Source organism: Promicromonospora sp. NPDC090134 (assembly GCF_044746965.1).
Taxonomy (GTDB): domain Bacteria; phylum Actinomycetota; class Actinomycetes; order Actinomycetales; family Cellulomonadaceae; genus Promicromonospora.
Genome location: NZ_JBIVCZ010000001.1, coordinates 1,061,569 through 1,172,933 on the forward strand (window position 1 = coordinate 1,061,569; position 111,365 = coordinate 1,172,933).

Annotated in this window: 115 protein-coding genes and 4 tRNA genes (2 of these 119 only partly in view); 84 read left to right on the forward strand and 35 right to left on the reverse strand. The window is 70.1% G+C overall.

Annotated features, from left to right (window positions below; translation table 11 throughout):
• Window positions 1–288: the 3' portion of a carboxymuconolactone decarboxylase family protein gene (locus tag ACIPN7_RS04550; protein ID WP_400538416.1), read on the forward strand. The gene continues 243 nt to the left of window position 1, outside the view; only the last 288 of its 531 coding nucleotides appear in the window; its start codon lies off the left edge, out of view; the stop codon is at window positions 286–288.
• 18 nt (window positions 289–306) lie between these two features.
• On the opposite strand, the gene rarD is transcribed toward ACIPN7_RS04550, so the two are convergent.
• Window positions 307–1,209 carry an EamA family transporter RarD gene (rarD, locus tag ACIPN7_RS04555; protein WP_400538418.1) on the reverse strand — a complete coding sequence of 301 codons (903 nt, stop codon included), beginning with the start codon at window positions 1,207–1,209 and terminating at the stop codon, window positions 307–309.
• A 124-nt stretch (window positions 1,210–1,333) separates the two neighbouring features.
• On the opposite strand from rarD, the gene ACIPN7_RS04560 reads away from it, so the two are divergent.
• A tRNA-Tyr gene (locus tag ACIPN7_RS04560) sits at window positions 1,334–1,415 on the forward strand.
• 166 nt (window positions 1,416–1,581) lie between these two features.
• Here ACIPN7_RS04560 and ACIPN7_RS04565 read toward each other — a convergent pair.
• The 16 genes from ACIPN7_RS04565 to ACIPN7_RS04640 form a co-directional block, all read right to left on the reverse strand.
• Window positions 1,582–2,793 carry a hypothetical protein gene (locus tag ACIPN7_RS04565; RefSeq protein WP_400538420.1) on the reverse strand — a complete coding sequence of 404 codons (1,212 nt, stop codon included), beginning with the start codon at window positions 2,791–2,793 and terminating at the stop codon, window positions 1,582–1,584.
• Between the two features lie 1,320 nt (window positions 2,794–4,113).
• Window positions 4,114–5,307 carry a tyrosine-type recombinase/integrase gene (locus tag ACIPN7_RS04570; protein WP_400538422.1) on the reverse strand — a complete coding sequence of 398 codons (1,194 nt, stop codon included), beginning with the start codon at window positions 5,305–5,307 and terminating at the stop codon, window positions 4,114–4,116.
• On the reverse strand, window positions 5,304–5,540 hold the full coding sequence (locus ACIPN7_RS04575) for a helix-turn-helix domain-containing protein (protein ID WP_400538424.1): 237 nt from the start codon (window positions 5,538–5,540) through the stop codon (window positions 5,304–5,306). Before ACIPN7_RS04575 ends, ACIPN7_RS04570 begins: the two co-directional genes overlap by 4 nt.
• 175 nt (window positions 5,541–5,715) lie before the next feature.
• Window positions 5,716–6,999: a hypothetical protein gene (locus ACIPN7_RS04580; RefSeq protein ID WP_400538427.1), complete on the reverse strand. Its 1,284-nt coding sequence runs from the start codon at window positions 6,997–6,999 to the stop codon at window positions 5,716–5,718.
• Window positions 6,999–7,787 (reverse strand): hypothetical protein, encoded by a 789-nt coding sequence (locus tag ACIPN7_RS04585; RefSeq protein ID WP_400538430.1) that lies wholly within the window; start codon window positions 7,785–7,787, stop codon window positions 6,999–7,001. The genes ACIPN7_RS04580 and ACIPN7_RS04585 overlap by 1 nt, the downstream gene beginning before the upstream one ends.
• Window positions 7,784–8,014, reverse strand: coding sequence for a hypothetical protein (locus ACIPN7_RS04590; protein WP_400538432.1), 231 nt, complete (start codon window positions 8,012–8,014; stop codon window positions 7,784–7,786). The genes ACIPN7_RS04585 and ACIPN7_RS04590 overlap by 4 nt, the downstream gene beginning before the upstream one ends.
• A complete protein-coding gene (locus ACIPN7_RS04595; RefSeq protein ID WP_400538434.1) occupies window positions 8,007–8,426 on the reverse strand; it encodes a hypothetical protein in 420 nt (139 codons plus the stop codon). Before ACIPN7_RS04595 ends, ACIPN7_RS04590 begins: the two co-directional genes overlap by 8 nt.
• A 17-nt stretch (window positions 8,427–8,443) precedes the next feature.
• On the reverse strand, window positions 8,444–8,968 hold the full coding sequence (locus tag ACIPN7_RS04600) for a hypothetical protein (RefSeq protein ID WP_400538437.1): 525 nt from the start codon (window positions 8,966–8,968) through the stop codon (window positions 8,444–8,446).
• Window positions 8,969–9,121: 153 nt separating this feature from the next.
• Window positions 9,122–9,493, reverse strand: coding sequence for a hypothetical protein (locus ACIPN7_RS04605; RefSeq protein WP_400538439.1), 372 nt, complete (start codon window positions 9,491–9,493; stop codon window positions 9,122–9,124).
• A 32-nt stretch (window positions 9,494–9,525) separates the two neighbouring features.
• Window positions 9,526–9,852 (reverse strand): hypothetical protein, encoded by a 327-nt coding sequence (locus ACIPN7_RS04610; protein WP_400538442.1) that lies wholly within the window; start codon window positions 9,850–9,852, stop codon window positions 9,526–9,528.
• Between the two features lies 1 nt (window position 9,853).
• A complete protein-coding gene (locus tag ACIPN7_RS04615) occupies window positions 9,854–10,954 on the reverse strand; it encodes a hypothetical protein (RefSeq protein WP_400538444.1) in 1,101 nt (366 codons plus the stop codon).
• 3 nt (window positions 10,955–10,957) lie between these two features.
• Window positions 10,958–13,183 (reverse strand): FtsK/SpoIIIE domain-containing protein, encoded by a 2,226-nt coding sequence (locus ACIPN7_RS04620; RefSeq protein WP_400538446.1) that lies wholly within the window; start codon window positions 13,181–13,183, stop codon window positions 10,958–10,960.
• On the reverse strand, window positions 13,183–13,365 hold the full coding sequence (locus ACIPN7_RS04625; RefSeq protein WP_400538448.1) for a hypothetical protein: 183 nt from the start codon (window positions 13,363–13,365) through the stop codon (window positions 13,183–13,185). Before ACIPN7_RS04625 ends, ACIPN7_RS04620 begins: the two co-directional genes overlap by 1 nt.
• Window positions 13,365–13,571, reverse strand: coding sequence for a hypothetical protein (locus tag ACIPN7_RS04630; protein WP_400538451.1), 207 nt, complete (start codon window positions 13,569–13,571; stop codon window positions 13,365–13,367). The genes ACIPN7_RS04625 and ACIPN7_RS04630 overlap by 1 nt, the downstream gene beginning before the upstream one ends.
• Before the next feature lie 14 nt (window positions 13,572–13,585).
• Window positions 13,586–13,903: a DUF6284 family protein gene (locus ACIPN7_RS04635; protein WP_400538454.1), complete on the reverse strand. Its 318-nt coding sequence runs from the start codon at window positions 13,901–13,903 to the stop codon at window positions 13,586–13,588.
• Window positions 13,900–14,154: a hypothetical protein gene (locus tag ACIPN7_RS04640; RefSeq protein WP_400538456.1), complete on the reverse strand. Its 255-nt coding sequence runs from the start codon at window positions 14,152–14,154 to the stop codon at window positions 13,900–13,902. Before ACIPN7_RS04640 ends, ACIPN7_RS04635 begins: the two co-directional genes overlap by 4 nt.
• Before the next feature lie 135 nt (window positions 14,155–14,289).
• Between ACIPN7_RS04640 and ACIPN7_RS04645 the strand changes: the two genes are divergently transcribed.
• From ACIPN7_RS04645 to ACIPN7_RS04695, 11 genes are all read left to right on the forward strand, one after another.
• Window positions 14,290–15,135: a GntR family transcriptional regulator gene (locus ACIPN7_RS04645; protein WP_400538459.1), complete on the forward strand. Its 846-nt coding sequence runs from the start codon at window positions 14,290–14,292 to the stop codon at window positions 15,133–15,135.
• Window positions 15,132–15,824, forward strand: coding sequence for an HAD family hydrolase (locus ACIPN7_RS04650; protein WP_400538462.1), 693 nt, complete (start codon window positions 15,132–15,134; stop codon window positions 15,822–15,824). The genes ACIPN7_RS04645 and ACIPN7_RS04650 overlap by 4 nt, the downstream gene beginning before the upstream one ends.
• 353 nt (window positions 15,825–16,177) lie before the next feature.
• Entirely contained in the window at window positions 16,178–17,194 is a 1,017-nt protein-coding gene (locus ACIPN7_RS04655) for a protein NO VEIN domain-containing protein (RefSeq protein ID WP_400538465.1), read from the forward strand.
• Between the two features lie 291 nt (window positions 17,195–17,485).
• Window positions 17,486–19,150, forward strand: coding sequence for an ATP-binding protein (locus tag ACIPN7_RS04660; RefSeq protein ID WP_400538467.1), 1,665 nt, complete (start codon window positions 17,486–17,488; stop codon window positions 19,148–19,150).
• A gap of 604 nt (window positions 19,151–19,754) precedes the next feature.
• Window positions 19,755–20,591, forward strand: coding sequence for a hypothetical protein (locus ACIPN7_RS04665; RefSeq protein WP_400538470.1), 837 nt, complete (start codon window positions 19,755–19,757; stop codon window positions 20,589–20,591).
• A 95-nt stretch (window positions 20,592–20,686) separates the two neighbouring features.
• Window positions 20,687–20,759: transfer RNA gene (locus ACIPN7_RS04670), tRNA-Thr, on the forward strand.
• An 85-nt stretch (window positions 20,760–20,844) separates the two neighbouring features.
• Window positions 20,845–20,921, forward strand: a tRNA-Met gene (locus tag ACIPN7_RS04675).
• A gap of 83 nt (window positions 20,922–21,004) precedes the next feature.
• Complete coding sequence (rpmG, locus tag ACIPN7_RS04680) at window positions 21,005–21,175, forward strand: 50S ribosomal protein L33 (protein ID WP_013837798.1); 171 nt, start codon at window positions 21,005–21,007, stop codon at window positions 21,173–21,175.
• Between the two features lie 24 nt (window positions 21,176–21,199).
• Window positions 21,200–21,685: a MaoC family dehydratase N-terminal domain-containing protein gene (locus ACIPN7_RS04685; RefSeq protein WP_400538473.1), complete on the forward strand. Its 486-nt coding sequence runs from the start codon at window positions 21,200–21,202 to the stop codon at window positions 21,683–21,685.
• Window positions 21,682–22,104 (forward strand): MaoC family dehydratase, encoded by a 423-nt coding sequence (locus ACIPN7_RS04690; protein ID WP_400538475.1) that lies wholly within the window; start codon window positions 21,682–21,684, stop codon window positions 22,102–22,104. The genes ACIPN7_RS04685 and ACIPN7_RS04690 overlap by 4 nt, the downstream gene beginning before the upstream one ends.
• A gap of 149 nt (window positions 22,105–22,253) precedes the next feature.
• Complete coding sequence (locus tag ACIPN7_RS04695; RefSeq protein ID WP_400538478.1) at window positions 22,254–24,524, forward strand: N-acetylmuramoyl-L-alanine amidase; 2,271 nt, start codon at window positions 22,254–22,256, stop codon at window positions 24,522–24,524.
• Window positions 24,525–24,605: 81 nt separating this feature from the next.
• Here the strand turns inward: ACIPN7_RS04695 and ACIPN7_RS04700 are convergent, their stop codons facing one another.
• Both ACIPN7_RS04700 and ACIPN7_RS04705 read right to left on the reverse strand, forming a co-directional pair.
• On the reverse strand, window positions 24,606–25,946 hold the full coding sequence (locus tag ACIPN7_RS04700; protein WP_400538480.1) for a C39 family peptidase: 1,341 nt from the start codon (window positions 25,944–25,946) through the stop codon (window positions 24,606–24,608).
• A gap of 113 nt (window positions 25,947–26,059) precedes the next feature.
• Window positions 26,060–27,184, reverse strand: coding sequence for a LacI family DNA-binding transcriptional regulator (locus ACIPN7_RS04705; RefSeq protein ID WP_285100941.1), 1,125 nt, complete (start codon window positions 27,182–27,184; stop codon window positions 26,060–26,062).
• 111 nt (window positions 27,185–27,295) lie between these two features.
• Here ACIPN7_RS04705 and ACIPN7_RS04710 point away from each other — a divergent pair, with 111 nt between their 5' ends.
• Both ACIPN7_RS04710 and ACIPN7_RS04715 read left to right on the forward strand, forming a co-directional pair.
• Window positions 27,296–28,528: an MFS transporter gene (locus ACIPN7_RS04710; protein ID WP_400538483.1), complete on the forward strand. Its 1,233-nt coding sequence runs from the start codon at window positions 27,296–27,298 to the stop codon at window positions 28,526–28,528.
• A 156-nt stretch (window positions 28,529–28,684) separates the two neighbouring features.
• A complete protein-coding gene (locus ACIPN7_RS04715) occupies window positions 28,685–29,893 on the forward strand; it encodes a UDP-N-acetylmuramate dehydrogenase (protein WP_400538485.1) in 1,209 nt (402 codons plus the stop codon).
• A 90-nt stretch (window positions 29,894–29,983) separates the two neighbouring features.
• Here ACIPN7_RS04715 and ACIPN7_RS04720 read toward each other — a convergent pair whose 3' ends face one another.
• A complete protein-coding gene (locus tag ACIPN7_RS04720; protein WP_400538487.1) occupies window positions 29,984–30,955 on the reverse strand; it encodes a L,D-transpeptidase family protein in 972 nt (323 codons plus the stop codon).
• Between the two features lie 195 nt (window positions 30,956–31,150).
• Window positions 31,151–32,224, reverse strand: coding sequence for an adenosine deaminase (locus ACIPN7_RS04725; protein WP_400538489.1), 1,074 nt, complete (start codon window positions 32,222–32,224; stop codon window positions 31,151–31,153).
• Between the two features lie 184 nt (window positions 32,225–32,408).
• Between ACIPN7_RS04725 and ACIPN7_RS04730 the strand changes: the two genes are divergently transcribed.
• Window positions 32,409–34,340 (forward strand): serine/threonine-protein kinase, encoded by a 1,932-nt coding sequence (locus ACIPN7_RS04730; RefSeq protein WP_400538491.1) that lies wholly within the window; start codon window positions 32,409–32,411, stop codon window positions 34,338–34,340.
• Window positions 34,341–34,487: 147 nt separating this feature from the next.
• Here the strand turns inward: ACIPN7_RS04730 and ACIPN7_RS04735 are convergent, their stop codons facing one another.
• The 5 genes from ACIPN7_RS04735 to ACIPN7_RS04755 are packed head-to-tail and all read right to left on the reverse strand — an operon-like array spanning window position 34,488 to window position 38,615.
• The gene (locus ACIPN7_RS04735) at window positions 34,488–34,784 is read right to left on the reverse strand and encodes a hypothetical protein (RefSeq protein ID WP_400538493.1); all 297 of its coding nucleotides are present in this window, start codon (window positions 34,782–34,784) and stop codon (window positions 34,488–34,490) included.
• Window positions 34,785–34,827: 43 nt separating this feature from the next.
• Window positions 34,828–35,439 (reverse strand): response regulator, encoded by a 612-nt coding sequence (locus tag ACIPN7_RS04740; protein ID WP_400538495.1) that lies wholly within the window; start codon window positions 35,437–35,439, stop codon window positions 34,828–34,830.
• Entirely contained in the window at window positions 35,436–36,860 is a 1,425-nt protein-coding gene (locus ACIPN7_RS04745; protein WP_400538497.1) for a sensor histidine kinase, read from the reverse strand. Before ACIPN7_RS04745 ends, ACIPN7_RS04740 begins: the two co-directional genes overlap by 4 nt.
• Complete coding sequence (locus tag ACIPN7_RS04750) at window positions 36,850–37,719, reverse strand: ABC transporter permease (protein WP_400538499.1); 870 nt, start codon at window positions 37,717–37,719, stop codon at window positions 36,850–36,852. The genes ACIPN7_RS04745 and ACIPN7_RS04750 overlap by 11 nt, the downstream gene beginning before the upstream one ends.
• Complete coding sequence (locus tag ACIPN7_RS04755) at window positions 37,719–38,615, reverse strand: ABC transporter ATP-binding protein (protein WP_400538501.1); 897 nt, start codon at window positions 38,613–38,615, stop codon at window positions 37,719–37,721. Before ACIPN7_RS04755 ends, ACIPN7_RS04750 begins: the two co-directional genes overlap by 1 nt.
• Before the next feature lie 229 nt (window positions 38,616–38,844).
• Between ACIPN7_RS04755 and ACIPN7_RS04760 the strand changes: the two genes are divergently transcribed.
• From ACIPN7_RS04760 to rplQ, 49 genes are all read left to right on the forward strand, one after another.
• Window positions 38,845–38,920 (forward strand) — tRNA-Trp (locus tag ACIPN7_RS04760).
• A 101-nt stretch (window positions 38,921–39,021) separates the two neighbouring features.
• Entirely contained in the window at window positions 39,022–39,267 is a 246-nt protein-coding gene (gene secE / locus ACIPN7_RS04765) for a preprotein translocase subunit SecE (RefSeq protein WP_020016096.1), read from the forward strand.
• A 248-nt stretch (window positions 39,268–39,515) separates the two neighbouring features.
• Window positions 39,516–40,334, forward strand: coding sequence for a transcription termination/antitermination protein NusG (nusG, locus tag ACIPN7_RS04770; RefSeq protein WP_400538505.1), 819 nt, complete (start codon window positions 39,516–39,518; stop codon window positions 40,332–40,334).
• Between the two features lie 74 nt (window positions 40,335–40,408).
• Window positions 40,409–40,840, forward strand: a complete 432-nt coding sequence (gene rplK, locus ACIPN7_RS04775) for a 50S ribosomal protein L11 (protein ID WP_020016098.1) — start codon at window positions 40,409–40,411, stop codon at window positions 40,838–40,840.
• Between the two features lie 81 nt (window positions 40,841–40,921).
• The gene (gene rplA, locus ACIPN7_RS04780) at window positions 40,922–41,638 is read left to right on the forward strand and encodes a 50S ribosomal protein L1 (protein WP_285100965.1); all 717 of its coding nucleotides are present in this window, start codon (window positions 40,922–40,924) and stop codon (window positions 41,636–41,638) included.
• 238 nt (window positions 41,639–41,876) lie between these two features.
• Window positions 41,877–42,545, forward strand: coding sequence for an RNA polymerase sigma factor (locus tag ACIPN7_RS04785; protein WP_400538508.1), 669 nt, complete (start codon window positions 41,877–41,879; stop codon window positions 42,543–42,545).
• Window positions 42,536–43,096, forward strand: a complete 561-nt coding sequence (locus tag ACIPN7_RS04790; RefSeq protein WP_400538510.1) for a hypothetical protein — start codon at window positions 42,536–42,538, stop codon at window positions 43,094–43,096. The genes ACIPN7_RS04785 and ACIPN7_RS04790 overlap by 10 nt, the downstream gene beginning before the upstream one ends.
• 93 nt (window positions 43,097–43,189) lie before the next feature.
• Window positions 43,190–44,653: a S8 family peptidase gene (locus tag ACIPN7_RS04795; protein ID WP_400538513.1), complete on the forward strand. Its 1,464-nt coding sequence runs from the start codon at window positions 43,190–43,192 to the stop codon at window positions 44,651–44,653.
• Window positions 44,654–45,068: 415 nt separating this feature from the next.
• On the forward strand, window positions 45,069–47,279 hold the full coding sequence (locus ACIPN7_RS04800) for a CHAT domain-containing protein (protein WP_400538515.1): 2,211 nt from the start codon (window positions 45,069–45,071) through the stop codon (window positions 47,277–47,279).
• Between the two features lie 130 nt (window positions 47,280–47,409).
• Window positions 47,410–50,007: a CHAT domain-containing protein gene (locus ACIPN7_RS04805; protein ID WP_400538518.1), complete on the forward strand. Its 2,598-nt coding sequence runs from the start codon at window positions 47,410–47,412 to the stop codon at window positions 50,005–50,007.
• A 329-nt stretch (window positions 50,008–50,336) separates the two neighbouring features.
• The gene (gene rplJ, locus ACIPN7_RS04810; protein WP_285100975.1) at window positions 50,337–50,867 is read left to right on the forward strand and encodes a 50S ribosomal protein L10; all 531 of its coding nucleotides are present in this window, start codon (window positions 50,337–50,339) and stop codon (window positions 50,865–50,867) included.
• Window positions 50,868–50,951: 84 nt separating this feature from the next.
• On the forward strand, window positions 50,952–51,335 hold the full coding sequence (gene rplL, locus ACIPN7_RS04815) for a 50S ribosomal protein L7/L12 (protein WP_400538520.1): 384 nt from the start codon (window positions 50,952–50,954) through the stop codon (window positions 51,333–51,335).
• 461 nt (window positions 51,336–51,796) lie between these two features.
• Complete coding sequence (rpoB, locus tag ACIPN7_RS04820) at window positions 51,797–55,309, forward strand: DNA-directed RNA polymerase subunit beta (protein ID WP_400538522.1); 3,513 nt, start codon at window positions 51,797–51,799, stop codon at window positions 55,307–55,309.
• A 77-nt stretch (window positions 55,310–55,386) separates the two neighbouring features.
• On the forward strand, window positions 55,387–59,271 hold the full coding sequence (locus ACIPN7_RS04825; protein ID WP_400538524.1) for a DNA-directed RNA polymerase subunit beta': 3,885 nt from the start codon (window positions 55,387–55,389) through the stop codon (window positions 59,269–59,271).
• A gap of 424 nt (window positions 59,272–59,695) precedes the next feature.
• Complete coding sequence (gene rpsL / locus ACIPN7_RS04830) at window positions 59,696–60,070, forward strand: 30S ribosomal protein S12 (RefSeq protein ID WP_182620557.1); 375 nt, start codon at window positions 59,696–59,698, stop codon at window positions 60,068–60,070.
• A complete protein-coding gene (rpsG, locus tag ACIPN7_RS04835; protein WP_182620558.1) occupies window positions 60,070–60,540 on the forward strand; it encodes a 30S ribosomal protein S7 in 471 nt (156 codons plus the stop codon). Before rpsL ends, rpsG begins: the two co-directional genes overlap by 1 nt.
• Window positions 60,541–60,635: 95 nt before the next feature.
• Window positions 60,636–62,738 (forward strand): elongation factor G, encoded by a 2,103-nt coding sequence (gene fusA, locus ACIPN7_RS04840; RefSeq protein WP_400538527.1) that lies wholly within the window; start codon window positions 60,636–60,638, stop codon window positions 62,736–62,738.
• A 122-nt stretch (window positions 62,739–62,860) separates the two neighbouring features.
• A complete protein-coding gene (tuf, locus tag ACIPN7_RS04845; protein ID WP_285100985.1) occupies window positions 62,861–64,057 on the forward strand; it encodes an elongation factor Tu in 1,197 nt (398 codons plus the stop codon).
• Window positions 64,058–64,583: 526 nt separating this feature from the next.
• Window positions 64,584–64,892 carry a 30S ribosomal protein S10 gene (rpsJ, locus tag ACIPN7_RS04850; RefSeq protein ID WP_019146773.1) on the forward strand — a complete coding sequence of 103 codons (309 nt, stop codon included), beginning with the start codon at window positions 64,584–64,586 and terminating at the stop codon, window positions 64,890–64,892.
• A 14-nt stretch (window positions 64,893–64,906) separates the two neighbouring features.
• Window positions 64,907–65,560, forward strand: coding sequence for a 50S ribosomal protein L3 (rplC, locus tag ACIPN7_RS04855; RefSeq protein ID WP_400538530.1), 654 nt, complete (start codon window positions 64,907–64,909; stop codon window positions 65,558–65,560).
• A gap of 5 nt (window positions 65,561–65,565) precedes the next feature.
• A complete protein-coding gene (gene rplD / locus ACIPN7_RS04860; protein ID WP_400538533.1) occupies window positions 65,566–66,258 on the forward strand; it encodes a 50S ribosomal protein L4 in 693 nt (230 codons plus the stop codon).
• Entirely contained in the window at window positions 66,255–66,557 is a 303-nt protein-coding gene (gene rplW, locus ACIPN7_RS04865; RefSeq protein ID WP_182620563.1) for a 50S ribosomal protein L23, read from the forward strand. The genes rplD and rplW overlap by 4 nt, the downstream gene beginning before the upstream one ends.
• A 31-nt stretch (window positions 66,558–66,588) precedes the next feature.
• A complete protein-coding gene (gene rplB, locus ACIPN7_RS04870; protein WP_020016116.1) occupies window positions 66,589–67,425 on the forward strand; it encodes a 50S ribosomal protein L2 in 837 nt (278 codons plus the stop codon).
• Window positions 67,426–67,439: 14 nt separating this feature from the next.
• On the forward strand, window positions 67,440–67,721 hold the full coding sequence (gene rpsS / locus ACIPN7_RS04875) for a 30S ribosomal protein S19 (protein WP_116673590.1): 282 nt from the start codon (window positions 67,440–67,442) through the stop codon (window positions 67,719–67,721).
• 67 nt (window positions 67,722–67,788) lie between these two features.
• Complete coding sequence (gene rplV / locus ACIPN7_RS04880) at window positions 67,789–68,148, forward strand: 50S ribosomal protein L22 (RefSeq protein WP_108492299.1); 360 nt, start codon at window positions 67,789–67,791, stop codon at window positions 68,146–68,148.
• The gene (gene rpsC / locus ACIPN7_RS04885; protein WP_400538538.1) at window positions 68,148–68,984 is read left to right on the forward strand and encodes a 30S ribosomal protein S3; all 837 of its coding nucleotides are present in this window, start codon (window positions 68,148–68,150) and stop codon (window positions 68,982–68,984) included. Before rplV ends, rpsC begins: the two co-directional genes overlap by 1 nt.
• Window positions 68,985–68,986: 2 nt before the next feature.
• Entirely contained in the window at window positions 68,987–69,403 is a 417-nt protein-coding gene (gene rplP, locus ACIPN7_RS04890) for a 50S ribosomal protein L16 (RefSeq protein WP_108492297.1), read from the forward strand.
• Window positions 69,403–69,642: a 50S ribosomal protein L29 gene (rpmC, locus tag ACIPN7_RS04895; RefSeq protein WP_108492296.1), complete on the forward strand. Its 240-nt coding sequence runs from the start codon at window positions 69,403–69,405 to the stop codon at window positions 69,640–69,642. The genes rplP and rpmC overlap by 1 nt, the downstream gene beginning before the upstream one ends.
• Before the next feature lie 4 nt (window positions 69,643–69,646).
• The gene (gene rpsQ / locus ACIPN7_RS04900) at window positions 69,647–69,937 is read left to right on the forward strand and encodes a 30S ribosomal protein S17 (protein WP_400538541.1); all 291 of its coding nucleotides are present in this window, start codon (window positions 69,647–69,649) and stop codon (window positions 69,935–69,937) included.
• A 133-nt stretch (window positions 69,938–70,070) separates the two neighbouring features.
• Window positions 70,071–70,439 carry a 50S ribosomal protein L14 gene (rplN, locus tag ACIPN7_RS04905; protein ID WP_020016123.1) on the forward strand — a complete coding sequence of 123 codons (369 nt, stop codon included), beginning with the start codon at window positions 70,071–70,073 and terminating at the stop codon, window positions 70,437–70,439.
• 2 nt (window positions 70,440–70,441) lie between these two features.
• On the forward strand, window positions 70,442–70,783 hold the full coding sequence (gene rplX / locus ACIPN7_RS04910; protein ID WP_182620567.1) for a 50S ribosomal protein L24: 342 nt from the start codon (window positions 70,442–70,444) through the stop codon (window positions 70,781–70,783).
• Window positions 70,783–71,355 carry a 50S ribosomal protein L5 gene (rplE, locus tag ACIPN7_RS04915; protein ID WP_377230649.1) on the forward strand — a complete coding sequence of 191 codons (573 nt, stop codon included), beginning with the start codon at window positions 70,783–70,785 and terminating at the stop codon, window positions 71,353–71,355. Before rplX ends, rplE begins: the two co-directional genes overlap by 1 nt.
• Window position 71,356: 1 nt before the next feature.
• Window positions 71,357–71,542: a type Z 30S ribosomal protein S14 gene (locus ACIPN7_RS04920; protein ID WP_020016126.1), complete on the forward strand. Its 186-nt coding sequence runs from the start codon at window positions 71,357–71,359 to the stop codon at window positions 71,540–71,542.
• A gap of 73 nt (window positions 71,543–71,615) precedes the next feature.
• On the forward strand, window positions 71,616–72,014 hold the full coding sequence (gene rpsH / locus ACIPN7_RS04925) for a 30S ribosomal protein S8 (protein WP_400538545.1): 399 nt from the start codon (window positions 71,616–71,618) through the stop codon (window positions 72,012–72,014).
• Between the two features lie 21 nt (window positions 72,015–72,035).
• A complete protein-coding gene (gene rplF / locus ACIPN7_RS04930; RefSeq protein ID WP_400538547.1) occupies window positions 72,036–72,572 on the forward strand; it encodes a 50S ribosomal protein L6 in 537 nt (178 codons plus the stop codon).
• A 2-nt stretch (window positions 72,573–72,574) separates the two neighbouring features.
• A complete protein-coding gene (rplR, locus tag ACIPN7_RS04935; protein ID WP_400538550.1) occupies window positions 72,575–72,946 on the forward strand; it encodes a 50S ribosomal protein L18 in 372 nt (123 codons plus the stop codon).
• A gap of 31 nt (window positions 72,947–72,977) precedes the next feature.
• Complete coding sequence (gene rpsE, locus ACIPN7_RS04940; protein WP_400538552.1) at window positions 72,978–73,631, forward strand: 30S ribosomal protein S5; 654 nt, start codon at window positions 72,978–72,980, stop codon at window positions 73,629–73,631.
• Window positions 73,631–73,813: a 50S ribosomal protein L30 gene (gene rpmD, locus ACIPN7_RS04945; protein ID WP_020016131.1), complete on the forward strand. Its 183-nt coding sequence runs from the start codon at window positions 73,631–73,633 to the stop codon at window positions 73,811–73,813. Before rpsE ends, rpmD begins: the two co-directional genes overlap by 1 nt.
• Window positions 73,814–73,815: 2 nt before the next feature.
• Window positions 73,816–74,268, forward strand: a complete 453-nt coding sequence (rplO, locus tag ACIPN7_RS04950; protein WP_285100994.1) for a 50S ribosomal protein L15 — start codon at window positions 73,816–73,818, stop codon at window positions 74,266–74,268.
• Window positions 74,269–74,481: 213 nt separating this feature from the next.
• On the forward strand, window positions 74,482–75,777 hold the full coding sequence (secY, locus tag ACIPN7_RS04955; RefSeq protein WP_400538556.1) for a preprotein translocase subunit SecY: 1,296 nt from the start codon (window positions 74,482–74,484) through the stop codon (window positions 75,775–75,777).
• 80 nt (window positions 75,778–75,857) lie between these two features.
• Window positions 75,858–76,415, forward strand: a complete 558-nt coding sequence (locus ACIPN7_RS04960; protein ID WP_400539155.1) for an adenylate kinase — start codon at window positions 75,858–75,860, stop codon at window positions 76,413–76,415.
• A gap of 3 nt (window positions 76,416–76,418) precedes the next feature.
• The gene (map, locus tag ACIPN7_RS04965) at window positions 76,419–77,306 is read left to right on the forward strand and encodes a type I methionyl aminopeptidase (RefSeq protein ID WP_400538558.1); all 888 of its coding nucleotides are present in this window, start codon (window positions 76,419–76,421) and stop codon (window positions 77,304–77,306) included.
• A gap of 60 nt (window positions 77,307–77,366) precedes the next feature.
• Window positions 77,367–77,780 carry a hypothetical protein gene (locus ACIPN7_RS04970; RefSeq protein ID WP_400538561.1) on the forward strand — a complete coding sequence of 138 codons (414 nt, stop codon included), beginning with the start codon at window positions 77,367–77,369 and terminating at the stop codon, window positions 77,778–77,780.
• A gap of 294 nt (window positions 77,781–78,074) precedes the next feature.
• Window positions 78,075–78,296, forward strand: coding sequence for a translation initiation factor IF-1 (infA, locus tag ACIPN7_RS04975; RefSeq protein ID WP_020016137.1), 222 nt, complete (start codon window positions 78,075–78,077; stop codon window positions 78,294–78,296).
• Between the two features lie 127 nt (window positions 78,297–78,423).
• Entirely contained in the window at window positions 78,424–78,537 is a 114-nt protein-coding gene (gene rpmJ, locus ACIPN7_RS04980) for a 50S ribosomal protein L36 (RefSeq protein ID WP_003956441.1), read from the forward strand.
• A gap of 183 nt (window positions 78,538–78,720) precedes the next feature.
• On the forward strand, window positions 78,721–79,095 hold the full coding sequence (rpsM, locus tag ACIPN7_RS04985; protein WP_108492286.1) for a 30S ribosomal protein S13: 375 nt from the start codon (window positions 78,721–78,723) through the stop codon (window positions 79,093–79,095).
• Window positions 79,096–79,170: 75 nt separating this feature from the next.
• Window positions 79,171–79,575 carry a 30S ribosomal protein S11 gene (gene rpsK, locus ACIPN7_RS04990; RefSeq protein ID WP_020016139.1) on the forward strand — a complete coding sequence of 135 codons (405 nt, stop codon included), beginning with the start codon at window positions 79,171–79,173 and terminating at the stop codon, window positions 79,573–79,575.
• A gap of 186 nt (window positions 79,576–79,761) precedes the next feature.
• Window positions 79,762–80,778: a DNA-directed RNA polymerase subunit alpha gene (locus tag ACIPN7_RS04995; protein ID WP_285101000.1), complete on the forward strand. Its 1,017-nt coding sequence runs from the start codon at window positions 79,762–79,764 to the stop codon at window positions 80,776–80,778.
• Between the two features lie 58 nt (window positions 80,779–80,836).
• A complete protein-coding gene (rplQ, locus tag ACIPN7_RS05000) occupies window positions 80,837–81,373 on the forward strand; it encodes a 50S ribosomal protein L17 (RefSeq protein WP_377235428.1) in 537 nt (178 codons plus the stop codon).
• A gap of 74 nt (window positions 81,374–81,447) precedes the next feature.
• On the opposite strand, the gene ACIPN7_RS05005 is transcribed toward rplQ, so the two are convergent.
• Window positions 81,448–82,206: an ROK family protein gene (locus ACIPN7_RS05005; protein WP_400538607.1), complete on the reverse strand. Its 759-nt coding sequence runs from the start codon at window positions 82,204–82,206 to the stop codon at window positions 81,448–81,450.
• Between the two features lie 39 nt (window positions 82,207–82,245).
• On the opposite strand from ACIPN7_RS05005, the gene ACIPN7_RS05010 reads away from it, so the two are divergent.
• Entirely contained in the window at window positions 82,246–83,157 is a 912-nt protein-coding gene (locus ACIPN7_RS05010) for a tRNA pseudouridine synthase A (protein WP_400538609.1), read from the forward strand.
• Between the two features lie 95 nt (window positions 83,158–83,252).
• Here the strand turns inward: ACIPN7_RS05010 and ACIPN7_RS05015 are convergent, their stop codons facing one another.
• Entirely contained in the window at window positions 83,253–83,678 is a 426-nt protein-coding gene (locus tag ACIPN7_RS05015) for a DUF5709 domain-containing protein (protein ID WP_400538611.1), read from the reverse strand.
• 283 nt (window positions 83,679–83,961) lie between these two features.
• Between ACIPN7_RS05015 and rplM the strand changes: the two genes are divergently transcribed.
• The 4 genes from rplM to ACIPN7_RS05035 all read left to right on the forward strand — a co-directional run bounded on the left by rplM (window position 83,962) and on the right by ACIPN7_RS05035 (window position 87,380).
• Window positions 83,962–84,411 (forward strand): 50S ribosomal protein L13, encoded by a 450-nt coding sequence (gene rplM, locus ACIPN7_RS05020; RefSeq protein ID WP_377220017.1) that lies wholly within the window; start codon window positions 83,962–83,964, stop codon window positions 84,409–84,411.
• A 43-nt stretch (window positions 84,412–84,454) separates the two neighbouring features.
• Complete coding sequence (gene rpsI, locus ACIPN7_RS05025; RefSeq protein WP_182620582.1) at window positions 84,455–84,940, forward strand: 30S ribosomal protein S9; 486 nt, start codon at window positions 84,455–84,457, stop codon at window positions 84,938–84,940.
• 123 nt (window positions 84,941–85,063) lie between these two features.
• On the forward strand, window positions 85,064–86,428 hold the full coding sequence (glmM, locus tag ACIPN7_RS05030; protein WP_400538614.1) for a phosphoglucosamine mutase: 1,365 nt from the start codon (window positions 85,064–85,066) through the stop codon (window positions 86,426–86,428).
• Between the two features lie 202 nt (window positions 86,429–86,630).
• On the forward strand, window positions 86,631–87,380 hold the full coding sequence (locus ACIPN7_RS05035; protein WP_400538616.1) for a DedA family protein: 750 nt from the start codon (window positions 86,631–86,633) through the stop codon (window positions 87,378–87,380).
• On the opposite strand, the gene coaA is transcribed toward ACIPN7_RS05035, so the two are convergent.
• On the reverse strand, window positions 87,381–88,376 hold the full coding sequence (coaA, locus tag ACIPN7_RS05040; RefSeq protein ID WP_377231670.1) for a type I pantothenate kinase: 996 nt from the start codon (window positions 88,374–88,376) through the stop codon (window positions 87,381–87,383).
• Window positions 88,377–88,497: 121 nt separating this feature from the next.
• On the opposite strand from coaA, the gene glmS reads away from it, so the two are divergent.
• The 4 genes from glmS to ACIPN7_RS05060 all read left to right on the forward strand — a co-directional run bounded on the left by glmS (window position 88,498) and on the right by ACIPN7_RS05060 (window position 92,310).
• Window positions 88,498–90,399, forward strand: coding sequence for a glutamine--fructose-6-phosphate transaminase (isomerizing) (gene glmS / locus ACIPN7_RS05045; RefSeq protein ID WP_400538619.1), 1,902 nt, complete (start codon window positions 88,498–88,500; stop codon window positions 90,397–90,399).
• A gap of 33 nt (window positions 90,400–90,432) precedes the next feature.
• The gene (locus ACIPN7_RS05050; protein WP_400538621.1) at window positions 90,433–90,789 is read left to right on the forward strand and encodes a pyrophosphatase; all 357 of its coding nucleotides are present in this window, start codon (window positions 90,433–90,435) and stop codon (window positions 90,787–90,789) included.
• A 50-nt stretch (window positions 90,790–90,839) separates the two neighbouring features.
• Window positions 90,840–91,700 carry an alpha/beta fold hydrolase gene (locus ACIPN7_RS05055; protein ID WP_400538623.1) on the forward strand — a complete coding sequence of 287 codons (861 nt, stop codon included), beginning with the start codon at window positions 90,840–90,842 and terminating at the stop codon, window positions 91,698–91,700.
• 259 nt (window positions 91,701–91,959) lie between these two features.
• Window positions 91,960–92,310 (forward strand): holo-ACP synthase, encoded by a 351-nt coding sequence (locus ACIPN7_RS05060; RefSeq protein WP_285101023.1) that lies wholly within the window; start codon window positions 91,960–91,962, stop codon window positions 92,308–92,310.
• 105 nt (window positions 92,311–92,415) lie between these two features.
• Here the strand turns inward: ACIPN7_RS05060 and ACIPN7_RS05065 are convergent, their stop codons facing one another.
• On the reverse strand, window positions 92,416–93,465 hold the full coding sequence (locus ACIPN7_RS05065) for an LLM class F420-dependent oxidoreductase (RefSeq protein ID WP_400538625.1): 1,050 nt from the start codon (window positions 93,463–93,465) through the stop codon (window positions 92,416–92,418).
• A gap of 99 nt (window positions 93,466–93,564) precedes the next feature.
• Between ACIPN7_RS05065 and ACIPN7_RS05070 the strand changes: the two genes are divergently transcribed.
• The 5 genes from ACIPN7_RS05070 (at window position 93,565) to ACIPN7_RS05090 (ending at window position 103,265) form a co-directional block, all read left to right on the forward strand.
• A complete protein-coding gene (locus ACIPN7_RS05070) occupies window positions 93,565–95,286 on the forward strand; it encodes a bifunctional ADP-dependent NAD(P)H-hydrate dehydratase/NAD(P)H-hydrate epimerase (RefSeq protein ID WP_400538627.1) in 1,722 nt (573 codons plus the stop codon).
• Between the two features lie 28 nt (window positions 95,287–95,314).
• Window positions 95,315–95,779, forward strand: coding sequence for a hemerythrin domain-containing protein (locus tag ACIPN7_RS05075; protein WP_400538629.1), 465 nt, complete (start codon window positions 95,315–95,317; stop codon window positions 95,777–95,779).
• Between the two features lie 219 nt (window positions 95,780–95,998).
• Complete coding sequence (locus ACIPN7_RS05080; protein ID WP_400538631.1) at window positions 95,999–98,458, forward strand: LuxR C-terminal-related transcriptional regulator; 2,460 nt, start codon at window positions 95,999–96,001, stop codon at window positions 98,456–98,458.
• Window positions 98,459–98,831: 373 nt separating this feature from the next.
• On the forward strand, window positions 98,832–101,738 hold the full coding sequence (locus ACIPN7_RS05085; RefSeq protein ID WP_400538633.1) for a choice-of-anchor G family protein: 2,907 nt from the start codon (window positions 98,832–98,834) through the stop codon (window positions 101,736–101,738).
• 141 nt (window positions 101,739–101,879) lie between these two features.
• Complete coding sequence (locus ACIPN7_RS05090; RefSeq protein WP_400538635.1) at window positions 101,880–103,265, forward strand: copper amine oxidase; 1,386 nt, start codon at window positions 101,880–101,882, stop codon at window positions 103,263–103,265.
• 35 nt (window positions 103,266–103,300) lie between these two features.
• Here ACIPN7_RS05090 and ACIPN7_RS05095 read toward each other — a convergent pair whose 3' ends face one another.
• Entirely contained in the window at window positions 103,301–104,062 is a 762-nt protein-coding gene (locus ACIPN7_RS05095) for a class I SAM-dependent methyltransferase (RefSeq protein WP_400538637.1), read from the reverse strand.
• Window positions 104,063–104,186: 124 nt separating this feature from the next.
• On the opposite strand from ACIPN7_RS05095, the gene ACIPN7_RS05100 reads away from it, so the two are divergent.
• The 3 genes from ACIPN7_RS05100 to ACIPN7_RS05110 are packed head-to-tail and all read left to right on the forward strand — an operon-like array spanning window position 104,187 to window position 107,309.
• The gene (locus ACIPN7_RS05100) at window positions 104,187–105,332 is read left to right on the forward strand and encodes a hypothetical protein (protein ID WP_400538639.1); all 1,146 of its coding nucleotides are present in this window, start codon (window positions 104,187–104,189) and stop codon (window positions 105,330–105,332) included.
• 38 nt (window positions 105,333–105,370) lie between these two features.
• Window positions 105,371–106,675 carry a sensor histidine kinase gene (locus ACIPN7_RS05105; RefSeq protein WP_400538641.1) on the forward strand — a complete coding sequence of 435 codons (1,305 nt, stop codon included), beginning with the start codon at window positions 105,371–105,373 and terminating at the stop codon, window positions 106,673–106,675.
• Window positions 106,668–107,309: a response regulator gene (locus ACIPN7_RS05110; RefSeq protein ID WP_400538643.1), complete on the forward strand. Its 642-nt coding sequence runs from the start codon at window positions 106,668–106,670 to the stop codon at window positions 107,307–107,309. Before ACIPN7_RS05105 ends, ACIPN7_RS05110 begins: the two co-directional genes overlap by 8 nt.
• Before the next feature lie 41 nt (window positions 107,310–107,350).
• Here ACIPN7_RS05110 and ACIPN7_RS05115 read toward each other — a convergent pair whose 3' ends face one another.
• Window positions 107,351–107,824: a GNAT family N-acetyltransferase gene (locus tag ACIPN7_RS05115; RefSeq protein WP_400538645.1), complete on the reverse strand. Its 474-nt coding sequence runs from the start codon at window positions 107,822–107,824 to the stop codon at window positions 107,351–107,353.
• A 142-nt stretch (window positions 107,825–107,966) separates the two neighbouring features.
• Here ACIPN7_RS05115 and ACIPN7_RS05120 point away from each other — a divergent pair, with 142 nt between their 5' ends.
• A complete protein-coding gene (locus ACIPN7_RS05120; protein ID WP_400538647.1) occupies window positions 107,967–108,272 on the forward strand; it encodes a hypothetical protein in 306 nt (101 codons plus the stop codon).
• An 18-nt stretch (window positions 108,273–108,290) separates the two neighbouring features.
• Here ACIPN7_RS05120 and ACIPN7_RS05125 read toward each other — a convergent pair whose 3' ends face one another.
• The 3 genes from ACIPN7_RS05125 to ACIPN7_RS05135 are packed head-to-tail and all read right to left on the reverse strand — an operon-like array spanning window position 108,291 to window position 110,332.
• The gene (locus tag ACIPN7_RS05125) at window positions 108,291–108,773 is read right to left on the reverse strand and encodes a glutathione peroxidase (RefSeq protein WP_400538649.1); all 483 of its coding nucleotides are present in this window, start codon (window positions 108,771–108,773) and stop codon (window positions 108,291–108,293) included.
• Window positions 108,774–108,830: 57 nt separating this feature from the next.
• A complete protein-coding gene (locus ACIPN7_RS05130; RefSeq protein WP_400538651.1) occupies window positions 108,831–109,754 on the reverse strand; it encodes a nucleotidyl transferase AbiEii/AbiGii toxin family protein in 924 nt (307 codons plus the stop codon).
• A complete protein-coding gene (locus ACIPN7_RS05135) occupies window positions 109,751–110,332 on the reverse strand; it encodes a hypothetical protein (RefSeq protein ID WP_400538653.1) in 582 nt (193 codons plus the stop codon). Before ACIPN7_RS05135 ends, ACIPN7_RS05130 begins: the two co-directional genes overlap by 4 nt.
• A gap of 181 nt (window positions 110,333–110,513) precedes the next feature.
• Between ACIPN7_RS05135 and ACIPN7_RS05140 the strand changes: the two genes are divergently transcribed.
• On the forward strand, window positions 110,514–111,365 hold the 5' portion of the coding sequence (locus ACIPN7_RS05140; RefSeq protein WP_400538655.1) for a pseudouridine synthase. 138 nt of this gene lie beyond the right edge of the window; only the first 852 of its 990 coding nucleotides appear in the window; it begins with the start codon at window positions 110,514–110,516; the stop codon falls past the right edge of the window.

The window sequence follows — 111,365 nt, forward strand, 5'->3', positions numbered from 1 at the left end:
GGGATGCGGCAGGCCCGCAAGGCCGGCGAGTCGGACGACCGCCTCGCGTCCGTCGCGGCCTGGCGGGAGTCGCCCTACCTCAGCGAGGCCGAGTGCGCGGCGATCGAGCTCGCCGAGGCCATGACCCGGCTGGCCGACAGCTCCGAGGGCGTGCCCGACGCCGTCTGGGACCGCGCCGCCGAGCACTGGGACGAGCAGGCGCTCGCGGCCCTGGTGCTGCACATCGGCGTCACGAACCTCTACAACCGGCTCAACGTCACGACCCGCCAGGTCCCGGGCACCTGGTGACCTGCCGGGCTCGCCGGGTCAGTCCAGCCCCAGCCGGGGCGCCCGGCGGGCCTGGCGGACGCCGTCGACCGTGAGCAGGATCAGGGCGAGCCACACCAGGGCGAACCCGGCCCACCGGGCCGGCGGCATGTGCTCCCCGAAGACGAGCAGCCCCACCAGGAACTGCAGCACCGGCGCCAGGTACTGCAGCATGCCGACGACGGACAGGGGCAGCCGCCGGGCGGCGGCGCCGAACAGGAGCAGGGGCAGCGCGGTCACGATGCCGGCGGACATGAGCAGCAGCGCGTGCCCGGTGCCCTCGGCGGCGAAGGTGCCGGCGCTGCCGAGCCACACGAGGTAGGCGAGCGCGAACGGCGTGGCGACGGTTGTCTCGACGGCCAGGCCGGGCAGGGCGGCGACGGTGCGGCCCACGCGGTTCTTGACCAGCCCGTACAGGCCGAAGGAGAGCGCGAGGCACAGCGAGATCCAGGGCAGACCGCCGAGCCCGGTGGACAGCACCACGACCGACGCGGCGCCGAAGGCGATCGCGATCCACTGCATGGGCCGGAGCTGCTCGCGCAGCACCAGCACACCGAGCAGCACCGTGATGATCGGGTTGATGAAGTAGCCCAGGGCGGCGTCGAGCACCCGGTCGCTGAGCACGGCGTACACGTACACCACCCAGTTGACGACGATCAGGGCCGCCGCCACGGCGAACGTGCCCAGGATGCGCGGCGACCGCAGGGCGGCCCGGAAGTCGCCGAGCTGGCGCAGGGCCGCGAGGGCGATGAGGCAGAAGAGCAGGCTCCACACGATGCGGTGGGCCACGATCTCCAGGGGGCCCGCGGGCTGGAGCAGCGGGAAGAACAGCGGCATGCCGCCCCAGAGCAGGTAGGCGCCGATGCCGAGGGGGAGACCCCAGCGATCCTGTTGTTGTGTCACTGCGTCACGATAGATCTCGCGCCCCCGCGCGGGTCCCGGATGCGCTGTGGGGCTCGTCACCTGGCCGGGCCCCTTTTCGATTTCTCGCGAGGGCTGGTGGGGCGCTATGGTTGGCACCGTTCACGGCTGGTTGCCCGAGCGGCCAAAGGGATCTGACTGTAAATCAGACGGCTCAGCCTTCGGGGGTTCGAATCCCTCACCAGCCACGTGAAGAAGAGTGGGGCCTGACCTGCGGAAACGCTGGCCAGGCCCCACTTCATTTTCGACCGGGTGGCCCGGATGGTTGGTACTGGCCCAACGCCCTGGCCCAACCCGGCCCGGGCGGATGCGGTCAGCGACGTCGGCGGTGAGCCGGCGGATGGCTGTGTGGCGCTATTCGCCGAGCCGCGTCCGCAGTCCCTGGATGTGGTCAGGGCTCGCGCCAGCCCATCCGACCCGAACCGCGACGACGAAGAAGCCTTCGACAGCACGGATCGCCTCGCGCACCCTGTCGGCTTCCTCCGGGGTGCCCTTGTCAGCGTGCTTGATCGCCTGCAGAACACTCCTGGCTGTGACTACCCCGCCCGCCACCAGCTCCAGCAGCGGTTGGGGGTCGGTCGTCGCCTGGCCGGCGTACATAAAGCAGAGTGCCTGAGCCTTCTTGGTGGGTGCGACCTTGCCAGCCTTGTCGTAGGTCAGGTCGGTCTGGCCAGGGAAACGCTCCGACGCGAACCGGAGCACGGTCTTGTCATCGAATGCGCTTCGAAGGAGCCGGTCGACGAACTCGACCAGCGAACTCGCGGCCTGCGAGTTGCCGTCAGCGGAAACATCGAGGACATCGCGCGCACCCTGAATCTTCCGGCTCAGCCGTGCACTCAGATCCTCGAGTGCTTGCCGCGACTGGCCAAGCAACGTCTCCTGAACGCTGGCGAACAGCGCCTCGATGCCTTCGGCCGCGTCGAGCGCGGTATCGCTGACCGTGAGATTGTCGAGAGACAGGTTCTTCGTGGCGATCTGGTCCAGCATCGTGTCCAGCTCGATGGCGATGGTCAGGGCAGACTTCGCGAGCTTGTCCATCCCCTCAACTTCGGCGATCTGCTCCGGAGTCAGGAAGCTGACGCTGTCATCGAAAGCCAGCGCCAACGGCATGATCTTGCGAAGGCCCTTGCGGATTGCTGCAAGGGCGATACGGCCGTCATCCTGGACCGCCCGGGTCAGTCGGATGTAGGCGCCTTCCCCGACCAGGCGGCGCAGGAACCGCTTGAAGGACTCTGCCGGAAGGCTCTTGATCCGCTCCACGAAGTCTTCGTCCGCGATGCGGTTGATACCTCCGGTCAGGTGCTCAAAATACGTCCCGTCGCCCTCTGCGCCTGTAAGTGACGCATCGAGCAATCCGAAAGCCGCTTCCAGACGTGCAGGCCACGGCCGCTGGTCCTCGGGGTTGTCTACCGCGCGGATCACCGCGATCAGGCAATCGAGGACGATGATGACCTCATCGTGGATACCCAGTCGGCTACGCACCGAAGGGCGGAGCCGAACAAGTTCGCGCGCGAGGGCGGACTGTCCGATGAGGTCGCGCTCCGTGAGGCTCGCAGCGGGCGTCACTTTGCAGTCCCGGATGCGTCATCTACAGCGGGCGGTCGATCGCTCGTTCCAGGGGTGCGAGCAGGTGTGTTCGGAGGCTCAGTGAAACCACCGAGATACAAGGCCGTCACCGGGGGGTGATCCTCTCAGGTCACGACCGCACAGCCCCGGACGGTCGCGTAAACCATCCGGGGCGTGGCAAGATGACTGGTGAGTTCTGCCAAGAATCACCGGCATCCTGAACGCGGTCTTCGTGTTGTGGGTGCTGTACGAGGGCTAGGCGTTGGTAGCGCCTAGCCCTCGTGCTGTTTGTGACACTCGTCGGGGTCCGACCTTCTGGGAAGGAGCCGACGGGACGTCACGAACAGGTCACAGTCTACGGCGGTTCGCCGACACTCTGTGGGACCTGTGTGCGACATAGAACAAACTTTCGCTCTAGAGCATATCGCAGGCCGTGATGCGTGTGATCCATGGCCCAGCACAAGCGTAGGCACGGCAAACTCTTGGATACCCCGGCATGAGGCGTAATCGCAGGTCAGGGGCCCGCAGCCGTCAGCAACAGGCTAGTCGTCAGGTCGAGCATGGGCTCCATCGAACAGACATGGCCCATCGCAGAGCGGCCCATCTTCCTCCGGAAACAATGGGCTCACTCCGAATACGTAGCCCTCCAGGAGTGGCTTCTTGCACCACTGACATGTAGCGGGCCTTCGGTAGGTCACCCGGTAGAGCGGTCGCGGATCGAGGCTGTAGAGGTAAGGGAACTGGTAGTAGAAGGCTGGCTCGGTGTCGTCCAGCTTACGCGACAGTTCGGCGGGGATTCCCTTCGCCGACCGTCGCTTGTAGTCCGCCTGGCGACACGCCTGGCTGCAGAACTTGGCATCGCGACGGAAGCGCCAGTTCAGCGTCGTGCCGCATCGCATGCACCGACGTCGCGGCGTACGGCTCACCGTCATGCGTCAGAGAGGTGAGGATGGTTCGGCAACAGCGCCAAACGAGTCGGGCTCCATGGTCGTATCGGGTGTCGTGGCTGCCGGCAACACCGCGGCCGACCGTGGCGCGACCCTCGTCACGACAGCTCCTCACGATGTCCGGATGTTCGCACTTGCACCAATTCCTGAGCCCATGAAGATAGTCGCCGATCGCGGCCGAGGGGAGCCCGGATCAGGGTGAACTCACGGATGGACGGCAGATAGGGACTTTCCGTTGGCCGGCCAGTCGCGTGCAGCGCTGTTCCGGGAGTATGGCTCTGTCCCGGGCCAGTGAGTAGATCTCTGGCCCGGGACAGAGCGGCAGCATCGAGGACTCTTCTAGCGTCACCTACTCGGCTAGGCACCTAACCGATCACGCTCGTTCCCTCCGATCCGACGGAGTCGTTCCCAGGGCGATGTCCATCGCGTCTGCTGCGTCGCGAAGCGTTGTCGGCATGACGTGCCCATACAGATCGGTCGTGATGCTCATTTGGCTGTGCCCCAGGACTTCCATCACGGTTCTCGGCGCGACGCCCTGACCGAGCAGCAACGTTGCGCACGTGTGCCGCAAGTCGTGGAACCTGATCCGGCGCACGCCAGCCTCCGCAGCGAGCGAGTCGAGGATTCGGTTTACGTGCTTCGGGTCGAGAAGACCGCCCGACTTTGAAGCGAACACCAGACCCGTGTCCTGCCAGGTCACGCCTGCTGCTGCGCGTTCCTTGTCTTGTTCCTTTCGGTGCTTGACCAGACTCCGGACGACCTGCGTCGGCAGTGGGATCGTGCGGCGGCTTCGCATGGTCTTCGGCGTCCCGGTGACCAGGCCCTGACTCCCGAGGCGCTGAACGGTCTTGCTAACACGGAGCGTCCGACCGTCCATATCGATGTCGCTCCAGTGCAGGGCGAGCAGTTCGCCCTTGCGCATGCCGAGTGCGACACCGACCGAGAACAGAGCACCGAGACGGTGCCGAAGCGCCACCTTGAGAAATGCGTCCACCTCCTGACGGGTCCAGGGCTCAACCTCGACACGGGTGACGGTCGGCCCCTTGACGAGCGCGGCCACGTTGCGGTGGATCAGCTCGTCACGCTGAGCTTCTGCGAGCATGGCGCGCAGGACGGAACGCGTGAGCTGAACGGTGCGGGCCGACAGCGGCGCGACCGTGCCGTCTTGCCGCTTTCGGCTGAGGCTCGCCGTCGTATTCATCACCTTGCGTACGTGGGCAGGCGTCAGGGAGGTGATTCGCACGGCTCCGACGACGTCGTAGACGTACTTGCTGAGGATCCACTCGTAGTTCGCCACGGTGGCGGGCTTGCGCTTCTCGTCGTCGCGCAGGCGTCGGATCCACTCCTCGCCGAACGTCCGGACGGTGTGCTTCACCGGCGCGGCGGGGATGTGCTTGTAGGTCAGTGATTGCAGTTCTACGAGCTTCGCCGCCACGACCTCGCGCGTCTTGCCGTAGATCGTGCGCCGCACTCTGTGGCCGTCGGTGTCGTAGACGAACACCCGAGCACGCCACATGCCGTCTGCCCGCTGGTCGATCGAACCTTCTCCGTTTGCGCGCTTGCTCATGCTGCCTCCTGGGCCTCGGCGATGGCGGTGGCGACGTAGTCGTTCACGGCCGATACGGGGATGCGACGAGCGCGGCCGATTTTGACGCTCGTGAGCTTGTTGAGGCGGATCAGGTCGAAGACCTGGGTGCGTGAGATGCACAGGGCCTCGGCAGCTTCCTCGACGCGGTACAGCAGGACGGTGACGGTGGGCGTGGTCTCGGAGTAGACCGGCGCGGTTGTGGCGGTGGCCATGACGTCTCCTTGGGTCATTCAGCGGTTCTTGGGTCCGTGTGGTGAGGGGGTCAGCCCTGGCATGTGCCAGGGCTGCCAGGGCTGACCTGCCAGGGCTGATTTTTGGCGTCTGACCTGGGGTTTCAGGCCTGGCACTTCCAGCCCTGGCAGCCCTGGCACATGCCAGGGCTGAACCTCACTGCCGCAGGCGGAGCATGATGCGGGGGCGGCCCTGGTACTCGTCGTCCAGGCGCTCGACCAGGCCGCGCCGGATGAGGCTGTCTACGGCGGCCTCGATGTACTCGCGGAGGTTCTTCCCGAGGGCGGCCCGGACCGTGCTGGCGGGGGTCGGCTCGGTGCTGAGCTTGGCGAGGATCTTGTCTGCCGTGCGGTGCACAGCTGCGTCGTCCTGGTGCTCGTCGAACGCGGCCCTCGCCTCCGCCCGAGCACGCACGGCGAGAGCGGCCTCGGCGCGCAGTGCGTCCTGCATCCGGCCCCGGGTGCGGTCGGAGACGTGCATGATGTAGTCCGCGAGCTGCCAGTCACCCTCGGTGACGTCGAGCCGTCGGGCGAGCAGCGCGAGCAGGGAAGCGACCTTGAGCCGCACGAGGTTCTGCTGCCCGAGACCATCGGTGATCACCTCGCGCAGCCGGTCGAGACGCTCCTTCCGCAGAACCGCCGTGATCGACGGGGCCACGGTCAGCGGGGTGCGGCGGTGCTCAGTCGCCAGGACCGGGCTGGCCCAGCGCAGCGGTTCGGGCGCGTCCGGGGCGACGTCGGGCGCTCCGGGGTCGGTGGCGGGCAGCCACAGGAACCGCTGAGGCGTACCACCGGCTGCGTCGTCCAGCAGCGGCCCGGCCTTGAGCGGCTGGACACCGGCGACGAGGGCGGCGCGGTAGGAGTGCGCGGGGACGATCTTGCGGCGCGTCGCGTCGGAGTTCGTGAAGCCCAGCCCCTCCCCGGAGAACATCTTGCGCAGCTCGGACGACGTCGTAGAGGCCTGGCGCCCCACGAGGGCGGTGAGGGTGTCAATCTCCGGGACGTCGAACCACACCGAGTGGATGGCGGGGGTGTTCTCGCCCTCGCTGTCGGTGTCCACGAACATGTGGGAGATGCCCTCACCGGACCCGAGGGGCCGCTTCTCGATCAGGCGACCCGCCCCGGGCTGGATGTCGAGGACGTCCTCGGCGGCGGCGGTGGCGACGCCCTTGCCGACGCCGGACGGGCCGACGAGGCCCACGAACACGTTGAGCGAGGCGACGGCGGAGCGGTCGTTGCCCAAGGGCGGGATGACGACCGAGGGCGGCACCGACAGCGCCACACGGGCCAGGACGCAGCCCAGGACAGCCCAGGGTGAGGCGATGGCCGCGCGGGCGGTCTGTCGGATGGCGGCGAGCTCGGGGCGTGCCTCCCAGAGCACCGACTCGGGGTCCAGGTCCCCGGGGTCGGTGGTGCGCAGGTCAGGGGTGAGCGCGGTCATCAGGCCGCCACCTTCCAGTCGGCAGGGTCAGCGGCGGCGGCCATGAGCTGGGTGCCGATGTGCTCGGTGTAGGCGGGCGGGACCGACTCGAACAGCCCGGCCCAGGTCATGTCGTGCTCGATCCCGAGCAGGCGCTTCACGACGTCCTTGCTGCGGGGCACGTAGCCGCCCTTGCGGACGTACTTCGCCTCGTACTTGTCCCGCCGCGCACCCCCGTACGCCCCGGCCACCCACAGGTGCGCCGAGTGGTCGCAAGGGCGGGCGACGCTGAGCGGCACGTTGGACTCGAACAACCGCAGCCGCTGGAGATGGATGCGCACGCCGTCGGTGTCGAGCGTGGACAGGTCGAACATGCAGCCGCACAGCCCGACAGGGTCGACCATCTCGGGTCCGGCGTCCTTGACGTTCTCGATCACGTACGGCAACCCCGTGAGCACGACGAGGGCGCGGACGTCGGGGATGAGCTTGGGCCAGGCGGTCACCTTGCCCGCGTTGCCGCGCGTGTACCCCTGGCACGGCGGGCTGGCGTGGATGACGTCGAAGTCCGCCAGGCCCAGGTACTCGACCGTGCCGTCAGGGTGGGTGAACGGCAGCCGGTGCCCGGCCAGCAGCAGCCGCAGGGCGGTGAGAGCGTCCATGCGCAGGAACGGGAACGGGTAGCGCGGCTGGGCGGTCAGGTCGATGCCGTAGACGTCGTATCCGGCTCGGTGGTAGCCGGTTCCGGCGCCGCCCTGGCAGCAGAACAGGTCCAGCGCACGAGGGCTGCGGGCGATCGTCAGACTGTTCATCGGGTGGCCTCCTCGTCGGCGTACAGCTCGTCGTTCAGGTCGTCCAGGCACGTCGTCCCATCCCAGGGGTCGAGGTCGTCGTCCCACGGGCCTCGGTTCCACAGGTCGCGGCATCCGGCGCACACGTGGTCGCCCGCGTGCTCGGGGGGCTGGTGGCAGGTGTGTGGGCCGTTGGTCGCGCCGCATCGCGACGCGGCCGTGGGGTCGGTGCTCACGAGGTCAGCCACGGTCGGCCTCCTCGACGTCGAGACGACGCCAGGTGGCGAGCGTGGTGCCGTCGTCGTCGGTCATCGCCGGGGCGCCGTCGGCCACCTCGTCGGTGAGCCAGGCGACGTCGGACACGGCCCGTACGCAGGGCCGCTCGATGCGGGGGAAGATCCACCGGAAGGTGATGCGGCGCATGACGAACGTGTCCAGGTCCACCACCGCGAGCAGGTCGCCCACAGGGCTGGTTTCGGCGCGCACGGGGTAGGTCCCGGCCTGTGCCTCGGAGAGCTCGTACCGGCGGCGTTGTCCGTCCTGGGGCGCCCAGTAGCACCAGCTCGTGTGAGTGCGGTGGACGTCGAGCACGAACGCCTCGACGTGGTGGGCGGGGTTTGCCGGCACGGCGGTCAGGTGGCGGCGGGTCGTGTTCCTCATGGCGGTCTCTCCCTCGATCAGGCCGCGACAGCGGCAGGGGTGGCGGTGATGGCGGGGGCCGTGGGCCGGACGGGTGTGCCCGTGGCGGCGACGACGGCGACGGCGTGGGCGCAGTAGCGCTCGGACTCGGGCCAGTTGGCGGGGTACACGTGCCCGGTCGCGGTGTGCATCGGGACGACGCCGTTGGCCCGCAGCAGCCACCGCTGCCGGGCCGCCCGGGCACGCTCGACGGCGGCGGCCTCGGCGTGCCCGTGCTCGTCAGCCATCGCGGCGCGGCGGTCGCACAGCTCGTCGAACGCGCGGCGGTTCGCGCTGGCCCGCAGGTCGGCCCGGTACTGCTCCCAGTACGCGGCCTCGGCGGCCTCGGCCTGACGGCGAGCGGCCTCGATCCCTGCGGCGTGTCCGGCGTCGTAGCCCTCGGTCCAGGCGTCCCGGGTGCCGAGGGTGGTGCCGATGCTCTCGCCGGTGTCGTAGCCGTGCAGCCAGGCGGCGATGACCTGCGGGTCGTAGGTGCGACCGGTGGCGGGCGTGGTGGTGGTCATGCGGTCGTCCTTCCAGCTCCTGAGGGCCGCTGTGCGGCCTGTTTTTGGCATGGGTGGGGTAGGGGCACGGCGGGTAGCGGTAGCGGCCCGCCGTGCCCTCAGAACTGCCAGGGGTGGGGGTTTCGGGGTGCGCCGCGTGGGGGCGCTACCCCGCTACTTCGTTGAAATCACGCCGTTTTCGGCGGTAGCGGGGCCGCTACCGGTAGCGGGGCCTCCGCTACCGTTCGCCGGGCTCGGAAGGGCTCCGGCGGGGGTGGTGGCGGCTACCTCGGCGGGCATCGGCCCGAGGGCGATCCGGGCCATGAGCGAGACCAGCGCGGCGGTGAACGCAGTCACGGCGACTACGGCTGCGACCTCGCCCACCACGGGCACCCGCAGGGCCGTGGCGGCGACGGTAAGGCCCATCGCGACGACGAACACGGTCCCGGTGCGGCGCACGGCGCGTTCGACGGCGGCGACCAGCTCGCGGGCGTCGCGGACCAGGTCGGCGTACTCGGTCGGGCTGAGGTTGTCGTTGCTGTTCACGGTTCCTCCTGCGGTGGGCGGGTGGTGCGGTGTCAGGCGGCGGTGTGCCAGTGCTCGGGCAGCTCCTCCCGGTCGGTGGTGTAGAGCCGTTCGGCCCATGCGGTCTCGAATGCCTCGACGGTCAGCCGGGGGTGGGCTGCCCAGAACTCGCGGAGCTCGGGCGAGGCGTACGCGGCGGCGAACGCTCCTCCGGCGAGGAACAGGCGTTCCTCAGTGACTCCGGCGGCGCGGCCACTGGCGTTGAGCAGGACACCGTTTGTGGCCTCGTACGCGGCGGCGATGTGGGCTTCCAGGTAGTCGCCGTACTCGGACCGCATGGCGGCCCACTCCCGAGCGGCGCGCTGGAAGATCGGGGACATGTCACGCCGCCTCGGTGTCGGTGTCGGCGGCGCTGTCCGTGCTGGTGTTCGTGCCCGTGCGGGCGTCGGACAGCAGGCGGCGGGCGGTCCGGTCGGTCACGTGGTGCCCGGCGTCCGTGAGGGCGGACAGGGCGTCGCGGGCAGTGGCCTTGGGGTTGGTGTCCAGCAGGCCGGACACGATGTCCAGGCGGACAGCCCGGTCGCCGTTCGACACCGGCCGGACGGTCCGGGGCGACCTGGGGCGGACAGCGGCCCGGACAGTCGTGACGGTCTGTCCGGCCGCCGGGACGGCGGGCAGCCGGTCACTGTCCGTCTCGGTGTCCGCCAGGATGTCCGCCAGCTCGGCCCGGACAGCCTCAGCCGCCTTGTCCTCGTAGTCCGCCCCGGACACGGGTCCGGTGGCGAGGTGTCCGGCGACGCGGTTGTTGGCCTCGACGTGCAGCCGGGCCACGTCGGTCACGGCGTCGGCGACGGCGGACAGCGAGTCCATCCACTCCACCGTCCTGGTGCGCATCTCGGCAGGCGGCACCGACTTGAGGGCGACCGCCCGGGCCGCCCGGCGGCGGGCCTCGGCCCGGACAATGGCGCGGCGTGCGGCGGGGGTGCCGTCGTCGGCGGCGTGCGCCCGGACAGCGTCCTCCGTCGTGAGGAACAGGGCGTGCATCCGCATGGACTGCCGCATCCCGGACCACGAGGCCCCGGACGCGAGGTGGCGGTCACCGATCAGGGCCAGGTGCCACATCAGGGCGGCCAGCAGCGGCACGACGAACCGGAACGCGACTGCCCCGGCGGGGTGTCCGAGGTAGACCTCGTGCACGGCGGCGAACACGCCCGAGGCGGACGACAGCGCCCACGTCAGGGTGAGCAGTGTGCCGCCGGGGCGGTTGTCCCGGGCCGCCTCACGGGCCAGCAGTGCGACGGTGACGAGCGAGAGCTCGAACACACCGGCCGTGGTGTAGGCGGTTGCGGCGTCCATGCCCAGCACGTCGCGGCCGAACCCGACCATGGCCAGGTAAGCGGAGACGGTGGAGATGAGGGCGACGGAGACGGCTCCGGCGAGGACCAGGCGACGCGAGCCCGGCTGGGTGGTGTTGGTGCTCATGGGTCAGTCCTCCTCAGTGGTGGTGTCGGGCAGTGCGATGACCTCGCCAGCGGCGGTGACGACGTCGGCGCGCACGAGGCCCTTGCGGACGGCGGCCCCGCGCTTGACGTTCTTCGCGGCCACGCCATGGCGCTTGGCGGCGGCGTTGACCTGGGTCGCGTCCCAGCCCTCGTACAGGGCGGGCTTGTGCTCGGCCAGGCGTGCGGCGAGCTCGTCGGACCAGACCTTCCCGGTGGGCCAGGCGGGGTCGTTCTCGGGCCACACGGCGAGGAGGTGGTCGAGGATGGTGGAGTGGTCCAGGTCGGCGGGCTCGTCCCCTGCGGCGGCCCCAGTGAGCAGGCCCTTGGCCTCACGGACGGCGCGGGCACGCTCCACGATCTTGTCGGCCATGGCACCGTCGATGAACGCGCCGCGCACGAGTTGCGGGTCGGACTTCTCACCAGCCATCAGGGCGATGCCCTTGTCCTCCTGGGAGAAGATCGTGGCCCGGTGCCCCGCCTTGTACATGCTCGTGCCCAGGACCATGTCGTTGGTGGTCTGGTCCCCGACTCGCAGGCAGACGCGCAGGGACAGCAGCGCGGAGATGCCGGTGGGGATGGCGTCCTTGTTGGGGCGCTGCGTGGCGAGCCAGAGCATGATCCCCAGGGCGCGGCCACGCCGCGTGATGTCCTCCACCAGGGCGGCGATCTCCGCGCCGTAGGCCGGGTCACCGAACCCGAGCTGTGACTCGTCGATGACGAACAGCAGAGGCTTGAACCCGTACGGGTTACCGACCTTGGCGAGCTCGTCGGTGACCTTCGACTCGGCGGCCACGTCCCGGGGCAGGGACCGGATGATCGCGGCCCGGCGGCGCATCTCCTCGCGCACCGACCGCAGGTCCGCCAGCAGCGCGGCCAGGTCGTCGGGGTCGTCGCCGGAGCGGCACACGTGCGCGATCGGGGCGAACGGCAGCAGGTCACCGGTGCCCTTGAGCTCGTGGATGTGCAGCTCCGTGCGCGGGTCCAGGGCCGCGCCGAGCATGAGGACGCGGAGCAGGAAGGTCTTGCCCATGCCGGGCAGGCCACCGATGACGCCGTTGTTGTACATGAGCGTCGTGGACACCGGGCGGCCGCGCTGGTCCTCGCCGATGACGAACGACTCGAACACGTTCGTCTCCCCCTTGTTCCGGTGCTTCCACTGGGCCACCGCGCGCTCAGAGAGGCCCTTGTCCGCGATGAACAGGTTCAGCCGGGACGGGTGGGCCTTGGGGTTGCCCTCGGGCCACACCGTGTCCTCCGGGCGGCGCAGCGCCGAGGCCAGGCGGTCCTTGCGCTCGATCACGTCCGCAGCTGTGGCACCCGGGGGAAGGTCGATGTGGATTTCCACGCCGCCCGTGGTCGGGAAGATGCGGAGCACCTTGACCTCGGCGTTGCCGCGCTTGGCCTCGCCCATCGACCCCAGGCCCAAGGTGAGCAGGGCGTCCGTGACGACGTCCACCGTGAGCTTGGGGACGTCGCCCTCCATCGCGGTGGCTATGGGCGCGGCCACGTGGCGGATGCCGACGACACCGAACGCCGTCAGAGCGGCGGCGCCGGTGGCGATGGCGGCGGCGGTGAGGCCCTCGGGGCCGGTGTAGGTGTTGATCGTGACCCCGGCGACGCCGGACATGACGCCGCCCGCGGTGATCCCGGCCAGGCGGGCGCGGACGCCGTCGGCGTGCTCCTTGCGGAGCGTCTTCCACTCCGACGTGCCGCGCACGCCGGCCATGAGCATGGTGCGGGTGGCCTTGTTCTCGGCGTCGGTCACCCACCGCGACAGGCTCCGCACACAGAGGCCGAACCCGACCCCGGCGCGAACGAGGAACTTGGGCAGGTACACGAACGGCAGGCGCACGCCGTGGTGACCGACCCACGAGGCCACGAACCGCGCCTCCCGGTATGCGGCGGCGAGGAACACCTCCGAGGAGGTGGCCCACTCCGGGAGAACCCGCAAGGGCGTGTGGTCCCCGCGGTGCTTGACCACGCGGGGCGCGCGCTCGGCGGCCTCGGGCGCCGGGGCGGGCGGAGCGTCGATGACCTCACCCGTGAGGGTGTTGTCGTCGTCCGCCGGGGCCGTGCCGGCGTTCTGGTCCAGGCCACGTGCGCGGCGGGCATCGGTCAGGCTCACGACGTCGCCGGGGCCGTTGACGATGGCGTCGAGCTCGGCGTCGTCGGGGACGTGGTCAGGAGTGTGCTCGTTCGGGGTCGTCATCAGGAAGCCTTCCCACTGATCTGGTCGAGACGAACGCGGCGGGTGGTGCCGTTGGTAAGTCGGATCACGTAGCGCACCGTGCGGGTAGTCCCGGACTCGCGGCTGATGATCTGGCCGACGGCGCCGACGGCGCCGTCGGTCAGGCGCACGCGCTCGCGCACCTGAGGCGTCCGGGTGCCCATCAGGCGCCCGCCATCTCGTTGGCACCCGAGAACAGGTTGTTGAGCAGGTCGTTGAGGGCGTCCACGCCCCACATGCCGAACGAGGTAGAGGCCAGCGCCAGGCCGAGGCAGACACCGAGGGTCAGGGTGCCGACCTTTGCGGACCCGTACTTGACGGCGATGAACGAGACGAGCAGCAGGAAGACCAGCAGGGAAACGGTGATCATGGCGGAGCTCCTGTTCAGGCGGTGCGGGTGGCGGGACGGATGACGACCCGGCGGGCCGTCGAGAGCGGGCTACCGGCGGTGTAGGCCGGGGCCGTGGACATAGCGCGGTTGGTGCTGGTCTGGACAGCGGTGCGGATCGCGACGCCGAGAGCGACCACGGCCCGGCGGTGCACCTTGACCGCGACCTCGTCAGGCGAGGCAGCGAGGCGGCACTCGGCGTCCACCACGGCGACCTCGGCCGCGATGACGGGCTCCTCGGCGACGATCGCGGCGAGCTCGGTGAACGTGGGCTCGTCGTCGTCGAACGCGGCGAGTGCGGTGTAGGTGCTCATCGGTTCTCCTCCGTGGCGGTCTCGTCGCCGTCAGTGGCGTGCGCGTCCTCGTGGGCCTTGCGCACGGTGGCCTTCATCGCCTCGACGCGGACCGAAAGGTCCAGCGCCTCCCGCCCGACTTCGGCGGTGCCGTCGTCCTCGCGGCCATGGCCGTTCGTGACGAGCGTGCGGGCCGCCCCGGCCAGAGCCAGGCCCGCCTCAAACAGGTAGCGACGCGCTGAGTCCAGCGCCCCGGTGCGGTAGATCGACATGTCTCGCCTCTCGATTGGGCTAGGCTGGCTAGCCATCTGATCCGACGAGTGGAGACTTGCACAGGCTGGCTAGCCATGTCAACAGATGAACGAAAGTTGGCTGACTTGGCTGTCCAAGCGGGTACCGTTGAAGCCATGAGCCTCGACCCTGACGACCCGCGCCCGCCCTACCAGCAAGTCGCGGCAGCAATCCGCGCTGCGATCCTCACGCGCACCATCGCGCCCGGTGACAAGCTCCCGTCTCAGAAGGAACTGGGAGAGCGTTACGGAGTAGCGCGCATGACCGTTCAGCAGGCACTACGCATCCTCAAGGACGACGGCCTCGTCATCTCCCGCCAGGGGAGCGGGATGTACGCACGCGAGCGGACCGAGCGACCCGTCGGGCTCCGCCCTCACCTCGAAAAGGCGTTCGAGGCGGACGACGTCCGGATCGACTTCGTGGGCTACACCGCCGAAACGCTCCACGGCGCAATCGCCGAACCCCTCGACAAGATCCGGACCGGCCGACTCACACCCAAGTCGATCCACATCCGCCTCTTGGTGTCCGACATGGGGCAGCCGCTCGCATTGCCCGCAGCAGCGAGCGGCGACGTCGACGACAGCGCCCGCGCTCGTCAGCGGATGGCGGACATCGGCACTCGACACATAAGCGCCGTTCGGGATTCGGTGCTGGAACTCGGGGACCTCGAACTCGTCCCCACGGTCACGGTTGAGACCCGCTCGTTCGGGTCCGCGCCGGTGTTCAAGGCGTACGTCATCAACGGAGACGTCGCATTCTTCGGCTTCTACCCCGTGGTCACGCACGACGTCAGGGTCAGCGGGGAGAAGGTCAGCATCTTCGACCCGATGGGCAAGGACGCCGTCCTCTTCCATTACACCGACGACGGCGACCCCGAGTCCATCGAATCAACCTTTGTCGTGCAGGTCCGCGAGTGGTTCGACAGCGTCTGGAACAGCGTGGCAACGGACGTGACGCCGTGATCGATGCTGCACAGCTCCTCAGGGAGTCGGCGGCCGTACTGCTCGACTTCGACGGCCCAGTCACTCCGCTCATGCCTGCACCGGCCAATATGCACGCCGCTGACGTCGCCCGGCAGGCGCTCACCGCCCACGGCGCCACTCCGCCCGACGACATCGCTGCGACGTCGGATCACCTCGCCGTGATCCGCTGGACCGGAACGCACGCACCGCAAGCCCTCGCCGACGTCGAGAACGCGTGCACGGCGGCAGAGACCGACTCAGCGCGAACCTGCACGCCAACCCCCGGAGCACATGCGCTCCTCGCCGCACTCCACGCCACCGGAACGCCGGTCGTCATCGTCAGCAACAACGCCGCAGGATCGATCCGCGTGTACCTAGCGCGTCATCGTCTGTCGGCTTATGTGCGCGACGTCGTCGGGCGTCCACATCTCCGGCCGGATCTTATGAAGCCAGAACCGTACACAGTCCACTACGCACTGACCATCGCGAAAGTCCGCGCGCGGAGCGCTGTCCTGATTGGCGACTCGGTGTCCGACATCGAGGTGGCGAGAGCGGCCGGTGTCCGCTCCATCGGCTACGCCAAGACGGTGCAACGAGGGAACGAATTGTTGGAGGCGGGCGCGGATGCCATCACGAGGAGCATCGCCAGTCTCGCCCGCGACGACACTCCTACCGAGGGATCCCAGTAGGCGCACCCATAGACTTCGGGTCTCATCGGGAGGCTCACCAAGGGGGGCTAAGAGTCGTGGCGGAACCCAGTTCGTTGCCGATCGTCGGGCGGAAGGTTAAAACTCCGAAGAAAGAGCAGCTCGCCAACGAAGTAGTGGAACTCTTGAGGATTCACCCGGCCACGAGACCCAACGGATCGACTGTCGCCAGTGACACTCTCGGCCAAATCCACGCTGCGATCACAGGCCATCCGGCCACAGGAATGGATGCGCACCAGAAGACTGCAGCGATCCTCGAAGCGCTGGGCTTGACGTACGACCCGCACTGGGACACCAATGCGGGAGCAGCGGTCACAACGCGTGCTTACTCTCGCATGCTCGTTGCACTGAGCAAGAGGCCGCGGTGCTTCGTCCTCAACAGCACCGACGCGTCCGTGGGCAACGCATGGGAGACCGACAAGAAGCAGCACTACCGCTACGACACGAACGTCACAGGCCGAATGCCCCTCAATGACGCAGGGCCGGGGTCGCTCGTGCTGTTCTACAACACGAGCAACCACAGCCGGAACCCGATGAGCTACACCGCCACCGCACGGGTCGAGTACATCGGCCCCGGGTGGACTGGCCCGTGGACCGCTGACCTCAGCGGGTACCAGGAGTTCGACAGCCCTGTTCCTGCTCGGCAGGTGGAGATCGCCGGACGAAACAACCAGCACGCGATTACCGAGATCACGTGGGAGCAGTACCAGGAGATCGTCGCCGCGGGCACCGGCATGCGCCCTGAGAGTCACGACGTCGAAGCGGGCCTCGACGTCGGGGGCGAGAGAGCGGCCGAGCGTGTGACCGTCGACTTCCCGGCGGCTGACGTCGAGATTCTTGGTGACGAGGTTCCGGTTCGCCGTGCGGACGGTGACCTTGATCCGTCGCCGGAGCGCGAGCCTGCGTACGGGGGTCCTTCCGCTGGGGACGGCTCGGTGCGCATCCCATCGGGCCGGCGTTCCGCTAGCGACCGTGGACGCGACAAGATCGTCGAAGAGCGGGCCGTCACTGTGGCCACCATGCATCTCGAGAACCTGGGATGGAGGGTCGTCGCTGACCGCCAGAAGGACGGCGTCGGCTACGACATCGACCTGACGGACGGCGAGCGGAGCGTGCACTTAGAAGTCAAAGGTATCCAGGGTCCGCGGCTGGAGTTCAACGTCACCGCCAAGGAGTGGTGGCGGGTTCGCACTGATCCGGACTTCGTCTTGGCCGCCGGAACGGACGTCTTGAACCCGACGACAGTCCACGTCAACTTGCTGAGCCCCGAGGAACTCGTGGAGGCCGACCGTGTGGCAACTCAGTTCCGGGTCGCAGTCAGGGACGGGCAGGAGCTGGGGCCAATAAGTTGACGACCCATCTGCCCGGTGCCTTACATGTGGAGCGGCCTGACTGGCGCAGTTGCGGCAGCGGCGCGCCCACCTAGCCGGAACCTCCAGGCGGCGCGATTGCGCCTCGTCCTGCTCTCCTTCACCCGGTCCTGGGCTCGTTGCACTGTTCTAAACCACCTGCTCTCCTCGTAGAGTGCACTGAACGCTTCGGGCTGCCTGCCTGCAGGCGCTACGTAGTCACGTCACCTGGACAGGAATCCGATGGCTTCCCACACTTCCCACGTCTCGCAAGAGTCTCTGCTTCGACAGGCTGTGCTGAACACCAGCCAGTCGATTGAGCTGCTCCGCGAGGCGGTATCCAACAGCGTCGACGCAGATGCGCGGAACATCGACATCAAGTTGACGAATGCGGGTGGCGAGATGTGGAACATCGTCATCCAGGACGACGGTAACGGCATGGAGGAGCGTCACATGATGGCGTTTTTTAACGCCGGCGACTCTGTGAAGGACTTTCCCCAGGAGTCGATCGGCGAGAAGGGTCTCGGGTCCAAAACCACATTCGTTGCCAGTGAAATTGTGGTCGAGTCACGGCGTCACACGAACCCGACCGAGGTCCTTGTCGGAAAGATGTCTGACCCCCTGGCCGACCTTGGCAATGACACTCTGCCCGAGTTCACCATCGAGAAGAATCCATCCAACTACACGTCGGTGACATCCTCGAAGGGGACGAGGGTCATGCTCAGCGGCGTGCACCTGGCCAGCTTCAACGGGAAGAAGACCGCCAACCCGGACGAAATTGCTGGTCGGGTGATGCACTACTTGCGCAGCCTCTGCGCCACGGGAACGGTCAAGAACCGACATGGCTCACAGGCCCACATCATAAGTTCTGTGATGAACGTCGGTACCATCCCGCTTGTGACGCTCGAAGTCGTCGCCCCGACTGGCACGGTGACGCTCGGCCCAATGCCCGGCACTTATCAGGTCCCTCCGGTCGATCTTAACCCCACGGGCGGGCCGGTCTCCGAGGGCATCGCGCAAAACTCCAAGAAGTTCTGCGACGTATACGACTTCAACCGGAGCAGGACAATCAGTCTCCAGGGCAAGTCGGTGACCTTGCACTACGACGGCACGGTCATCATTGCAGGCGAGGAGGTGCGCGCTGAGATGCTCAGGGACGAATTAAAGCAGGGCTGGACGCAGAAGTCGCAGATGGGCGCGCATCTTTGCAAGGACTTCATTCCCCTGCGCAACGAGACAGGGCTTTCTCGTGAGCTCCTGGGCGGCGAGTATTATTTCGAGTACAAGTTGTTCCTGAACAGCCAAGAGTTCCAACTTAACGCGGACCGCAACGTCATTACGAACGAAGAGTCAGACGAAGTGGCGTGGATTTGGGACGACTTCAAGACGCATGTTTGGCCGAATATCGAGTCGCGAGCCAGCGCCTACAAGCAGATGAAGGCGGCGGAGGACGCTGCAATCGAAGCCGTAAGGAAGACGAAGGACGCCGCTGATCTCAAAGCGAAATACTCGAGCGCAAACGACATTGCAGTCACCAAAGCTGGCGCATCCCTCGCCTTCGTCAAGGAGCCGAAGAAGGAAGCCGATGTTTCTCACCTGCTCGCGATGATGGTCCAGTCCGGGGACTGGGCCTCGGAGCTTGACCCGATCGCGCGATTCGGTCAGTACATTGACTCATCGACCGACGTGCTCGTCGAGGACGCGATGGGCGCAGTCCTCCTGGTTGAGATTGAGTCACTGCTTCCCAACCTGTTCAGGCACCAGCACCCCATGAGTTCATATGACCTCGTTGTGGTTTGGTCGCTGGGCGGCATGACCAACGGAGACAGTCGCGAAGCGCCATGGGGGACGAACAGCACAAGTGTCGCAGTGACGCTTCTGAGTACGGCATCTGGTGGCTGGATGCTCAAATGGGGCACCCACACGAAGCCGGTCGTCGTGCTGGGGGCAATTCTCTAGAGGCTGTTCGGAAGAGTCCCTGTACGTCGTGGAACTGTGCGCGCAACAGCACTGAAACATGCTCTCGGTGTGTGAGTTCGGCAGGCTACCTCCGGCGCTGGGCGCCCGGGTATGCGGTCGGCGACATCCAACAGGGCAGCTGCAGCATGGCTGCTTGCGAGGCATTAGGCGTTGCGCGGCAAGTGCACCGCCCGCTGGAAATTGCTCGTGGCATGCAGGTGTCGCCAGCCCCCTCGGAGCGGTGCCACTGGCCCAACGGAGTGTCCCAACCCGCGCGCTCCGGGGCGGACGGAACCGGACAGTCCCGGACGACATGGCGGGCCTGAGCGAGTCGATCCGCTGGCGAGTCGCGGCCCGGACGCATCTGTAAATCAGACGGCTCAGCCTTCGGGGGTTCGAATCCCTCACCAGCCACGTGACAACTAGGGCGTGACCTGCGGAGACGTGGGTCGCGCCCTAGTTCGTTGCCGGCTACCGACCGGTTCACCATCGCTGTCACACTGTCGCCGTGGAAAACATGTGGTCGAGCCGGTTCGCCCAGCACTGGGCCCAGGAGATCTCACCGACGGCATTCTGGCGGCGGACCGCGGAACTGGATCGACAGGTGTTGCGAGGGTTGCCCGGCTACGCGGCCGCGGTCGACACCGTCGTGGGCGACTTCCACGCCGAGGTCCAGGACGCGCGGTCGGAGATCGACGCTCGGACTCGCCGCGTGGATCCCGCCGTGGCCGATCTCCGTTCGCCGCGGCGTACCGTCGGCACCGTGCTCGGCGCGCTCGGCATCGGTGGTGCGTTCGCGTTCTTCTTCAGCCGAGCCGACTTCGACCTGATCGGCATCCTCCCGTGGTCGTCGGCCTTCCTCGCGCTCGGGACCGTCGGTGTTCTGATGGCGCTGCTCCCGGTCCGACGCTCGGCCCCGGCCACGAGGGGGATCGTCCAGCGTTCGTGGTTGCTCGCAGGCTTTGCCGCCGCGGCGGCGGCGGCTCCGCTCCTCCTGCTGCGTCTCACCCCCTTCTCCGAGCTTCCGGGGGCGGCACGCACCTCGCTCGGTGTGAACCTCGTGCTCGCCGGGGTCTGCTGCGTGGCGTCCGCGATGGTCACGGTGACGTGGCTCCGTCTCGGGACGCAGCAGCACGGTGTCGTCGAGCGCCTGGTCGACGACGTCTCCGCGGAGCGTGAAGCGGTCGCCGAGGCTGCACTGAGCCGATACCGCACCAGCCTCGAGGAGCTCCACCGAGATCTTGCCGCCGAGGATCGGGAGACGATGGACCAGGCGTACACCGCGGCTGGGGAGACCCTCGTCGCGCGCGGGGTCATCGACACGGTGGACCAGGTGCGCTCGCACGTCCCTGGCATGCTCATGCTCCAGGCGATTGCCGACGCCACCATCCGCAACCGGACCGTCGTCCTGGTGCCGCAGCTGGCCCCGGCGCAGCGCTGAAACCAGGTCGGTGCGGTGCCCGGGAGCGACGCGGCACACCTCACACCGGATTCGATTTCACGCCAGGCCGGAGGCCATGTAGAGTCTTCCTCGCCGCCCCGATAGCTCAGTCGGCAGAGCGTCTCCATGGTAAGGAGAAGGTCAAGGGTTCGATTCCCTTTCGGGGCTCTGTGATCGACGCGGGGTCGTCCGCCCACCTCACCGGTTCGCCGGTGGGGAGCAACGGCGGACGGTCTCGCGTTCAGTCACGCGCGGCGGGGTAGCTCAGCTGGTCAGAGCGCACGACTCATAATCGTGAGGTCGCGGGTTCGAGCCCCGCCCTCGCTACCAAGCAAGTACATCCGTCCGGCTTCCTGTGCCGGACGACGAGAAGACACATGGCGCCTCCCTCTCGAGGCGCGGAGGTGAGAGCCATGGCAAGCAAGAGCGCGGATGTCCGCCCGAAGATCACGCTGGCGTGCGTGGACTGCAAGGAGCGGAACTACATCACGAAGAAGAACCGGCGTAACGACCCGGACCGCCTGGAGCTGGCGAAGTTCTGCCCGCGCTGCGGCAAGCACACGTCGCACCGCGAGACCCGCTGAGTCTCTCCGTAGCTTCACACCGACGTGGCGAACGCTGATTTCGAGGGCCGGGCTTACCCGGCCAACGCCCCCTACTCCGTAGGTCGCGAGAAGATCCGCGAGTTCGCCGTCGCCGTCGGTGCCACGCACCCCGCGCACCACGATCTCGTGGCGGCGCGGGGTTCTGGCTATCCGGACCTGGTCGCCCCGCCCACGTTCGCCGTGGTCGTGGCCCAGCGGGCCGAGTCGCAGTACATCAGCGACCCCGAGGCCGAGATCGACTTCACGCGTGTGGTCCACGCGGACGAGCGCTTCACGCACCACCGTCCCATCGTCGCCGGTGACGAGCTCACGACGGTACTGCACGTGGACCGGATCGTCTCCCGCGGCCCCATCAGCATGGTGACCACGCGCTGCGAGATCTACGCGATGCCCCAGCAGGTCGAGGTGCCGTCCCCCGAGGCCGACACCCCCGGCGAGCACGTCGCCACCGTCGTGTCCACGCTGGCGATCCGAGGTGAGGACGCATGAGCCGCCCCGACATCGCGACGCTCGCCGCCGGCGACGTGATCGGCAGCCGCACCGTCACCTTCGACCGCGCGGCCCTGGTCCGCTACGCGGGTGCCAGCGGCGACCTCAACCCGATCCACTGGAACGACAAGTTCGCGAAGTCCGCAGGCCTGCCCGGCGTCATCGCGCACGGCATGCTGACCATGGGCACCGTCGTGGGCCTGGTCGTGGACTGGGCGGGTGACCCGGGCGCCGTCGTCGACTACCAGACGCGGTTCACCAAGCCCGTCGAGGTGCCCAACCCGGGCACCGCGCTGGTCGAGGTCGTCGGCACGGTGGGCGTGGTCGACGCCGACGCCGGCACGGTCCGCGTGGACCTCGCCGTCACGGTCGACGGCGCCAAGGTGCTGGTTCGCGCCCAGGCGCTCGTCCGCCTCTGACGGTTCCCACCGCGGCCGTCGGCACCGGCGGCGACCTGGTCGGTTTGCCGGGGTAACGATTTTTTAACCCGCAGACCCTTCTCATGCACCCCCTGATCGGGTGTGATTCTCTCGTCCGGAGCTCTACGGACCGACGAGAGGAACTCCGCGTGACGTCCCGACGACGTATCACAGCCCTGGCCACGGCGGCCGGGGTGCTCTTTCCGCTCATCCCGCTCTCGGCGGCTGCGGCCGCCCCCACGGTGACGGCGCCCGGCGACGAGGTGGTCGCCTGCGCTCCCGTGCTGACCGCCGGCTCGCTCGACGAGGCGTTCACCGCGGCGGCCGACGCCACGGGGGTGCCCGAGGACCTGCTCAAGGCGGTGTCCTACCTGGAGTCCCGCTGGGACCAGCACGGTGGCCAGGCCAGCGCCGACGGGGGCTACGGCGTGTTCAACCTGGCGGCCGGCGGCGGCCTCGGGCACGCGCACGTCGAGGGCCTGCCGCTGTCCGCGATCAACGACAAGACGGGCCCGGCCCGCGAGGGCACGCCCGAGCTCACCCGCGCGGCCGCGCTGACCGGGCTCGACGAGGCCACCCTGAGGACGGACGCCCAGGCCAACGTCTGCGGCGGCGCGGCGCTCCTCGCGTCGTACCAGGCCCAGGGCGTGCGCGACGGCGCGGCCGACAGCGGCGCGGTCGACCCCGGGGCCCCCGCGACGTCGCCGGACGGTCTGACCGTCTGGGAGGACGCCGTGTCCCGCATGAGCGACATCGACGGTTTCGCGGCGGGCGTCTACGCCACGCTCCGGGACGGCGCGGGGACCACCACCCCGCAGGACGGCGCGGTGATCCTCACGGGCAACCCGGACGTCGTCGTGCCCCGGAGCGCGACCACGAGCGACCCCGAGGCGGACTGCCCCGACGACCTCGGCTGCGAGTGGCTCCCCGCCCCGTACGCGAAGGGTTCGCCGGACCTCCCGGACGGCACCGGCGACTACGGCAACCACGACCAGGCCGACCGCACCGGCGCGGGCGGCCCGTCGATCGACTACATCCTGATCCACGACACGGAGACCGCCTACCAGCCGTCGGTGAACCTGGTGCAGGACCCGACCTACCTGGCCTGGAACTACACGCTGCGCTCCGAGGACGGGCACGTGGCGAACCACCTCGACCCGGCCGACGTCGGCTGGCACGCGGGCAACTGGTTCATGAACATGCACTCGATCGGCCTGGAGCACGAGGGCTGGGCGGGCACGGGCACCTGGTTCACCGAGGCGATGTACCAGTCGTCGGCGGCGCTGGTGCGCTACCTCGCCGCGGAGCACGACGTCCCGCTCGACCGGGCGCACGTCATCGGCCACGACCAGGTGCCGGGCATCCTGCCGGGCTACACCAAGAACGTGCACTGGGACCCGGGCCCGTACTGGGACTGGGACCACTACTTCGAGCTGCTCGGCGCACCGATCGGCGGCGACCTGGAGGCGACGACGGACGTCGAACCGGGCGACGTCGTGGAGGTGCGCACGGGCTACGCCGAGAACCCGAACGTGGTGACGGGCTGCGAGCAGGCGTCGCCGGGCTCGGGCGAGTGCGTCGACGGCGCGGGCACCAACTTCCGGTACCTGTACCAGGCGCCGTCGGCCGACGCGCCGCTGGCCAAGGACCCGGGCTGGAAGCCGGACGGCGCGGACGGCACCACGTACGCGAGCGACGTGAGCGCGCGCGTGCAGTCCGGGCACAAGCTCGTGGTGGACCAGGTCGACGGCGACTGGCTCGGCGTGTGGTGGGCCGGCTCCCTGGTCTGGCTGCACAACCCGGTCGACCGTCCGGTGGTGGTGCCGGCGACGGCGCAGACCGTGACCGTCGCGGGCGACGCCCCGGCGCCGGTCTTCGGGCGGGCGTACCCGGAGGCCGCCGCCTACGCGGCGTACCCGGACGTGCCGGTGCAGGCCGTGACGCCCATCGAGTACACGGTCGGCGTCGGCCAGACCTACGCCGTGTCCGACGACGACGTGGCCGCCGACTACTACCGGGCCGCCACGTTCGACGGCTCGGGACCGGGCGACCGCACGGTCGTGCGCGGCGACGACATCTACTACCAGGTGTGGCTGGCGCACCGGCACGTGTTCGTCAACGCGGCCGACGTCGAGCTGCACGACCCGGTCGTCGCGGACGTGTCCGGGCCGACGGTCCGGGGCAACGCCAAGGTCGGCCGGGTCCTGACCGCGGAGGCCGGCACGTACCTGCCGGACGACGTCGACGTGGCCTACCGGTGGCTGCGCGACGGCGAGCCGGTCCGCTGGGCGACCGGCAGCCGGTACCTGGTGACCGGTCGGGACAAGGGGGCCGAGATCGCCGTCGAGGTGACGGTCTCCGCGCCGGGGTACGCGTCGGCGTCGTACACCTCGGACCCGAAGCCCGTCTCGCCGAGGTAGAACCAGGGCGAGACAGAACGGGGGCGAGGTGGAACCAGATCTCTGGTTCTACCTCGCCCCCGTTCTATCTCGGCGGTCCGCTCACCAGTTCGGCGTGACGCCCGGCAGGTTGCGGGGGAGCTTCACGTCCTTCGGGTGGTAGACGTACGTGAGTCCGTCGGTCGAGGTCTGCCAGACCCGCTCGAAGTTCTCCCGCGTGTACACGACGCGGACGGCGTCGTTCGTCGCCCCGTGCGGGTCGTTGAGGATCGGGTCGCCGTCGGCGGTGAAACCACGGAGCACCACGAGGTGCCCGTCGGTCTCGTACCCGGCCTCGGGCATCTCCTCGGCCTCGAAGTTGATCGAGAAGACCAGCGGGATGCCGGCCGCGACGAACTTCTCGGCCTCCGCGAGGGAGCGCAGGCGGGTCACGAACGACTCCAGGCCGAACGTGTTCGCGTAGGCCGCGTTGAACGGCCAGTTGCCGGCGCCCTCGTACGTGTAGTCCCAGGTGTTCATCGCGGCGTAGTCGACCTGCGGGTCGCCGTTCGGCGCCTCGATGCCCTCCAGCTCCTCGGCCGGCACCTCGCGCCCGTAGGAGTAGATGACCATCGTGGACGACGTCGGCGAGCACCACACCTGGCCGCCGCCCCCGAACTCGGGGTACTCGCCGCGGTGGATGTTCTGGCTGTACTGCGGTACGTCGAGCGCCACCTCGCGCCCGAGCGTGAAGTCGCTCGTGCCCGTGTAGTGCGCGTCGGGCAGGTACTCGTTGGTCATGGTGCTGACCGCGTCGAGCCGCGGGGACACGCGGGTGCCCTCGGGCCGGTACAGCGTGGCGCGGGTCTGGTACGCGTCCGGCTCGTGCCCCGACTTGGCGACGTAGGTGTCGGTGAACAGGTAGGCGTCGTCGTCGGTCTGGCCGTTCACCGACGTGCGGTGGATGTCGCCCACGCTGCCGTCGGCGGGCGCGAAGTCGTCACCCGAGGCCCAGCGGCCCATCACGAACCACTTGGTCCAGCTCCCGTCGGCCTTGCGGCCGCGGTACTCGATCTCGACCCACGTGCCCGTGGGCGTCTGCGCGTTCCACGAGCTCACCGACTCGTCGATCAGGTAGCCGGCCTCGACCACGGGCGAGGTCCACCGGCCCGTCTCGTAGCTGACGGGCGTGCCGTCGCCGAACGGGTCGGTGTACTCGACGGTCTCGCCGGCACCGCGCAGCACGAGCCCGCCCTGGGCGCCCGGCCGCAGGTTGGCGGTCTTGCCCGCGTGGAAGTCGCGTACGCCGTCCCAGGTCGTCAGCGTGATCTGGTTGTCCGACGCCGCCGGCTCGGACGCACCCGCCACCGGCACGGCGCTCGCCGCGATCCCCGCCTGCACCACGAGCGCTCCCGTCGCCACCAGTGCGAACACCGTGGTCCGCAGTCCTCTTCGTCTCGACATAGCCCTGCCTCCATGCCTCCGGGCCCCCTCTCGGTGAGCGGGCCGTGGACCCTCCCTATCAGAGCGGGGGTCGGGACAGAAGCAATTTAGGCGTCACCCGAAAAGTGGGCGTGTCAGCCCAGGTCGGGCACGGGCCCCGTCGTCGTGCCCTCGACCAGGCTGACCGGCAGCGTCACCGACTCGGGCTCCTCGCCGGCCAGCAGCGCGATGACGGCCAGGCCGAGGGCGCGGCCCTTCTCGACGAGCGGCTGGTGCACGCTGGTCAGCACGTCGGGGGAGAGCCACGGCAGGTCGAGCCCGTCGAACCCGGCGACGGACACGTCCTCGGGGACGCGCAGGCCGAGCTCGCGCGCGGCGATCACGGCGCCGGCCGCGAGCAGGTCGGAGTGGGCGATGATCGCCGTCGGACGGTCCCGGGCCGGCGCCCACTCGGACAGGATCTCGGTCGCGGCGTCGCGCCCGTGCTCCACGAGCGAGGCGGGCGTCTCCCACGACATGACGGGCTCGATGACGTCGCGCACCCCGGCCAGCCGGTTCCGGGTGGGCGTGCGCTCCGCCGCGGCGAGCCGCTCGGCGTCGACGAGCCCCGACCGCTCGTCCCGCCCGAACGGCAGCGCGATCTCCGCGATCCGCGTGTGCCCCAGCTCGACCAGGTGGCGTACCGCCTCGGCGGCGCCCCGGCGGTCGTCGACACCGACCACGGGCACCCCCGGCACCTCGTGCCCCTCGCCGATCACGACCGGCACGCCGCGCCGCTGCAACGCCGCGAGGTTGGGGTCGCCCTCCAGGATCCCCCACACGAGCACGGCCACGTCCATCGCGGCGGCCTCGACCAGCGGGTCGACGGCGGGCGGCAGCCCCGCCTCGGCGGCGAGCCCCACGGACTGCGCGGTGGCGCCCTGCGGCATCCCGGGCACCAGCAGCACACCCAGCCCCTGCTCGCCGATCGCGGAGACCAGGCCGTGCAGCACCTGCGTGGAGACCGGGTCGCGGAACGACCGGCCGAGCTGGTCGCCGATCACCACGCCCACGATGCCGGAGCGGCCCGACCGGAGCTGCCGGCCCAGCGGGTTGGGCCCGGAGTACTCGAGCTCGCGGGCGGCGGCCAGCACCTTCTCCCGGGTCTCGGGCGTGATCGGTCCCGCGCCGGAGAAGGCGAGCGACGCGGTGGACACGGAGACACCTGCCAGCTCGGCGACCTTCGCGAGGGTCGGTCGGCCAACGGTCTGGCGGTTCATCGCGGTTCCTTCTCTCGCATCGGGCACCGGTGGTGCAGGACCCGGGAATCTGCTGGGCTGATCCCAGATTGTGGCTTACGGTCGGGAGATTCAATCGCACCAGGGAGTTCCGTGCCTACTGCACACGCCGCCGCCCGGGCGGTATTCGTCGTCTTCGCCGCCAGTGGGTTCGCCTTCGCGAGCTGGGCGTCACGCCTTCCCGCGGTGCGGGACGGGCTCTCGTTCTCCGAGCGGGAGATGGGCCTCCTGCTGCTCACGATATCCGTCGGGTCGATTGCGGCCATCCCGCTGTCCGGGCTGGTCAGCGAGCGGCTCGGGACCGCCCGAACCGTTCTGGGATTCGCGGGCCTCACCGCGGTCGGCCTCTCCGTGGCCGGGTACGGCGTCGCCCTGGGGGAGCCCCTCGTGGTGCGAGGAGGGATGATCCTTTTCGGCGTGGGCTCCGGCGTCTGGGACGCCGCGATGAATCTGGAGGGCGCGGCGGTCGAGCAGCGGCTCGGTCGCGCCATCATGCCCATCTTCCACGCCGGGTTCTCGTTCGGCACCGTCATCGGCGCCGGTGTCGGTGCTCTCGTGGCCACCGTCGGGGTGCCGGTCGTCTGGCACGTCGTGGCGGCCGGCGCCGTCTCGTTCCTCTCCGTCGTGGTCGCCACCCGGTTCTTCACGCCGAGTGCGGTACCGGTGCCCGACGGCGCCGCCGGCGCGGTCAACGCGGACGGCGCCGACCCGGCGGAGGTGACGCCGCCGCCGTCCGGCATCAGGGGGCTCCTCGCCGCCTGGCGTGAGCCCCGCACCCTGGCGATCGGCCTCGTGGTGCTGAGCGCCGCCCTCACGGAGGGCGTGGCCAACGACTGGGTGAGCCTCGCCGTCGTGGACGGGTTCGACACGTCCGACGGCATGGGCGCGGTGGGTCTCGCCATCTTCCTCACCGCCATGACGAGCGCCCGCCTGGCCGGGACCCGCGCCATCGACCGGTACGGGCGCGTCCCGGTGCTCGTGCTCTCCGCGCTGCTCGCGTTCGTCGGCGTGCTGACGTTCTCGCTGGTCCCGGTCCTGTGGCTGGCGCTCGTGGGCGTGGCGCTGTGGGGTCTCGGCGCGGCGATGGGCTTCCCGATGGGCATGAGCGCGGCGTCCGACGAGCCGCGCCGGGCCGCGATGCGGGTGGCCGCGGTCTCGACCATCGGGTACACCGCGTTCTTCGTGGGGCCGCCGCTCATCGGGCTCGTGGCCCACGAGACGGGCTACCGCCTGGCGGTGCTCGTGCTCCTGGTGCCGATGGTGCTCGGGCTGGTCGTGGCGCGTTCCGTGCGGCCGCTGCCGACGGCGGCGGGTGTGAAGAGGTAGCGCGGATCACGCCGGCGGGTTCGCGCAGGCCAGGCCGCGGAAACCAGGGAGGGAACACGTCTGCGGACACCAAAAGGTTCCAGAATTGGCAGACATCACCCACGCCATGTCGAAGATGTGCACAAATCCCGCACTGCGGGTAGATAGGCTTGCACGGTGAGCCCATACCCGGCAGACACCGTCCAGGCACAAGCGGTGGTCCCCAGCCTCGCCGACCTCACCACTCTGCGAGTGGGTGGACCGGCTGCCTCGTACGTCGAGGCCGAGGAAGAGGCCGCTCTGATCGAGGCGGTGAGCGCCGCCGACGACGCCGGTGTGCCGCTGCTCGTCGTGGGTGGCGGCTCCAACCTGCTGGTGGCCGACGAGGGTTTCGGCGGCGTCGTGGTGCGCGACGTCCGCACCGGGATCAGCGTCGAGTCGGACGACACCTGCGGCGGCGCCGTGGTCAGCGCGCCGGCCGGCCAGAACTGGGACGAGCTGGTCGAGCGGGCCGTCGACGAGGGCTGGGTCGGGGTCGAGTCCCTGTCGGGCATCCCGGGGACGGTCGGCGCCGCCCCCGTGCAGAACATCGGCGCCTACGGCCAGGAGCTCTCGGGCGTGGTCTCGCTGGTCCGCACCTGGGACCGCGGCGACCGCCGGGTGCGCACCTTCGCCGTCGGCGAGCTGGGCTTCGGGTACCGCACGTCGCTGCTCAAGAAGTCCATGCACGGCGAGGGTCGCGAGGGCATCCGCGGCGAGGGCGACCCGCGGGCGCCCTGGTACCCGTCGCCGCGCTACGTGGTGCTGAACGTCCAGTTCCAGTTCCGGCTCGGCACGCTGTCGGCGCCCGTGGGCTACGGGGAGCTGGCACGCCGCCTCGGCGTCGAGGTGGGCCAGCGCGCGCCCATGAAGGACGTCCGCGAGACCGTGCTGGGCCTGCGCGGCGGCAAGGGCATGCTGCTCGACCGCCCGAACTTCGGCGCGGAGCCGGACCACGACCGCTGGAACTCGGGCTCGTTCTTCACCAACCCCGTGATCCCCGTGGAGCACCTGGAGCACCTGCCCGAGGACGCCCCGCGCTACCCGGTCCGCTCCGCGACGCCGGAGACGACCACCGGGCCGAGCCTCGGCGCCATCGACCCCACGCTCGTGAAGACGAGCGCCGCCTGGCTCATCGAGCACGCCGGCTTCGCCAAGGGCTTCGGCCTGGCGGGAGAGCACAGCCCGGCGCGGCTGTCGACCAAGCACACGCTCGCGATGACCAACCGCGGCGGCGCCCGGACCGAGGACGTCATCGCCCTCGCCCGCGCGGTCCGCGACGGCGTCCGCGACCGGTTCGGCGTGACCCTGGTCCCGGAGACCGTCCTGGTGGGCGTCTCCCTCTGATCCTCGCCCCGCCGAGGTAGAACTCTGGCGAGGTAGAACCGCGGCTCACGCTGCGTTCTACCTCGCCAGAGTTCTACCTCGGCCGAGCGGTCAGTAGACCACCACGGGCGTGCCCGACGGCGCGCCCCAGCTGTCCCAGATCCAGTCCATCGCGCTGTTCGACACCCGCACGCAGCCGTGCGACGCCGGGAACGCCGGCACCGACGCCGAGCCGTGCACCGCGATGCCGCCCGTGAAGAACTTGGGCCGCCACATGTCGCCCAGCTCGAGCCGCGACGCGTACATCCGGTTCTCCTCGCGGTACACCGCGAACGACCCGCGCGGCGTGTACGCCGTGTAGGTGGCGCCCTTGGCCTCGTACGTCTCCCCGTTGCCGGACGACGCGTTGATCACCTTGACGACCTTGCCGTTCTCGACGGCCAGCACGAGCTGCCGGTCGATGTCGATCTCCAGCACCTTGCCCGACGACGTCTGCGGCCGCGGCACCACACCGTTGTCCGCCGCTGCCTGCGTGGCGTCGCCCACCACGCCGTCCCGGTACAGGCCCCCGGCCTTCTGCAGCGCGAACACGGCCTGCTGCGTCTCGCCGCCGTACGCGTTGTCGACCGACGTCACGAAGTAGCCGAGGTCCCGCAGCCGCTGCTGCAGCTTGCCCACGCGGTCGCTGACCTCGCCGTACTCGATGTAGTCGGGCTCCTCCGGCTCGTCGTCCTTGCCGCCCTTGCCGTCACCCTTGTCCCCGCCGGCCTCGTCCTGCGAGCTGCCCTTGCCGTCGGACTTGCCCTCGTCGCCCTTGCCCTCGTCCGCGCCGTCGGCCGACCCGTCGTCGGCGCCCGCACCGGAGTCGTCCGTGCCCTCGCCGGCGCTCGCGGACGGCGAACCGCTCGGCTCCGGCTCCTCGGACGGCGCGCTCGCGCTGGGCTCCGGGGTGGGGGAGCTCTCCTCGGACGCGGACGCGCTCGGCGAGCTCGTCGTCCGGTCCGCCTCCGCCGGCGGCTCCTGGTCGTCACCACAGCCGACGAGCAGGGTCGCCGTCAGCGCCATTGCGCCCAACGTGCTCACGACCCTCCTGGCCACGTGGACCCTGTCCGTGCCGTGGTTCGACCTGCTGTGCACAACCCGCATCGTGACTCCTCCTCGGCCGCACCTGCTGGGGGTGGCGCGGCACCGCACACACGAGACGACGTCGTCCCCCCGTGAGTGTCCTGTATCTGTAACCGACGTACGCCGGATCAAGATGGTTGGGTCGGTCGATCGTCACCCAATCGTGACTGACCCGCGCGTCGGGAGGGCACCCAGGGTCTCCGCGGGGTCGGGCGCGAGCAGCCACGCGTCGACGTCGGCCAGCAGCCGCGCCTTGGTCGACGACGACGCCCGGCTGGCCCGGATCGACGAGCCCGCCAGCGCCGCCAGCTCGGTGTCGGTGAAGCCGTGTGCGTCCCGCGCGATCGCGTACTGGTCCACGAGCCGCGACCCGAACAGGAGCGGGTCGTCGGCTCCGAGCGCGACGACGGCGCCCGCGTCCACCAGGGTGCGCAGCGGCACCTCGTCCGCCTCGCCGTACACGCCCAGGCCGATGTTCGAGCCGGGGTTCACCTCCAGCGCGACGCCGCGGTCCACGATCTCCGCCAGGACGCGCTCGTCCTCGGCGGCCCGGACGCCGTGCCCGATCCGGTCCGGGACGAGCTCCCGCAGGACCTCGCTGATGTGGTCCGGCCCGAGCAGCTCGCCGCCGTGCGGCACGGCGGCCAGCCCGGCTCGGCGCGCGATGTCGAACGCGGGGCCGAACTGGGACGTGTCGCCGCGGCGCTCGTCGTTCGACAGCCCGAAGCCCACGACCTCGCCCACACCGTCGCCCGCGTACCGGGCGGCCAGCCGGGCGAGCGTGCGCGCGTCGAGCGGGTGCTTCATGCGCGACGCCGCGATGATCACGCCGACCTCGATGCCGTGCTCGGCGCTCGCGGCCCGGGCGGCGTCGATGACGATCTCGACGGCCGGTGTGATGCCGCCGACGAACGGCGCGTAGGAGGTGGGGTCGACCTGGATCTCGAGCCGGCCGGAGCCCTCGGCGGCGTCGTCGGCCGCCGCCTCGTCGACCAGGCGGCGCATGTCGTCCTCGGACCGCACGCACGCGCGGGCGGCGTCGTACAGGCGCTGGAAGCGGAACCAGCCGCGCTCGGTCGCGGGCAGGCGCAAGGGGTCGTTGTCGATGAGCGCCTCCGGCAGCCGGACGCCGTACGCGGCTGCCATGTCGACGAGCGTCGGCACCCGCATGGATCCGGTGAAATGCAGGTGGAGGTGCGCCTTGGGGAGGAGTGCGAGGTCGCGCATCTGCGTAGTGTGGCAAAGCAGTGGTCCGGTGGCAGCCGCGATCGTGATACTCCGCACTACTCACACATCCCGCCGCCCCATCTTTGGTGTGCGCGCGCTCCGCTACGTATCCTGAGAAGAACATGCCCCAGATAGCCGAAATGACTGATTTGCTCGATGCGCGACCAGGGACACCGAGGAAGCAGTGAACGAGAACAACACGGGTGAGACCGATGCCGATGCGGCAGACCTCCCGGTGCACGTCGTCCTCGGCGGAAAGTACGAGCTCGTCGACGTCCTCGGCACGGGGGCGACGTTCACGGTCTACGACGCGCAGCGGGTAGCGGCCCCGGAGCCCGTGGCGGGCGACGCCGAGGACTCCGACGGTGCCACGGGCGCTTCTGCGGACGTCGACGGCGCAGACGGTTCGGGCGGCGCGGGCGAGAGCGAGGCCGGTGCGTCGGGCGAGGCCGCGGACGCGGACGCGAAGCCTGGCGAGGCCACGGACGGCGCGCCGGGCGACGGCGACGACGAGTCGGGGTCCGGTGCGGATGCCGGCTCCGCCTCCGACGGCGAGCCCGGCGACGAGACCGGCGCGGACGCCGATGCCGATGCCGACGCCACGGCGGAGATCGCCCAGCCCGCGGAGCCCGAGGCTGGCCCCTACGACGGGCCCCTCGTGGTCAAGGTGCTCCACCCGCACCTGGTGGACGACCGGAACGCGCGGGCCTCCCTGCAGCGTGAGGTCGACGCGTCGGCGCTCGTGACCCACCCGGGCGTCGTCAAGGTGCTGGACTCCGGCGAGGAGGACGTCGCGGGCGCGAGCGTCCCGTGGACCGTCATGAACCGGGTGCCGGGCGTCTCCCTGTCCGACTATGCCGGGGACAGCGGCGTGCCCTGGCGGGACGCGCTCATGATCATCGACGGCCTGCTGGAGGGGCTCGCCGCCGTGCACGCCGCGGGTCTCGTGCACCGGGACATCGCGCCGCGCAACGTGATGGTCGACAAGCGGCCGGACGGTACGTTCGCCGTCGGGCTGCTGGACCTCGGGCTCACCCGGCCGGCCGGCGGCGAGGGCGAGGGCGCCACGGTGGCCGGCTCGGTCCTCGGCATGTCGCCGGAGCAGGCCCGGGGCAAGCCGCTCGACGCGCGGAGCGACATCTACGCCGTCGGCGCGCTCGCGTACTACGCGCTGACCGGCCACGCCCCGTTCGAGCGGGCACAGGCGGAGGACGTCCTGCGGGCGCACGTGAACGCGCCGGTCCCCGCGGCCTCGGCGCGGCGCGCGGCGGTCCCGGCGTCCGTGGACCGACTCGTGTCCCGGGCCATGGCCAAGGACCCGAACCGTCGGTTCCCCACGGCAGAGTCGATGCGCGAGACCGTCACGATCCTGCTCGGCGGTCCCGCGGGGCGGATGGGCACCAGCGGCGAGACCATGCAGCTCGGCGTGGGCGCCGGCGGCACCGAGGTGATCGACCCGGTCGCAGGGTCCGGCACGATGGTGCTGGGCCAGGCGGCCGAGGGCAGCGACCGCACCATGCTCGTCGGTGCGGTGGGGGCCGCCGGAGCCGCCGCGGCGATCGGTGCGGACACTGCGGCGGCCGCCGTGCCGCCCCAGGTGCCGCCACCGCTGGAGCCGGCGGAGGAGCAGCGGACCTTCTGGCAGAAGATGACCACCGGCCGCGGCCGCGTGATCACGATCATCGTGTTCGCGCTGCTCGTGTTCGGTGGTGCGGGCCTGGTGATCGCGAACATGCTCGGCAACAACGGGACACCCGCGGTCACGCCGAGCCAGAGCCCGTCGACGCAGCAGCCGTCGCGGACGCCGTCGGCCTCCCCGACGCCGAGCGAGACGGACGAGGTGGCGCCGCCGCCGGAGTTCACGCCGTCGCCGACACCGACACCCTCGCCGACTCCCACCCCGACGCCCACGCCGACCCCGACGCCGACTCCCACCCCGACGCCGACGCCGAGCGCCACGCCCACGGAGGAGCCCACCGAGGAGCCGACGGAGGAGCCCACCGAGGAGCCGACGGAGGAGCCCACCGAGGAGCCGACCACCCCGGTCGAGCCGTCGACCAACCCGACGGGCGGCCAGGCCGAGGGCGACACCACGCTGCCCGCCGGCAGTCGCTAGGTCGGGCAGGCCACCAGCCGATCGGCCGGCGGCCGCCAGGCCAGCAGCTGGCCAATCGGCTGGGGGCCAGGCCGGCAGCTGGCCAGGCCGGCTGCCGGCCGGGCCGGACGGCCCGGGTCGCGACGAGCTCGCGACCCGGGCCGCACGTCACAGCTCCTTGAGGCGCTCCTTCAGGGCCATCGCGGCGCGGGCCCGGAGCATCGGCCCCTCGGCCTCGTCGTCCGAGCCCGCCTCCGCGACCGTCGCCATGTGCGCTGCGAACCGTGCGTCCGCTGCCGCGAGGGTGGCGTCCGGCGCGGCCCGGTAGGCCTCGGCGACGTCGTCCAGCGCGCCGTCGTGGAAGGTCACGCCCATGGTGTCGATCGGCAGCGCCACGTCGTAGATCGCCGACGCGACCGCCGCCTCGACGCGTGCCGTGATGTCGATTTCGCCCGAGTTGTTCATGCGGGCAACCTAGCGGCAGGCGCCGTGCGGCGTGGCCGAAAGGTCAGGCGATCCAGCCGCGTTCCCGGGCCACCGTCACGGCCGCCGTCCGGTCCGCGACGCCCAGCTTGGCGAAGGCGCGGAGCAGGTGCGTCTTGACCGTGGCCTCGGTGATGGACAGCTCGCGCCCGACCTCCGAGTTCGACCGGCCACGGGCCACCAGCCCCAGCACCTCGGTCTCCCGTGCGGAGGGCCGCTCGGCGGCCGTACGGACCGAGCTGACCAGGCGGGTCGCCACGCTCGGCGCCAGCACCGTCTCGCCCCGGGCCGCGGCGCGCACGCCCGCGACGAGCACCGCGCGGGGCGTGTCCTTGAGCAGGTAGCCGGTCGCACCGGCCTCGACGGCCCGCAGGATGTCGGCGTCGGTGTCGTACGTCGTCAGCACCACCACGCGCGGACCGGTGCCGACGATCCCGGCGGTCGCCGCGACGCCGTCCAGCACGGGCATCCGCAGGTCCATGAGCACCACGTCGGGCCGGAGCTCGGCGGCCAGCGCCACCGCCTCCTGCCCGTCGGCGGCCTCGCCCACGACCTCGAGGTCGTCCTCGACCGTCAGCATGCCCACCAGGCCCGACCGCACCACCGGATGGTCGTCCACCACCAGCACCCGGATCATCCCGCCACCCCCTGTGTCCCGTCGCGTGCCGGTCCCACGACTCTGGGCTCGTCGCGCGATCCTGTCCCGCTGTCCGATCTCGCCCTGTCGCGTGATCCTGGGTCACTGTCCGATCCCGCCGTCTCGTCCGAGCGTGCGTCGCCGCCCGATCCTGCCCTCTCGGCCGAACCCGCCCTCTCGCCCGGGGCGGCGTCGGCCGCGTCCTCGACCGGCACCCGGACCCGCAGCGTCGTGCCGGCGTCGGCCCGGGACCTCACCGACAGCGTGCCGCCCGCCGACCGCACCCGGTCGCGCATCCCGGCCAGCCCGAACCCGTCGGAGACGTCCGGCCCGAAGCCTCGCCCGTCGTCGGCCACGGTGAGCGTCACCGCCCCCTCGGCCCTCGCCAGGCGCACGGCGACGGTCGTGGCCCGCGCGTGCCGCCGCACGTTCGTCAGCGACTCCTGGGCGGCCCGCAGCAGCACCACCTCGGTGGTCGGCGGGAGCGGCCCGACGCCGTCGGCCTCGAAGCTCACGACCTGCTCCGTCTCCAGGGCGTACCGCTCCGTGAGCCTCCTCAGCGCCTGCGGGAGCGAGGCGTCCTGCAGCGCCACGGGCGCGAAGGCGGCCACCAGGGCACGTGCCTCGGCCAGGTTGTCGCGGGCCGTGTCCTCGACGAGGTGCAGCCGCTCGCGCACGGCGTCGTCGTCCCCGACGTCGAGGGCGGCCGTCGCGGCCTGCGCCTGCATCACCACGCTCGTGAAGCCCTGGGCGAGGGTGTCGTGGATCTCCCGGGCGAGCCGCTCGCGCTCCGCCACGACGCCCGCCTCGTGGTTGGTCCGCGCGAGCTCCGCCTGCGCCGCGCGCAGCTCGTCGAGCAGACGCGCGTGCTCCTCGGCGCGCCGCATCGCCAGGTGGAACCAGAGCCCCAGGGCGACCGCGAACAGCAGCGTCACCAGCATCTGCGGCACCACACTGAGCACCACGTCGGGCGCGAAGCCGTAGGCGGCGACGATGCCGACCGTCACCGAGACGGCGAGCACGGCGCAGCCGATCACGCCCTGCCGGATCGACTCCAGCAGCATCCACACCTGCGCGAACGCGATGAACATCAGGAACGTCGCGATGCCCGCCTGCGACACCGCCACCCCCGTGCCCAGGACCAGCACCACCAGGTAGGCGACGGCGAGCCGCCGCTCCCTGGTCCGCGCCGCCCGCGCACCCCACAGCAGGTACGCGACCACGATCGCGGCCAGAGCGGCGAGCGCGACCACGAGCGCCAGGCCGCGCGTACCCTCCAGCACCAGAGCGGCGGCGGTCAGCGCGACGATCACGTAGAACGCCGCGTCCCACCAGCGCACCTGCTGCTCCCACCCGGCGTAGAGCAGGTTCACGGAGGGCCCGTCCGCCGCTTCGTCGGCCGTGGTGCCGTCAGCCGTCATCGTGCCGTCGCCACCGGAACGTCCGGGTGCCGACCACGAGCGCTACCACCAGCCATGCCGCCAGTACAGCAGCCGTGGCGCCGTGCTGCCAGGACCCGGCCGGCTCCGCGGCCGCGAACGCCTCCGGCAGGAACACCGACCGCATGCCCTGCGCGATCCACTTCAGCGGGAAGATCGAGGACAGGTCGAGCATCCACCCCGGGAGCTGGGTCACCGGGAAGAACACCCCGGAGGTGAACTGCAGCACCAGGAGCGGGGTGACCACCACGGCGCTCGCGGATCGGCCGGACCGGGGCACCGACGAGTACGCGACGCCGCACACCGCCCCCGCCGCCGTCCCGAGCACGAACACCCACGCGAACGTGACCCAGTGCCCCGGGTCGTCGGGCAGGGGCACGTCGAAGGCGAGTGCCGCGACCGCGAGCAGCAGCGCGGTCTGCGCGAGCACGGTGACCAGCGACAGGAACACCTTGCCCAGGAAGTACGACGTCGCGGGCAGGGGCGTGGCACGCAGCCGCTTCAGCGTCCCGTCGTCGCGCTCGACGGCGATCGACATGGCGAGCGTCTGGTACGTCGAGAGCATGACGCCGGTCGCGATCATGCCGGGCAGGAAGTACTGCGCGAAGCTGACCGTGACGCCGTCGGCGACGATCGGGTCGTCGTCACCGAACACTGTGGAGAAGATCGCCAGCATGATGATCGGGTAGGCGAAGCCGAAGACCATCGAGTCGCGCTCGCGGACGAACTGCAGCAGCTCCACGCCGCCGCGCACCAGGCCGAGCCGGAGCGTGCCGGGCAGCCTCCGCACTGCGTCCACCGCGGTCCGACTCGTCGTGCTCGTCGCAGCAGTCGTGCTCATCACGCCGCCTCCTTGGCGTCGGTCGAGGTCTCGCCGATCAGGGACAGGTAGACGTCCTCGAGGGTCGGGCGGGTCACGGACAGGCCGGGTACCTCGCCGTCGGGTCCCGCCGCGGCGATCAGCCGGGCGACTGCGGCGGTGGGCCGCTCGGTGTGCTCGGTGCGGCGCACCCCGCCGTCGTCCCACGCGACGACCGGCGTGCGGGCCGCGGGCCCGCCCAGGGAGTCGGGCGTGCCCTCGGCCACCACGACGCCGTCGCGCACGACGACGACGCGGTCGGCGAGCTGCGCGGCCTCGTCCAGGTAGTGGGTGGTCAGGAGGATCGTGGTGCCGTCGTCGCGCAGCCCGGTCACCAGGTCCCAGAAGGAGCGGCGCGCCTCGGGGTCGAACCCGGTGGTGGGCTCGTCCAGGAAGAGCAGCTCGGGCCGGCCCACGATCCCGAGGGCCACGTCGAGCCGTCGCCGCTGCCCGCCGGAGAGCCCACGCGTCCGGGCCTTCGCCTTCTCCGCGAGCCCGACCGCGGCGATCACCTCCGCGGGGTCGCGCGAGTCCGGGTAGGCGGCCGCGGTGGAGCGGACCTTCTCCAGGACCGTGAGCTCGCTCAGGTCCCGGGAGTCCTGCATGACCACGCCGATCCGTGCGCGCCAGGCGCGTCCGGCCGCTTTGGGGTCCTCACCGAGAACGGTGACGTCGCCGTCGTCCCGGTCGCGGAAGCCCTCGAGGATCTCGACGGTGGTGGTCTTGCCCGCGCCGTTGGGGCCGAGCACCGCCACGATCTCACCGTGGGCGACGTCGAGGTCCAGGCCGGCGACGGCATCCTTGAATCCGGTGCGGGCACTGCCGTACCGCTTGCGAAGGCCGCGTACCCGCACGGCCGGGGAGCCGGATGTCTGCATGCCCCGAGCATGCTCCGTGGGAGCCTCGTGGCGGGACGCCCGTTCGACTGCACCTCGTGTCCGTCGTCCGGTGGACAAGGGACCTTCCGCGACCTGCAAGGGTCCGTCCGGAACGAGTTCGACCTACGGCCCCGGGTACCGTACAGTTGTGCCTCGGTGATCGATGCTCACCTGATGCCGTGCGCCTCTCCAGGGCTCGTGGTATGGCAAGATCAGGCATCGAACACAAAGGGTAGTGGCGCAATTGGTAGCGCAGCGGTCTCCAAAACCGCAGGTTGCAGGTTCGAGTCCTGTCTACCCTGCCAGCGTGAACCCCAGCGGGGCCGCGCGCAGCGGGCCCACGTGAGTGGACCTGGAACGGCAGTTCGCGCCGCCCGGCGCGCCGGGCCACAGGAGTGGGGTAGCAGTGAGCGACACCGAGGTGATCCAGAGCGCCGCGGAGCGTCCGAGCAAGGGCGGCGGCAACATCTTCGCCCGAATCGCGCTCTTCGTGCGCCAGGTGGTGGCCGAGCTCAAGAAGGTCGTCTCGCCGACGCGCTCTGAGCTCATCACCTACACGACCGTCGTGCTCGTCTTCTTGGTCGTCGTCATGATCTTCGTGGTGGCCCTGGACTACGCCTTCGGCATGCTCGCGGGCTGGGTCTTCGGCTGATCCTTCCTCGCGGATCCGGCGGCTGACGCCGCCGTCGACCGGTCCCGGAAGCGGGTCCGTGTCGGTCCGGGTGCGCCGGACGAGCTCATGGGGCACGCTGCGCAGTACTTCGCTGTGATGGTTCTCGCCCGTCGCTGATTGTCCCTTCGCGGTACTTTCGCGCGACAATGGCCGGACACAGCTCGTAGAAGTACGCACACCCGTGCCGGGCGCAGCCCCGGCGCACGAAGAGAAAGCAGGTTCGTTTCGTGTCCCAGGACTCTCTGGACCAGACGGAGAACGTCTCGCCGGCCGACGGCGACGAGACGGCCGTCGACGCGCCCCTGGACGCCGAGAACGCTGACGTGCCTGCGGACGCCGAGACCCCGGCCGAGACCGACGTCGAGCCCGCGGACGAGGGCGACGCCGCCGACGAGCGCCCCGTTGACGCCGACGGCGACGTCATCGTGGACGAGGTCGAGGAGTTCAAGCGAACTCTCCGCAGCCAGCTGGGTGACTGGTACGTCATCCACTCGTACGCCGGCTACGAGAAGCGCGTGAAGACCAACCTCGAGAACCGCATCCAGAGCCTGAACATGGAGGACTACATCTTCCAGGTCGAGGTTCCGATGGAAGAGGTCGCCGAGATCAAGAACGCGCAGAAGAAGATCGTGAGCCGGGTTCGCATCCCGGGCTACGTCCTCGTGCGCATGGACCTGACCGACGAGTCGTGGGGCGCCGTGCGGCACACGCCGGGTGTCACGGGCTTCGTCGGGCACACGCACCAGCCGGTGCCGCTGAGCTTCGACGAGATCTACTCGATGCTCGCGCCGTCGATGCTGCCGCAGCCCGCCCAGGTCGGCCAGCAGGCCGCCGGCGGTGGCACGGTGACCAGCAGCGGCAAGGCGCCGGTCCACGTGGACTTCGAGGTCGGCGAGTCGGTGACCGTGACCGACGGTCCGTTCGACACGCTGCCCGCCTCGATCTCCGAGATCAACGTCGAGGCCCAGAAGCTCAAGGTCCTCGTCTCCATCTTCGGCCGGGAGACCCCGGTCGAGCTGGGGTTCAACCAGGTCGCCAAGATCTGATTCGTCCGTACCCCAGCATTGCAACCGGGTCATCGCCCACGGCGTAGGCCCAGCCAACAGAAGGTAGTGAACGCATGCCCCCGAAGAAGAAGGTCTCCGGCCTCATCAAGCTGCAGATCCAGGCCGGCGCCGCGACGCCGGCTCCGCCGATCGGCCCCGCGCTGGGTCAGCACGGCGTGAACATCATGGAGTTCTGCAAGGCGTACAACGCGGCGACCGAGTCGCAGCGCGGCAACGTCATCCCGGTCGAGATCACCGTGTACGAGGACCGCTCGTTCACCTTCATCACCAAGACCCCGCCGGCCGCCGAGCTCATCAAGAAGGCCGCTGGTGTGGCCAAGGGCTCCGCGACGCCGCACACGGTCAAGGTCGCCTCGATCACCAAGGACCAGGTCCGCGAGATCGCCACGACCAAGCTGCCCGACCTGAACGCGAACGACCTCGACGCTGCTTCGCTGATCATCGCGGGCACCGCCCGCTCCATGGGCATCACCGTTTCCGAGTGATCCCCCCCGGGGCTTCCGCCCCGGACGAACCACCACCAGTGGCAGGGCCGCACGGCCCGCTACGACCACAAGGAGAGAAACATGGCAAAGCGCAGCAAGGCGTACCTCGCCGCCGCGGAGAAGATCGACAGCGAGAACCTGTACTCGCCGCTCGAGGCCATCCGCCTGGCCAAGGAGACCGCCACGGTCAAGTACGACGCCACCGTCGAGGTCGCGTTCCGGCTGAGCGTGGACCCGCGCAAGGCGGACCAGATGGTCCGTGGCACGGTCAACCTGCCGAACGGCACGGGTAAGACCGCCAAGGTCATCGTGTTCGCCAACGCCGCCAAGGCGGAGGAGGCCCGCGCGGCCGGTGCCGACGAGGTCGGCGGCGACGAGCTGATCGAGAAGGTGGCCGCCGGCTACACCGACTTCGACGCGGCCGTTGCCACGCCGGACCTGATGGGCAAGGTCGGGCGCCTCGGTAAGGTGCTCGGTCCCCGTGGCCTCATGCCGAACCCGAAGACCGGCACCGTGACCATGGACGTCACCAAGGCCGTGTCCGACATCAAGGGCGGCAAGATCGAGTTCCGTGTCGACAAGCACGCGAACCTGCACTTCATCATCGGCAAGTCCTCCTTCTCGGAGGCTCAGCTGCTGGAGAACTACGTCGCCGCGCTCGACGAGGTCCTGCGCCTCAAGCCGTCGTCGTCGAAGGGTCGCTACATCAGCAAGGCGACCATGACCACGACGATGGGCCCCGGCATCCCGCTGGACCAGAGCAAGACCACCAAGCTCCTGGAGGAGCTCTCGGCCTGAGCCGAGCTCTCCTGAGCGCAAGAAGGCCCGCATCCCGCAAGGGGTGCGGGCCTTTTTGAATTTTCATCAGAACCATGTATCGAACCCGGTCCTCGCACCTCTTGTCTGATGGGCGGCAGGAAGCCGACGTGAGCTGAGGAGAGGGGAGTGCCTGGTGGGCACCATTTTCTACCTCCCCGGATCCGCGAGCTCGGCCGTAGACTCGGTTGGTCCAAGTGCTCCACGTCCGGTTGGTGACGTGGAAACATCCGCCAGCAGAGAATCCCGTGGTGCAATGACAGGATCAAGGGAGGCCCTGCCCGACGTCGACGGGTCCGGTCTCACGCTCGGCGATCGCGCGGCGATCGCCCTGACCGAGTACCGCGCCGGCAACCGCCAGGCGCTCGGCGACCTGGTACGCGAGGCGACGCCGTTGCTGTGGCACACCGTCCGCGCGCAGGGAGTCGACCGTGACGCCGCGGACGACGTCGTGCAGAGCACCTGGGTCGCGCTCGTGCGGCACGCAGAGACGATCGCCGAGCCGAAGGCCGTGCTGAAGTGGCTGCTGGTGACCGCGAAGCGCGCTGCCTGGGAGGCGGTGCGCAAGCACCGCGACGACGAGAAGCGCCGTACCGAGCTGCCGGACGACAGCCCCGAGCATCCGATGGCTCTCCCCGCGAACGATCCACCACCCGATGCCGAGGTGCTGCGCGACGAGCGCGATCGCATCCTGTGGACGTCGCTCCAGAAACTTCCCGGACGCTGCCAGGAGCTGCTGCGTCTGGTCTCGCTCGCCGACCGGCCGGACTACCGGTACATCTCGGCGGCGATCGGTATGCCGATGGGTTCCATCGGTTCGACTCGCGGCCGCTGTCTGGCGAAGCTGCGCACCATCCTCGATGAGCAAGGGGACTTCTCGTGGACCTGACGCCGGAACCCAACCAGGACGACGAGGCCATGGGGGGCCTCTCGTTCGACCCGAAGGGCGTGCTGGACGCCGAGGACGGCGCCGTGCTGACCCGCCTCGCCCGCGCGGTCGGCGCGGTGGACCCGGTGCCAGAGGGGCTCGTCGAGCGGTCGCTGTTCGCGATGACGCTGGCGGGGCTCGAGGCCGAGCTCATGGACGCCGTCTACCTCGACGCGCCGCTCGCCGGCGTCCGCGGGGCCGCGCAAGCGGCCCGGGCCGACGACGCCGCGCCCGCCGAGGCGAAGACCATCACCTTCACGCACGACTCGCTGACCGTGATGATCACCCTGTCCCCGTCCGCCGGCGGACGGGTGCGGATCGACGGCTGGGCCGCACCGGCGGCGGGCCTGGACGTGGAGCTGCACCGGCCGGGCGTCGACGTGCTCACCACCGCTTCCGACGAGGACGGCCGGTTCTCCTTCGATGCCGTCGAGCGCGGCCGCGCGAGCCTGGTGGTCCGTCGGACCGACGGCGGTGGCGGCGCCGTGAGCACGCCGATCATCGAGCTGTGAACTGCTGAACCACTGAACCACCACCGTGTGTGATCCGGCCGAGGGGCGCGGCGGGATCTGTCGAGCAATCGTTGTCAATGGAGAGGTATTGCCGTGAGCGAGCCCAGGCCCGAAGAACTTCGCGTACGGGACCACGCCGGAGGATGGCGGCCGGTCCGGGAGCTTGATCCGGCCGAGGCGAACTGCCGGCGGGACGTCCGGCTGTCGCCGACCCGCTACGTGGCGGACAGGCTGATCGTGCGGGGCACGCCGGGGGAGGACGACGGTCTGCTGGCGCTGCTCCGTGAACGCGCCGCCGAGCGGGGCCTGTCGCTCGAGACCGAGGAGCTCACACCGGCACCCATGCGGTCGGAGGTGCCGCGCACGGGCATGGCCGTGCACGTCGCCGCGGGTGGCACGGAAGACGCGGACGTGTGGGACCTGCTCGACGACGTCGCGTCGCGGGCTGGGGAGGGCGACCGGAAGCGGGTCGGCCTGGACCACGTGCTGCAGGGGCACCGGGTCAAGCCGGGCGTCGGCGTTCCCGGGGATCGGGAGCCGTCCCTGCACGTCGGGCCGATACCGCAGCGGGCGCTGGGCGCGGGACCCGTCCCGTGGCTCACCGCCGACGGCGTGCAGCGGCCGGTCGTCGCGTTGGTCGATACCGGGATCGGCGCCCACCCTTGGTTCGACGGGTCGCACGTCGTCATCCGCGACGCTCAGATCGACGGCAGCCCGATCGGCACCTTCACTGAGGACGAGCCGGTTACGGGCCACGAGCCGGCCACCGAGCTGGCTCCCTACGTGGGCCACGGCACCTTCATCGCGGGCGTCGTTCACCAGGTGTGCCCCGACGCTGCGATTCTGCCCGTCCGCGTCATGTACACGGACGGCGAGGTCCGGGAGTGGGACCTGGTGCGCTCGCTGGAGCGGCTCCTGGAGTACCACCTGCGCGGAGTGGCGGGCGTGCCGGGGTTCACACCTGTCGATGTCGTCGTGCTCGCGCTCGGCTTCCAGCCAGAGCTGCTCGAGGACGACTACGAGGGCGTGCTGCGCGGATCCCTGCGCGACCTGCGTCTGGCCGGCGTGCTCGTCGTTGCGTCCGCAGGCAACGACGGCGGCGAGCAGCCGGTGTTCCCCGCCGCGTGGGCGCCGCACGTGCGTCGCGTCGACGGCCGTGCCGAACCTCTGGAGGCCGGCGACCTGCGCGCGGACTACACGCCGCTGCTGGTGGTGACCGCCTCCAACCCGAACGGCACGCTCGCGGACTTCGCCAATGACGGCCCGTGGGTGACCAGCGTGCGCCCCGGCACCAACGTGCACAGCACCATGCCGGTGACCGCGGATGGCGCCCTGGAGCCGCAGGAGGTGTCCGCGGGCGGCCGCGAGTCGGTCGATCCGGACGACTTCACCGGTGGCTTCGCCACGTGGAGCGGCACCTCGTTCTCGTCGCCGGTGCTGGCTGGAGAGCTGGCCCAGCACCTGCTGAACGGGCGTGTCGCGCAGAGCCAGGCGAACCGGATCGGCGCGGCATGGCAGGCTGCACACCAGGCGACGGGATTGCCGATCCCGCACTGACGGTGACGAGGTAAGCGTGGAGGCGACCGATCGCCGTGAACCGTGGGCGGGATTGTTCGAGCGGCTGGAGGTCGCCCGTAACCTCCACACACGAGCGAAGTGGTCTGCCGCGGAGACGCGATTCCGGGCGCTCCTGGTCGAGCTGAGGGAGATTGAACCCTCCTCGCTCGACCAGGAGGACCGGGCTCAGTGGGTCGAGCTCATGGTTCGGAGCTATCTCGGTCTTTCCAATCCGGTCCACGCGCTGGCCGGCTCGCTGGACGAGGCGCTTGCACTCTGCGATCGCGCCGCGGAGGTCGTGGAGCTGGCACCCGATCCCTCGGTGGCCAGTCTGGTCCTCGTCCAGCGTGGGGTGCTCCATTCGCGATCGGGCCATTCCCGGGAAGCCCTCGAGCACCTCACCGACGCCGTCCGGATGCCGGGTCTCACCGACCATCGGGATCTCGCCACGATCTACCTCAACATCGGGAGCGTGCACAGCGAGCTCGGGGCCTTCGGTGACGCCCTGCAGGCGTACGAGGCAGCGCACGAGCACGCTGTCACGCTGGGAAACGCCCGGTTCGTCTCGTGGTCTCTCTACAGCCTCGGCTATGCGCAGTACACGCTGGGCAACCTGCCCGGTGCCCTGGAATCGATGGAGCGGGCCGTGGGGCACGCGTTCGACTGGGACGACGGCATCCCCGAGCTCGGCCGGGCCGAGGTGCTCTTCGAGAGCGGCCTGCTCGTGGACGCCGAGCAACTCCTCGCCACCGCTGCGGAGCGCCTGTCGCAAGCAGCTCTCCGGCTCGAGCACGCCGAGGCCGAATGGTTCCGCGCCCGGGCCTTGATGGGCCTCCTGCGTTTCGACGACGCGCGCGCCCAGGCAGCCCAGGCCCGCCGAAGGTTCGAGCGTGGCGGGCAGTGGTCGATGGCAGCCCTGGCCCGGGTCCTCGAGCTCGAGGCGTCGCTCACGGAAGCGGTGCGCAACCCCGGCGGACCGTCACGTGGGGCCACCCGTCGAGGGGCGCGCGAAGCGATGGTCGTGGCCGAGGCCGGCGACGCTGCCGGCCCCACGCTCGGCTACCACCCTGGACATGCGGCCCGGCTGGTCGCTGCCCGCTGGCTAGTCCTGGCGGGCGACCTCGACGCGGCCCGGGACGTGCTCGCCGACCTGCCCCGTGGCATGGTCAGCGCTCCGCTCACCATGCGGGTCCAGCACTACACGGTCCAGGCTGAGCTCGCGTTTGCGACCGACGATCGCGCCAGAGGCCTGCGTGCCGTGCGGGCGGGCCTCGGGTTGCTCGCCGATCACCGCAGCAGGCTCGGTTCGGTCGAGTCGGTCACAGCCGCCGCCGCGCACGGCGTCGACCTGACTCGCGTGGACGTCGAGGCCGCCGTTCGCACCGGTAGGCCGGCCGTCCTGTTCGACGCCCTGGAGCGTGGCCGCGCCACGTTTGCCGGAACGGGCCGGGTTACCCCACCCGACGATCCCGAGGCGGCGGCTCTCCTGACCGAGGCACGCGGACTGCTGGCCAGAGCGCGAGAACTTGGTGCGGGGGAGTCGAAGGAGCGCGAGCGGCTCACCCGCCGTGCGGGTCGCATCCAGGGTGAGGTGCGGGAACGCTCCTGGCGGCACGCCGGCAATGCAGGCGCCGTGCAGCGTCCGGTCACCGCGCGCGAGGTGCGCGGCGTCCTGGCAGCGGGTAACAACGGATCCGTCGTGGCGAGCTTCCTCGTCATCGATGATGTGCTGCGCTGCGTCCGTGTCGACGCTGCCGGCGTCACCACCGTCGACATCGGCCCGGCCGACGACGTGATCGAGCGGGTCCGCCGTCTCTCCGCCGACTTCGCCATGGCCGCCAACGATCTGATCCCGGCACCTCTACGTGCCGCGGCGACGGCGTCGCTGGCGCGCAACCTCAAGGCCCTCGACACCGTCCTGCTCGCCCCGCTCCACGCCGACGGCGACCTCTACGTGGTCGCCCGGGAACCGCTGCTCAGCGTGCCGTGGGCCGCGCTCCCGTCCCGCAGCGGCCTGCGCACCTCCGTGAACTCGTACGTCGCGCGCGGCCGCACCCACGCCCGGCCCACCGGCGAGCGCAAGCTGCTCGCCGCGGCCGGCCCGGGCGTCCGCCACGGCGCGACCGAGGCACGCGCCGTCGGCGAGCAGTGGCCCGGCGCGACCGTGCTGACCGGCAAGGACGCCGTCACCGAGCAGGTCCGTACCGCCCTCGCCACCCACGACGTCGTGCACCTGGCCACCCACGGCCAGCACGACGCCGACAACCCCCTCTTCGCGAGCATCGAGCTCGCGGACGGCCCGCTGTTCGCCCACGAGCTCGACGGCACACCGCTGCCCGGATCCGTGGTCATCCTGTCGTCGTGCGAGGTCGGCGGTTCCTCCCAGGTGCTCGGCGGCGAGCTCCTGGGCCTCACGTCGGTGCTCCTGCGCCTGGGCGCGCGCGCCGTGATCGCGTCCGTCGCCAAGCTCTCCGACGAGCTCGCCGCCCGCGTCATGCCCCGCCTGCACGCCCACCTGCGCGAGTCCGACGACCCGGAGGCGGCACTCGCGGCCGCGCTCCGCGACGTCGCCGAGCCCGTACCCCTGGTCTGCTTCAGTTCGGTCGAAGGTCTGACCGCGGAGTGATCCCGGGCGTCTCACCGGCCCCGAACCCCTGACCTGCGCGGTTGCCCCGGGCGATGACAGGCCGCCCCATGCCCCGCTATCGTGGCCCGCCCGGCGCCCCCGTGGGGCCCGGTGAGGTGAGGGGGCAGGTATGTGGCCGGAACTGGAGGCGGAGCTGCTGGCCGCGCGGGAGCTCAACTCCCGGTCGCGGCCCGGCGACGCGCTGCTGCGGTTCCGGGACGTGCTCGACCGGCTCCGGGTCGTGGACCTCGGCGAGCTCGGGCCCACGGATCGCGAACGCTGGGCCGAGGGCATGGTCCGTTCCCTGGCGGGGGAGGCCGTCGCCGTCCACACCATCGAGGACACGCTGGACAAGCCGCTCGCGCTCCTCGGTGACGCCGACGCCCGCGCCGACGCCGCACCGCCGCGGATCCGCAGGCGGCTCGCCGCCGTCGTCGACGGGAACCGTGGCCTGCTGCTGCAGCGCTCCGGCCGGCTCACCGACGCCGTGGCGGCCTTCGACCGGGCGCTCGCGGTCGCGGACCGGCTCACCGCGCGCGACTACGCCACGGCGCTGCTCAACCGGGGCGCCGCCGCCATCGAGCTCGGCCGGCTGGACGCGGCGCTCGCCGACTTCGACGCCTGCCACGAGGCCGCGGGGCTTGCCGACCTGCCCGGGATCGCCTCCCTCGCCCTGCACAACACCGGCTTCGTGCGGTACGCGCTCGGCGACCTGCCGGGCGCTCTGCAGGCGATGGCCGCCGCCCGCGCCGTCGACCCGGAACGAGCCGACGGCGTGCTCGACATCGGCCGCGGCGCCGTCCTCTACGAGGCCGGGCTGCTCGAGGACGCCGAGCAGGTCCTCACCCAGGCGATCTCCCGCATGGTGGTCCCGGGCCGGGCGCACCACCGCGCCGAGGCCGAGTACTTCCGCGCCCGCTGCCTCATGGCGCTGCACCGGTGGGACGAGGCGCAGGCCGCGGCCGCCTTCGCCCGCCGGTACTACGCCGGCGTCGGCCACCCGCAGCGCGCCGCCGTCGCGCGCGTCGCCGAGCTGGAAGCGATCCTCCTGCCGATCCGCCGGGGTGAGGCCCCCGTGCCCGACGACGCCCGCCGTCGTGCCGAGCAGGCCATCGAGGCCGCCGAGGCGGGCGACGAGGTGGACCCACTGCTCGGGCAGCGCCCCGGCCTGACCGCGCGGTTCGTCGCCGCGCACTGGTACCTCCTGGCCGACGACGTCGCCGCCGCGCGCACCGTCCTCGACAACCTCCCCGCCGGCATGGCCGACGCCCCGCTGTCCACGCGGATCCAGCGGCAGACGGTGCTCGCGCAGCTCGCCTTCGCGTCGGGGGACCGGGCGGCCGGCATCGAGGCGGTGCGCACGGGACTGGACCTGCTCGCGGACCATCGTGTGGGGCTCGGCTCGGTCGAGTCCGTCACCGCCGCCGCGGCGCACGGCGTGGACCTGCAACGGACCGACGTCGAGGCCGCGTTGCGAACCGCCCGGCCGGACTGGCTCTTCGAGGCGCTCGAACGCGGCCGGACCACGTTCGCCGGCATGGGCGGGACCGTCGCTCCGGACGAGCCCGCGGTCGGCGCGCTCGTCACCGAGGCCCGCGGGCTCGTCGTCCGGGCCCGCACCCTCACCGACCGGGACAGCGCCGCGGAACGCGCCCACCTGTTCGAGCGGTCACGCCGACTGCTGGCGACGGCGCGCGAACGCGCGTGGCACCGCACCGGCGCCGAGCACGACGTGGCCGAGGACCGCCCGGCTACCACCGCCGAGGTCCGCGCGCTGCTCGCCGCCCGCGACGACGGCGCCGTCGTCGCCAATTACCTGGTGCTCGACGGCGTGCTGCGCTGCGTCCGGGTCGACGCCGCCGGCGCGCACACCGTCGACCTCGGACCGCTCGCCGAGGTCACCGAACGGGCGCTGCGCGTCCGCGCGGACTTCGGGGCCTGCGCCAACGAGCATGTCCCGCCGGCACTGCGCGACGCCGCCCGCCGCTCCCTGAGGCGCAACCTCGACGCGCTCGACCGGCTCCTCGCGGTGCCGATGCAGGCGGACGGCCCGCTGTACGTCGTGGGCAGGGAGCCCCTGCTCAGCGTGCCCTGGACGGCGCTCCCGTCCCGGCGCGGCCGCCGCACGACCGTCCGCTCCTACATGGCCCGCGGCCGCGCGCACCCGCGCCCGGGAAACAGGCACCGGCTGCTCGCCGCCTACGGTCCCGGCGTGGCCCTCGGCGCGAGCGAGGTGCGGGCCGTCGGCGCCGTATGGCCGGGAGCAACCGTCCTCACCGGCGCCGCCGCGACGACGGCGGCGGTCCGGGCCGTGCTCGCCACCCACGACATCGTGCACCTGGCCACCCACGGCAGGCACGACGCCGACAACCCGCTCTTCGCCTTCGTCGACCTCGCCGACGGGCCGCTGTTCGCCCACGAGCTCGACGGCACACGGCTCCCCGGATCCGTGCTGGTCCTCTCGGCCTGCGAGGTCGGCGGCTCGTCCCAGGTGGTCGGCGGCGAGGTGCTCGGCCTGTCCTCCGTGCTCCTGCGGCTCGGCGCCCGCGCCGTCGTGGCCGCCGTCGCCCCGCTGTCGGACGCCGTCGCCGCGCGCGTCATGCCCCGGTTCCACGCCCACCTGCGTGCCACCGACGACCCGGAGGCCGCGCTCGCCGCGGCGCTCGCGGACGAGCCCGAGCCGGTGCCGCTGGTGTGCTTCGCATCCCTGGAGGGTCTGGGCCGGTGACGGCCGGCGGGTGGCGAACGAACGGCGTCGTCCGTCGTGTGGCGCAGGCCACCGCTCGCCGCGTGCGGCCTCACGCGCGGAGCCATGTATAGTTCTCGGGTAACCCAAGACCGCCGGTCGTCCGACGCTGCCCGCTCGCAAGAGCACAGGGCGGAAGAAGACCGAAGTCCCGCTGAGAGCGGGGGCCTGCGCAGGTGACGAACTCGAGTGCGGTCCTGCCGCGCGAACCGAGCCCCGTGCACCTGCGCCGGGGCTCTTTTTCTCGTTCCGGGGCAACGCCCGGGGCTCACGCCCCAGGGGACGGTGGTACCACCACCGGAAGGATTGCCATGGCGAGGCCGGACAAGGCAGCCGCTGTCGCAGAGCTCGCGGACAAGTTCCGCGACTCGAGCGCAGCCGTGCTGACCGAGTACCGCGGGCTCACCGTCGCGCAGCTCAAGGAGCTGCGTCGGTCGCTCAGCGGCAACGCAACCTACGCCGTGGTGAAGAACACGCTGACGGGGATCGCGGCCAAGGAGGCCGGTGTCGAGGGTCTCGACGCCGACCTGAAGGGCCCGTCCGCCATCGCATTCGTGACCGGGGACCCGGTCGAGGCTGCGAAGGGTCTGCGTGACTTCGCCAAGGCGAACCCCGCACTGGTCATCAAGGGCGGCGTGCTCGACGGCCGCCCGATGTCCAGCGCGGAGATCACGAAGCTCGCGGACCTCGAGTCCCGCGAGGTTCTGCTGGCCAAGGTGGCCGGCGGTCTGAAGGCCACGCTGACGCGTGCTGCTTACGCCTTCACCGCCAAGCCCGCCCAGGTCGCCCGTGCCATCGATGCCCTGCGTCAGAAGCAGGAATCGGAGGGTGCTGCCGCCTGATCAGGTGGCAGCGCCAGTTCACACCCCCCTGCTTCTCGCGGGCCGGCACCGGCCCGCGAAGCGCCAACTGAAAGGAACGCCATCATGGCGAAGCTCTCCACCGACGAGCTCCTGTCCGCCTTCGAGGAGCTCACGCTCATCGAGCTCTCCGACTTCGTGAAGGCCTTCGAGGAGAAGTTCGACGTCACCGCCGCCGCTCCGGCCGCCGTTGCCGTGGCCGGCCCGGCCGCTGCCGCCGCCGAGGCTGTCGAGGAGAAGACCGAGTTCGACGTCATCCTCGAGGCTGCCGGCGACAAGAAGATCCAGGTCATCAAGGAGGTGCGCGCGCTCACGTCCCTCGGTCTCAAGGAGGCCAAGGACCTGGTCGACGGCGCGCCGAAGCCGGTTCTCGAGGGCGCCGACAAGGACGCCGCCGAGAAGGCGAAGGCTGCCCTGGAGGGCGCCGGCGCCACCGTCACCCTCAAGTGACCTCAGGCATCACCGCCTTCGGGCTGGTGTGACGGCCGCCCGGGCTCGTCCCGGGAGACCGCCCGCCGACTGCAGAGGCCCGCACCCTTCGGGGTGCGGGCCTCTCGCGTGCGTGGGTCCGTCCGCCGAGGTCAGGCGGGAATATCACCCTCGGCCCACCCGTTGAACCGCTGCGTGCCGCCTCGTCCAGCCGCCACGCCGCGGCAGTGCGGATACGCAACGATTCGAGGATTCCGACAGTCTCGACGTGCAGGACCTAGGGCGACTGGACATACTAGAACCAGATAGGTATGCTAGCGCTTTGCGCCCGCGTGTGCCCTCGACGCCTCCCCCTGCTTCCCGAAAGTCCTGGTCGCATCCCCACTCAGGGGATGCCTACCGGTGACCGGTGAATCCGGCAGAGCATCCTGCAGCACCGCAGAGCGTACAGCGTTCACCCGAACTGCAGGGAAGGACCCCTCTTGGCTGCCTCGCGCACCCCTTCAGCTCCGTCCGCCGAAGCCATTGCGAACCGTACCGCTTCCCGTCGCGTTTCCTTCGCAAAGATCTATGAGCCACTCGAGGTCCCCGACCTGCTTGGCCTGCAGACCGAGAGCTTCGACTGGCTCCTTGGTAACCCAGCCTGGCAGGGCAGGGTAGAAACTGCCAAGGCGGCTGGTCGTAATGATGTCCCGGAAACCTCCGGACTGGAAGAGATCTTCGAGGAGATCTCCCCGATCGAGGACTTCGGCTCCTCGATGTCTCTCTCCTTCTCGAACCACCGCTTCGAGCCGCCGAAGTACACGGCGGACGAGTGCAAGGAGAAGGACTTCACCTACGCGGCCCCGCTGTTCGTCACCGCGGAGTTCGTCAACTACACCACCGGTGAGATCAAGAGCCAGACGGTCTTCATGGGCGACTTCCCGCTCATGACCGCCCGCGGCACCTTCATCATCAACGGCACCGAGCGCGTCGTCGTCTCGCAGCTGGTGCGTTCCCCGGGCGTGTACTTCGAGCGCACCCCGGACAAGACCAGCGACAAGGACGTCTTCTCCGCGAAGATCATCCCCTCGCGCGGTGCGTGGCTCGAGTTCGAGATCGACAAGCGCGACGCCGTCGGCGTGCGTGTCGACCGCAAGCGCAAGCAGTCCGTCACGGTGCTGCTCAAGGCCCTCGGCATGACCGAGTCGGAGATCCGCGAGCAGTTCGCGGACTTCCCGTCCGTGCTCGACACGCTCGAGAAGGACCACGTCCACACCGAGGACGAGGCCCTGGTCGACCTGTACCGCAAGATCCGCCCGGGTGAGCCGCCGACGGTCGAGGCCGGTCGTGCGCTGCTCGAGAACTTCTACTTCAACCCGAAGCGCTACGACCTCGCGAAGGTCGGCCGCTACAAGGCGAACAAGAAGCTCGGTGTCGACGCGGAGCTGGCCGAGTCCACGCTGTCGCTGACCGACGTGGTCCACACGATCAAGTACCTGGCGTCGCTGCACGCGGACAAGACCACCATGGACGGCGTCCGCAACGGCCAGGCCGTCGAGGTGCGCGTCGAGACCGACGACATCGACCACTTCGGCAACCGCCGCATCCGCGCCGTGGGTGAGCTCATCCAGAACCAGGTGCGCACGGGCCTGTCCCGCATGGAGCGCGTGGTTCGCGAGCGCATGACCACGCAGGACGTCGAGGCCATCACGCCGCAGACGCTGATCAACATCCGTCCGGTCGTCGCGTCGATCCGTGAGTTCTTCGGCACCTCGCAGCTGTCGCAGTTCATGGACCAGAACAACCCGTTGGCCGGTCTGACGCACAAGCGTCGTCTGAACGCGCTGGGCCCGGGTGGTCTGTCCCGTGACCGCGCCGGCATGGAGGTCCGTGACGTCCACCCGTCGCACTACGGCCGCATGTGCCCGATCGAGACCCCTGAGGGTCCGAACATCGGTCTGATCGGCTCGCTGGCGTCGTTCGGTCGCATCAACCCGTTCGGCTTCATCGAGACGCCATACCGGAAGATCGTCGACGGCAAGGTCACCGACCAGATCGACTACCTGACGGCCGATGACGAGGACCGCTACATCATCGCGCAGGCCAACACGCCGCTGCTCGAGGACGGCACGTTCGTCCTCGACCGCGTCCTGGTCCGCACGAAGGGTGGCGAGACCAACGACATCCCGGGCGCCGAGGTCGACTACATGGACATCTCGCCGCGCCAGATGGTGTCGGTCGCGACGGCCCTGATCCCGTTCCTCGAGCACGACGACGCCAACCGCGCCCTCATGGGTGCGAACATGCAGCGTCAGGCCGTGCCGCTGGTGCGGTCCGAGGCCCCCGTGGTCGGTACCGGCATGGAGCGCCGTGCGGCGGTCGACGCCGGCGACGTCATCGTGGCGACCAAGCCCGGTGTGGTCACCGAGGTCTCGGCCGACCTGGTGCTCGTGGCGAACGACGACGGCACGACGGGCTCGTACCGCGTGCACAAGTTCGTGCGCTCCAACCAGGGCACGAGCTACAACCAGCGTGTGCTGGTCGACGAGGGTGCGCGGGTCGAGGTCGGCTCCGTGCTCGCGGACGGCCCGGCGACGGACGAGGGCGAGCTCGCGCTCGGCCGCAACCTGCTGGTCGCGTTCATGTCGTGGGAGGGTCACAACTACGAGGACGCGATCATCCTGTCGCAGCGCCTCGTGGAGGACGACGTCCTCTCCTCGATCCACATCGAGGAGCACGAGGTCGACGCCCGCGACACCAAGCTGGGCCCCGAGGAGATCACGCGGGACATCCCCAACGTCTCGGAGGAGGTCCTCGCGGACCTCGACGAGCGCGGCGTGATCCGGATCGGTGCCGAGGTCGGCGCCGGCGACATCCTGGTCGGCAAGGTCACCCCCAAGGGTGAGACCGAGCTGACCCCGGAGGAGCGCCTGCTGCGCGCGATCTTCGGCGAGAAGGCTCGCGAGGTGCGCGACACCTCGCTCAAGGTGCCCCACGGCGAGCAGGGCACGGTCATCGCGGTGCGCGAGTTCAACCGGGAGGACGGCGACGAGCTGCCCGCCGGCGTGAACCAGCTGGTGCGCGTCTACATCGCGCAGCGCCGCAAGATCACCGTCGGTGACAAGCTGGCCGGCCGCCACGGCAACAAGGGCGTCATCTCGAAGATCCTCCCGCAGGAGGACATGCCGTTCCTCGAGGACGGCACGCCGGTCGACGTCATCCTGAACCCGCTGGGTGTGCCGGGCCGCATGAACGTCGGCCAGGTGCTGGAGACCCACCTCGGGTGGATCGCCAAGCAGGGCTGGGACGTCTCCCTCGCGGAGGACAAGGGCGGGGACTGGCTGGAGAGCCTTCCCGAGGTCGCCCACAAGAGCGAGCCGAGCCGCCCCGTCGCCACCCCGGTGTTCGACGGTCTGGAGGAGGTCGCCCTGCGCGGTCTCTTCGGTGCGACCCTGCCGAACCGTGACGGTCAGCGCATGGTCAACCAGGACGGCAAGGCGCAGCTCTTCGACGGCCGCTCCGGCGAGCCGTTCCCGGAGCCCGTCTCCACCGGCTACATGTACATCCTGAAGCTGCACCACCTGGTCGACGACAAGATCCACGCGCGCTCGACCGGTCCGTACTCGATGATCACGCAGCAGCCGCTGGGTGGTAAGGCGCAGTTCGGTGGTCAGCGTTTCGGTGAGATGGAGGTCTGGGCTCTCGAGGCGTACGGCGCCGCGTACACGCTCCAGGAGCTGCTCACCATCAAGTCCGACGACGTCCCGGGCCGCGTCAAGGTCTACGAGGCGATCGTCAAGGGCGAGAACATCCCCGACTCGGGTATCCCGGAGTCCTTCAAGGTGCTTCTCAAGGAGATGCAGTCGCTGTGCCTGAACGTCGAGGTGCTCTCGAGCGACGGTGTCTCCATCGAGATGAAGGAGTCCGACGACGAGGTGTACCGCGCCGCTGAGGAGCTCGGCATCGACCTCTCGCGGCGGCCCAACGCCGCCTCCAGCGTCGACGAGATCTGATACCAGGCCGCGCCCGTGCACCGGGCGCGGGCCTGGACACCCCGAGGATTTTCGAGAACTTCAGGAAGTAGGACATCTTGCTCGACGTCAACGTCTTCGACGAGCTGCGTATCGGCCTCGCCACGGCCGAGGACATCCGTGCCTGGTCGCACGGTGAGGTCAAGAAGCCAGAGACCATCAACTACCGCACCCTCAAGCCGGAGAAGGACGGGCTCTTCTGCGAGAAGATCTTCGGTCCGACCCGCGACTGGGAGTGCTACTGCGGCAAGTACAAGCGCGTGCGCTTCAAGGGCATCATCTGCGAGCGCTGTGGTGTGGAGGTCACGCGTTCCAAGGTGCGCCGTGAGCGCATGGGCCACATCGAGCTGGCCGCCCCCGTCACGCACATCTGGTTCTTCAAGGGTGTGCCGTCCCGCCTGGGCTACCTCCTGGACCTGGCTCCGAAGGACCTGGAGAAGGTCATCTACTTCGCGGCCTACATGATCACGTCGGTCGACGACGAGGCCCGCCAGGAGGACCTGCCCAACCTGCAGAACGAGATCGATCTCGAGAAGAAGGAGATCTCCGACCGCCGGGACAACGACATCAACACCCGCGCCCAGAAGCTCGAGGCCGACCTGGCCGAGCTCGAGGCCGAGGGTGCCAAGGCCGACGCGCGCCGCAAGGTGCGTGACTCCGCCGAGCGCGAGATGGCTCAGCTGCGCAAGCGCGCGGACCAGGAGCTGGACCGCCTCGAGCAGGTCTGGGACCGGTTCAAGAACCTCAAGGTCGCCGACCTCGAGGGCGACGAGATGCTGTACCGCCAGCTCCAGGACCGCTACGGCACCTACTTCGAGGGTGCGATGGGCGCGAACGCGATCCAGCAGCGCCTGCAGAACTTCGACCTGGACGCCGAGGCCGAGTCGCTGCGCGAGACCATCCGCTCGGGCAAGGGTCAGCGCAAGACCCGTGCGCTCAAGCGCCTCAAGGTCGTGAACGCGTTCCTGACGACCACCAACTCGCCCACGGCGATGGTGCTCGACGCCGTCCCGGTCATCCCGCCGGACCTGCGCCCCATGGTGCAGCTCGACGGTGGCCGGTTCGCGACGTCGGACCTGAACGACCTGTACCGCCGCGTGATCAACCGCAACAACCGCCTCAAGCGGCTGTTGGACCTCGGTGCGCCCGAGATCATCGTGAACAACGAGAAGCGGATGCTCCAGGAGGCCGTCGACTCGCTGTTCGACAACGGCCGTCGTGGTCGCCCGGTGACGGGCCCCGGCAACCGTCCGCTGAAGTCGATCTCCGACATGCTCAAGGGCAAGCAGGGTCGATTCCGGCAGAACCTGCTCGGCAAGCGCGTCGACTACTCGGGCCGTTCGGTCATCGTGGTCGGCCCGCAGCTCAAGCTGCACCAGTGCGGTCTGCCCAAGCAGATGGCGCTCGAGCTGTTCAAGCCGTTCGTCATGAAGCGGCTCGTGGAGCTGAACCACGCGCAGAACATCAAGAGCGCCAAGCGCATGGTCGAGCGCACCCGCCCCGTGGTCTGGGACGTGCTCGAAGAGGTCATCACGGAGCACCCGGTGCTCCTGAACCGTGCGCCGACGCTGCACCGCCTGGGTATCCAGGCGTTCGAGCCGCAGCTCGTCGAGGGCAAGGCCATCCACCTGCACCCGCTCGTCTGCGGCGCGTTCAACGCCGACTTCGACGGTGACCAGATGGCCGTGCACCTGCCCCTGAGCGCCGAGGCGCAGGCCGAGGCCCGCATCCTCATGCTCTCGAGCAACAACATCCTCAAGCCGTCGGACGGCCGTCCGGTGACCATGCCCTCGCAGGACATGATCATCGGTCTGCACCACCTCACGAGCGACCGTCCGGGCGCCGTGGGCGAGGGCCGTGCGTTCGGCTCCGTGGCCGAGGCCATCATGGCCTTCGACCGGGGCGAGCTGGACATCAACGCGCAGATCAAGCTGCGGATGTCCGACCTGGTGCCGCCGCTGAAGGACTTCGAGGCGCCCGAGGGCTGGGAGCAGGGTCAGCAGCTGCTGTTCGACACCACGCTCGGCCGGTACCTGTTCAACGAGACGCTGCCCGTCGACTACCCGTACGAGAACGGGATCGCCGACAAGAAGCGCCTCTCGACGATCGTCAACGACCTCGCCGAGCGCTACCCGAAGGTCGAGGTGGCCGCGGCGCTGGACGCGCTGAAGGACGCCGGCTACCGGTGGGCCACGCGTTCCGGCGTCACGATCGCCATCTCGGACGTCGCGGCGCCGACCGTCAAGGGCGAGATCCTCGACGAGCACGAGGCCCGTGCCCTCAAGGTCCAGCAGCAGTTCGACAAGGGTCTGATCACCGACGACGAGCGCCGTCAGGAGCTCATCGAGATCTGGACCCAGGCGACCGACAAGGTCGCGTCGGCCATGCGGGTGAACCTCGAGAGCAACGCGCGGAACACCGTGATGCGCATGGTGGGTTCGGGCGCCCGTGGTAACTGGATGCAGGTCCGTCAGATCGCCGGTATGCGCGGCCTCGTGGCGAACCCGAAGGGCGAGATCATCCCTCGTCCGATCAAGTCCAACTACCGTGAGGGCCTGTCCGTCCTCGAGTACTTCATCGCGACGCACGGTGCCCGTAAGGGTCTGGCCGACACGGCCCTCCGTACGGCGGACTCGGGTTACCTGACCCGTCGTCTGGTGGACGTCTCGCAGGACGTCATCATCCGCGAGGAGGACTGCGGCACCGAGCGTGGCCTCACGCTGCCGGTCGCGGAGAAGCTCGCGGACGGCTCGCTCGTCCCGGACGACCGCGTCGAGACCAGCATCTACTCGCGTACCTTCGCGACCGACGTGGTGGACGCCGACGGCAACGTCATTGCGACCGCCGGGTCGGACGCCGGCGACGTCATCATCGACAAGGTCATCGCCGCGGGCATCGAGAGCGTCAAGGTCCGTTCGGTCCTGACGTGCGAGTCCCGCGTCGGTACCTGCGCCAAGTGCTACGGCCGGTCGCTGGCCACGGGTCTGCTCGTGGACATCGGCGAGGCCGTCGGCATCATCGCGGCGCAGTCGATCGGTGAGCCGGGCACGCAGCTGACGATGCGTACCTTCCACACCGGTGGTGTGGCTGCCGCCGAGGACATCACGCAGGGTCTGCCGCGTGTCACCGAGCTCTTCGAGGCCCGCACCCCCAAGGGTGAGGCGCCCATCGCGGAGTACACGGGTCGTGTGACGATCGAGGACACCGAGCGGACGCGTCACCTCGTGCTGACGCCGGACGACGGTGGCGAGGAGATCAAGTACCCGGTCACCAAGCGTGCCCGTCTGAAGATCGCGGACGGCGACCACGTGACGGTCGGTACCCAGCTCGTGCAGGGTGCCGTCGACCCGAAGAAGGTGCTGCGCATCCTCGGCCCGCGTGCCACGCAGACGCACCTGGTGGATCAGGTCCAGGAGACCTACCGCAGCCAGGGCGTGGACATCCACGACAAGCACATCGAGGTCATCGTGCGGCAGATGCTGCGTCGCGTGACCGTGCTCGACTCGGGTGACTCGCAGCTGCTGCCGGGTGAGCTCGCGGAGCGCATGCGCTTCGAGGACGCGAACCGCAAGGCCGTGTCGGAGGGTGGCCAGCCGGCCGCCGGCCGTCCGGAGCTGATGGGTATCACGAAGGCCTCGCTCGCCACCGACTCGTGGCTCTCGGCGGCCTCCTTCCAGGAGACCACCCGGGTGCTCACCGAGGCGTCGATGAGCGGTCGCCGTGACCCGCTGCTGGGCCTCAAGGAGAACGTCATCATCGGTAAGCTCATCCCGGCCGGTACGGGTCTGCCCCGTTACCGCAACGTCGAGGTCGAGCCCACCGAGCAGGCCAAGGCCGAGCTCTACCCGAGCTTCGGCTACGACGAGATCGACTTCCCGACCCTCGGTATGGGTTCGGGCGAGGCGATCCCGCTGGAGGACCTGGACCTCGGCGACTTCCGCTGACCTGATCCTCTGACCGTCAGATAGAGCGCCTGTCCTGCTCCGCACGGGTTCGTCCCGTGCGAGGGCCGGGCAGGCGCTCTACTTGGCGGTTTTCGGGTGCATCTCACACCCGATTCGTTTTGACCCCCCGTAGACACGCGGGTAACCTAGGAATCCGTGCCTGCGCCGTCGGGCCGCACCTCTTGAAGGCCGCCGCGAGGCAGCTTCGGAAGCGGCCGATGTGAGTGCGTGGGCATCCCGGCGAGATCCTCCGGGGCACGTCGTGCCCCGATGGTGGAGCCGGGCCATCGAGCCGGTGGTACGTGGCGTAGCAGTCCCTGTCTGGGGCTGTGGGTGCCGCATGCGATCGGCACGCACAAGCCAGAACCATTGACGGGGACGCCGGCAGGGCGTCGCCGAAGCTCAAGAAGACGACGGAGACGTAGTGCCTACGATCCAGCAGCTCGTCCGCAAGGGGCGGACCTCGAAGGCCGTGAAGTCGAAGACTCCGGCCCTCAAGGGTTCCCCCCAGCGGCGCGGCGTGTGCACCCGTGTGTACACCACCACCCCCAAGAAGCCGAACTCGGCCCTCCGCAAGGTCGCCCGTGTGAAGCTCTCCTCGCAGGTCGAGGTCACCGCGTACATCCCCGGTGTCGGCCACAACCTCCAGGAGCACTCGATCGTGCTCGTGCGTGGCGGCCGTGTGAAGGACCTTCCCGGTGTTCGTTACAAGATCGTCCGTGGCGCGCTCGACACGCAGGGCGTCAAGGGCCGCAAGCAGGCTCGGTCTCGTTACGGCGCCAAGAAGGAGAAGAGCTAATGCCTCGTAAGGGTCCGGCCCCGAAGCGGCCGCTCATCGTCGACCCGGTCTACGGGTCCCCCGTTGTCACGCAGCTGATCAACAAGGTCCTGCTCGACGGCAAGAAGTCGACCGCCGAGGCGATCGTCTACGGCGCCCTCGAGGGTGTTCGGTCCAAGACTGACGGCGACCCCGTCGTGGTGCTCAAGCGAGCGCTCGACAACGTTCGCCCGGCGCTCGAGGTTCGCTCCCGCCGCGTCGGTGGCGCCACCTACCAGGTGCCGGTCGACGTGCGCCCGACGCGCGCCACCACGCTCGCGCTGCGCTGGCTCACCGACTTCTCCCGCGCTCGCCGCGAGAAGACGATGACGGAGCGTCTCATGAACGAGATCCTCGACGCGTCGAACGGTCTCGGTGCCGCGGTCAAGCGCCGCGAGGACATGCACAAGATGGCCGACTCCAACAAGGCCTTCGCGCACTACCGCTGGTAGTAGCTTCCGAGCGGCCCCGGGTCACCCCCGGGGCCGTCGGTGGATGCATAACCGCCGGCCCCCAAGCCCACCTTCAGACCAAGGGGTAAGACACCGTGGCACTCGACGTGCTGACCGACCTGAACAAGGTCCGCAACATCGGCATCATGGCCCACATCGATGCCGGAAAGACGACGACGACCGAGCGCATCCTGTTCTACACGGGTGTGAACTACAAGATCGGTGAGACGCACGACGGTGCGTCGACGATGGACTGGATGGAGCAGGAGCAGGAGCGCGGCATCACGATCACGTCCGCCGCGACGACCTGCTACTGGAAGAACAACCAGATCAACATCATCGACACGCCGGGCCACGTCGACTTCACGGTCGAGGTGGAGCGGTCGCTCCGCGTGCTCGACGGCGCGGTTGCCGTGTTCGACGGCAAGGAGGGTGTCGAGCCCCAGTCCGAGACGGTGTGGCGCCAGGCGGACAAGTACGACGTCCCCCGCATCTGCTTCGTCAACAAGATGGACAAGCTCGGCGCGGACTTCTACTTCACCGTCGACACGATCATCAACCGCCTCAAGGCGAAGCCGCTCGTCATCCAGCTCCCGATCGGTGCTGAGAACGACTTCGAGGGCGTCGTCGACCTCATCGAGATGAAGGCGCTGACGTGGCGCGGCGACACCAAGATGGGCGAGGAGTACGAGGTCGAGGAGATCCCGGCCGATCTCCAGGAGAAGGCGGAGCAGTACCGCGCCCAGCTCATCGAGGCCGTCGCCGAGGCGGACGACGAGCTGCTCGAGAAGTTCCTCGGTGGCGAGGAGCTCACGATCCCCGAGATCAAGAGCGGCATCCGCAAGCTCGTCATCACCTCCGCGGCCTTCCCGGTCCTGTGCGGCTCGGCGTTCAAGAACAAGGGCGTGCAGCCCATGCTCGACGCCGTCATCGACTACCTCCCGTCGCCGCTCGACGTGCCGGCCGTCCAGGGCCACGACGTCAAGGACGCCGAGAAGATCATCGAGCGTCGCCCTGAGGAGTCGGAGCCGTTCTCGGCTCTCGCCTTCAAGGTCGCCACGCACCCGTTCTTCGGCAAGCTGACCTACGTCCGCGTGTACTCGGGCAAGGTCGCGCAGGGCGCCCAGGTGCAGAACTCGACCAAGGGCAAGAAGGAGCGCATCGGAAAGCTCTTCCAGATGCACTCCAACAAGGAGAACCCGGTCGAAGAGGCGCACGCCGGTCACATCTACGCGTTCATCGGGCTCAAGGACGTCACCACCGGTGACACCCTGTCGGACCCGCAGAACCAGGTCATCCTCGAGTCGATGAGCTTCCCGGAGCCCGTCATCGACGTGGCGATCGAGCCGAAGACGAAGGCCGACCAGGAGAAGCTGTCGACCGCGATCCAGAAGCTCGCGCAGGAGGACCCGACCTTCCGCGTGAAGCTGGACGAGGAGACCGGCCAGACCGTCATCGGCGGTATGGGCGAGCTCCACCTCGACATCCTCGTCGACCGCATGCGTCGCGAGTTCAAGGTCGAGGCGAACGTCGGCAAGCCGCAGGTCGCGTACCGCGAGACGATCCGTCGCACGGCGGAGAAGATCGACTACACGCACAAGAAGCAGACGGGTGGTTCCGGCCAGTTCGCCAAGGTCCAGGTGACCTTCGCGCCGCTGGAGACGGCTGAGGGCGAGCTCTACGAGTTCGAGAACGCCGTCACCGGTGGCCGCATCCCGCGCGAGTACATCCCGTCGGTCGACGCCGGTATCCAGTCGGCCATGCAGCAGGGTGTGCTGGCGGGCTTCCCCGTCGTCGGCGTGAAGGCGACGCTGATCGACGGTGCGTACCACGACGTCGACTCCTCGGAGATGGCGTTCAAGATTGCCGGTTCGATGGTCTTCAAGGAAGGCGTCAAGCGCGCCGACCCTGTCCTGCTCGAGCCGGTCATGGCCGTCGAGGTGCGTACGCCCGAGGAGTACATGGGCGACGTGATCGGCGACATCAACTCTCGACGTGGCATGATCCAGTCCATGGAGGACGCGACCGGTGTGAAGGTCGTTCGCGCCCAGGTGCCGCTCAGCGAGATGTTCGGTTACATCGGTGACCTCCGGTCGAAGACCCAGGGTCGCGCGGTGTACTCGATGCAGTTCGACAGCTACGCCGAGGTTCCCAAGGCGGTTGCCGAAGAGATCATCAAGAAGACCCGGGGCGAGTGAGTCCCCACAGGTCGACCCGCACAACCAACCTGTAGGAAAAACCGCACGCCCCGCAGTTGTAGGCTTCTTGGCCGGACATCTGCAACGTTCGGAACATCTACCCAAGTCCCAGGAGGACCCCAGTGGCTAAGGCCAAGTTCGAGCGGACCAAGCCGCACGTCAACATCGGCACGATCGGTCACGTCGACCACGGTAAGACGACGCTGACCGCCGCGATCTCGAAGACGCTTGCGGACAAGTACCCGGAGCTCCCGGCGAACACGCAGCGCAACTTCGACGAGATCGACGCCGCGCCGGAGGAGAAGCAGCGCGGTATCACGATCAACATCGCGCACATCGAGTACGAGACGCCGAAGCGCCACTACGCGCACGTCGACGCCCCGGGTCACGCCGACTACATCAAGAACATGATCACCGGTGCCGCCCAGATGGACGGCGCGATCCTGGTGGTCGCGGCGACCGACGGCCCGATGGCCCAGACGCGTGAGCACGTGCTGCTCGCCCGTCAGGTCGGCGTGCCCTACCTGCTCGTCGCGCTCAACAAGTCCGACATGGTCGACGACGAGGAGATCCTCGAGCTCGTCGAGATGGAGGTCCGCGAGCTGCTGTCGTCGCAGGAGTTCGACGGCGACAACGCGCCGGTCGTTCGCGTCTCGGGCCTCAAGGCTCTCGAGGGCGACCCGGAGTGGGTCGAGAAGATCGTCGAGCTGATGGACGCCGTCGACGAGAACGTTCCGGAGCCGGAGCGCGACCTCGACAAGCCGTTCCTCATGCCGATCGAGGACGTCTTCACGATCACCGGTCGTGGCACCGTCGTCACCGGCAAGGTCGAGCGTGGAACCCTGGACATCAACTCCGATGTCGAGATCGTGGGTATCCGCGTTCCGCAGAAGACCACCGTCACGGGCATCGAGACGTTCCACAAGCAGATGGACCAGGCGCAGGCCGGCGACAACACCGGTCTCCTCCTGCGTGGCATCAAGCGCGAGGACGTCGAGCGTGGCCAGGTCGTCGTGAAGCCGGGTTCCATCACCCCGCACACGAACTTCGAGGCGCAGGTCTACATCCTGGGCAAGGACGAGGGTGGCCGTCACAACCCGTTCTACTCGAACTACCGCCCGCAGTTCTACTTCCGCACCACGGACGTCACCGGCGTCATCACGCTGCCCGAGGGCACCGAGATGGTCATGCCCGGCGACAACACCGAGATGTCGGTCGAGCTGATCCAGCCGATCGCCATGGAGGAGGGCCTGGGCTTCGCCATCCGCGAGGGTGGCCGCACGGTCGGATCGGGCCGCGTCACCAAGATCCTCAAGTGATCCTGGAGCACGGACTCATCTGACGGAAGTCAGCTGAACGATGGGGCCTGGGCGCTTCGGCGTCCGGGCCCCATCGCGTAAGTAGTCCGTGTCACACGTCCTCCGTTTGGTACATGCGGAGACGTATGGCAAGATTGCATAGTTGCCTGTCACAGGCGTGCTCTTTCAAGTATCGAACAGTGTGCAGAACCGCAGTCCTTGGTCCCGGCTCGTCCGGGGTCAACAGAGGCTGGAGCGGTCACCCTCCCGGGGAGAAACCGGGTGAGGGGTCGCGGGGTTTGTTGCTAGCTGTTCGATGTGGACAGGGCGCCCCGCGGAGCACACATCCTTCGGATCTCCGAAGGCACTGTTCCGAGCAGGCTCGGCAAACGTCGTGGTCGGTCCGGCTGTAGAGCTGGGTCAGATCACTTCCCAACGGCCCCGGCACCAGCAATGGTGTTCTGCGCCCGGCTGTGCCGCTTTAAGCGACACGCCCGAGTGCGTGGGTCGGACAGTAGCGGTTCGAGAGAGAGAGTCAGACGACGCCATGGCGGGACAGAAGATCCGCATCCGGCTCAAGTCCTACGACCACGAGGTGATCGACAGTTCGGCGCGCAAGATCGTCGACACGGTCACTCGCGCTGGTGCGACGGTCGTGGGTCCGGTGCCGCTGCCGACGGAGAAGAACGTCTTCGTTGTGATCCGGTCGCCTCACAAGTACAAGGACAGCCGCGAGCACTTCGAGATGCGTACGCACAAGCGGCTCATCGACATCATCGATCCCACGCCCAAGGCCGTCGACTCGCTCATGCGACTCGACCTGCCGGCGGACGTGAACATCGAGATCAAGCTCTGAGGCTGGAGGACATCATGACCAACCAGCAGAAGAACGTGACCGCGTTGCTCGGTACGAAGCTTGGTATGACCCAGCTCTGGGACGAGGCAGGCCGCCTCGTGCCGGTGACCGTGGTCTCCGTGGGCACCAACGTGGTGACCCAGATCCGCACGGTGGACACCGACGGCTACGCGGCTGTTCAGCTCGCGGCCGGCCAGGTCGACCCCCGTAAGGTCACCAAGCCCCTCAAGGGCCACTTCGAGAAGGCCGGCGTCACGCCGCGTCGTCACGTGGCCGAGATCCGCACCGAGAACGCCGGCGAGTTCACGCTCGGCCAGGAGATCACCGCCGAGGCCTTCGAGGCCGGCGCCCTGGTCGACGTCGTCGGTACCACCAAGGGCAAGGGCACCGCCGGTGTGATGAAGCGTCACGGCTTCTCCGGCGTGGGCGCCTCGCACGGTGCGCACCGCAACCACCGCAAGCCGGGCTCGATCGGTGGCGCCTCGACGCCGTCGCGAGTCTTCAAGGGCGTGCGGATGGCCGGTCGGATGGGTAACGACCGCCAGACCACCCAGAACCTGACCGTTCACGCGGTCGACGTCGAGAAGGGTCTGCTGCTCGTCAAGGGCGCGGTTCCCGGCCCCAAGGGTGGCGTCGTCCTCGTGCGTAACGCCGCGAAGGGAGCGTGAACCCGATGACCGCTCTGACTGTCGACGTCCTGGACGCCAAGGGCAAGAAGTCCGGCACTGCCGAGCTCCCCGCTGAGGTGTTCGACGTCGCCGTGAACATTCCGCTGATCCACCAGGTGGTCGTTGCGCAGCGCGCAGCCGCTCGCCAGGGCACGGCCTCCACGAAGACTCGTGGCGAGGTCCGTGGTGGTGGCCGCAAGCCGTACAAGCAGAAGGGCACCGGTCGCGCCCGCCAGGGTTCGACGCGCGCCCCGCAGTTCGCCGGTGGTGGCATCGTCCACGGCCCGCAGCCGCGCAAGTACGACCAGCGCACCCCGAAGAAGATGAAGGCCGCCGCCCTCCGCGGTGCGCTCTCCGACCGCGCCCGTGCCGGTCGCGTGCACGTCGTCGCCGGCTTCGGCATCGACGGTGTTCCGTCGACCAAGACGGCGCTCGCCACGATCAAGACGCTGTCTGGACGCGAGCACGTGCTCGTCGTGACGCAGCGTGACGACGAGGCCACGGTCAAGTCGCTTCGCAACGTGCCCGAGGTGCACCTCCTGGTCGCCGACCAGCTGAACACCTACGACGTGCTCGTCTCCGACGACGTCATCTTCACCGAGGGTGCGCTCGCCGCTTTCCTCGAGGGCCCGGTCAAGGGTGCGAAGGCTGTCGCCACGGAGTCCGAGGCCGATACCGCTGAGGAGACCGCCAAGTGACCGTCACCGTGAAGGACCCGCGCGACATCCTGCTCGCGCCGGTCGTCTCCGAGAAGAGCTACAACCTTCTCGACGAGGGCAAGTACACCTTCATCGTGGACCCGAGCGCCAACAAGACCGAGATCAAGATCGCGATCGAGAAGGTCTTCAGCGTCAAGGTCGCCTCGGTGAACACGATCAACCGCAAGGGCAAGACGCGTCGCACGCGTTTCGGCCTCGGCAAGCGTAAGGACACGAAGCGTGCGATCGTTACCCTCCGCGAGGGAACGATCGACATCTTCGGCGGTCCGGTCGGCTGAGCTGACGAGAGACGATTGAGGACAGGTTTCCATGGGAATCCGTAAGTACAAGCCGACGACGCCCGGCCGCCGCGGCTCCAGCGTCGCCGACTTCGTCGAGGTCACGCGCTCGCAGCCGGAGAAGTCTCTGATCCGGCCGCTGAGCAAGACCGGTGGCCGTAACAACACCGGTCGAATCACGACGCGGCACAAGGGTGGCGGCCACAAGCGCGCCTACCGCGTCATCGACTTCCGTCGTCACGACAAGGACGGCGTGCCTGCGAAGGTCGCTCACATCGAGTACGACCCCAACCGCACGGCTCGCATCGCGCTCCTGCACTACGCGGATGGCGAGAAGCGCTACATCATCGCGCCGAACAAGCTGTCGCAGGGCGACCGCATCGAGGCCGGTGCAGGCGCCGACATCAAGCCCGGCAACAACCTGCCGCTGCGCAACATCCCGACCGGTACGGTCATCCACGCCATCGAGCTTCGGCCCGGCGGCGGTGCGAAGATCGCCCGTTCGGCTGGTGCGTCGGTGCAGCTCGTTGCCAAGGACGGCCCGTACGCGCAGCTGCGCATGCCGTCCGGCGAGATCCGCAACGTCGACCTGCGCTGCCGCGCGACGGTCGGCGAGGTCGGTAACGCCGAGCAGTCGAACATCAACTGGGGCAAGGCCGGCCGTATGCGGTGGAAGGGCAAGCGCCCGACCGTCCGCGGTGTCGCCATGAACCCGGTGGACCACCCCCACGGTGGTGGTGAAGGAAAGACGTCCGGTGGACGCCACCCGGTCAGCCCTTGGGGCCAGGCCGAGGGTCGTACCCGCCGTCCGAACAAGTCGAGCGACCGGATGATCGTCCGTCGCCGTCGTACCGGCAAGAAGCGCTGATAGGAGCCTGAAACATGCCTCGTAGCCTGAAGAAGGGCCCCTTCGTAGACGGACACCTCCAGAAGAAGGTGGACGTCCAGAACGAGAAGGGGACCAAGACTGTCATCAAGACCTGGTCCCGTCGGTCGGTCGTCACGCCCGACTTTCTCGGTCACACCTTTGCCGTGCACGACGGTCGCAAGCACGTCCCGGTCTTCGTGACCGAGGCGATGGTCGGCCACAAGCTCGGCGAGTTCGCTCCCACGCGGACCTTCCGCGGCCACGTGAAGGACGACAGGAAGGGTCGTCGCCGCTGAGGCGTGGGGTTCTCCTCACCACAGCAGTGATGACCTGGACTGTCTGAGAAAAGGAAGCAGGACAGCAATGGAAGCCAAGGCGCAGGCGCGGTTCGTCCGTGTCACGCCCCAGAAGGCCCGGCGCGTCGTGGACCTCATCCGTGGCAAGCAGGCCTCTGAGGCCGTCGCGGTGCTGAAGTTCGCACCGCAGGCCGCCAGCGAGCCGATCCGCAAGGTTGTGGAGAGCGCGATCGCCAACGCTCGGGTGAAGGCCGACCGCGCGAGCGAGCGCTTCGACGAGGGCGACCTGTTCGTCTCCGTCGCGCTCGTGGACGAGGGGCCGACGCTCAAGCGTTTCCGCCCGCGGGCTCAGGGACGTGCAACGCGCATTCTCAAGCGCACCAGCCACATCACCGTGGTGCTCGCTGACAAGGAAGGGGCCCGATAGTGGGACAGAAGGTTCACCCGCACGGGTACCGCCTCGGTATCACCACCGACCACCGGTCGCGTTGGTTCGCCGACAGCACCAAGCCTGGTCAGCGGTACCGCGACTACGTCCGTGAGGACGTGCAGATCCGCAAGCTCATGGGCACCGGCCTCGAGCGTGCCGGCATCTCCAAGGTCGAGATCGAGCGCACCCGCGACCGCGTCCGCGTGGACATCCACACGGCGCGTCCGGGCATCGTCATCGGCCGTCGGGGTGCTGAGGCAGACCGCATCCGCGGTGAGCTCGAGAAGCTCACGGGCAAGCAGGTCCAGCTCAACATCCTCGAGGTCAAGAACGCGGAGATCGACGCGCAGCTCGTTGCTCAGGGCATTGCCGAGCAGCTCGCCAGCCGTGTCTCGTTCCGTCGCGCGATGCGCAAGGGCATGCAGTCCGCCCAGCGTGCCGGTGCGAAGGGCATCCGCGTGCAGGTCGCCGGCCGCCTCGGCGGCGCCGAGATGAGCCGTTCGGAGTTCTACCGCGAGGGCCGCGTGCCCCTGCACACGCTCCGTGCGTACATCGACTACGGCTTCTACGAGGCCCGCACCACCTTCGGCCGTATCGGCGTGAAGGTGTGGATCTACAAGGGCGAGACCACCGAGAAGGAGTTCGCCGCTCAGCAGGCTGCAGCCGCGCCCCGTCAGGGCCGTGGCCGGGGCGACCGCCCTGAGCGTGGCGAGCGCGGCGGAGACCGTCGTGGCGGTCGTCGCAACGAGCGTCCGGCCGAGCGCAGCGCCGAGTCCGCCCCGGCGGCCGAGGCACCGGCCGCTCCGGCCGCAGAGACCGGAACGGAGGCCTGACCATGCTGATCCCGCGCAGGGTCAAGCACCGCAAGCAGCACCACCCGTCGCGCTCCGGCGCCGCCAAGGGTGGTACCCAGATCGCGTTCGGCGACTTCGGCATCCAGGCTCTGGAGCCGGCGTACGTCACCAACCGCCAGATCGAGGCGGCGCGTATCGCAATGACTCGCCACATCAAGCGTGGCGGCAAGGTGTGGATCAACATCTACCCCGACCGTCCGCTGACGAAGAAGCCTGCCGAGACCCGCATGGGTTCCGGTAAGGGTTCGCCGGAGTGGTGGGTCGCCAACGTCAAGCCGGGCCGCATCCTTTTCGAGCTGGCCGGTGTCGACGAGTCCCTTGCACGTGAGGCCATGCGCCGCGCGATGCACAAGCTCCCGATGAAGTGCCGTTTCGTGGTGCGCGAGGGTGGTGTCTGATGGCTATCGGTACCCAGGGGCTCGCCCCGATCGATCTGGACGGCATGGACGACGAGGCTCTCGTCGCCAAGCTGAAGGAAGCCAAGGAGGAGCTCTTCAACCTCCGCTTCCAGTCGGCGACCGGCCAGCTCGAGAGCCACGGTCGCCTCAAGGCCGTGCGTCGCGACATCGCCCGGATCTACACGATCCTGCGTGAGCGCGAGCTCGGCATCCGTACGGCTCCGAGCGTGAGTGAGTGAGGCAATGAGCGACAACACGACTGCTGCTGAGGCCGCCGAGGCCCAGCGCGCGACGCGTAAGGTGCGCCGCGGCTACGTGGTGAGCGACAAGATGGACAAGACCATCGTGATCGAGGTCGAGGACCGGGTGAAGCACCCGCTCTACGCCAAGGTCATCCGTCGCACCACCAAGGTCAAGGTGCACGACGAGCAGAACAGCGCCGGCATCGGCGACCTCGTTCTGATCATGGAGACCCGCCCGCTGTCCGCTACCAAGCGGTTCCGGCTCGTGGAGATCCTCGAGAAGGCCAAGTAAGGCTTCTCTTCCCGCTGGGGGCGGTGCGTGACACACGTACGCGTGGCGCCCCCAGCACAGCAACTATCCGTTCGACCAGGCTCGCCGGAACCAGTCCGCGCGAGAACCAGTTCGACGACAGGAGTTCACTCAAATGATCCAGCAGGAGTCGCGACTTCGGGTCGCCGACAACACGGGTGCCAAGGAGATTCTCTGCATCCGCGTTCTCGGTGGCTCCGGCCGTCGCTACGCCGGAATCGGCGACACCATCGTCGCCACCGTCAAGGATGCGATCCCGGGCGGCAACGTGAAGAAGGGCGACGTCATCAAGGCCGTCGTCGTCCGGACCGCCAAGGAGCGCCGTCGTCCCGACGGTTCCTACATCAAGTTCGACGAGAACGCCGCCGTCATCCTGAAGAACGACGGTGAGCCTCGCGGCACGCGCATCTTCGGCCCGGTGGGCCGCGAGCTGCGCGACAAGCGGTTCATGAAGATCATCTCGCTGGCTCCGGAGGTGCTCTGACCATGGCGAAGATCAAGAAGGGCGACCAGGTCATCGTGATCTCGGGTCGCGACAAGGGCAAGACCGGCCGCGTGCTCGAGGTCCTCAAGGACTCCGACCGCCTCGTGGTCGAGGGCGTCCAGCGCGTCACGAAGCACACCAAGGTGGGCCAGTCGCAGCGCGGCACCCGCACCGGTGGCATCGAGACGGTCGAGGCGCCGATCCACGTGAGCAACGTGATGATCGTCGACCCGGAGACCAAGAAGGGTACCCGCGTCGGGTACCGCCTCGAGCAGGTGGAGCGGGACGGCCGTAACAAGACCGTCCGGATCCGCGTCGCGAAGCGCTCCGGGAAGGACATCTGATGACCGAGACGACCATCGAGGCCCCGGCCCAGCCGCGCCTCAAGCAGAAGTACCGCGAGGAGATCCTCTCGGCGCTGATCGAGGAGTTCGGCCACAAGAACCCGCACCAGGCCGGCGGTCTCACGAAGATCGTCGTGAACATGGGTGTCGGCGACGCGGCCAAGGACTCGAAGCTCATCGAGGGCGCCATCCGCGACCTCTCGGCGATCACCGGTCAGAAGCCGCAGGTCACCAAGGCTCGTAAGTCCATCGCTCAGTTCAAGCTGCGCGAGGGCATGCCGATCGGTGCGCACGTCACGCTCCGCGGCGACCGCATGTGGGAGTTCCTCGACCGCCTGCTGTCCACCGCGCTGCCGCGTATCCGCGACTTCCGCGGTCTGTCGCCCAAGCAGTTCGACGGGCACGGCAACTACACCTTCGGTCTCACGGAGCAGTCGATGTTCCACGAGATCGACCAGGACAAGATCGACCGGGTCCGCGGTATGGACATCACGGTCGTGACGACGGCGACGACCGACGACGAGGGCCGCTCCCTGCTGCGCCGTCTCGGCTTCCCCTTCAAGGAGAACTGACATGGCGAAGAAGGCCCTGATCAACAAGGCGGCCGGCAAGCCGAAGTTCGCGGTTCGCGCCTACACCCGGTGCCAGAAGTGCGGTCGTCCGCACTCCGTCTACCGCAAGTTCGGCCTGTGCCGCATCTGCGTGCGGGAGATGGCCCACCGCGGCGAGCTTCCCGGCGTCACCAAGAGCAGCTGGTAACACAACTACGCCGTAGGTCTGTCCGGCCACACGAGGCCGTTCGGATACCCCGGCGAGGAAGGGCAAGAGCCCGATGACTATGACCGACCCGATCGCAGACATGCTGACCCGTCTGCGTAACGCGAACTCGGCACACCACGACACGGTCACCATGCCGTCGTCGAAGCTGAAGACGCACATCGCTGAGATCCTGCAGGCCGAGGGCTACATCACCGGCTGGTCCGTGGAGGACGCCCAGGTGGGCAAGTCCCTCACGCTCGAGCTGAAGTACGGCCAGAACCGGGAGCGCGCCCTCGTGGGTGTGCGCCGGATCTCCAAGCCCGGCCTGCGCGTCTACCGCAAGTCCACCGAACTGCCCAAGGTCCTCGGCGGCCTGGGCGTGGCGATCCTGTCCACGTCCTCCGGCCTGCTGACCGACCGACAGGCACAGGCCAAGGGCGTCGGCGGCGAAGTCCTCGCCTACGTCTGGTAATCCGGAAAGGAGAAAACGCCAATGTCTCGAATCGGCAAGCTTCCCGTTCCGGTCCCAGCCGGCGTGGACATCACTGTCAGCGGCGCGCTCGTGACCGTGAAGGGCCCCAAGGGTTCTCTCGAGCACAATGTGCCCGCACCCATCAATGTCGCTCAGGAGGACGCCCAGCTCGTGGTGTCCCGCCCGGACGACGAGCGGAACTCCCGTGCGCTGCACGGCCTCACCCGCACCCTGATCGCCAACATGATCATCGGTGTCACCGAGGGCTACGAGAAGAAGCTCGAGATCGTCGGTACTGGTTACCGCGTCGTGGCGAAGGGCTCGAGCCTCGAGTTCGCGCTGGGCTTCAGCCACCCCGTTGTCATCGAACCCCCCGCGGGTGTCACGTTCGCCGTCGAGAGCCCCACCAAGTTCTCGGTCGCGGGCATCGACAAGCAGCAGGTCGGCGAGGTCGCAGCGAACATTCGCAAGATCCGCAAGCCCGAGCCCTACAAGGGCAAGGGCGTGCGCTACGCCGGCGAGAACGTCCGCCGCAAGGTCGGAAAGGCTGGTAAGTGACGATGGCTATCAAGATCCTGGGCAAGGGCAAGGCCGTCGCTCGCCAGCGTCGTCACCTGCGCCTGCGCAAGAAGATCACCGGCACCGCCGTTCGCCCCCGTCTGGTCGTCACCCGCTCCGCGCGCCACATGGTGGCGCAGATCGTGGACGACAGCGTGGGCAAGACCGTCGCCTCGGCGTCGACCCTCGAGGCCGACCTGCGTGCGTTCGACGGCGACAAGACGGCCAAGGCCCGCAAGATCGGCGAGCTTGTCGCCGAGCGTGCCAAGGCTGTCGGCGTCGACACCGTCGTGTTCGACCGCGGCGGCAACAAGTACCACGGTCGCGTCGCTGCAGTGGCTGACGGCGCCCGCGAGGGCGGTCTGGCCCTGTGATGACCAACGCACGGAAGAAGAGGACTCTCTGATGGCTGCAGGGCAGCGCAGCGGCGCCCCCCAGGGTGCCGCCACCGAGAACAAGGACCGTAACGACCGCCGTGGCGGCGGCCGTCGCGACGACCGCCGCGGGGCGCGCGAGGAGAAGAGCGCCTTCGTCGAGAAGGTCGTCTCCATCAACCGCGTCTCCAAGGTCGTCAAGGGCGGCCGTCGCTTCAGCTTCACCGCGCTCGTCGTGGTGGGCGATGGCGACGGCACCGTCGGCGTCGGCTACGGCAAGGCCAAGGAGGTGCCCGCGGCGATCGCCAAGGGCGTCGAGGAGGCGAAGAAGAGCTTCTTCCGCGTCCCTCGCATCCAGGGCACCATCCCGCACCCCATCCAGGGTGAGGCTGCTGCCGGCGTCGTGTTCCTGCGTCCGGCGTCGCCGGGTACCGGTGTGATCGCCGGTGGTCCGGTCCGCGCCGTGCTGGAGTGCGCCGGTATCCACGACGTGCTGAGCAAGTCGCTCGGTTCGTCCAACGCGATCAACATCGTGCACGCCACGGTCGCGGCCCTGCAGGGTCTCGAGGAGCCGGCCGCTGTTGCCGCTCGTCGTGGGCTCCCGCTGGAGGACGTGGCCCCGGCCGCGCTGCTCCGCGCGCAGGCCGCGGGTCGTGCCGAGTCGACTGCAAAGGCGGGTGCGTGATGGCTCGACTCAAGGTGACTCAGACCAAGTCCGCCATCGGCGGCAAGCAGAACCAGCGTGACACGCTGCGGACGCTCGGCCTCAAGCGGATCGGCGACACCGCCGTGAAGGAGGACCGCGCGGAGATCCGTGGCATGGTCAAGACGGTGGCGCACCTCGTCGCCGTCGAGGAGGTCGAGTGATCATGGCGGAGAACAAGCCGCTGAAGGTCCACCACCTCCGTCCTGCCCCCGGCGCCAAGACCGCGAAGACCCGTGTGGGTCGCGGTGAGGGCTCGAAGGGTAAGACGGCGGGTCGTGGTACCAAGGGTACGAAGGCTCGTTACCAGGTGCCCGCGGGCTTCGAGGGTGGGCAGATGCCTCTGCACATGCGCCTTCCGAAGCTGCGTGGGTTCAAGAACCCGTTCCGGGTCGAGTACCAGGTCGTGAACCTGGACAAGCTTTCCGCGCTGTTCCCCGAGGGTGGCTCCGTCACCGTCGAGGACCTGGTCGCGAAGGGCGCCGTCCGCAAGGGCGAGCCCGTGAAGGTGCTCGGCAACGGTGAGATCACCGTCAAGCTCGAGATCGCGGTCGACCGCGTCTCGACGTCCGCCAAGGAGAAGATCCTGGCGGCCGGCGGTTCGGTCTCGGAGGCCTGAGACAGCTGACAGGGCCGGCGGCGCGTGAGCGCGGCCGGCCCTGTGTGCTCTCTTGAGTATTTCCCGGAGCGAACGTGGTCCACCGGACCCCGTAAGCAACGTAGAATCCGACACGGTCTGGCTGCACCGTTGTGGTCTGGCCCACGTTCGACTCACCTCGCCGGCGTCCAGCCGGCGACACTAGATCCCGCAACGGCGGGCCAGGAGGATAGGGTGCTCAGCGCTTTCGGCCGGGCTTTCCGGACGCCAGACCTGCGGCGCAAGCTGCTGTTCACGATCGCGATCATGGCGATCTTCCGGCTCGGGTCGTTCATCCCGACCCCCGGCGTGGACTACGCGAACGTGCAGCAATGTATCGCCCAGGCGGGCAACAACTCGCTGCTCGGCCTCATCAACGTCTTCAGCGGCGGCGCGCTGCTGCAGCTGTCGATCTTCGCCCTCGGGATCATGCCGTACATCACGGCGAGCATCATCGTGCAGCTGCTTCGCGTGGTCATCCCACGCTTCGAGGCCCTGCACAAGGAAGGCCAGTCGGGCCAGACCAAGCTGACCCAGTACACGCGCTACCTCACGATCGCCCTCGCGATCCTGCAGTCGACGACCGTCATCACGACGGCGCGCCAGGGCGTGCTCTTCCAGAACTGCGGTCTCGACGTGATCGTCGACGACACCATCCTCACCTCGATCTTCATGGTCATCACCATGACCGCGGGTACGGGCCTGGTCATGTGGCTCGGCGAGCTGATCACCGAGCGCGGTGTCGGCAACGGCATGTCGCTGCTGATCTTCACGTCGATCGCGGCGAGCTTCCCGACCTCCCTGTGGTCGATCGCCGGTGGCGCCAACGGCGTCGTGAACTTCACGATCATGATCCTGGTCATCGTCCTGGTGATCGGTCTCGTGGTGTTCGTCGAGCAGTCGCAGCGCCGCATCCCGGTGCAGTACGCGAAGCGCATGGTAGGCCGCCGCATGTACGGCGGTACCAGCACGTACATCCCGATCAAGATCAACATGTCCGGCGTGATCCCCGTGATCTTCGCGGCGTCGATCCTCGCCATCCCGGGCCTTCTCGCCCAGTTCGGGGACCAGAGCTCCGAGTGGGTCATCTGGATCTCCAACAACCTGGTCCAGCAGTCGTCGCCGCTCTACATCGCGGTGTACACGCTGATGATCATCTTCTTCTGCTTCTTCTACACGTCGATCACGTTCAACCCGGACGAGGTCGCGGACAACATGAAGAAGTACGGCGGCTTCATCCCCGGCATCCGTGCCGGCCGCCCCACGGCGGAGTACCTCGACTTCGTGATCACCCGGATCACCTCCGCCGGTTCCCTGTACCTCGCGCTGATCGCGCTGATCCCGACGCTGGTGCTCGTCTTCCTTGGCGTCAGCACCAACCTGCCCTTCGGCGGTAGCTCGATCCTCATCGTGGTCGGCGTCGGGCTGGAGACGGTCAAGCAGATCGACTCCCAGCTGCAGCAGCGCCACTACGAAGGATTCCTCCGTTGAGCCAGACTCCCACCACCACCTCTCGCCGCGAGCTGCACGCTCGTCCGGACCAGGAGGGTCAGGTCACGCGCCTGGTCATCATGGGCCCGCAGGGCGCGGGCAAGGGTACGCAGGCTGCCCGCCTCGCCGAGGTCTTCGGGATCGTCCCGATCTCCACGGGCGACATCTTCCGCACGAACATCGCGGGGGAGACCGAGCTGGGCAAGCTCGCACAGGAGTACACGAACAAGGGTGACCTGGTCCCGGACGAGGTCACCAACGAGATGGTCCGCGACCGTCTCGGCCAGCCGGACGTCAAGGACGGATTCATCCTCGACGGGTACCCGCGCAACGCCGCCCAGGTGACGGAGCTCGACCAGATCCTCGCCGGCCTCGGCTGGGAGCTGGACGGCGTCATCGAGCTGACGGCGGACCGTGCGGAGCTCCTGAGCCGCATCGCGCGGCGGGCCCAGGAAGAGGGCCGGGACGACGACACCGAGGAGGCCATCGCGCGCCGCCTCGACATCTACGCGGAGCAGACGGCCCCGCTCACGTCGGCCTACCGGGAGCGCAACCTGCTCGTGCAGGTCGACGGCCTCGGCGAGATCGCCGAGGTCACCGACCGGATCGTCGCCTCGCTCGCGACCCAGCTGGGCTGAGCGGTGGTCTTCGGCCGGGAGCGGATCGAGTACAAGACGCCGGACCAGGTGCGCCTCATGAGGCGCGCCGGTCTGGTGGTCGCCGAGACGCTCGCCACGGTCCGGGCTGCCGCCCGGCCCGGCCTGACCACCGCCGACCTGGACGCGATCGCCGCCCGCACGATCGAGGCGGCCGGCGCCACGCCGTCGTTCCTGGGCTACCAGGGCTTCCCGGCGGTCATCTGCACGTCGGTCAACGACGAGGTCATCCACGGCATCCCGGGCAGCCGGGTGCTGGCCGTGGGTGACCTCGTCTCCGTCGACTGCGGCGCGATCGTCGACGGCTGGCACGGCGACTCGGCGGTCTCCTTCGTCCTGGGCGCCGAGGGCGCGCTGGACCACCGGCTGCCGGACGACGAGCTGGTCGCTGCCGGAGCAGATCTCGCGGACATCGCGCTCGTCCGAGCCACCGAGACCGCCATGTGGGCGGGCATCGCGTCGCTGGCCTCGGCCAGGCGGCTGAACGCCGTGGGTGAGGCGGTCGAGACCGCCGTCGAGCTGGCCGGGGAGCTCACCGGTGCCGAGTACGGCATCGTCGAGGAGTACGTGGGGCACGGCATCGGCAGCGCCATGCACCAGCCCCCGGACGTGCACAACTACCGGACGTCGGGCTCCGGCCCGCGGCTCCGGTCCGGGATGTGCCTCGCCATCGAGCCGATGATCAGTCGTGGCGGAGGCGAGACCAGGGTGCTCGCGGACGACTGGACGGTGGTCACCACCGACGGCTCGCGCGCGGCCCACTGGGAACACTCGACCGCCATCACGGAGGACGGCATCGTCGTCCTGACGGCGGTCGACGGGGGAGCGGAGCGTCTCGCCGACTTCGGGGTGCGGCCGGTCGCGCTCGCCTGAGCCCCGAGGACTTTCACCCGGGGTCTATTTAAGTCGGGGTCAGTTGGCTACGATCGGCCCGTGACCGATGAAGCGCACACCCTGTCCGACACCACCTACGCGGCGCCTGCGCACGCCGGGCCGGGCCGGACGCGTGGGCCCTGGTACGTGCGGATCCTCCCGGCCCTCAACCGCGGCCTGCGGCGGTTCGGACGCTGGCTCGCCGCATGGGGCCGGCGCCTGGCGGTGAGCCCCTTTCTGTGGGTGGGCATCGTGCTCGGGTTCGGCACGTCGCTCCTGGTGTGGGAGTCCGTCCTGCTGCTCGGCATCGTGGTGTGGCTGGCGGGCGTGTGGCTCTGGGCCGCGCGCGGGCAGTCCGTGCTGGTCGCGCTGGGCCTGGGCATCGTGCTCGGGTGGCTGCCGATGCTGTTCTTCTTCGTGGGCAGCCTGCCGCACACGATGATCGGTCTGCCCGGGGTCGAGTACGACCTCTGAGCGGCCCCGCGTGGCGAGGCTCACGCGCCGGGCGTGCGCCGTCGGCGGTCTTCGCTTTGAATGGTTTACGAACTGACGTAAGATAGATCGCTGGGTGTAGTCCGTTCAACGCCTCCAGATCTTGAAAGGGTGCCGACGGCGCCTGCCGGTCCCCGCGGAAGCGGGGCGCAGGCCGAGGCACACGAGGTAGGCGGTACGCGGACACACGCGACATCCACACCCGACTGTCGGTTTCGCAGGTCTCCTGCGGTGCCGTGGGCGTGGAAGCAGTCACGACGAGAGTTAGCGGAGGATATGGCAAAGAAGGACGGTGTCATCGAGATCGAGGGCAGTGTGATCGAGGCTCTGCCGAACGCGATGTTCCGCGTCGAGCTGTCGAACGGTCACAAGGTTCTCGCGCACATCTCAGGAAAGATGCGACAGCACTACATCCGGATCCTCCCTGAGGACCGCGTGGTGGTGGAGCTCAGCCCGTACGACCTGTCCCGCGGCCGGATCGTCTACCGCTACAAGTAGTCAGTCCCCGATCCGGGGCTGCGTCGCCCACGGCCTGGCCGAGGACGACGTCGCCGTACGATCGACCACCCACGACACTGCTGCGCGCGCACCGGGACACCGGACGCACGTGGTGGAGGAAAACCCGATGAAGGTCAAGCCGAGCGTCAAGAAGATCTGTGACAAGTGCAAGGTGATTCGCCGGCACGGTCGCGTCATGGTGATCTGCGACAACCTGCGCCACAAGCAGCGCCAGGGCTGATCACGCCCCGGGCACCCGCCCGGGCCGGTGGCTGAGGCCACCACCAGCGCACCACCTCGAACCACGCCCCGCGGCAACCGCGCAGGGCAGGGGAACCCTCGGTCCGGAGGCCGGGGCCCGCGAAGAATCGCGGGATGGCGGTGCGGCAGACCTCCGATGAGCAGTACAGGAGCCGGAAGGCACATGGCACGTCTTATCGGCGTCGACCTCCCCCGCGACAAGCGGCTTGAGGTTGCGCTCACTTACATCTTCGGTGTGGGTCGTACCCGCGCGCAGGAGACCCTGGCCGCCACGGGCATCAGCCCGGACGTCCGCGTGAAGGACCTCGGCGACGCCGAGCTCGTTGCGCTCCGCGACTACCTCGAGGGCAACTTCAAGCTCGAGGGTGACCTCCGCCGTGAGGTCGCGGCCGACATCCGCCGCAAGGTCGAGATCGGCACCTACCAGGGCATCCGCCACCGTCGCGGACTGCCGGTGCGTGGTCAGCGCACCAAGACCAACGCGCGTACCCGCAAGGGTCCCAAGCGCACCGTCGCGGGCAAGAAGAAGGCCCGCTGATAGCAGTCCGTGGAGCGGTCGGCTCATCGAGCTGAGACCGCCCCGGTCCGATCAGACCAGGAGATTACAGAACAGATGCCTCCCAAGACTCGCGCCGCCGCCGGCCGCAAGCCGCGCCGCAAGGACAAGAAGAACGTCCCGCTCGGCCAGGCGCACATCAAGTCCACCTTCAACAACACGATCATCTCGATCACCGACCCGTCCGGTGCCGTGGTGTCGTGGGCCTCTGCCGGCCACGTCGGCTTCAAGGGCTCCCGCAAGTCGACCCCGTACGCCGCGCAGATGGCAGCCGAGTCGGCCGCTCGTCGTGCGCAGGAGCACGGCGTCAAGAAGGTCGACGTCTTCGTGAAGGGCCCGGGTTCCGGTCGCGAGACCGCCATCCGCTCCCTCCAGGCGACCGGCCTCGAGGTCGGCTCGATCCAGGACGTGACGCCCCAGGCGCACAACGGCTGCCGCCCCCCGAAGCGTCGCCGCGTCTGATTGTCCGTCGCGACGCGGTGCGGCCGAGCAGCCCCAGGGCTGCGGGACCGCACCGCGATCGCGGCGCTCGCTCACCTCACGAGGTGAGCACCCCGCCTGGACGGTGACAGAGATCCGCCCGGGCTGCGAGAGATCGCAAGGCCGTGATGCGTCATATAGCGGACGCACACTGAAAGGACACCCACAGTGCTCATCGCACAGCGCCCCACGCTGACCGAAGAGGTCATCTCGGAGAGCCGTTCCCGCTTCTCCATCGAGCCGCTCGAGCCTGGCTTCGGCTACACGCTCGGCAACTCGATGCGTCGCACCCTGCTGTCGTCCATCCCGGGCGCGGCCGTCACGTCCATCCGTATCGACAACGTGCTGCACGAGTTCAGCACCGTGTCGGGCGTGAAGGAGGACGTCACCGAGATCATCCTCAACATCAAGAACCTCGTCGTCTCCTCGGAGAACGACGAGCCCGTCGTGATGTACCTGCGCAAGCAGGGCGCCGGCACCGTGACCGCCGCGGACATCGTTCCGCCGGCGGGGGTCGAGGTGCACAACCCCGACCTGCACATCGCCACCCTGAACGACAAGGGCAAGCTCGAGATCGAGCTGACCGTCGAGCGGGGCCGTGGGTACGTGTCCGCCGCGCAGAACAAGCAGTTCGACGCGGAGATCGGACGCATCCCGGTCGACTCGATCTACTCGCCGGTCCTCAAGGTCACGTACAAGGTCGAGGCCACCCGAGTCGAGCAGCGCACCGACTTCGACAAGCTCATCGTCGACGTCGAGACCAAGCAGGCGATCACGCCTCGCGACGCGCTCGCTTCGGCTGGCAAGACCCTGGTCGAGCTGTTCGGCCTGGCACGTGAGCTGAACGTAGAGGCCGAGGGCATCGAGATCGGCCCGTCGCCGACGGACACCGCGCTGGCCGCGGACCTGGCGCTGCCGATCGAGGAGCTCAACCTCACCATCCGTTCGTACAACTGCCTCAAGCGCGAGGGCATCCACCAGGTGGGCGAGCTCGTGGCCCGCAGCGAGGCGGACCTGCTCGACATCCGCAACTTCGGTGCCAAGTCGATCACCGAGGTCAAGGAGAAGCTGGCCGAGCTCGGCCTCAGCCTCAAGGACTCGCCGCTGGACTTCGATCCGGCCGGCGCCTCGTACTTCGAGGGTGGCGACTCCGCGGCCTACAGCAGCGACGAGCAGTCGTACTGACGTCCCGTGCCCGGCCTAGGCCGAGCATGCGGAACCACATTCAAGGAGACAAGCAACAATGCCTACCCCCACCAAGGGCGCACGGCTCGGCGGTAGCCCGGCTCACGAGCGCCTGATCCTCGCGAACCTGTCGACCTCGCTCTTCGAGCACGGCCGGATCACGACCACCGAGACCAAGGCCAAGCGCCTGCGTCCGCTGGCCGAGCGCCTGATCACGTTCGCGAAGAAGGGCGACCTGTCCGCCCGTCGCCGCGTGCTCACCGTCGTGCGCGACAAGGGCGTGGTCCACACGCTGTTCACCGAGATCGCCCCGGCCATGGCCGAGCGCAACGGTGGCTACACGCGCATCACCAAGATCGGCACCCGCAAGGGCGACAACGCGCCGATGGCGGTCATCGAGCTCATCACCGAGCCCGTCAGCCCCAAGCAGGCCGTCGTCAAGGAGGCCACCAAGGCCGCCGAGAAGGCTGCCCCGGTCGAGGACGCGCCGGTTGAGGACGCTCCCGTCGAGGAGACCCCCGCCGAGGACGTCAAGGACGCCCCCGCCGAGGACGCTCCCGCCGAGGAGACCACGGAGGACAAGAAGGAGGCCTGAGCCCCTTTCTTTCCTGCACGACGCCGGCCGCACCTTCCGTACGGAGGGTGCGGCCGGCGTCGTCGTCCGAGGTGTCAGGACGGCGGGAGGTCCCAGGCCCGGGCACCGCCCACGAGCGCGGCCGAGTTGGGGACGATGACGACGTCGTCGCCCAGGCGGGCCAGCGCCGACGGCGTGATGCAGCGCGCGTTGCCGCCGCCGATGTAGAGCCGGTCCCACAGGAAGACGGGCCGCAGCCCGTCCACCACGGTGACCACGCGCCGCGACCACAGGCCGTCCCCGAGCCGGCGCCGTTCGGGCTCCCCGATGTACTGGTCGTACGTGAGGCTGCGGCGCACGGGGGCGTGCGACCACTCCAGGTGCGGGGCGATGCGCCCGCCGTGGAACATCGCCGTCCCGAGGCCCGTGCCGAGCGTGATGACCAGCTCCAGGCCGGATGCCGCGACCACGCCCGCGCCGTGCACCTCGGCGTCGTTCAGGACGAGCGCGGGCAGCCCCAGGCGTGCCGCGACCGCCGCCTGCATGTCGAAGCTGCTCCACGCGTCCTGGAGCGCGGGCACCACCCGGGAACGGGGCCCTGACCGGGTGATGTAGTGCGGCGTGTGCACCACCACGCCGCTGCGGATCATGCCCGGCATGCCGACCGTGACCCGCGCGGCGGCGGGGAGGTCCGTGGCGATCTTCGCGATCGTGTCGACGAGCAGCTCGGGCGGGAGCGGGTAGGGCGTCGGCACGCGGACGGGTGTCGCGTGCGCGGTCCCGGACGTGTCGAGGACGGCCGCCTTGATCCCGCCGCCGCCACAGTCGACCGCCAGCGTGAGGGTGTCTGCCATGACGTCACTGTACGAACCCCTGCGGGGAGATCGGGGAAGATGGCTGTCGTGAACGACTTCATCCGGGTCCGCCTCGACCTCGCCTACGAGGGGACCGACTTCGCGGGCTGGGCCCGTCAGCCGGCCCTGCGCACCGTCGAGGGCGCGCTGGAGGACGGGCTCGCGCAGGTGCTGCGAAGCGCGCAGCGCGGCCTGCCGGCGCCTCGGCTCACGGTCGCCGGCCGCACGGACTCCGGCGTGCACGCCCGGGGCCAGGTGGCGCACGTCGACGTCGACGTCGACGGCTGGGCCGCGCTGCCGGGCCGGTCCGACCGCACACCGGGGGAGGCGCTGGTCACCCGGCTGGGCGGCGTGCTCCCCGGGGACCTCGTGGTGCGCCGGGCCGCGCCGGCGCCCGTGGGTTTCGACGCGCGCTTCTCCGCGCTGCGCCGCCGCTACACCTACCGGATTGCCGACGACGTCGCGCTGCGGGACCCCCTGCGCCGCCGGCACGTCCTGTGGAACCGCAAGCCGCTCGACGTCAGGGCGATGGACGCCGCCGTCCGCCCGCTGACCGGCGTGCGCGACTTCGCCGCCTACTGCAAGCCCCGGCCCGGGGCCACGACCATCCGGGAGCTGCAGAGCATCGCGTGGGAACGGCCCGCCGACGGGCCGGACGCGGGGCTCGTGGTGGGGCGCGTCGTCGCCGACGCGTTCTGCCACAACATGGTGCGGGCGCTGGTCGGCGCGTCGATCGCGGTCGGGGAGGGGCGGCGCGCCGAGAGCTGGCCGGCCGTGCTCCTGGCGAGCCGGCGCCGGGACGCGGGCGTCTTCGTCGTGCCGCCGGAGGGGCTGTGCCTGGAGGAGATCACGTTCCCGCCGGACACCGAGCTCGCCGCCCGCGCCGACGCCGTCCGGGCCAGGCGGATGGACGAGGACGTCTGGGACGAGCCGGTGCCGGCGTCGGGCTAGCTGGGGCTCTCTGCTTGTCGAGGAGCCGTGACCTGCGCTCCGCTACGGACGAGTGCCTTGCTGCGCCGCGGCCCTCACCCTGCGCTGCGCTCCGGTCACGGCTCCTCGACCCAGTGGACCGCGGCCTCCTCGGCGCTCGCGCCCGCGCCGTCGATGCCCGCGTCGGTGCCGTACAGGTCGTTCTCGCGGTTGCCGTCCTCGGCCGCGTAGTTACCGGGGTCCGCGTCGGGGTCGGAGACGAGCCGGCCCGCGCGCGACGTGTCGGCGCGGTCCAGCGGGTCGTCCTGCCAGACGTCCGGCTCCTCCTCGCTGAGCCGCTGGTCCATCGACTCGCCCTGGCGCTCCTCCTGCGAGGTCTCGCCCCAGTGGTTCGAGCGCGGGCGGTCGGGCGGGGAGTACCCCTCGTCGAGGAAGTCCTTCGGACCCCGGCTGTACAGGGTGTCCTCGGTCGGGAGCTGGTCGGTGTCGCCCTCGGCGATGCCGTCCGGTCCTGGCATGGTGGCGGGTGTTTCCTCGGTCATGCTCCTACCGTGACACCAGATCGGCGTGGGCGCCAGAGTGCGGACGTGGCGAACCTCATGCCCGTGGAACCGCCCCGGAGGCCGCCTACGCTTTGACCCCCGGGGAAACTGCCGGGTACTCTAATGAGTCGTTGTGCTTTGTCACGACGTCCTGCGTCAGCACCGAGCCCACTCGAGTGCCGACGAACGGCCCGGACGTCATTCTGACCCCCGCGCACAACGACCTGACTCATCGGGCGCCGCTTCTCGCCCGACGACACCGCAAACGAAAAGGTTACGAACCGTGCGTACGTACACCCCCAAGCCCGGCGACGTCCAGCGCGACTGGTACGTCATCGACGCGACCGACGTCGTCCTGGGCCGCCTGGCAAGCCAGGTCGCAACCCTGCTGCGCGGGAAGCACAAGCCGACCTTCGCTCCGCACGTCGACGGTGGTGACTTCGTCATCATCATCAACGCCGACAAGGTCGCGCTGAGCGGCAACAAGCGCGAGACCAAGCTGGCTTACCGCCACTCGGGTTACCCGGGCGGTCTCACGGCCACCCCGTACGGCGAGCTCCTGGACACCAAGCCGGAGCGCGCCATCGAGAAGGCCGTGCGCGGCATGATCCCCAAGACCTCGCTCGGTCGGACGCAGATGACCCACCTGAAGGTCTACGCAGGCTCTGAGCACCCGCACACGGCGCAGCAGGCCAAGCCGTTCGAGATCACCCAGGTTTCGCAGCAGGCCTGAGGCCGCTGCCGGATCGCAACGCGAAGGACGCGAGGACATCACCGTGGCCGAGACCACCGTCGAATTCGAGCAGGGCGCCGAGGCGCCCAGCAACTACACCACCGAGACTGCCGCGCCGGCAACGCGCGGTTCGTCCATCACCGCCCCGGGCCAGGCCCTCGGGCGCCGCAAGGAGGCCGTGGCGCGCGTGCGCCTCGTCCCCGGCACCGGCACCTGGAAGATCAACGGCCGCACCCTCGAGGACTACTTCCCGAACAAGGTGCACCAGCAGCTGGTCAACTCCCCGCTGAACCTGGTCGAGGTCGAGGGCCGTTTCGACGTCATCGCCCGGATCACGGGTGGCGGCACGTCGGGTCAGGCCGGCGCGCTGCGCCTGGGCATCGCCCGTGCGCTGAACGCCATCGACGAGGAGTCGAACCGCGCCGAGCTCAAGAAGGCCGGCTTCCTCACGCGTGACGACCGCAAGGTCGAGCGCAAGAAGGCCGGTCTCAAGAAGGCCCGCAAGGCTCCGCAGTACTCGAAGCGCTGATCAGAGCGCTTGGCCGGGTGGCCCCGCCGAACAGTGTCGACACTGTTCAGCGGGGCCACCTGCATTTCCGGCGCTGGCCGGGCCCCACTACGGTGGGATCGGAACGAGCTGAGGAGAATGTGCATGGGCAGGCTGTTCGGCACCGACGGAGTTCGGGGCCTCGCCAACAAGGACATCACCGCGGAGCTGGCGCTGGAGCTGGGCGCCGCGGCGGCCAGGGTCCTGACCGCGCAGGGTGAGCTGCTGGGCCCGCGTCCGCGGGCCGTCGTCGGGCGCGACACCCGGGCGTCCGGCGAGTTCCTCGCCGGTGCCGTGGCCGCGGGTCTCGCGTCGGCCGGCGTGGACGTGGTGATGCTCAACGTGCTGCCCACACCCGCGCTGGCCTACCTGGTGACCGAGCTGGAGGCCGACCTCGGGGTCATGGTCTCCGCCTCGCACAACCCGATGCCGGACAACGGCATCAAGTTCTTCGCGCGCGGCGGGCTCAAGCTCGACGACGCCGTCGAGGACGCCATCCAGGCGACCCTCGGTGACGACTGGGAGCGCCCGACGGGCGCCGCCGTCGGGCGCATCCGCACGGACGGCCAGGCGGCCGCCGAGCGCTACGTGCGGCACCTGACGGACAGCGTCGGCACCACGCCCGACCACCGCCCTCTCGAAGGGCTGCGCATCGCGCTGGACTGCGCGAACGGCGCGGCGAGCGAGGTCGGCCCGGAGGCGCTGCGCGCCGCGGGCGCCGACGTCGTGGTGATGAACGCCAGCCCTGACGGCCGGAACATCAACGAGAAGTGCGGTTCCACCCACCCGGAGCAGCTCCAGGCCGTCGTGGTGGCGTCCGAGGCGGACTTCGGCGTCGCGTTCGACGGCGACGCCGACCGCTGCCTCGCCGTGGACCACACCGGCGCGATCGTGGACGGCGACCAGATCCTCGGGATCCTGGCCACCGCACTCAAGGAGGAGGGCCGCCTGCCGGGCGACACCCTGGTGGTGACCGTCATGAGCAACCTCGGGCTCATCCTCGCCATGCGGGAGCGCGGCATCACCACGGTGCAGACCGCGGTGGGCGACCGGTACGTGCTGGAGGAGATGCGCGCCCAGGGCTACGGCCTGGGCGGCGAGCAGTCGGGCCACATCATCCTGGCCGACCACGCGACGACCGGCGACGGCGTGCTGTCGGCGCTGCACCTCGCGGCACGGGTCAAGGCGTCGGGCAAGCGGCTGGCCGACCTCGCGGGAGAGATCGAGCGCCTGCCGCAGACGCTCGTGAACGTGCGCGGCGTGGACAAGTCGCGGGCCGGCACGGACGAGGGCGTGCAGAGCGCCGTGGCCGCCGCGACCTCGCGGCTCGGCGACACCGGCCGCGTGCTGCTGCGTCAGTCCGGCACGGAGCCACTGGTGCGCGTCATGGTCGAGGCGCCCGCCCAGGACGAGGCGGACAAGGTCGCGGAGGATCTCGCCGCCGTGGTGCGGGAGCGGCTCGCGCTCTGACGGGGCCGTCGAGCGCTCCGGCGCGTTTCACCCTCGGCGGGGTGCAGGCGTGAACGGCCCGTGAATCCTTGGGAAGCGGGGTTCTACCAGGGGGTCCCCTGATGCGATTCAGGGGGCCCTCTTGCGTAGTCTGGACGAAGGCACTATGAGGTGCCCTTCTCCGCCCCCCGGGTAGTGCCCCGGCCGAGACTCCCGAGGTCCCGTGCTCGAACTCATCTCCACCGTCCTGAGCGCCACCGAGGCATGGATCCTCGCGATGGCCGCCTCGCCGTGGATCTACCCGGCCATGTTCGCGTTCGCAACCATCGACGGCTTCTTCCCGCCGCTGCCCAGCGAGTCGGTGGTCATCACCCTGACCGTGTCGGCCCACAGCACCGGCACGCCCTGGATGTGGCTCGTGCTGATCGCGGCCGCGGCCGGGGCCTGGGTCGGGGACCAGATCGCGTACCAGATCGGCAAGATGATCGGCACCGACCGGGTGCCGTTCCTGCGCTCGGCCCGCGGGCGCCGGGCCGTGGACTGGGCCGAGCGGGCGCTGGCCCGCCGCGGCGCCTCCTTCATCCTCGCTGCGCGCTACGTGCCGATCGGGCGCGTGGCCGTGAACATGACGGCGGGCGCCGTCGGCTACCCGCGGCGCCGGTTCATGCTCGTCGCCGCCATCGCGGCGGTCATGTGGGCGCTGTACTCCGCGGGGATCGGCCTCGTCGCGGCCCAGTGGCTCGGGCACGAGCCGCTGCTGGCGATCGCCATCGGCGTGGTGCTGGGCGTCGCGATGGGTTTCCTCGTGGACAAGGTGGTGGGCTGGTTCTCGCGCCGGCACCTCCACGAGGTGCCGGACGGCGAGGAGGGCGCGGACGGCGAGAAGGTCGCCGTCCCGGCGGGCGCCACCGAGATGGTCAAGGAGTACGTCCACCGGTCCGACGACGCGGGCCGGTCCGCGAAGGACCGCTGACTAGAGCTTGCGCAGCCGGACCCGCTGCACCGCGTGGTCCGAGCCCTTGGTGAGCACCAGCGTGGCGCGTCCTCGCGTGGGCAGGATGTTCTTCTCGAGGTTCGGCGCGTTGATCGACTCCCAGATCGACAGGGCCTTGTCCGTGGCCTCCTGGTCGGAGAGCGACGCGTACCGCTTGAAGTAGGAGTCCGGCTTGGTGAACGCCGTGCGGCGCAGCTCCAGGAAGCGTTCCACGTACCACTGCCGGATGTTCCGGGTGCGGGCGTCCACGTAGATCGAGAAGTCGAAGAAGTCGCTCACCGCGACGGTCGACTCGTCCACGGCGGACGGCCGGGCCGGCTGCAGCACGTTCAGGCCCTCGACGATGAGCACGTCGGGCTTGCGGACCACCACCTCCAGCTCGGGCACGATGTCGTAGATGACGTGCGAGTACACGGGGGCCCGCACCTCGGACTGGCCGGCCTTGATGCGGGACAGGAACCTGATCAGGGCGCGCCGGTCGTACGACTCCGGGAAGCCCTTGCGCTCCATCAGGCCCCGCCGTTCGAGCTCCGCGTTCGGGTAGAGGAACCCGTCGGTCGTGATGAGCTCGACGCGCGGGGTCTCGGGCCAGCGGGCGAGCATCTCGCGCAGCACGCGCGCCGTCGTCGACTTGCCGACGGCCACCGAGCCGGCCACGCCGATGACGTACGGGGTGCGGGGCGGGTCCTCGTGCAGGAAGGTCGAGGTCGCGTCGTGCAGGCCGCCGGTGGCCTGCACGTAGAGGTTGAGCAGTCGCGACAGAGGGCGGTAGATCGCGTCGACCTCGGCGAGGTCGATCGGGTCACCGAGTCCGCGCAGGCGCTCGACGTCGTCGTCGGTCAGCGGCAGCGGGGTGGATGCCGAGAGGCGGCTCCAGGCCGCCCGGTCGAGATCCACGTAGGGCGAGGACGGGGCGAGGGCGAGCAGGTGCTCCCCGAGGTCCGTCGTCGGGAACTGTGAAACCACCTGCAGCATTGTGCCCCACCTGGGGCAAGAATCGGCATCGTCCGAGGCGGCAGGTGATCCTGCGGGTGAGAAACGAGCCCTGTGAGCCCGGTCATGGGTACCGCTCCGAACGCTCGTTAGACTCGCCCGCATGTGTGGGATCGTCGGTTACACCGGAACTGCCGCGACTATCGCGGACGGCGGCGCCTCGGGCGCGGCCCTGCCCTCGGGCACGCCCCTCGACGTGGCCGTCGAGGGGCTGCGGCGCCTCGAGTACCGCGGCTACGACTCGGCCGGGGTGGCGCTCGTCGCGCCCGGGCTGGACGGCGTGGCCTGGGCCAAGAAGTCGGGCAAGCTCGCCAACCTGATCGAGGTGCTGGACCACGACCCGCTCCCGGAGGCCACCGCGGCGATCGGGCACACCCGCTGGGCGACGCACGGTGGCCCCACCGACGCGAACGCCCACCCGCACCTGGCCGACGGCGACCGCCTCGCCGTGATCCACAACGGCATCGTCGAGAACTTCGCCCAGCTCAAGGCCGAGCTGCTGGCCGACGGCGTGGTGTTCCGTTCCGAGACCGACACCGAGGTGGCCGCCCACCTCGTGGCCAAGGCGTACCGCGAGACCGGCGACCTGACGGCCGCCATGACCGCTACCGCTCGCCGGCTGGAGGGCACGTTCACGCTGCTGGCCGTGCACGCCGACGCGCCTGAGACGGTGGTCGGCGCACGGCACGACTCCCCGCTCGTGGTGGGGCTCGGCGAGGGCGAGAACTTCCTGGGCTCCGACGTCGCCGCGTTCATCGCGCACACCAAGGAGGCCCTGGAGCTGGGCCAGGACCAGGTGGTGACCATCACGCCGACGTCGGTGGACGTGACCGACTTCGACGGCAAGCCCGCCGAGGCCAAGCGCTACACCGTGGACTGGGACGCCGCGGCCGCCGAGAAGGGCGGCTTCGACTCCTTCATGGACAAGGAGATCCACGACCAGCCGCAGGCCGTGGCCGACACGCTGCTCGGCCGCACCGACGCCGCGGGCGCGCTCGTGCTGGACGACCTGCGCATCGACGAGTCGATCCTGCGCGCCGTGAACAAGATCATCGTGATCGCGTGCGGCACCGCCGCCTACTCCGGGCACGTGGCGAAGTACGCGATCGAGCACTGGTGCCGCATCCCGGTCGAGGTCGAGCTGGCGCACGAGTTCCGCTACCGCGACCCGATCGTCGACGAGCGCACGCTGGTGGTCGCCGTGACGCAGTCCGGCGAGACCATGGACACCCTGATGGCCGTGCGGCACGCGCGCGAGCAGGGCGCCAAGGTGATCTCGATCGTCAACACCCACGGCTCCACGATCCCGCGCGAGTCGGACGCGGTGCTCTACACGCACGCCGGCCCCGAGATCGCCGTCGCCTCCACCAAGGCGTTCCTCGCGCAGATCACCGCCGCCTACGTGCTGGGCCTGTACCTCGCCCAGCTGCGCGGCAACAAGTTCCCCGACGAGATCGGGATACTGCTCGACGAGCTGCGGGCCATGCCGGCCAAGATCCAGACCGTCATCGAGCGCGGCGAGTACGTGCGCGCGACCGCCCGGTCCATGGAGAAGTCGGACAAGGTGCTGTTCCTGGGGCGGCACGTCGGGTTCCCGGTGGCCCTGGAGGGCGCGCTCAAGCTCAAGGAGCTCGCCTACATCCACGCGGAGGGCTTCGCCGCCGGCGAGCTCAAGCACGGGCCGATCGCCCTGATCGACGAGGGGCAGCCCGTGTTCGTGGTGGTGCCCTCCCCGCGCGGCCGCGACTCCCTGCACTCCAAGGTGGTCTCCAACATCCAGGAGATCCGGGCGCGCGGTGCCCGCACCCTGGTGATCGCCGAGGACGGCGACGACGAGGTACGCAAGTACGCCGACGAGATCTTCTGGATCCCGCAGGCGCCCACGCTGCTCCAGCCGCTGCTGGCCGTCGTGCCGCTCCAGATCTTCGCGATGGCGCTCGCCACGGCCAAGGGCCTGGACGTGGACCAGCCGCGCAACCTCGCCAAGTCGGTGACCGTCGAGTAAGCCCGTCGGCCCGGCTGTGGCACGCTCGTCGGCGTGGAACTGAAGCAGCTCTCCGACGAGGTCGAGATCATCAGCCGGGTCTACGCGCGCGTGCACGGCCTGGAACGCACGGACGACTGGCTCGTGCTGAAGCTCCAGGAGGAGATCGGCGAGCTCACCCAGGCGTTCCTCACGCTGTCCGGGCGCTCGCGGGACCGGGGCCTGTCCGAGGACGAGATCCGGGACGCGTTCCGGGGCGAGGTCGCGGACGCGCTCGCGCAGCTCCTGCTCGTGGCCCGGCGGTTCGACGTCGACCTGCCCGAGGAGCTGGAGCGCAAGTGGTTCCGCTGGCGGCACCTGGTCCGGCCGGAGGACACCGCGGGCATCCGCGATGTCGGTGGCACCGTCTAGGGTCTGGGCGGACGGGCCCCTGCCGTGGCGGCCCGGCGAGAGGAGCACTGATGGCGTACGTGGAGGTCGACGGGGTCCGGGTGCACTACGTGGAGCACGGGCCGCAGGCAGGCGCGGCGGTGCGCACGGCGGTGCTGGTCCACGGGTTCCCGGTGGACCACAGGATCATGACCGGAGCGTTCGAGCCCGTCCTCGCGGAGCGCCAGGGCTGGCGCAGGGTCTACGTGGACCTGCCGGGCATGGGCCGCACGGCGGCCCCGGACGTCGCGAGCACCGACGACGTCTTCCGGATCCTGCGGGGAGCGGTCGGGGCGCTGGTGCCCGAGGGTCCCTACGTCGTCGTCGGGCAGTCGTACGGCGGGTACCTGGCGCGCGGTCTGGCGGCGGCCGACCCGGACCGGGTCGCCGGCCTGGCCGCCGTCGTCACGCTCGTCGAACCGCGCCACGAGCTGCGCCGGCTCCCCGGGCGCCAGGTGCTGGTCCGCGACCAGGCGCTCGCCGAGCGGGTCGGGGACGCCGCGCTCGACGCGGAGGACGTGCTCGTGGTGCAGACGGAGGAGACCTGGGCACGGGCACGCCGGGAGGTCGACCCCGGGCTGGCCGCGGCCGACCCGGCGGCGGTCGCGCGGATCGAGGCGAGCTACGCCGGGACGTTCCCCGTGGAGCCCGTGCCGTTCGACAAGCCGGTCCTGATCGCCGTCGGCCGCCAGGACTCGGTCACGGGCTACCGCGACGCGTGGGACCTGCTGGAGCAGTACCCGCGCGCCACGTTCGCCGTGCTGGACCGCGCGGGGCACTCGCTGCACATCGAGCAGCGCGGCCTGTTCGAGACCCTGGTGGGGGAGTGGCTCGACCGCGTCGAGGAGGCGGGCGGCGTCAGCTCGACACGGCGACGTACACCAGCAGCGTGACGATCGCGGCGATCACGATGCCGAAGACCACGACCATGATCACGGGGAAGGGGAGCTTGTCGTCGTCCTCCGGCATGGCAACCTCCTACGCGCGAAAGGTGGCGCCCTGCCGATACGAAGCAGGTGCCACCTTTACCTGGGCATTACGAGGATATGGTGCCGCAAAACGGGCACCTTGCGCAACACCGGCATCCGCGCCGCGGCCCGGCCGGCGTGGCCCGGGGCGGGGCGGCCGGCGCCGGGGACCTAGGCTGAGGCCATGATCATCGGCACGGGCATCGACGTGGTCGACGTGGACCGGTTCATGGAGACCCTCGACCGCACGCCCCGGCTGCGGGAGAAGCTGTTCACCGAGGCCGAGCGGGAGCTCCCCGCGGCGTCGCTCGCCGCGCGGTTCGCGGCGAAGGAGGCCATCGCCAAGTCGCTCGGCGCCCCCGGCAACCTCCGGTGGCACGACGTCACGGTGCACCGCACGATCGGCGGCCCGCCGCGGATCGACGCGAGCGGCACCGTGGCTGCCCGCGCCGCGGAGCTCGGCGTGCGCACCTGGCACATCACGATCTCCCACGACGCCGGTATCGCGTCCGCCATGGTGATCGCCGAGGGCTGACCAGCCGAGGTAGAACCAGGGCGAGGGAGAGCTCTGGCGGGACGAACCACGTCGTCCGTCCCGCCAGAGTTCTATCGCGCCCTGGTTCTACCTCGGCCGCGTGGGTTACTGGAGCTCGGGGATGACCTGCTTCTCGAAGAGCTCGATGCCGCTGGTGTCGTACGCCGCCTCCTGGAAGTACGTGATCGCGTACTCCAGCCCCTGCGAGCCCATGCCCTGCAGCCGCTCGACGATCTGCTCCGGGGTGCCGACCAGGAGCCCGTTGCGCCAGTTCTCGATCTCGTGGTCGGCCTTGGCCGGGACCTGCTTGCGCAGGTGCGCCTCGATCCAGGCCAGCCGCTCGCCGACCTCGGCGTCGTTCTCGCCGATCACCACGTTGTAGTTCGAGGACCGCGTGATCTCGCCGAAGTCCCGGCCCACGTCCTTGCAGTGCGCCTCGAGCACGCTCGACTTGTGCGCGAAGCCCTCGGGCGTACCGACGAAGTTCGTGTACTGGGCGTGCTGCGCGGCGATGCGCAGCGTCTTCTTCTCGCCGCCGCCCGCGATCCACAGGGGGATGGACGGGACCTCGGCGCCGCCGTCGCCCACCGGGAGCTGCTGCAGCGGCTGCGGGTAGCAGAGCGCGCCGTCGACCTGGTAGCGCTTGCCCTCGAACGTGCCCGAGGACCCGGTGCGCCACATGCTCGCCATGATCTGCACGCCCTCGTCGAGCGCGCGCAGGCGCTCGCCCGCGGACGGGAAGCCGTAGCCGTAGGCACGCCACTCGTGCTCGTACCAGCCGGCGCCGATGCCCATCTCGACGCGGCCGCCGGAGATCGTGTCGATCGTCGACGCGACCTTGGCGAGGTAGGTCGGCTCGCGGTACGCCATGCAGGTGCACATCTGACCCAGCCGGATGCGCTGGGTCGCCGCCGCGAACGCGGCCATCAGCGACCAGGCCTCGTGCGTGGCCTCGGTCGAGGGTTCGGGGACGGTGTGGAAGTGGTCGAACACCCAGGCGGACTCCCAGGCGAACTCGCCGCCCGGGACGGCCTCGCCGGCCGCCTGGTTCTCGGCGCGGTGCACGAGGGAGAGCATGGTGGCCCACTGGTCGGCGGGCGCGATGTCGACCAGGTCGAGGCGCCAGCCCTGCGGGATGAAGAGTCCGAATCGCATGGCCCGACCCTATGCCGACGCGGTTGCTCCAGGGGAGGCGTGGTCGAAATTGTCGGTTTTCGGTATCTCGGGTCCTGGTGGACGCGGCACTATAGGGCTGTGAAAGACGCATGGAGCTCCGACGAGGTACGCAAGGCCGAGGAGCCGCTCATCGCGGCGGGTGAGCCACTCATGGCCAGGGCGGCGTACGCGCTGGCGCAGGCCGTGCTCCGGGAGGTCGCGGCCCGTACGACACCTCGCCCGGGCGGTGCCCGGCTGCACGGCAGCCTCGGTTCCGACGGGCTTCCCGGCGCGGCCCGGGTCCGGCCCGGACGTCCGTCCGGCCGCGGCGACGTCCGCGGCGCGAGTGCCCTGCTCCTGGTCGGCCCCGGCAACAACGGCGGGGACACCCTGTTCGCCGGCGCGCACCTGGTCCGGCGCGGGATGACGGTCACGGCCGTCCTCGCGTCCGCGCGCGCCCACGAGGAGGGCCTGGCGGCGTTCGAGGCGGCGGGCGGCGAGGTCGTGCGGCTCGCCGACGCCCGGGTCCCGTCCGTCGTCCGCTCCGCCCTCGCGGCCGACGTCGTGCTCGACGGCCTGGTCGGCGTCGGCGCGCGCGGCGCGCTGCGGCCGCCCGCCGGTGGGCTGGTTCGCGCCCTCGCGGAGGCCCGCGAGGCCGCGGGGAAGCGGTGGCCGTACACCGTCGCGGTCGACATCCCGAGCGGCATCGGCGTGGACGACGGCGTGGTGCCCGGCCCCGTGCTGCGGGCCGACCGCACGGTGACGTTCGGCGCGCTCAAGCCCGGCCTCCTGCTGCCCCCGGCGGCACAGCTCGCCGGCGCGGTCGAGCTGGTCGACGTCGGCTTCCCCACCGCCTCCGGGACCGACCACTGGGCCAGCGCGGCGCAGCGCGTCACCCTGGGCCGGCACGCGATGGCCGGCACCGACACGGGTTCCGGCCGGGTGCAGCGCATGGAGCCCGCGGACGTCGCGGCCCTCTGGCCCGCCCCCACCGCCCACGACCACAAGTACACGCGCGGCGTGGTCGGGGTGATCGCCGGGACGAGCACCTACCCGGGCGCGGCGGTCCTGGCGACGTCCGGCGCCGTGCGCGCCGGGGCCGGCATGGTGCGCTACCTGGGCCCGGAGGCCGTGGGCACCCGCGTGCTGCTGGCCCGGCCCGAGGTGGTCGTCGCGGGCGGACGGGTCCAGGCCTGGGTCCTCGGCCCCGGCGTTCCGGCGTTCGACCCGGAGGACGGCCCGGACGACGACGGCCAGGCACGCCGCGTCTTCGGGGCGCTCGCGGCCGTGACCGGCGTGCTGTCCGAGGACGTGACCGGCGGCAAGATGCCCGCCGTGATCGACGCGGGCGCGCTCACGATGCTGGAGCACCGGCTGCCCGCCTGGGCGGTGCTGACGCCGCACGCCGGCGAGCTGGCGGAGCTGCTGCAGGGGCTGGGGCACGACGCCGACCGGGCGGCGGTCGAGGCGCGTCCGCTGCACTGGGCCCGCACGGCGCACCAGGCGACCGGCGCGACCGTGCTGCTCAAGGGCGCGATCACCGTGGTGGCCGGGCCCGGCGGCGCCTACGCGCAGGCCGACGCCCCGGCGTGGACGGCGACGGCGGGGGCGGGCGACGTCCTCGCGGGCGTCCTGGGCACGCTGCTGGCCGGGCGCTCGGCCGACGTCGTCGCGGACGAGACGCTCGCGGCGCGCCTCGCGGCGGCCGCCGTGCTGGTGCACGGCCGGGCGGCGGCGCGCGCGTCGGCGGGCGGGCCGGTCGCCGCGCTGGAGATCGCCCACGCGGTGCCCGCGGTGATCGCCGAGCTGCTGGGCGGCTGACCGCAGGCCCGGGCTAGGCTGTGCGGCGATGAGTCAGCGCGTCGTGGCCTGGGGGCAGGAGCTCCGCGAGATCCACCGGCGGCTGCGCGACGCCCTGCGCGTTGCGCGGTCCGCCGTCGAGGACGGTGGTTCCGGGCCGACGGCGGCGCGGGACCTGCAGCTCTACTGCGTCGGCTTCTGCGCCGCGCTGACCGGGCACCACCGCGCGGAGGACGCCACGCTGTTCGACGTCGTGCTGGCGGCCGAGCCGGACCTCGGGCCCGTCGTCGCCGACCTCAAGCGGGACCACTCCATGCTGGACCACCTCCTGGGCGAGCTGCAGCGCGCCGCGCTGTCGGGGGCGGACCGGGACGAGCTGCTGCGGCACCTCGACGGCATCGAGGCCGTCATGGAGACGCACTTCCGGTTCGAGGAGAAGAAGATCGTCGGCGTGCTCGACGGCGCGGACCGCCCGGAGACCGACCGGCAGGAATTGCTCGGACCGCTGGCCTGACGCCACCGCCTCTCCCGAATTGGGCATTCCGGATTTATTTCCGCACGGGCTGGTCTTTATCCCGCCTGTCCGAGATGCGCCAGGTAGAACCGTAATTTCCCGTATCACAGGCACACCCTGCACGATTTATCTCTTGTCATAGACTCCTGACGCGCTCCGATCGATATTCATGTAAGTCACGAAATTGGGGTGTGCGTGCCATCTAGTTACGGGCCTTCCATGGCCATGTCCACGGCGTCGTCGGGGGCACGAGGGAGCCAGGCGGGCAGCAGGGGGAGGGGCCACGTGGTCCACGGGCGGGACAGAGAGCTGCGGGTCATCGGGCATTTCGCGACGGACCTGGACCCGACGGTCCTCGTCGTGCGCGGGCTGAGCGGCATCGGCAAGACGGCGACGGTGATCCGCGCGCTCAAGCTGGTCGGCGCGGGATCGTCGGCCGTGCGCGTGGTCCGGCCGTGCTCGCCCCGGCCCTCGGCGCACGACCTGGAGAACAGCCGGCGCATCGACCTGTCGGCGTGGTCCGTGCCCGACCACCCGGAGCACGACTCCGACTTCGACGCGGCGGGCTTCCTGCGCGCGGTGTCGGCCTGGGCGGCCGGCGGGGCAGGGGACGGCGGCACCGGCCCGCGCGTCCTGTTCGTCGACGACGTGGGCGTGCTCACCGCCGAGCGCGCACGCTGGCTGCAGCACCTGGCGGACGAGGCCTACGGGCAGGACTGGCGGGTGATCGCCGCCGTCCGGAGCATCTCCGCGGAACCGCTGTCGGACGACGTCGAGGTGCTCGAGCTGGGGCCGCTCGACCGGGGGTCCTTGCGCCGCGTGCTCGACATGGAGCTGAGCGTGCCGGTGGCCGCCGACGTCGTCGAGCAGCTGCGCTGGTGGAGTGCCGGCAACCCCCGGCTCGCGCTGGAGCTCGCCGGGTCCCTGAGCGCGGCGGAGCTGCGCGGGGACGCGTCCTGGACCGGCCCCGAGACCGCGGGCTCCGCCGCCCGGCGTGTCTACCGCGCCATGCTGGCGGGCCTGGACCCGGCGACCATGACGGCGCTCGCCAGCGCGCCGCTGGGCAACCCGCCGCTCGGCGGCGCCGCCCTGGCCCGCCGGGACGGCCGGTCGGCCGTACGGCACCCGCTGCTGGCCCTGCTGTGCCGCGAGGCGCGCGGGACGGACGGCCACGTCGACGACCGCGAGGCCCAGGCCGCGGAGCGCGACGTGACCGGTGCGCAGGCGTCCGGCGCGCAGGTGACCGGCGCGCACGCGGCCGAGCGCATCCTCGATGGCCTGCACCTCGACGAGCTGCCGGCCCGCGCCTGGGCGGTCGTGGCGGCCACTCCCGAGCCCCGGCTGGCGGCGCGCGCCGTCGGCGTGTCCCTGCTGACGGGGCGCACGTGGCTGGACCACCGCGAGGGCGCCCTGGTGCCCGACGGCGTGGGGCCGGAGTGGACCGACCACCTCTGGTGGCGCGACCCGGCCGGCGTCCCCGCGGAGGCGCGCGCCGCCGGCGCCCGGGTGGCCGCGGGCCTGCTCCGCCTGGAGAGCACGGGCGAGCTGCCCGACCCCGGGACGCTCCGCGCGGACCTCCGGCTGCTCGGGCCGACGCCCGGCCAGGACTGGGTGGGCGTCGAGATCCAGGTGCACGCCCTGCTGATGCTGGGCGACGTCGTGGGCGCGCGCAGCCTGCTGGCCGACCACTCGGGTACGGCGGGGGAGAGCACGGTCGCCGAGATCGTCGCCCGCGACCTCGCCGCGGCTCGGGTTGCCGCCTTCGACGGCCGCGCCGTCGACGCCCGGACGCACCTCGCACACGCCGCGGAGCTGCGGCCGTCGGTGGACGAGTGGCTGCCCGCGCGCGGGCTGCGCGCGGCGGCGGACGCCGTCGTCGACGGCACCGCGCCGGCGAGCACCATGCCTGCCCAGGCGGGCTCCTGGTCGGCCCGGGCGCTGGGCGAGTACGCCGCCGACCTCGGTGCCGCGCACCTCGTCGTGGGGCAGGCGGAGGGCGCCGTGGCCCTGCTGACCATCGCGCTGGAGCACTGCGCCTGGCCCTACCGGGGCCGCGTGCAGGTGCGCTGCGACCTCGTCGAGGCCGTGCTGGCGTCCACGCCCCCCGGCCGGGTTGGGCCGCGCATCGAGCGGCTGCTCCAGCCCGTGGTGATGCCCGAGGAGCGGTCGGCGGTCGACGTCGCGGCGGCCTGGTCCCGGCTGCGGGCGCTGCTGGCCGACGACGGCACGCCGTCGGCCGCCTTCGAGGCGGCACTGCACGCCGCACCGGTGCCGATGTCGCCCTGGCAGCGGGTCCGCATGCTGGTGGCCTACGGCCGGTACGCCGTGACGCGCGGCGCCCGCACCACGGGGACCGCGCTGCTCGACGAGGCGCGGACGCTGGTCCGGCTGGCCGGGATGACCGGGTGGCTGCGCGGTATCGACGCCTTCCTCGCCGAGACCGACGCCGGCGGCGGAGCGGGCCCCGAGTGGGAGGTGCTCGGCCGGCACGAGCGGGAGATGGTGCGGCTCGCCGTGCACGGCGCGACCAACTCGCAGATCGCCCAGGCGACGTTCGTGTCCGAGCGGACCGTCGTCAACCGGCTGCGCCAGGCGTACACGACGCTCGGCATCCGGGACCGCAGGGATCTGGTCCGTCTCGCCGAGACCCGACCACCCGCCTGGCTCGTCGGCGGGTAACGATCGAGCGCAGATTTTTCACCCGCTCCTGCGCCTGCTTTTCACCCGGCATTCCGGACCTCTTTCTCGTTTCCCCGGCATTGTGTGCGCGGCTGCCGTGGCCGCGCCTCGAAACGTATCGAACGCACTTCCCGGTGCGTTGAATTGCGTCAGCGCACGATTACGGCTCTGCCTGGCAGGCGGCTGAGAACCACTGTTCCCTGATGGCCGGGGAGCCGGTGTGCCTCATGCCACCGCCCCGAGATCCGGACGTGATCACGTACCGATCCGGACGCTTTTCTTAAGCGCGAACGTGGAGGAGTGAATTCCGTTGAACCCAACGCAAGTACCGTCACGCCGTCGAAGGGGTGGCCTCGTACTGCGCCGATCTCTGGTGACGGTCGCGGCGTCGGCCCTCGTGGTGACCACCACGGGTCTGCCGGCAGTCGCGGCTGTGGACAACTACCCGGACGAGCCGTCGGAGGCCGCTGCGAGCGTCCTCGACTCGACGCTCTTCCAGGAGGCGCTGCTCGCAGCCGCCTACTCGGAGGCCGGCTCGGTCTCCAACGCAGGCCCGAACGAGGGCAACCTGAACGTCGAGCTGCTCGGCTCGGAGCTCATCCGTCTCGGTGACGTCGAGGTTCCCCTCGACGAGATCCTGGACTTCGGTCAGCTCGGTGCGCTGGCCAGCAAGAGCGAGGCGTCGTCCCCGGTCGACGCGTACGCGGTCTCCGGCCTGGCCGGCGCCGACGGCGGCGTGACCCTGGACGGCGAGACCGACGACTTCGGCAAGGCGACCGTGGACGTGCTGTCCGTCGCGCGCCTGCTGGGCGTCGACGGTCTCACGGACAAGATCGTCGACCAGCTCCTGCTGGAGGCGGGCGCCGGTGCGGCAGAGGTCAAGGCCGAGGACGGCGTGATCCTGGACCAGGACGGCGTGGGTGGCCTCGGCCAGTACCGCGTGGCCGACCTGGACCTGACGCTGCACTCGCCGGTCATCGAGGACGCTGCCTCGTCGATCTACGACATCGGCGGCACCATCGACACGACCGTCGAGGACCTCGTCAACGAGAACCTCGACCAGAGCGCGCTGACCGGCCTGTTCGACGCGATCCCGGGCGTCCCGACGCCGTCGATCACCGTCGACAGCAACATGCAGGAGAACCTGTTCCAGTCCGTCGTGGGTGAGCCGATCACCTCGGCGAACCAGCTCATCACGATCGACCTGTCGACCGGCCAGCTCGAGGTCCACCTCGACAAGCTCGTGGACGGCCCGAACGAGGGCGGCATCAACGCGCTCGACCCGAACACCGAGCTCATCGACGACACGACCTACCCGCTCATCGCGGAGACCGTGCACGAGCTGATGGAGGAAGTCACCAACATCCTCATCGGCGCGATCGAGGACTCGCTGAACTCGGTGACGATCAACATCGCCTTCACCGACGAGAGCCCGCTGGGCAACCTCGACGTCTCGTGGTCGCTGCCGCTGGCCGACGCCGTGAACGGCAGCTTCCCCGAGGCCGTGAACAACAGCACGGGCACGATGGCCCCGGTCGCCGAGCTCCTGGTCAGCACCATCAACACGCTCGGCCCGGCCCTGGCGCCGATCCTGGCCCCGGTGTACGACCTGCTGATCAGCGACGAGGGTGACAACATCTTCAACCTGCTGATCAACGACCTCAAGACGGACTCCATCACGAAGCCGATCCGCGAGCTGCTCTCGCCGGTCTTCGACGTCCTGTCGCAGGTCCTCTCGATCACGATCAACCGTCAGGTCAGCTCCGAGGGCGTGACCCAGACCTCCACCACGTCCGCGGCCGCGGAGACCTCCTTCGAGCTGTCGGCGCTGAGCATCGCGCTGCTGCCGGCCAACGAGGTCGCTCGGATCAACCTGGGCAATGCCGCCGTCCGCATCGGTGGCGACGGTGGCACGGGCGAGATCGACCCGTCCCTGACCGTGGTCCCCGGCTCTGTCGCTCCGGGTCAGTCGACCGTCGCGACGGGTGAGGGCTACACGCCGGACTCGACCGCCACGGTCCAGCTGGTCGACCCCGAGGGCAACCCCGTGGGTGACGCCATCGAGGTCGACACCGACTCCGAGGGCACCTTCACCACCCCGGTGCCGGTCCCCGCGGACGCCGAGCTCGGCGACTACACGGTCGTCGGCACCGACGACACGACCGGCCAGGCCGCCGAGGCCCCGCTCGCCGTGATCTCGGGCGCCGACGTGTGCGCCATGGACCCGACGCTGACCGTCGTGCCGAACGCCGCCTACCCGGGCGACACCGTCTCGGTCATCGGCCAGGGCTTCCCGGCCGGCGTCCCGGTCGTCGTGCAGCTGCGCGACGCCGAGGGCAACCCGGTGGGCGACGCCGTCACGGTCACCCCGGACGACGCCTGCGGCTTCATCACGGACCTGACCGTCCCCGAGGACGCCGAGCCCGGCGACCACGTGGTCGAGGCAGAGCCGGAGGACGGCAGCGAGGGTGCCGAGGCACCGCTCGAGATCCTGAACCCGGACAACCAGGGTGAGGAGTGCACCGACCCGGCCATCACGGCCGACCCGACCGTCGTCGAGGCGGGCGACGAGGTGCAGGTCACGGGCACCGGCTTCCCGGCCGGCGTGAACGTGGTCGTGCAGCTCTTCGACACCGAGGGCAACAAGATCGGTGACCCGGTCACCGTGCTGGTGGACGAGGACTGCGGTTTCACGACCCCGATCACGGTTCCCGAGGGCACCGAGCCGGGCGTCATCATCGTGGACGCGCAGCCGGAGGACGGCAGCGAGGGCGCGCAGACGCCGATCGTGGTCACCGAGAACACCGGTGGCGGCGACGGGCGCGACCTGACGGCCCGCTTCGAGCACCCGACGGTCCAGCAGGGTGACGAGCAGACCTTCTACGCGTCGGGCTTCGAGCCCGGCGAGCAGGTCGTCGGCATCATCAACTCGACGTCGTTCGCCCTGCAGGCCCAGGCGGCCGACGCGGACGGCAACGTCCAGTGGACCTTCACGGTCGACGAGAAGCTCGACGTCGGTGAGCACCAGGGCATCGCCGTCAGCACGGTCGAGGGCGACTCGGCCATGGCCACCTTCGAGGTCGTCTCCACCGCCGTCGGCGGCGGCGGCGACAACGGTGACGGCGGCCTCGCCGCCACCGGTGCGAACGTGGGCATCCTGATCGGCGCCACCGTGCTGCTGCTCGGTGCCGGTGCGGTCATGATCAAGCGTCGCCGCGAGATCAGCCAGGCCTTCGCCACCGCGATGGGCCGCATGTCCGACGACTCGAAGGCCGTCTGACGGCTGAGTCGCCGACGTAGCAGGACGGACGCAGCAGTCGGGCGTCCGCAGCGGTAAGGCCGGCCCGGTGCGACATCGTCGCACCGGGCCGGTCCTGTCAGGGCCAGCAGGGGGCCGGGAACTGAGATCGGGGGGAACGTCGTGCGCGAGGTGTCGTCCAAGCGCAGGTTGATACCGGCGATCGTCGCGGCGACCGCCATCGTGGCGCTCGTCGTGGCCGCGATCACGGTGGTCGAACAGGCTCTGCCTGCCGCTCCGGCCCCGCGGGGCGAGGACTCGCGGGCGTCGGGCAGCGCGCACGTGCAGTGCGCGGAGAACGAACCGGTCACGGAGGAGCTGCTCAGCGGTTCCACGTGGACCATGTGCTGGCGGATCGACGCCAGCCGCGGGCTGGTGCTCGACGACGTGCACTTCACGCCCGCCGGCGACGAGCCGGTGCAGGTGCTCGCCGAGCTGTCCATCGGGCAGCTCGAGGTGCCGTACGACACCGGGCTGCGCAACACCGAGGACATCACCACCCAGGGCTTCGGCGGCAGCCACATCATGACGCTCACCGAGCCGGAGTGCCTGGGCGAACGGCTCGAGACGTACGTGCCGAAGATCGGCGACGGCTCGATGGGCGGTGGCGGTGAGCGCCGCGCCGTGCTGTGCCAGGAGGTGGTCGACGGCGGGATCGCGTACCGCAGCGGCGACACGACGGGCACCGAGGTGGCCCGCCGCACGGACCTGCGGCTCTCCACGATCTCGAAGGTGGGCTGGTACGAGTACGTCAGCCAGTACACGTTCGGCGGTGACGGCAGCATCCGGTCCGACCTCGGCGCGACCGGCGACCTGTCACCCGAGGACTACGGGGACGACCCGGCGCACGGCTGGCCCGTCGGCCCCGGCGACACGGACTACGCCACGAGCCACTCGCACAACGCGGTCTGGCGGGTGCACTGGGCGCTCGGCGGGCAGGGCGGCCAGACCGTCGAGCAGTACGACGCCGCGCCGACCGGCGAGGTGGGCCCGCGGGCGCCGCTGGTCGAGGGGGAACTGACCCGGATCCCGCGCGAGGGCACGGCCACGGCGGCGGACCGGCGCTGGTGGCGGGTGGTCAACCCCGACGTGCTCAACGCGGACGGGCACGAGATCTCCTACCAGGTCGAGCTGGGGGCGACGACGCCCTTCCAGCTCACCCAGGACCACAAGCACGGCGGCAACGGCGCAGCCGGCGAGGACGCCGGCGGCTACGCGATCGCCTTCACCGAGGCGGACGACTGCCAGCTCTACGCGACGGCCAACAAGGAGGGGTCCTGCGGGTCGGGCGTGCTCGACTTCGCGCAGGACGGTGCGGAGCTGTCCGACGTCGTCACGTGGGTCGCCGTCGGCTTCCACCACGTGGCGCGCGACGAGGACCAGAGCCCCATGGAGATGCACTGGCAGGGGTTCACGCTGACGCCGCGTGACCTGACGGCGCAGCGCGCCGACCCGCCGCCGGCCCGCGAGGACGTGAACGGGAAGCCGGACGCGGTACCAGGCGACTGACTCGCCGGCTCCGGGCTCGCGAGTCAGTCGGGTGGTCAGGGCTTTCGTGCCTCGACCAGGGTGCGGCGGCTGTGGCAGACGAAGGACCCATGCTCCGCGATGTGGTCGTACAGCACCCGGAGCCGGTCCCGGTACGCGTCCACGGAGAAGTCGGGCACCGTCCACAGGACCTTCCGCAGGAAGTGCACGACCGCCGCCAGGTCGAAGAACTCCACCCGTGTCCGGGCGTCGCGCAGGTCGACCACGTCGAGCCCCGCCCCCGTGGCGCGGGCGCGCAGGCGCTCCACGTACCCGGCGTCGTCGTTGTCCTGCGGCCCCATGAGGAACTCGTACAGCTCGCGGTTCGAGCCCGACCCCACCTCCTGGACCAGCAGCGTGCCGCCGGGCGCCAGCACCCGCGCCGCCTCGGCGTACGGGAACGAGACGGGGTGGCGGCTCACGACGAGGTCGAACGCGCCGTCGTCGTAGGGGAGCGGTGCGGCGCCGTCGTCGACCAGGGTCACCACGCCGCCGAAGGGCGCCAGAGCGGCGGAGGCCAGCCGATGGTTCGGCGCCCAGCCCTCGACGGCGCGGACGACGCCGGGCACGCGCTCGGCCCGCCCCAGCGCCTCGGCGAAGACCTCGCCGCCGCCGGTGTCGACGTCGAGCGCCGCGCCGGCCCCGCCCAGGCGCTCGCCGCACAGCCGCACGTAACCCCACCCGGGGCGCTCCTCGGTGGCCCGGCCCCTGAACCACGAGAAGTCCCAGCCGTCGGTGGGGACGGCAACTCCCTCGGCGATCTGCTCCTCGAACGTCATGCCGTCGACGCTAGCGGTGGGAATCCCCCGGTCACCAGCGGATATCCCCCGACCGGGGGAGGGGCGACCAGGCCGTGAACGGGAGCGTGGAGGCATACCGCACCACCGACCGGAGGGAACCGTCATGTCACGCCTCACGCGCGCCACGCTCCTCGGCGCCACCATCACCAGCGGCGTCTCGGCGCTGCTCGGCATCGCCTGGTTGTCCGGGCTCTGGCCGAGCCCTTACACCGTCCCCGGCGCCGCGCTCCTGGCGGGCCTCGCCGGGCCCGGCGCCGCCTCCGTCACGCACGTCGTCACGGCGCTGACCGGCGTCGCGGCCGGCATCGCCGCGCTCACGGGAGCCGTCGGCGCACGCGGCCGGGTCGCGACCGCCGTGGTCCAGCTCGCCGTGTTCGGCGTGGTGCTGCAGGGCACCGGGCCCCTGTCCACCATGGGCTACCTCGTCGCGATGGCGATGCCCGCCGCCGTCGTGGTCCTGCTCGTCCAGGTGGTGCGCCGGTACCGCGTGGCGCGCTGGACGGTCGGTGTGCCCGGCCTGGCCGTGCTCCTCGTCGGCGGCTTCCTGGCCCGGGACGCCCTCGGCGGGATCCTCCGCATGCTCGGCTCCGGCCTCGTGGAGAACCGCGCCGGGCTGCTCCTGTCACTGCTGGTCCTCGTCATGGGGACGCTCTGGGCGGCGGTCGGCGCGCAGGCGCTGGCCGGGACGCCCGCGATCGAGCGCGCCACCGACTGGGTGGTGCGACACCGCACCGCCATCACCGTCGTGGCCGCCACCGGACCGCTGCCCTACGCCCTGATACGGCTCACCTGGCTGACGCCGTGGCCCCAGCTCGGGTTCGACATGGACCTGTCCACCCGCATCTGGGGGCTGACGCTGTCCAGCGGCGCATGGCTCGGGTTCTTCCTCACGCTCGGTCTCGTCCGGCCATGGGGCGAGGTGTTCCCGCGGTGGATGCCCGGCCTCGCCGGACGGCGGGTCCCGATCGCCGCGGCCGCCGTGCCCGGCGGCCTGATCGCGGTGACGCTGATCTTCTCGACGGTCCCCATGCTGGTCATGTTCGGCGGGCAGGGTCTCGCCGAGGCGATTGTCGGGGCCATCGCCTTCCCCTGCTGGTACTGGGGCCCGGCCCTGGCGCTCGCGGTCTGGGGGTACGTGGCGCACCGGCTCCGGTCCGACCGCGCGGCGTCGGACGGCGCCACCCGGGGCGGCGCCGAACGTCCTGCCGACGCGCTCGCCGGCCGGTGGCTGCGCGACGACCTGCCCTGACCTGGCGAGCAGCCCGGACGACCGGAGAGGATGACGGCATGCACGCGACGACGCGGTACCTCGCCCGGCGGTTCGCCTGGCACATGCTCGGCGCGGCGATCGGGCTGGCCCTCGTGCTGCTCGTGTACAGCCTGCTGTTCTCCGCGGTCACGGGGCTGCCCGCCGGGGTGGTCGCCGCCGTGGCGGTCGCCGCCGCCGTCGGGCTCGGCCTGGTCCCGGGCGCCCGGGAGCTGGAGGTCACGGCGGCACGCGCCCTGCTCGACGTCGACGCCGAGCTCGTGGTCCCGGCCCGGCCCCGGCTCGCCCACCGGGTCCGCACCGCGGCCTGGGTGGTGCTGCACCTGGCGACCGGGATGCTCGTCGCCGTCTGCCTGTTCGCCGTGCTCCCCGGGGCGGTGCTGATCGCCGTCGAGACGGTGGCCGGGCGCTCGTTCGGGTCCGGCTTCCCGCTGCCCGGCGGCGCGCCCGAGGCGGTGCTGCGGCTGGCGGCGTGCGGCGTCGTCGGGCTGCTGGCGCTCGCGGCCACCTGGCCGCTGGGGACGGCGGCCTCGGCGCTCGCCGGGCGTGTGCTCGGCCCCACCTCGCACGACCGGATGGAGACCGCGCTCGCCCGCGCCCGCCGCGAGGCCGAGCACACGCGCCTCGCGCGCGAGCTGCACGACGGCATCGGCCACGCCCTGACGGTCGTCAGCGTGCAGGCGGCTGCCGGACGACGCGTCGTCGCGGCGAACCCCGACGCGGCCGCCGACGCGCTCGCGGCCATCGAGGACACGGCCCGGTCGGCGCTCGCCGAGCTCGACCAGCTCCTCGCCGTCCTGCGGGACGACGCCGACGACGCCGCGCCTCTCGCCCTCGCGCCCGCCCTGGACGACGTCGTGCAGGCCCACCGTCGTGCCGGCCTGGACCTGAGCGCCGCCCTCGATCTCCCGGCCGGGCTGCCCGCCCTGCTGAGCCGCACGGTGCAGCGGATCGTCACCGAGGCGCTCACCAACGCGCACCGGCACGGCGGGCCCGGACCCGTGCGGCTCACGGTGGGGCAGGACGGCGAGCTCGTGCTGATCGAGGTGGTGAACCCCGTGCGTGCTGGTGCGAGGCCGGGCCGAGGGCTTGCCTCGGGGCGCTCGGCCGGCGGGCGGTCCGGTGGGCGCGGCCTGGCCGGTATCCGGGAGCGGGTAGCGCTGTTCGGCGGCACGGCGGAGGTGGGGCCCGACGGCGACCGCTGGGTGCTCCGTGCGACGCTGCCCTGGACGCCGACACCGGGGGACCCCGGCGGTTCCGCCGAGCGCCGACCCGCCGTCCGCCCGCCCGCTGCCAGCCCTGACCGGAAGGAACCCGATGCCTGACGCCCCCGTGCGGGTGCTCCTCGCCGACGACGAGCCGCTCGTCCGCAGCGGCCTGCGCCTCATCCTGGACGCGGAGCCCGACCTGGTGGTGGTGGGGGAGGCGGGCGACGGCGCGCGGGCGGTCGAGCTGGCGCGCAGCCTGCGGCCCGACGTCGTCTGCATGGACGTGCGGATGCCGGGTGTGGACGGCCTGCGCGCGACCGAGCTGGTGCTCCGGCTGCCGCAGCCGCCCCGGGTGCTCGTGGTGACCACGTTCGAGCACGACGGGTACGTGCTCGACGCGCTCACGGCCGGGGCGTCGGGGTTTCTGCTCAAGCGCGCCGGGGCGGACGAGATGGTGCAGGCGGTCCGGACCGTCGCCGTCGGGCAGAGCCTGCTGTACCCGCAGGCGCTGCGTGACCTGGTGCGCACGCGGCCGCGCACGACGGCGGGCGCGCCGACGCTGACGCCGCGCGAGCGGGAGGTGCTGGCGCTGGTGGCGCAGGGCATGACGAACGCGGAGATCGCGACGGCGCTCGTGGTCGGCGTCGAGACGGTGCGCACCCACGTGGCGTCCGTGCTGGCCAAGCTGCATGCGCGCGACCGGACGCAGGCGGTGGTGCTGGGGTACCGGGCCGGGCTCGTGGAGCTGTAGCCGGCCCGTCCGACCCGGGTCAGCCCCGGGTCAACCCCGCGTCAGTCCCGGGGCAGGACCATCTCGATCTCGTCCGGGAACGGCGCGTAGTCCGAGGTCTTGCGGCGGCCGGTGCGGCGCCAGCCGAGGTGCTCGTAGAAGCCGATCGCCTGGTCGTTGTCGGCGAGGCACCACAGCCGGGGGTCGTCCATCTCGGCGACCGCCACGTCCATGGCGGCCCGGGCCAGGCCGCTGCCCCAGTGCGACGGGTGCACCGCGAGGTGGCGCAGCAGTCGTTCGTCGTGGGCGACGAAGCAGGCCAGGCGGGCGCGCTCGGCGTCGTCGTCCAGGACGTGAACGCGGACGCCCGGCTCGACGAGCGCGGCCTGCCACTTGGCCAGGACCTCGGCGGTCGGGAACGGGTACATGCCCGGCGGGAAGATGTGGCCCAGCGCCGCGATCCCAGCGGCGCGCTCCACGTCCAGGAGCGCCTGCGCATCCTCGGGCGTGGCCTGCCGGAACCGGTTCTCGACCATCGCCTCAGCGTACGGCCCTGCTTCACCCCTGGCACCACCGCTGAGATTTGCGTCCCGGACCTGCATCGGAGCGGGCGAAAATTGCCGTGCAACATTTTCCCGAAGTGCTGTGACCTCGGTGCGGTTCGCGCGTCAAGGGTGCATGACGAATACAGCATTCAGCGCGGTGATGTCCCGCCTCTCGGCGCTCGACACGCTCTCGCTGCGGGTGGATCAGGACTGGCTCGCGTTCGGCCTGGACCGGGTGGACGTGCTGGTCATCGAGATACTGACGGTCAGCGAACTCACGGCCCTGCCGCTCGTGACCCGGCACCGGCTGTCGCCGGTGGACCCGGACCCGGGACGGGAGCTGGGCCTGACCCGGGTCTGGACCGGTTGGCTCGGGGACGCGTCGGACGTGGTGCCGGTCGCGATGCGGCTCACGCTCGCGGCGGGCGAGGGCCGGTGACGGCGGGTAGGGGCGGCGTCAGCGGGGCAGGTGCGCCTCGATCTCGTCGATGATCGTCGGGTCGTCCGGCAGGGTCTTCGGCGCGTACCGACGCACCTCGCCGCCGGGCAGCACCAGGAACTTCTCGAAGTTCCAGCGGATCTTGCCCGAGTGCCCCGTGGCGTCCTCGGTCTTCTTGAGCTCGACGTAGAGCGGGTGCGCGTGCCGCCCGTTCAGCCGGATCTTGTCGAGCACGGGGAACGTGACGCCGTACGTCATGGAGCAGAACTCGGCGATCTTCTCGTTCGAGCTCAGCTCCTGCAGGAACTGGTTGCTGGGGAAGCCCAGCACCGTGAAACCCCGGTCCTGGTACTTCTTCTGCAGCTTCTCGAGGGTCTCGTACTGCGGGGCCAGGCCGCACCGCGAGGCCACGTTCACCACGAGGACGACGTCCTCCTTGTGGTCGGCCAGCGAGATCTCGGTGCCGTCCATCGTGTGGAAGGGAATGTCGTAGAGGGTCACCCGCTCATCTTCCACCCGTTGTCCGGGTCAACGGAACCCTCCGACGCCCAGGGGTCGCTAGGACATGGTCTCCGCGCCGACGCTGTCGATCCATCGTCGGTCGTTCGGTGACCACGTGGCTTGTCGGTCGGGCCCTGCGATCACGGGATCGACGAAGCGTGCGACCGATCCGAGCAGCTCCGAGAGGCTTTCGGGAAGGTCGGTCCTGCCGACACGGCGAATCCAGCGGGTCCACCGTTCCTGACCGATGGCGGCTAGCCCGCCCACCGCATCCGCCAGCGGGAGCGTCTCCACCTCCCGGTACTGCGCGACCTCGCGGATGGACGACCGGAGGGTGTCCCGGTCGAGCCGGTGCTGACGAGAGACGACATGCACGTCGGCGAAGTCGCGCCAGCGGGTGTTGGCCTCCCCGCGTTCGATCGCCGTCACGATCTTCTCCGCGAGCACCATGGTGAGCGGATAGCCGAGCACGAGCACGGGATCGGAATCGAGCAGCAGGCCCGGCACCTGCACGAGCGTCGGCGCAGGCCAGATGGGATCGCCGAAGCTGACATCGATTCCGATCCGCAGGCGGGCGGTGCCGAGCGCGCCCGAGATCCTCAGGCGTACGCCGCTGTACTGGTCCTCGTCCCGGATCTCGCTTGCGCTGATCGACTCGACGTCGAACTCGATGCCGTCCGGGAGCGGGATCTCGCAGATCGTCCTGAGTCGTTCGGTCACGCTCGCCATGTCGTTGGCGAGTCGCGTCGCACTCAGGTCGAGGTCCTTCGTCGGACGGCGGAGCGCGTAGGCGGCGAGCAGTGCACCGCCTTTCAGGACGAAGTCGTCCCGGAACTCGGACGCCGCCAGCCGTGCGAGCAGGCGTTCGAGCGCATACAGCGTCTGGAGCTCCTGGACGTCCTTGCCCTCGTCGCGAGCGAGTGTGCGGAGCGCAAGCGTCGCGTCGGCCCCGGGCGTGCCCCGCCGGACCGCTCGGTTCACAGCAGCACCTCCAGGACACGGCGAATCTCGGAGCGAGCAGTGGGGAACTTCTCCGCCATGGCCAGGAGACTGCCGGGCCGGCTCGTCCGCCGTCCCAGCCATGCCTTCAGCGCGCCTACCGCGAGGTCCTCGCCGTAGGTGTGCCGCAGGCGGAACAGGTCGATGACGGTGCGCTCGGCGCCGTACAGGCCGATCGAGAGCCCGCCGGGCAACGGATAGGTCTCACGCCCTACGTCGAACGTGTCCTTGGCGAAGAAGTGCCAGGTGACCGGGGCGAACTCGGTCCTCAGTGCCCGGGCAGGGCGTGGCAGCGCCAGGTGGCTCGATCGAGGGATCTCGTCGGTCAGGTCGTGAATGCCGGCAGCGCTCATCAGGCAGATCGTGACGTCCGGACGACGGGTGCTGAGGGCGAGCCAAGCTGCGACGGTGTCGTCCACGGTGCCGGTCGGGACGTAGGCACCTGGTGCGATCCGTTCGTACTCGCCGGCCGTAGCCAGCCTCTCGACCGTGCGGCGGGACGGTGTGCTGCCGTCGGCGGTGGATCCAGGTCGGATCAGGACTCGTCTCGTGGCAGTCATCATGCCTCCGTACCAAAATGTCGACAGTTGTATCGTACCTGTCGACATTTCTGCACGTCGAGACGTCCGTCCGCCCAGCGGGGCTCAAGCACTACGACAAGGCTAGGCAACTATTGGTGATGGGCAACCTGACATCTACGACTGCGATGCCCTCTACCTCGGCGCGGGTTAGGTTGACGGCGTGAACCGCACGCCCGGCCCCGCCAAGCACCGGCCTCCGCTGCCCGTCCGGGACGGGCTCAACCCCACCCGGATCGTGCTGCCGCACAACCCCGACGTCGTCACGCGGTTCCCGTACGCGCTCGACTACCTCCTGGATCGGTTCCACGACGACGAGGCGCGGCTGCTCCAGAAGGTCGCCCTGGGCGAGGTCGTCACGGGGCGCGGCGAGCCCCTCACCGCGACCACGCCCTACGAGCCGCGCGGGTTCCTCTACCTGTACCGCGACCCGCCCGCCCACGAGGACCACATCCCGTTCGAGCCCGAGGTGCTGCACCGCGACGAGAACCTGCTGGTCGTGGACAAGCCGCACTTCCTCGCGACGATGCCGCGCGGGCGGTGGGTGCGGGAGACGGCGCTCGTGCGGCTGCGGGTCGCGCTCGACCTGCCCGAGCTCTCCCCGGCCCACCGGCTCGACCGCGGCACCGCCGGCGTGCTGGTGCTCACGGTGCGGCCCGAGGTACGGGGCGCCTACCAGGAGGCGTTCGCCCGCCGCGAGGTGCGCAAGGTGTACGAGGCGGTGGCCCCCCTGCCGCCGTCGGACGGACCCCTGGCCCTGGGCGAGCCCGTCGCCCTGCGCAGCCGCATCGTGAAGCGGCGCGGCGTCACGCGCGCCGAGGAGGTGCCCGGCGAGCCGAACGCCGAGTCGCTCGTCACGCTCGCCGCCGTCGACGAGACCCGGGGCCTCGGCCTGTACCGACTGGAGCCGCACACCGGCAAGACCCACCAGCTCCGGCTGCACATGGCGTCGCTCGGCCTGCCGATCCTGCACGACCCGTTCTGGCCGGAGCTGCGCGCCACCGACCCCGACGAC

Excerpts from the sequence above, each read along its gene's own strand:
- ACIPN7_RS04920 (WP_020016126.1), top strand. The coding sequence starts at position 71,357 with ATGGCGAAGAAGGCCCTGATCAACAAGGCGGCCGGCAAGCCGAAGTTC.
- ACIPN7_RS05120 (WP_400538647.1), top strand. The coding sequence starts at position 107,967 with ATGACGAATACAGCATTCAGCGCGGTGATGTCCCGCCTCTCGGCGCTC.
- rpsK (WP_020016139.1), top strand. The coding sequence starts at position 79,171 with ATGCCTCCCAAGACTCGCGCCGCCGCCGGCCGCAAGCCGCGCCGCAAG.
- rpsQ (WP_400538541.1), top strand. The coding sequence starts at position 69,647 with ATGAGCGACAACACGACTGCTGCTGAGGCCGCCGAGGCCCAGCGCGCG.
- ACIPN7_RS04690 (WP_400538475.1), top strand. The coding sequence starts at position 21,682 with ATGAGCCGCCCCGACATCGCGACGCTCGCCGCCGGCGACGTGATCGGC.
- ACIPN7_RS04600 (WP_400538437.1), bottom strand. The coding sequence starts at position 8,968 with ATGACCACCACCACGCCCGCCACCGGTCGCACCTACGACCCGCAGGTC.
- rpsG (WP_182620558.1), top strand. The coding sequence starts at position 60,070 with ATGCCTCGTAAGGGTCCGGCCCCGAAGCGGCCGCTCATCGTCGACCCG.
- ACIPN7_RS04750 (WP_400538499.1), bottom strand. The coding sequence starts at position 37,719 with ATGAGCACGACTGCTGCGACGAGCACGACGAGTCGGACCGCGGTGGAC.
- rpsJ (WP_019146773.1), top strand. The coding sequence starts at position 64,584 with ATGGCGGGACAGAAGATCCGCATCCGGCTCAAGTCCTACGACCACGAG.
- rpmC (WP_108492296.1), top strand. The coding sequence starts at position 69,403 with ATGGCTATCGGTACCCAGGGGCTCGCCCCGATCGATCTGGACGGCATG.
- ACIPN7_RS05095 (WP_400538637.1), bottom strand. The coding sequence starts at position 104,062 with ATGACGTTCGAGGAGCAGATCGCCGAGGGAGTTGCCGTCCCCACCGAC.
- ACIPN7_RS04585 (WP_400538430.1), bottom strand. The coding sequence starts at position 7,787 with ATGAACAGTCTGACGATCGCCCGCAGCCCTCGTGCGCTGGACCTGTTC.
- ACIPN7_RS04705 (WP_285100941.1), bottom strand. The coding sequence starts at position 27,184 with ATGAACCGCCAGACCGTTGGCCGACCGACCCTCGCGAAGGTCGCCGAG.
- ACIPN7_RS04575 (WP_400538424.1), bottom strand. The coding sequence starts at position 5,540 with ATGGCCACCGCCACAACCGCGCCGGTCTACTCCGAGACCACGCCCACC.
- ACIPN7_RS05005 (WP_400538607.1), bottom strand. The coding sequence starts at position 82,206 with ATGGCAGACACCCTCACGCTGGCGGTCGACTGTGGCGGCGGCGGGATC.
- rplR (WP_400538550.1), top strand. The coding sequence starts at position 72,575 with ATGGCTATCAAGATCCTGGGCAAGGGCAAGGCCGTCGCTCGCCAGCGT.
- ACIPN7_RS04635 (WP_400538454.1), bottom strand. The coding sequence starts at position 13,903 with ATGAGCACCTACACCGCACTCGCCGCGTTCGACGACGACGAGCCCACG.
- ACIPN7_RS04655 (WP_400538465.1), top strand. The coding sequence starts at position 16,178 with ATGCTCGTTGCACTGAGCAAGAGGCCGCGGTGCTTCGTCCTCAACAGC.
- ACIPN7_RS04805 (WP_400538518.1), top strand. The coding sequence starts at position 47,410 with ATGTGGCCGGAACTGGAGGCGGAGCTGCTGGCCGCGCGGGAGCTCAAC.
- rpmG (WP_013837798.1), top strand. The coding sequence starts at position 21,005 with ATGGCAAGCAAGAGCGCGGATGTCCGCCCGAAGATCACGCTGGCGTGC.
- rplP (WP_108492297.1), top strand. The coding sequence starts at position 68,987 with ATGCTGATCCCGCGCAGGGTCAAGCACCGCAAGCAGCACCACCCGTCG.
- ACIPN7_RS05065 (WP_400538625.1), bottom strand. The coding sequence starts at position 93,465 with ATGCGATTCGGACTCTTCATCCCGCAGGGCTGGCGCCTCGACCTGGTC.
- rpsH (WP_400538545.1), top strand. The coding sequence starts at position 71,616 with ATGACTATGACCGACCCGATCGCAGACATGCTGACCCGTCTGCGTAAC.
- rplJ (WP_285100975.1), top strand. The coding sequence starts at position 50,337 with ATGGCGAGGCCGGACAAGGCAGCCGCTGTCGCAGAGCTCGCGGACAAG.
- rplB (WP_020016116.1), top strand. The coding sequence starts at position 66,589 with ATGGGAATCCGTAAGTACAAGCCGACGACGCCCGGCCGCCGCGGCTCC.
- coaA (WP_377231670.1), bottom strand. The coding sequence starts at position 88,376 with ATGCTGCAGGTGGTTTCACAGTTCCCGACGACGGACCTCGGGGAGCAC.
- rplX (WP_182620567.1), top strand. The coding sequence starts at position 70,442 with ATGGCGAAGATCAAGAAGGGCGACCAGGTCATCGTGATCTCGGGTCGC.
- ACIPN7_RS04625 (WP_400538448.1), bottom strand. The coding sequence starts at position 13,365 with ATGGGCACCCGGACGCCTCAGGTGCGCGAGCGCGTGCGCCTGACCGAC.
- ACIPN7_RS04620 (WP_400538446.1), bottom strand. The coding sequence starts at position 13,183 with ATGACGACCCCGAACGAGCACACTCCTGACCACGTCCCCGACGACGCC.
- ACIPN7_RS04740 (WP_400538495.1), bottom strand. The coding sequence starts at position 35,439 with ATGATCCGGGTGCTGGTGGTGGACGACCATCCGGTGGTGCGGTCGGGC.
- ACIPN7_RS04570 (WP_400538422.1), bottom strand. The coding sequence starts at position 5,307 with ATGAGCAAGCGCGCAAACGGAGAAGGTTCGATCGACCAGCGGGCAGAC.
- ACIPN7_RS04615 (WP_400538444.1), bottom strand. The coding sequence starts at position 10,954 with ATGAGCACCAACACCACCCAGCCGGGCTCGCGTCGCCTGGTCCTCGCC.
- ACIPN7_RS04725 (WP_400538489.1), bottom strand. The coding sequence starts at position 32,224 with ATGCGCGACCTCGCACTCCTCCCCAAGGCGCACCTCCACCTGCATTTC.
- ACIPN7_RS05135 (WP_400538653.1), bottom strand. The coding sequence starts at position 110,332 with ATGACTGCCACGAGACGAGTCCTGATCCGACCTGGATCCACCGCCGAC.
- rpmD (WP_020016131.1), top strand. The coding sequence starts at position 73,631 with ATGGCTCGACTCAAGGTGACTCAGACCAAGTCCGCCATCGGCGGCAAG.
- rpsS (WP_116673590.1), top strand. The coding sequence starts at position 67,440 with ATGCCTCGTAGCCTGAAGAAGGGCCCCTTCGTAGACGGACACCTCCAG.
- ACIPN7_RS05115 (WP_400538645.1), bottom strand. The coding sequence starts at position 107,824 with ATGGTCGAGAACCGGTTCCGGCAGGCCACGCCCGAGGATGCGCAGGCG.
- rplE (WP_377230649.1), top strand. The coding sequence starts at position 70,783 with ATGACCGAGACGACCATCGAGGCCCCGGCCCAGCCGCGCCTCAAGCAG.
- rplF (WP_400538547.1), top strand. The coding sequence starts at position 72,036 with ATGTCTCGAATCGGCAAGCTTCCCGTTCCGGTCCCAGCCGGCGTGGAC.
- ACIPN7_RS04755 (WP_400538501.1), bottom strand. The coding sequence starts at position 38,615 with ATGCAGACATCCGGCTCCCCGGCCGTGCGGGTACGCGGCCTTCGCAAG.
- ACIPN7_RS04595 (WP_400538434.1), bottom strand. The coding sequence starts at position 8,426 with ATGAGGAACACGACCCGCCGCCACCTGACCGCCGTGCCGGCAAACCCC.
- rpsE (WP_400538552.1), top strand. The coding sequence starts at position 72,978 with ATGGCTGCAGGGCAGCGCAGCGGCGCCCCCCAGGGTGCCGCCACCGAG.
- ACIPN7_RS04800 (WP_400538515.1), top strand. The coding sequence starts at position 45,069 with ATGCCGGGTCTCACCGACCATCGGGATCTCGCCACGATCTACCTCAAC.
- ACIPN7_RS04735 (WP_400538493.1), bottom strand. The coding sequence starts at position 34,784 with ATGAACAACTCGGGCGAAATCGACATCACGGCACGCGTCGAGGCGGCG.
- ACIPN7_RS04645 (WP_400538459.1), top strand. The coding sequence starts at position 14,290 with ATGAGCCTCGACCCTGACGACCCGCGCCCGCCCTACCAGCAAGTCGCG.
- glmS (WP_400538619.1), top strand. The coding sequence starts at position 88,498 with ATGTGTGGGATCGTCGGTTACACCGGAACTGCCGCGACTATCGCGGAC.
- ACIPN7_RS04640 (WP_400538456.1), bottom strand. The coding sequence starts at position 14,154 with ATGTCGATCTACCGCACCGGGGCGCTGGACTCAGCGCGTCGCTACCTG.
- ACIPN7_RS05075 (WP_400538629.1), top strand. The coding sequence starts at position 95,315 with ATGAGTCAGCGCGTCGTGGCCTGGGGGCAGGAGCTCCGCGAGATCCAC.
- ACIPN7_RS04610 (WP_400538442.1), bottom strand. The coding sequence starts at position 9,852 with ATGTCCCCGATCTTCCAGCGCGCCGCTCGGGAGTGGGCCGCCATGCGG.
- ACIPN7_RS04745 (WP_400538497.1), bottom strand. The coding sequence starts at position 36,860 with ATGACGGCTGACGGCACCACGGCCGACGAAGCGGCGGACGGGCCCTCC.
- ACIPN7_RS05100 (WP_400538639.1), top strand. The coding sequence starts at position 104,187 with ATGTCACGCCTCACGCGCGCCACGCTCCTCGGCGCCACCATCACCAGC.
- ACIPN7_RS05055 (WP_400538623.1), top strand. The coding sequence starts at position 90,840 with ATGGCGTACGTGGAGGTCGACGGGGTCCGGGTGCACTACGTGGAGCAC.
- rplN (WP_020016123.1), top strand. The coding sequence starts at position 70,071 with ATGATCCAGCAGGAGTCGCGACTTCGGGTCGCCGACAACACGGGTGCC.
- ACIPN7_RS05015 (WP_400538611.1), bottom strand. The coding sequence starts at position 83,678 with ATGACCGAGGAAACACCCGCCACCATGCCAGGACCGGACGGCATCGCC.
- rplC (WP_400538530.1), top strand. The coding sequence starts at position 64,907 with ATGACCAACCAGCAGAAGAACGTGACCGCGTTGCTCGGTACGAAGCTT.
- ACIPN7_RS05010 (WP_400538609.1), top strand. The coding sequence starts at position 82,246 with ATGGCTGTCGTGAACGACTTCATCCGGGTCCGCCTCGACCTCGCCTAC.
- rpsM (WP_108492286.1), top strand. The coding sequence starts at position 78,721 with ATGGCACGTCTTATCGGCGTCGACCTCCCCCGCGACAAGCGGCTTGAG.
- glmM (WP_400538614.1), top strand. The coding sequence starts at position 85,064 with ATGGGCAGGCTGTTCGGCACCGACGGAGTTCGGGGCCTCGCCAACAAG.
- rpmJ (WP_003956441.1), top strand. The coding sequence starts at position 78,424 with ATGAAGGTCAAGCCGAGCGTCAAGAAGATCTGTGACAAGTGCAAGGTG.
- ACIPN7_RS05060 (WP_285101023.1), top strand. The coding sequence starts at position 91,960 with ATGATCATCGGCACGGGCATCGACGTGGTCGACGTGGACCGGTTCATG.
- infA (WP_020016137.1), top strand. The coding sequence starts at position 78,075 with ATGGCAAAGAAGGACGGTGTCATCGAGATCGAGGGCAGTGTGATCGAG.
- rplA (WP_285100965.1), top strand. The coding sequence starts at position 40,922 with ATGGCAAAGCGCAGCAAGGCGTACCTCGCCGCCGCGGAGAAGATCGAC.
- rplD (WP_400538533.1), top strand. The coding sequence starts at position 65,566 with ATGACCGCTCTGACTGTCGACGTCCTGGACGCCAAGGGCAAGAAGTCC.
- ACIPN7_RS05080 (WP_400538631.1), top strand. The coding sequence starts at position 95,999 with ATGGCCATGTCCACGGCGTCGTCGGGGGCACGAGGGAGCCAGGCGGGC.
- ACIPN7_RS05105 (WP_400538641.1), top strand. The coding sequence starts at position 105,371 with ATGCACGCGACGACGCGGTACCTCGCCCGGCGGTTCGCCTGGCACATG.
- ACIPN7_RS04580 (WP_400538427.1), bottom strand. The coding sequence starts at position 6,999 with ATGACCGCGCTCACCCCTGACCTGCGCACCACCGACCCCGGGGACCTG.
- rplQ (WP_377235428.1), top strand. The coding sequence starts at position 80,837 with ATGCCTACCCCCACCAAGGGCGCACGGCTCGGCGGTAGCCCGGCTCAC.
- ACIPN7_RS04960 (WP_400539155.1), top strand. The coding sequence starts at position 75,858 with ATGGGCCCGCAGGGCGCGGGCAAGGGTACGCAGGCTGCCCGCCTCGCC.
- rplO (WP_285100994.1), top strand. The coding sequence starts at position 73,816 with ATGGCGGAGAACAAGCCGCTGAAGGTCCACCACCTCCGTCCTGCCCCC.
- rplL (WP_400538520.1), top strand. The coding sequence starts at position 50,952 with ATGGCGAAGCTCTCCACCGACGAGCTCCTGTCCGCCTTCGAGGAGCTC.
- ACIPN7_RS05110 (WP_400538643.1), top strand. The coding sequence starts at position 106,668 with ATGCCTGACGCCCCCGTGCGGGTGCTCCTCGCCGACGACGAGCCGCTC.
- rplV (WP_108492299.1), top strand. The coding sequence starts at position 67,789 with ATGGAAGCCAAGGCGCAGGCGCGGTTCGTCCGTGTCACGCCCCAGAAG.
- ACIPN7_RS04630 (WP_400538451.1), bottom strand. The coding sequence starts at position 13,571 with ATGATCACCGTTTCCCTGCTGGTCTTCCTGCTGCTCGTCTCGTTCATC.
- ACIPN7_RS04700 (WP_400538480.1), bottom strand. The coding sequence starts at position 25,946 with ATGTCGAGACGAAGAGGACTGCGGACCACGGTGTTCGCACTGGTGGCG.
- rplK (WP_020016098.1), top strand. The coding sequence starts at position 40,409 with ATGCCCCCGAAGAAGAAGGTCTCCGGCCTCATCAAGCTGCAGATCCAG.